At 65.7% G+C, this 113,641-nt stretch carries 100 protein-coding genes, 1 other RNA gene and 5 pseudogenes (2 of these 106 only partly in view); 63 read left to right on the forward strand and 43 right to left on the reverse strand.

Translation table 11 applies throughout. The annotated features are described in order from the left end of the window. A protein-coding gene (locus ACZY0R_RS17790; protein ID WP_488860017.1) for a carbohydrate porin crosses the window boundary here: on the forward strand, positions 1–1,367 show its 3' portion. Its footprint begins 49 nt before the window's first position; the window shows 1,367 of its 1,416 coding nt (coding positions 50–1,416); the start codon falls outside the window, past its left edge; the stop codon is at positions 1,365–1,367. Positions 1,368–1,445: 78 nt separating this feature from the next. Here ACZY0R_RS17790 and queF read toward each other — a convergent pair whose 3' ends face one another. After that, on the reverse strand, positions 1,446–2,279 hold the full coding sequence (gene queF, locus ACZY0R_RS17795; RefSeq protein ID WP_045240848.1) for an NADPH-dependent 7-cyano-7-deazaguanine reductase QueF: 834 nt from the start codon (positions 2,277–2,279) through the stop codon (positions 1,446–1,448). A 64-nt stretch (positions 2,280–2,343) separates the two neighbouring features. Beyond that, positions 2,344–3,870: a threonine ammonia-lyase, biosynthetic gene (gene ilvA / locus ACZY0R_RS17800; RefSeq protein ID WP_488860020.1), complete on the reverse strand. Its 1,527-nt coding sequence runs from the start codon at positions 3,868–3,870 to the stop codon at positions 2,344–2,346. Between the two features lie 241 nt (positions 3,871–4,111). Here ilvA and otsB point away from each other — a divergent pair, with 241 nt between their 5' ends. The 3 genes from otsB to otsA are packed head-to-tail and all read left to right on the forward strand — an operon-like array spanning position 4,112 to position 8,187. Next, positions 4,112–4,897, forward strand: a complete 786-nt coding sequence (otsB, locus tag ACZY0R_RS17805) for a trehalose-phosphatase (protein WP_488860022.1) — start codon at positions 4,112–4,114, stop codon at positions 4,895–4,897. A 13-nt stretch (positions 4,898–4,910) separates the two neighbouring features. After that, on the forward strand, positions 4,911–6,749 hold the full coding sequence (locus ACZY0R_RS17810; RefSeq protein WP_488860024.1) for a glycoside hydrolase family 15 protein: 1,839 nt from the start codon (positions 4,911–4,913) through the stop codon (positions 6,747–6,749). 46 nt (positions 6,750–6,795) lie between these two features. After that, positions 6,796–8,187 (forward strand): alpha,alpha-trehalose-phosphate synthase (UDP-forming), encoded by a 1,392-nt coding sequence (otsA, locus tag ACZY0R_RS17815; protein ID WP_488860026.1) that lies wholly within the window; start codon positions 6,796–6,798, stop codon positions 8,185–8,187. Between the two features lie 55 nt (positions 8,188–8,242). Here the strand turns inward: otsA and ACZY0R_RS17820 are convergent, their stop codons facing one another. The 8 genes from ACZY0R_RS17820 to ACZY0R_RS17855 all read right to left on the reverse strand — a co-directional run bounded on the left by ACZY0R_RS17820 (position 8,243) and on the right by ACZY0R_RS17855 (position 16,492). Next, positions 8,243–8,824, reverse strand: coding sequence for a nucleotidyltransferase family protein (locus ACZY0R_RS17820; protein WP_488866008.1), 582 nt, complete (start codon positions 8,822–8,824; stop codon positions 8,243–8,245). Positions 8,825–8,868: 44 nt separating this feature from the next. Continuing rightward, positions 8,869–9,897: an XdhC family protein gene (locus ACZY0R_RS17825; RefSeq protein WP_488860028.1), complete on the reverse strand. Its 1,029-nt coding sequence runs from the start codon at positions 9,895–9,897 to the stop codon at positions 8,869–8,871. Continuing rightward, a complete protein-coding gene (locus ACZY0R_RS17830; protein ID WP_045240839.1) occupies positions 9,870–10,451 on the reverse strand; it encodes an SRPBCC family protein in 582 nt (193 codons plus the stop codon). The genes ACZY0R_RS17825 and ACZY0R_RS17830 overlap by 28 nt, the downstream gene beginning before the upstream one ends. Further along, entirely contained in the window at positions 10,442–11,746 is a 1,305-nt protein-coding gene (locus ACZY0R_RS17835; RefSeq protein WP_488860030.1) for a vWA domain-containing protein, read from the reverse strand. Before ACZY0R_RS17835 ends, ACZY0R_RS17830 begins: the two co-directional genes overlap by 10 nt. 3 nt (positions 11,747–11,749) lie before the next feature. Next, positions 11,750–12,646: an AAA family ATPase gene (locus ACZY0R_RS17840; protein WP_441636274.1), complete on the reverse strand. Its 897-nt coding sequence runs from the start codon at positions 12,644–12,646 to the stop codon at positions 11,750–11,752. Positions 12,647–12,801: 155 nt separating this feature from the next. Next, positions 12,802–13,602, reverse strand: coding sequence for an FAD binding domain-containing protein (locus ACZY0R_RS17845; protein WP_488860032.1), 801 nt, complete (start codon positions 13,600–13,602; stop codon positions 12,802–12,804). A 15-nt stretch (positions 13,603–13,617) separates the two neighbouring features. Further along, a complete protein-coding gene (locus ACZY0R_RS17850) occupies positions 13,618–15,999 on the reverse strand; it encodes a xanthine dehydrogenase family protein molybdopterin-binding subunit (protein ID WP_488860034.1) in 2,382 nt (793 codons plus the stop codon). Between the two features lie 10 nt (positions 16,000–16,009). Then, complete coding sequence (locus ACZY0R_RS17855; protein ID WP_045240834.1) at positions 16,010–16,492, reverse strand: (2Fe-2S)-binding protein; 483 nt, start codon at positions 16,490–16,492, stop codon at positions 16,010–16,012. Between the two features lie 373 nt (positions 16,493–16,865). Between ACZY0R_RS17855 and ACZY0R_RS17860 the strand changes: the two genes are divergently transcribed. From ACZY0R_RS17860 to ACZY0R_RS17905, 10 genes are all read left to right on the forward strand, one after another. Further along, positions 16,866–17,444, forward strand: a complete 579-nt coding sequence (locus ACZY0R_RS17860) for a YqaA family protein (protein ID WP_488860036.1) — start codon at positions 16,866–16,868, stop codon at positions 17,442–17,444. 157 nt (positions 17,445–17,601) lie between these two features. Continuing rightward, positions 17,602–21,576 carry a DUF3683 domain-containing protein gene (locus tag ACZY0R_RS17865; RefSeq protein ID WP_488860038.1) on the forward strand — a complete coding sequence of 1,325 codons (3,975 nt, stop codon included), beginning with the start codon at positions 17,602–17,604 and terminating at the stop codon, positions 21,574–21,576. A 129-nt stretch (positions 21,577–21,705) separates the two neighbouring features. Further along, complete coding sequence (locus ACZY0R_RS17870; RefSeq protein WP_488860040.1) at positions 21,706–22,140, forward strand: HIT family protein; 435 nt, start codon at positions 21,706–21,708, stop codon at positions 22,138–22,140. 138 nt (positions 22,141–22,278) lie between these two features. After that, positions 22,279–24,144 carry an ABC transporter ATP-binding protein/permease gene (locus ACZY0R_RS17875; RefSeq protein WP_488860042.1) on the forward strand — a complete coding sequence of 622 codons (1,866 nt, stop codon included), beginning with the start codon at positions 22,279–22,281 and terminating at the stop codon, positions 24,142–24,144. A gap of 52 nt (positions 24,145–24,196) precedes the next feature. Next, positions 24,197–24,610, forward strand: a complete 414-nt coding sequence (locus ACZY0R_RS17880) for a gamma-butyrobetaine hydroxylase family protein (RefSeq protein ID WP_045240845.1) — start codon at positions 24,197–24,199, stop codon at positions 24,608–24,610. Between the two features lie 37 nt (positions 24,611–24,647). Beyond that, a complete protein-coding gene (gene ubiE / locus ACZY0R_RS17885; protein WP_488860044.1) occupies positions 24,648–25,379 on the forward strand; it encodes a bifunctional demethylmenaquinone methyltransferase/2-methoxy-6-polyprenyl-1,4-benzoquinol methylase UbiE in 732 nt (243 codons plus the stop codon). A 52-nt stretch (positions 25,380–25,431) separates the two neighbouring features. Next, positions 25,432–26,448 carry a Tim44 domain-containing protein gene (locus tag ACZY0R_RS17890; RefSeq protein WP_488860046.1) on the forward strand — a complete coding sequence of 339 codons (1,017 nt, stop codon included), beginning with the start codon at positions 25,432–25,434 and terminating at the stop codon, positions 26,446–26,448. 693 nt (positions 26,449–27,141) lie between these two features. Further along, a complete protein-coding gene (locus ACZY0R_RS17895; protein ID WP_488860048.1) occupies positions 27,142–27,828 on the forward strand; it encodes a ubiquinone biosynthesis accessory factor UbiJ in 687 nt (228 codons plus the stop codon). Between the two features lie 73 nt (positions 27,829–27,901). After that, positions 27,902–29,479: a ubiquinone biosynthesis regulatory protein kinase UbiB gene (ubiB, locus tag ACZY0R_RS17900; RefSeq protein ID WP_045240827.1), complete on the forward strand. Its 1,578-nt coding sequence runs from the start codon at positions 27,902–27,904 to the stop codon at positions 29,477–29,479. A gap of 63 nt (positions 29,480–29,542) precedes the next feature. After that, entirely contained in the window at positions 29,543–30,178 is a 636-nt protein-coding gene (locus tag ACZY0R_RS17905; protein WP_488860050.1) for a methyltransferase domain-containing protein, read from the forward strand. 16 nt (positions 30,179–30,194) lie between these two features. Here the strand turns inward: ACZY0R_RS17905 and ACZY0R_RS17910 are convergent, their stop codons facing one another. Next, positions 30,195–30,803: a hypothetical protein gene (locus ACZY0R_RS17910; RefSeq protein WP_488860052.1), complete on the reverse strand. Its 609-nt coding sequence runs from the start codon at positions 30,801–30,803 to the stop codon at positions 30,195–30,197. Positions 30,804–31,255: 452 nt separating this feature from the next. On the opposite strand from ACZY0R_RS17910, the gene ACZY0R_RS17915 reads away from it, so the two are divergent. The 4 genes from ACZY0R_RS17915 to aspS all read left to right on the forward strand — a co-directional run bounded on the left by ACZY0R_RS17915 (position 31,256) and on the right by aspS (position 35,808). Then, the gene (locus ACZY0R_RS17915) at positions 31,256–32,692 is read left to right on the forward strand and encodes a high affinity choline transporter 1 (protein WP_488860054.1); all 1,437 of its coding nucleotides are present in this window, start codon (positions 31,256–31,258) and stop codon (positions 32,690–32,692) included. A 197-nt stretch (positions 32,693–32,889) separates the two neighbouring features. Continuing rightward, complete coding sequence (locus tag ACZY0R_RS17920; RefSeq protein WP_488860056.1) at positions 32,890–33,249, forward strand: FmdB family zinc ribbon protein; 360 nt, start codon at positions 32,890–32,892, stop codon at positions 33,247–33,249. A 14-nt stretch (positions 33,250–33,263) separates the two neighbouring features. Beyond that, positions 33,264–33,962, forward strand: a complete 699-nt coding sequence (locus ACZY0R_RS17925) for a DUF502 domain-containing protein (protein WP_045237884.1) — start codon at positions 33,264–33,266, stop codon at positions 33,960–33,962. 43 nt (positions 33,963–34,005) lie between these two features. Next, positions 34,006–35,808: an aspartate--tRNA ligase gene (gene aspS / locus ACZY0R_RS17930; RefSeq protein ID WP_045237809.1), complete on the forward strand. Its 1,803-nt coding sequence runs from the start codon at positions 34,006–34,008 to the stop codon at positions 35,806–35,808. Positions 35,809–36,531: 723 nt separating this feature from the next. Here aspS and ACZY0R_RS17935 read toward each other — a convergent pair. Together ACZY0R_RS17935 and ACZY0R_RS17940 are read right to left on the reverse strand one after the other, a co-directional pair. Next, positions 36,532–37,836: pseudogene (locus tag ACZY0R_RS17935) on the reverse strand (MFS transporter). A gap of 34 nt (positions 37,837–37,870) precedes the next feature. Continuing rightward, positions 37,871–38,785 (reverse strand): agmatinase, encoded by a 915-nt coding sequence (locus ACZY0R_RS17940; protein ID WP_488860059.1) that lies wholly within the window; start codon positions 38,783–38,785, stop codon positions 37,871–37,873. A gap of 129 nt (positions 38,786–38,914) precedes the next feature. On the opposite strand from ACZY0R_RS17940, the gene ACZY0R_RS17945 reads away from it, so the two are divergent. The 4 genes from ACZY0R_RS17945 to ACZY0R_RS17960 all read left to right on the forward strand — a co-directional run bounded on the left by ACZY0R_RS17945 (position 38,915) and on the right by ACZY0R_RS17960 (position 42,312). Further along, positions 38,915–39,811, forward strand: coding sequence for a LysR family transcriptional regulator (locus ACZY0R_RS17945; protein WP_488860061.1), 897 nt, complete (start codon positions 38,915–38,917; stop codon positions 39,809–39,811). A 185-nt stretch (positions 39,812–39,996) separates the two neighbouring features. Next, complete coding sequence (locus tag ACZY0R_RS17950; protein ID WP_488860063.1) at positions 39,997–40,884, forward strand: hypothetical protein; 888 nt, start codon at positions 39,997–39,999, stop codon at positions 40,882–40,884. A gap of 169 nt (positions 40,885–41,053) precedes the next feature. Next, positions 41,054–41,527, forward strand: coding sequence for a dihydroneopterin triphosphate diphosphatase (gene nudB / locus ACZY0R_RS17955; RefSeq protein WP_488860065.1), 474 nt, complete (start codon positions 41,054–41,056; stop codon positions 41,525–41,527). Next, a complete protein-coding gene (locus ACZY0R_RS17960) occupies positions 41,524–42,312 on the forward strand; it encodes an endonuclease/exonuclease/phosphatase family protein (RefSeq protein ID WP_488860067.1) in 789 nt (262 codons plus the stop codon). Before nudB ends, ACZY0R_RS17960 begins: the two co-directional genes overlap by 4 nt. 27 nt (positions 42,313–42,339) lie before the next feature. Here the strand turns inward: ACZY0R_RS17960 and ACZY0R_RS17965 are convergent, their stop codons facing one another. Continuing rightward, complete coding sequence (locus ACZY0R_RS17965) at positions 42,340–43,221, reverse strand: LysR family transcriptional regulator (protein WP_488860069.1); 882 nt, start codon at positions 43,219–43,221, stop codon at positions 42,340–42,342. Between the two features lie 136 nt (positions 43,222–43,357). On the opposite strand from ACZY0R_RS17965, the gene ACZY0R_RS17970 reads away from it, so the two are divergent. Continuing rightward, positions 43,358–43,957, forward strand: coding sequence for a short chain dehydrogenase (locus ACZY0R_RS17970; protein ID WP_045237817.1), 600 nt, complete (start codon positions 43,358–43,360; stop codon positions 43,955–43,957). Here ACZY0R_RS17970 and mobB read toward each other — a convergent pair. After that, the gene (gene mobB, locus ACZY0R_RS17975) at positions 43,942–44,499 is read right to left on the reverse strand and encodes a molybdopterin-guanine dinucleotide biosynthesis protein B (RefSeq protein ID WP_488866010.1); all 558 of its coding nucleotides are present in this window, start codon (positions 44,497–44,499) and stop codon (positions 43,942–43,944) included. The two genes, ACZY0R_RS17970 and mobB, sit on opposite strands and share 16 nt — an antisense overlap. Positions 44,500–44,625: 126 nt before the next feature. Here mobB and clsB point away from each other — a divergent pair, with 126 nt between their 5' ends. From clsB to ACZY0R_RS18020, 9 genes and pseudogenes are all read left to right on the forward strand, one after another. Continuing rightward, complete coding sequence (gene clsB, locus ACZY0R_RS17980) at positions 44,626–45,954, forward strand: cardiolipin synthase ClsB (protein WP_488860071.1); 1,329 nt, start codon at positions 44,626–44,628, stop codon at positions 45,952–45,954. A gap of 373 nt (positions 45,955–46,327) precedes the next feature. Continuing rightward, complete coding sequence (locus ACZY0R_RS17985) at positions 46,328–46,918, forward strand: TetR/AcrR family transcriptional regulator (RefSeq protein WP_017226764.1); 591 nt, start codon at positions 46,328–46,330, stop codon at positions 46,916–46,918. Between the two features lie 73 nt (positions 46,919–46,991). Next, the gene (locus tag ACZY0R_RS17990; RefSeq protein ID WP_488860073.1) at positions 46,992–48,779 is read left to right on the forward strand and encodes an acyl-CoA dehydrogenase C-terminal domain-containing protein; all 1,788 of its coding nucleotides are present in this window, start codon (positions 46,992–46,994) and stop codon (positions 48,777–48,779) included. 168 nt (positions 48,780–48,947) lie between these two features. Next, the gene (locus ACZY0R_RS17995) at positions 48,948–51,374 is read left to right on the forward strand and encodes a 3-hydroxyacyl-CoA dehydrogenase/enoyl-CoA hydratase family protein (protein WP_488860075.1); all 2,427 of its coding nucleotides are present in this window, start codon (positions 48,948–48,950) and stop codon (positions 51,372–51,374) included. Between the two features lie 18 nt (positions 51,375–51,392). Continuing rightward, positions 51,393–52,592 carry an acetyl-CoA C-acyltransferase gene (locus ACZY0R_RS18000; protein ID WP_488866012.1) on the forward strand — a complete coding sequence of 400 codons (1,200 nt, stop codon included), beginning with the start codon at positions 51,393–51,395 and terminating at the stop codon, positions 52,590–52,592. Between the two features lie 146 nt (positions 52,593–52,738). Continuing rightward, positions 52,739–53,359: pseudogene (locus tag ACZY0R_RS18005) on the forward strand (DegV family protein); the annotation flags it as partial. A gap of 74 nt (positions 53,360–53,433) precedes the next feature. Further along, positions 53,434–54,519: an IS630 family transposase gene (locus ACZY0R_RS18010; RefSeq protein WP_488857140.1), complete on the forward strand. Its 1,086-nt coding sequence runs from the start codon at positions 53,434–53,436 to the stop codon at positions 54,517–54,519. A gap of 32 nt (positions 54,520–54,551) precedes the next feature. After that, positions 54,552–54,860, forward strand: coding sequence for a hypothetical protein (locus tag ACZY0R_RS18015; RefSeq protein ID WP_488866014.1), 309 nt, complete (start codon positions 54,552–54,554; stop codon positions 54,858–54,860). 85 nt (positions 54,861–54,945) lie between these two features. Continuing rightward, positions 54,946–55,722 (forward strand): enoyl-CoA hydratase, encoded by a 777-nt coding sequence (locus ACZY0R_RS18020; RefSeq protein WP_488860077.1) that lies wholly within the window; start codon positions 54,946–54,948, stop codon positions 55,720–55,722. 85 nt (positions 55,723–55,807) lie between these two features. Here ACZY0R_RS18020 and ACZY0R_RS18025 read toward each other — a convergent pair whose 3' ends face one another. Beyond that, the gene (locus ACZY0R_RS18025; RefSeq protein ID WP_488860079.1) at positions 55,808–56,491 is read right to left on the reverse strand and encodes a Fe2+-dependent dioxygenase; all 684 of its coding nucleotides are present in this window, start codon (positions 56,489–56,491) and stop codon (positions 55,808–55,810) included. 23 nt (positions 56,492–56,514) lie between these two features. Beyond that, positions 56,515–57,552, reverse strand: a pseudogene (locus ACZY0R_RS18030) (TonB-dependent receptor); the annotation flags it as partial. A gap of 76 nt (positions 57,553–57,628) precedes the next feature. Between ACZY0R_RS18030 and ACZY0R_RS18035 the strand changes: the two are divergent. After that, positions 57,629–58,622: pseudogene (locus ACZY0R_RS18035) on the forward strand (IS110 family RNA-guided transposase). A 287-nt stretch (positions 58,623–58,909) separates the two neighbouring features. On the opposite strand, the pseudogene ACZY0R_RS18040 reads toward ACZY0R_RS18035, so the two are convergent. Beyond that, positions 58,910–60,124, reverse strand: a pseudogene (locus ACZY0R_RS18040) (TonB-dependent receptor); the annotation flags it as partial. 201 nt (positions 60,125–60,325) lie between these two features. Further along, positions 60,326–60,730, reverse strand: coding sequence for an acyl-CoA thioesterase (locus ACZY0R_RS18045; protein WP_488860080.1), 405 nt, complete (start codon positions 60,728–60,730; stop codon positions 60,326–60,328). A gap of 200 nt (positions 60,731–60,930) precedes the next feature. Here ACZY0R_RS18045 and ACZY0R_RS18050 point away from each other — a divergent pair, with 200 nt between their 5' ends. The 4 genes from ACZY0R_RS18050 (at position 60,931) to ACZY0R_RS18065 (ending at position 65,806) form a co-directional block, all read left to right on the forward strand. Next, positions 60,931–62,826, forward strand: a complete 1,896-nt coding sequence (locus ACZY0R_RS18050; RefSeq protein ID WP_488860082.1) for an ABCB family ABC transporter ATP-binding protein/permease — start codon at positions 60,931–60,933, stop codon at positions 62,824–62,826. A 198-nt stretch (positions 62,827–63,024) separates the two neighbouring features. Beyond that, on the forward strand, positions 63,025–64,158 hold the full coding sequence (locus tag ACZY0R_RS18055) for an ABC transporter substrate-binding protein (RefSeq protein WP_488860084.1): 1,134 nt from the start codon (positions 63,025–63,027) through the stop codon (positions 64,156–64,158). Then, positions 64,155–65,018 carry an ABC transporter ATP-binding protein gene (locus tag ACZY0R_RS18060; RefSeq protein ID WP_488860086.1) on the forward strand — a complete coding sequence of 288 codons (864 nt, stop codon included), beginning with the start codon at positions 64,155–64,157 and terminating at the stop codon, positions 65,016–65,018. Before ACZY0R_RS18055 ends, ACZY0R_RS18060 begins: the two co-directional genes overlap by 4 nt. A gap of 2 nt (positions 65,019–65,020) precedes the next feature. Beyond that, positions 65,021–65,806 (forward strand): ABC transporter permease, encoded by a 786-nt coding sequence (locus ACZY0R_RS18065; RefSeq protein WP_488860088.1) that lies wholly within the window; start codon positions 65,021–65,023, stop codon positions 65,804–65,806. A 28-nt stretch (positions 65,807–65,834) separates the two neighbouring features. On the opposite strand, the gene ACZY0R_RS18070 is transcribed toward ACZY0R_RS18065, so the two are convergent. Beyond that, entirely contained in the window at positions 65,835–66,293 is a 459-nt protein-coding gene (locus tag ACZY0R_RS18070) for an Lrp/AsnC family transcriptional regulator (protein WP_043343633.1), read from the reverse strand. A 59-nt stretch (positions 66,294–66,352) separates the two neighbouring features. After that, positions 66,353–66,949 (reverse strand): cysteine dioxygenase, encoded by a 597-nt coding sequence (locus tag ACZY0R_RS18075; RefSeq protein WP_082094861.1) that lies wholly within the window; start codon positions 66,947–66,949, stop codon positions 66,353–66,355. 174 nt (positions 66,950–67,123) lie between these two features. Here ACZY0R_RS18075 and ACZY0R_RS18080 point away from each other — a divergent pair, with 174 nt between their 5' ends. From ACZY0R_RS18080 to ACZY0R_RS18105, 6 genes are all read left to right on the forward strand, one after another. Continuing rightward, entirely contained in the window at positions 67,124–68,095 is a 972-nt protein-coding gene (locus ACZY0R_RS18080) for a LysR family transcriptional regulator (protein ID WP_045237830.1), read from the forward strand. 145 nt (positions 68,096–68,240) lie between these two features. Continuing rightward, positions 68,241–69,548 carry a Glu/Leu/Phe/Val family dehydrogenase gene (locus tag ACZY0R_RS18085; RefSeq protein ID WP_488860091.1) on the forward strand — a complete coding sequence of 436 codons (1,308 nt, stop codon included), beginning with the start codon at positions 68,241–68,243 and terminating at the stop codon, positions 69,546–69,548. Positions 69,549–69,908: 360 nt separating this feature from the next. Further along, complete coding sequence (locus ACZY0R_RS18090; RefSeq protein WP_045237832.1) at positions 69,909–70,808, forward strand: glutamate/aspartate ABC transporter substrate-binding protein; 900 nt, start codon at positions 69,909–69,911, stop codon at positions 70,806–70,808. Positions 70,809–70,871: 63 nt separating this feature from the next. Then, on the forward strand, positions 70,872–71,600 hold the full coding sequence (locus tag ACZY0R_RS18095; protein ID WP_045237833.1) for an amino acid ABC transporter permease: 729 nt from the start codon (positions 70,872–70,874) through the stop codon (positions 71,598–71,600). Between the two features lie 11 nt (positions 71,601–71,611). Then, positions 71,612–72,295: a glutamate/aspartate ABC transporter permease GltK gene (gene gltK / locus ACZY0R_RS18100; RefSeq protein ID WP_488860093.1), complete on the forward strand. Its 684-nt coding sequence runs from the start codon at positions 71,612–71,614 to the stop codon at positions 72,293–72,295. After that, complete coding sequence (locus ACZY0R_RS18105; RefSeq protein ID WP_045237835.1) at positions 72,292–73,026, forward strand: amino acid ABC transporter ATP-binding protein; 735 nt, start codon at positions 72,292–72,294, stop codon at positions 73,024–73,026. Before gltK ends, ACZY0R_RS18105 begins: the two co-directional genes overlap by 4 nt. Positions 73,027–73,173: 147 nt before the next feature. Here ACZY0R_RS18105 and ACZY0R_RS18110 read toward each other — a convergent pair whose 3' ends face one another. Beyond that, entirely contained in the window at positions 73,174–74,073 is a 900-nt protein-coding gene (locus ACZY0R_RS18110; protein WP_488860096.1) for a LysR family transcriptional regulator, read from the reverse strand. A gap of 183 nt (positions 74,074–74,256) precedes the next feature. Between ACZY0R_RS18110 and ACZY0R_RS18115 the strand changes: the two genes are divergently transcribed. Further along, positions 74,257–75,483 carry an alpha-hydroxy acid oxidase gene (locus ACZY0R_RS18115; protein WP_488860098.1) on the forward strand — a complete coding sequence of 409 codons (1,227 nt, stop codon included), beginning with the start codon at positions 74,257–74,259 and terminating at the stop codon, positions 75,481–75,483. Between the two features lie 50 nt (positions 75,484–75,533). Further along, positions 75,534–76,508: a tripartite tricarboxylate transporter substrate binding protein BugE gene (locus ACZY0R_RS18120; protein ID WP_488860100.1), complete on the forward strand. Its 975-nt coding sequence runs from the start codon at positions 75,534–75,536 to the stop codon at positions 76,506–76,508. Positions 76,509–76,553: 45 nt separating this feature from the next. Here the strand turns inward: ACZY0R_RS18120 and ACZY0R_RS18125 are convergent, their stop codons facing one another. Further along, positions 76,554–77,384 (reverse strand): class II glutamine amidotransferase, encoded by an 831-nt coding sequence (locus ACZY0R_RS18125; RefSeq protein ID WP_488860102.1) that lies wholly within the window; start codon positions 77,382–77,384, stop codon positions 76,554–76,556. 144 nt (positions 77,385–77,528) lie between these two features. On the opposite strand from ACZY0R_RS18125, the gene ACZY0R_RS18130 reads away from it, so the two are divergent. The 5 genes from ACZY0R_RS18130 (at position 77,529) to rnpB (ending at position 82,368) form a co-directional block, all read left to right on the forward strand. Next, complete coding sequence (locus tag ACZY0R_RS18130; RefSeq protein ID WP_488860104.1) at positions 77,529–78,617, forward strand: tartrate dehydrogenase; 1,089 nt, start codon at positions 77,529–77,531, stop codon at positions 78,615–78,617. Between the two features lie 5 nt (positions 78,618–78,622). Next, the gene (locus ACZY0R_RS18135) at positions 78,623–79,954 is read left to right on the forward strand and encodes a glycerate kinase type-2 family protein (RefSeq protein ID WP_488866016.1); all 1,332 of its coding nucleotides are present in this window, start codon (positions 78,623–78,625) and stop codon (positions 79,952–79,954) included. A 49-nt stretch (positions 79,955–80,003) separates the two neighbouring features. After that, positions 80,004–81,038: a dihydroorotase gene (gene pyrC / locus ACZY0R_RS18140; protein ID WP_447429197.1), complete on the forward strand. Its 1,035-nt coding sequence runs from the start codon at positions 80,004–80,006 to the stop codon at positions 81,036–81,038. Positions 81,039–81,133: 95 nt separating this feature from the next. Continuing rightward, a complete protein-coding gene (locus ACZY0R_RS18145) occupies positions 81,134–81,958 on the forward strand; it encodes a DUF3025 domain-containing protein (RefSeq protein WP_488866018.1) in 825 nt (274 codons plus the stop codon). A gap of 66 nt (positions 81,959–82,024) precedes the next feature. Continuing rightward, an RNA gene (rnpB, locus tag ACZY0R_RS18150) (RNase P RNA component class A) lies at positions 82,025–82,368 on the forward strand. A gap of 70 nt (positions 82,369–82,438) precedes the next feature. Here the strand turns inward: rnpB and ACZY0R_RS18155 are convergent. Beyond that, complete coding sequence (locus ACZY0R_RS18155; protein WP_276290164.1) at positions 82,439–82,861, reverse strand: OsmC family protein; 423 nt, start codon at positions 82,859–82,861, stop codon at positions 82,439–82,441. Positions 82,862–83,597: 736 nt separating this feature from the next. On the opposite strand from ACZY0R_RS18155, the gene rplM reads away from it, so the two are divergent. The 5 genes from rplM to erpA all read left to right on the forward strand — a co-directional run bounded on the left by rplM (position 83,598) and on the right by erpA (position 86,358). After that, positions 83,598–84,026, forward strand: a complete 429-nt coding sequence (gene rplM, locus ACZY0R_RS18160) for a 50S ribosomal protein L13 (RefSeq protein WP_017226025.1) — start codon at positions 83,598–83,600, stop codon at positions 84,024–84,026. 11 nt (positions 84,027–84,037) lie between these two features. Next, entirely contained in the window at positions 84,038–84,430 is a 393-nt protein-coding gene (gene rpsI, locus ACZY0R_RS18165; protein ID WP_045237843.1) for a 30S ribosomal protein S9, read from the forward strand. 272 nt (positions 84,431–84,702) lie between these two features. Then, positions 84,703–85,431 (forward strand): DUF6776 family protein, encoded by a 729-nt coding sequence (locus tag ACZY0R_RS18170; RefSeq protein WP_488860107.1) that lies wholly within the window; start codon positions 84,703–84,705, stop codon positions 85,429–85,431. 35 nt (positions 85,432–85,466) lie between these two features. Next, the gene (locus ACZY0R_RS18175; protein ID WP_045237844.1) at positions 85,467–85,880 is read left to right on the forward strand and encodes a bactofilin family protein; all 414 of its coding nucleotides are present in this window, start codon (positions 85,467–85,469) and stop codon (positions 85,878–85,880) included. Between the two features lie 109 nt (positions 85,881–85,989). Continuing rightward, positions 85,990–86,358 (forward strand): iron-sulfur cluster insertion protein ErpA, encoded by a 369-nt coding sequence (erpA, locus tag ACZY0R_RS18180; protein ID WP_017225530.1) that lies wholly within the window; start codon positions 85,990–85,992, stop codon positions 86,356–86,358. 84 nt (positions 86,359–86,442) lie between these two features. On the opposite strand, the gene ACZY0R_RS18185 is transcribed toward erpA, so the two are convergent. Beyond that, entirely contained in the window at positions 86,443–87,240 is a 798-nt protein-coding gene (locus tag ACZY0R_RS18185; protein WP_488860110.1) for a phytanoyl-CoA dioxygenase family protein, read from the reverse strand. A 92-nt stretch (positions 87,241–87,332) separates the two neighbouring features. Between ACZY0R_RS18185 and ACZY0R_RS18190 the strand changes: the two genes are divergently transcribed. Then, entirely contained in the window at positions 87,333–88,244 is a 912-nt protein-coding gene (locus tag ACZY0R_RS18190) for a LysR substrate-binding domain-containing protein (RefSeq protein ID WP_488860112.1), read from the forward strand. 19 nt (positions 88,245–88,263) lie between these two features. On the opposite strand, the gene ACZY0R_RS18195 is transcribed toward ACZY0R_RS18190, so the two are convergent. Together ACZY0R_RS18195 and ACZY0R_RS18200 are read right to left on the reverse strand one after the other, a co-directional pair. Next, positions 88,264–89,406, reverse strand: coding sequence for an anhydro-N-acetylmuramic acid kinase (locus ACZY0R_RS18195; RefSeq protein ID WP_488860114.1), 1,143 nt, complete (start codon positions 89,404–89,406; stop codon positions 88,264–88,266). Positions 89,407–89,422: 16 nt separating this feature from the next. Further along, positions 89,423–90,799: a M23 family metallopeptidase gene (locus ACZY0R_RS18200; protein ID WP_488860115.1), complete on the reverse strand. Its 1,377-nt coding sequence runs from the start codon at positions 90,797–90,799 to the stop codon at positions 89,423–89,425. 229 nt (positions 90,800–91,028) lie between these two features. Between ACZY0R_RS18200 and tyrS the strand changes: the two genes are divergently transcribed. The 5 genes from tyrS (at position 91,029) to ACZY0R_RS18225 (ending at position 94,811) form a co-directional block, all read left to right on the forward strand. Further along, a complete protein-coding gene (gene tyrS, locus ACZY0R_RS18205; RefSeq protein ID WP_488860117.1) occupies positions 91,029–92,270 on the forward strand; it encodes a tyrosine--tRNA ligase in 1,242 nt (413 codons plus the stop codon). Positions 92,271–92,289: 19 nt separating this feature from the next. Beyond that, positions 92,290–92,760 (forward strand): D-aminoacyl-tRNA deacylase, encoded by a 471-nt coding sequence (dtd, locus tag ACZY0R_RS18210; RefSeq protein WP_488860119.1) that lies wholly within the window; start codon positions 92,290–92,292, stop codon positions 92,758–92,760. 31 nt (positions 92,761–92,791) lie between these two features. Beyond that, the gene (locus ACZY0R_RS18215; RefSeq protein ID WP_488860121.1) at positions 92,792–93,352 is read left to right on the forward strand and encodes a dihydrofolate reductase family protein; all 561 of its coding nucleotides are present in this window, start codon (positions 92,792–92,794) and stop codon (positions 93,350–93,352) included. Positions 93,353–93,399: 47 nt separating this feature from the next. Continuing rightward, on the forward strand, positions 93,400–94,059 hold the full coding sequence (locus tag ACZY0R_RS18220; RefSeq protein ID WP_488860123.1) for a YbhB/YbcL family Raf kinase inhibitor-like protein: 660 nt from the start codon (positions 93,400–93,402) through the stop codon (positions 94,057–94,059). Positions 94,060–94,136: 77 nt separating this feature from the next. Then, positions 94,137–94,811 carry a histidine phosphatase family protein gene (locus ACZY0R_RS18225; RefSeq protein ID WP_488860125.1) on the forward strand — a complete coding sequence of 225 codons (675 nt, stop codon included), beginning with the start codon at positions 94,137–94,139 and terminating at the stop codon, positions 94,809–94,811. A gap of 17 nt (positions 94,812–94,828) precedes the next feature. Here the strand turns inward: ACZY0R_RS18225 and ACZY0R_RS18230 are convergent, their stop codons facing one another. The 16 genes from ACZY0R_RS18230 to ACZY0R_RS18305 form a co-directional block, all read right to left on the reverse strand. Then, the gene (locus ACZY0R_RS18230) at positions 94,829–95,554 is read right to left on the reverse strand and encodes a queuosine precursor transporter (RefSeq protein ID WP_488860127.1); all 726 of its coding nucleotides are present in this window, start codon (positions 95,552–95,554) and stop codon (positions 94,829–94,831) included. A gap of 117 nt (positions 95,555–95,671) precedes the next feature. Further along, entirely contained in the window at positions 95,672–96,256 is a 585-nt protein-coding gene (locus ACZY0R_RS18235; RefSeq protein WP_488860129.1) for a BPSL1445 family SYLF domain-containing lipoprotein, read from the reverse strand. Between the two features lie 319 nt (positions 96,257–96,575). After that, the gene (gene ruvB, locus ACZY0R_RS18240) at positions 96,576–97,643 is read right to left on the reverse strand and encodes a Holliday junction branch migration DNA helicase RuvB (RefSeq protein ID WP_488860131.1); all 1,068 of its coding nucleotides are present in this window, start codon (positions 97,641–97,643) and stop codon (positions 96,576–96,578) included. 127 nt (positions 97,644–97,770) lie between these two features. After that, entirely contained in the window at positions 97,771–98,352 is a 582-nt protein-coding gene (ruvA, locus tag ACZY0R_RS18245; RefSeq protein ID WP_045237857.1) for a Holliday junction branch migration protein RuvA, read from the reverse strand. A gap of 158 nt (positions 98,353–98,510) precedes the next feature. Then, complete coding sequence (locus ACZY0R_RS18250) at positions 98,511–99,686, reverse strand: glycerophosphodiester phosphodiesterase (protein WP_488860133.1); 1,176 nt, start codon at positions 99,684–99,686, stop codon at positions 98,511–98,513. Positions 99,687–99,745: 59 nt separating this feature from the next. Then, positions 99,746–100,291 carry a crossover junction endodeoxyribonuclease RuvC gene (ruvC, locus tag ACZY0R_RS18255; RefSeq protein WP_045237859.1) on the reverse strand — a complete coding sequence of 182 codons (546 nt, stop codon included), beginning with the start codon at positions 100,289–100,291 and terminating at the stop codon, positions 99,746–99,748. Between the two features lie 573 nt (positions 100,292–100,864). Further along, positions 100,865–102,439: a bifunctional phosphoribosylaminoimidazolecarboxamide formyltransferase/IMP cyclohydrolase gene (purH, locus tag ACZY0R_RS18260; RefSeq protein WP_488860135.1), complete on the reverse strand. Its 1,575-nt coding sequence runs from the start codon at positions 102,437–102,439 to the stop codon at positions 100,865–100,867. Positions 102,440–102,455: 16 nt separating this feature from the next. Further along, a complete protein-coding gene (locus ACZY0R_RS18265) occupies positions 102,456–102,689 on the reverse strand; it encodes a Fis family transcriptional regulator (protein WP_006156396.1) in 234 nt (77 codons plus the stop codon). Continuing rightward, positions 102,686–103,762, reverse strand: coding sequence for a tRNA dihydrouridine synthase DusB (dusB, locus tag ACZY0R_RS18270; RefSeq protein ID WP_488860138.1), 1,077 nt, complete (start codon positions 103,760–103,762; stop codon positions 102,686–102,688). The genes ACZY0R_RS18265 and dusB overlap by 4 nt, the downstream gene beginning before the upstream one ends. A 199-nt stretch (positions 103,763–103,961) precedes the next feature. After that, on the reverse strand, positions 103,962–105,230 hold the full coding sequence (locus ACZY0R_RS18275) for a UbiH/UbiF/VisC/COQ6 family ubiquinone biosynthesis hydroxylase (RefSeq protein WP_488860140.1): 1,269 nt from the start codon (positions 105,228–105,230) through the stop codon (positions 103,962–103,964). Then, positions 105,211–105,735: a hypothetical protein gene (locus ACZY0R_RS18280; protein ID WP_488860142.1), complete on the reverse strand. Its 525-nt coding sequence runs from the start codon at positions 105,733–105,735 to the stop codon at positions 105,211–105,213. Before ACZY0R_RS18280 ends, ACZY0R_RS18275 begins: the two co-directional genes overlap by 20 nt. Beyond that, complete coding sequence (locus ACZY0R_RS18285) at positions 105,732–107,114, reverse strand: aminopeptidase P N-terminal domain-containing protein (RefSeq protein WP_488860144.1); 1,383 nt, start codon at positions 107,112–107,114, stop codon at positions 105,732–105,734. The genes ACZY0R_RS18280 and ACZY0R_RS18285 overlap by 4 nt, the downstream gene beginning before the upstream one ends. 82 nt (positions 107,115–107,196) lie before the next feature. Beyond that, positions 107,197–107,937 carry an N-acetylmuramate alpha-1-phosphate uridylyltransferase MurU gene (gene murU, locus ACZY0R_RS18290; RefSeq protein ID WP_488860146.1) on the reverse strand — a complete coding sequence of 247 codons (741 nt, stop codon included), beginning with the start codon at positions 107,935–107,937 and terminating at the stop codon, positions 107,197–107,199. A 17-nt stretch (positions 107,938–107,954) separates the two neighbouring features. Beyond that, positions 107,955–108,293 carry an AzlD domain-containing protein gene (locus ACZY0R_RS18295; protein ID WP_488860148.1) on the reverse strand — a complete coding sequence of 113 codons (339 nt, stop codon included), beginning with the start codon at positions 108,291–108,293 and terminating at the stop codon, positions 107,955–107,957. Next, positions 108,290–108,964: an AzlC family ABC transporter permease gene (locus ACZY0R_RS18300; RefSeq protein WP_488866020.1), complete on the reverse strand. Its 675-nt coding sequence runs from the start codon at positions 108,962–108,964 to the stop codon at positions 108,290–108,292. Before ACZY0R_RS18300 ends, ACZY0R_RS18295 begins: the two co-directional genes overlap by 4 nt. Positions 108,965–109,069: 105 nt before the next feature. After that, positions 109,070–110,104 (reverse strand): aminoglycoside phosphotransferase family protein, encoded by a 1,035-nt coding sequence (locus ACZY0R_RS18305; RefSeq protein ID WP_488860150.1) that lies wholly within the window; start codon positions 110,102–110,104, stop codon positions 109,070–109,072. Positions 110,105–110,260: 156 nt separating this feature from the next. Here ACZY0R_RS18305 and ACZY0R_RS18310 point away from each other — a divergent pair, with 156 nt between their 5' ends. After that, entirely contained in the window at positions 110,261–112,669 is a 2,409-nt protein-coding gene (locus ACZY0R_RS18310) for an LPS-assembly protein LptD (RefSeq protein ID WP_488860152.1), read from the forward strand. A 9-nt stretch (positions 112,670–112,678) separates the two neighbouring features. Continuing rightward, positions 112,679–113,641 carry the 5' portion of a peptidylprolyl isomerase gene (locus ACZY0R_RS18315; RefSeq protein WP_488866022.1) on the forward strand. It continues 528 nt past the right edge of the window, so the window shows 963 of its 1,491 coding nt (coding positions 1–963); its start codon is at positions 112,679–112,681; the stop codon falls past the right edge of the window.

Consider the following 113,641-nt stretch of genomic DNA (forward strand, 5'->3'; position numbering starts at 1 on the left):
TTGCCTCTCGCCTGGCTGCGGCTGCCCTGTCGCTGGCCGGTCTTGGCGGCATGGCATCGATACCGGCGCAGGCGCAGGAGCAGGAGCAGGGCGCGGCAAGCGGCGACGTGCCTGTGCAGGCGGATGCCCCGGAGAACTTCGCCTTCCACGGCCAGGCCACTTATATCTGGCAGCGCAAGCCGTCCTTCGGCGCGGCCTACTCGGGCGCCAACAGCCTCACCACGGAGCGTGCCAAGAGCTATTCCTTCAGCAGCACGCTCGACCTCGGTGTGCGCCTGTGGCGCGGCGCGGAGTTCCATTTCAACCCGGAAGTGACGCAAGGGGTGCCGTTCTCGGAGTTGCATGGCCTGGGCGGTTTGTCCAATGCCGAACTGGCCAAGGTGTCGAGCACCAACCCGGTGTTCTACCGGGCGCGCGCCTTCATCCGGCAGACCTGGGGCCTGGGCGGCGGCAGCGAGCAACTGGATGCCGACTTCAACCAACTGGCCGGCAGCGCCGATAAGCGCCGTGTGGTGCTGACCGCCGGCAATTTCGGCGTGCTCGACGTCTTCGACCAGAACGAATACGGTTCCGACCCGCGCACCCAGTTCATGAACTGGTCGTTCCTGACGCACGGCTCCTTCGACTATCCGGCGGATGCGCGCGGCTACAACTGGGGCGTGGCGCTGGAGTACATCGGCGATGCCTGGTCGGTGCGGCTTGGCCGTTTCCTGCAGCCGCTGGAGTCCAACGGCCTGGAGCTGGATACGCGGATGTTCGAGCACTATGGCGACATCCTCGAATTCGAGAAACGCTACAGCCTGGCGGGCAAGCCTGGCGTGGCACGCCTGCTGTTCTGGCGCAACAAGGCGCGCATGGGCAGGTTCAGCGATGCGGTGCAGTTTGGCGCCGCCACCGGCACCACGCCGGATGTGGCCGATGTGCGCGAGGAGCATACCAAACTTGGCGTGGGCTTGTCGGTGATGCAGCGGGTGAACGATTCGCTCGGCGTGTTCGCGCGCGCCAACATGTCCGACGACAAGACCGAGACCTACGCGTTTACCGAAATCGGCCGCCAGGTGGCCGCCGGCGGCGTGCTTAACGGCAATGCTTGGGGACGGCCGCGCGATGTGGTGGGCCTGGCCATGTCGGTGAACATGCTGGGCTCGCATCACCAGGCCTATCTGGCCGCGGGCGGGCAGGGTGCATTCCTGGGCGACGGTGCGCTCAGGTACGGGCCAGAGCAGATCGTGGAACTGTTCTACAGCTTCCAGCCGGTCAAATACCTGAGCATCAGCCCGGACTTCCAGTACATCCGCAATCCCGGCTATAACCGCGACCGGGGCCCGGCGAAGTTCTACGGCGTGCGCCTGCACGCGGAGTTCTGAACCGCCAGGGCTTGAGCATGATGCGTAAAAAAGCCCGGCGCACGCGCCGGGCTTTTTTACTTGCAGCTGCTTACGGCATCACTGCCGTGCATTGCGCCGGTTGTCCGGCCACGGCGTGTTGAAGTTGGTACGGAACGGATTGATATCCAGCCCGCCGCGCCGCGTGTAGCGGGCATAGACCGCCAGCTTCACGGGCTTGCACTGGCGCAGCACGTCGGTGAAGATCCGCTCCACGCATTGCTCGTGGAACTCGTTGTGGTTGCGGAACGAGATCAGGTACTTGAGCAGCGCTTCCTGGTTGATCGGCGCGCCCACGTAGCGGATCTGCACGCTGCCCCAGTCCGGCTGGCCGGTCACCAGGCAGTTCGACTTGAGCAGGTGCGAGACCAGCGTTTCTTCCACCGGCGATTCGTCCTGGCTCGCGTGCAGCAGGTGCGGCGCCGGTTCGTAGATATCGGTCTCGATGTCGAGCCGGTCCAGCAGCAGGCCATCCAGCTCACCCATCTTCTGGGTGCCCAGCTCGGCTTCGGTCACCAGGCGAACCTGCACCGTGCCGCCGGTGGCTTCGGACAGGTCGTGGTGCAGCAGTTGCTGCAGCGCTTCGGGCGAGGCGATCTTGCTCTGGTTGAACGAATTCAGGTAGAGCTTGAACGACTTGGATTCGACGATATTGGGCGTGTCGGCGGGAATGATGAAGCTGGCCAGCGCCACTTGCGGCTTGCCCTTCATGTTCAGCCACGAGAGCTCGTACGCGTTCCAGATGTCCACGCCGAAGAACGGCAGCGCGCGGCCCTCGGCCAGCCCGATCTCGGTGCGCTTGGGCTGGCGCGGGATGGGGAACAGCAGGGTGGGGTCGTACTCGGTCTTGTAGGCCGAGGGTTTGCCTAGCGGCGATTGTTCGGGAAGGCTCATGGTTGCCTCGCGTGTGGCTCCGCGCATGCCTTTCGGCAGGGATGCGCAGGGACCACGGGATTGATCAGGACAGGAACAGCTTGTACACCGGGTTCTCGGTCTCTTCCCAGTGTACATAGCCCAGCGTGGCGAGGAAGTCGCGGAAGGCGCGTTTCTCGTTCCTGGGCACCTGGATGCCAACCAGGATATTGGAGGTGTCGCCGCCCTGGTTGCGGTAGTGGAACAGGCTGATATTCCAGTTCGGGCTCATGCTCGACAGGAAGCGCATCAGCGCGCCCGGACGCTCCGGGAACTCGAAGCGGTACAGCAGTTCGTCATGCGCCAGCGGCGAGCGTCCGCCCACCATGTAGCGGATATGCTGCTTGGCCAGCTCGTTGTTGGACAGGTCCAGCGTATCGAAGCCGTGGCGGCGGAAACCGGCGGCGATCTTCTCGTTCTCCGCGCGGCTCGTGATCTGCACGCCGACGAAGATATGGGCCATGCTGTTGTCGGCGATGCGGTAGTTGAACTCGGTCACATTGCGCGTGCCGACCTGCGCGCAGAAGCGCTTGAAGCTGCCGCGTTCCTCGGGGATGCTGACCGCGAACACCGCCTCGCGCGCCTCGCCCACCTCGGCGCGCTCCGCGACGAAGCGCAGGCGGTCGAAGTTCATGTTGGCGCCGCAGGCAATCGCCACCAGGTGCTGGCCCTTGAGCTTCTCGCGCTCGGCATACAGCTTCAGGCCGGCGATGGCCATCGCGCCCGCGGGCTCCAGGATGCTGCGGGTATCCTGGAACACATCCTTGAGCCCGGCGCAGATGGCGTCGGTGTCCACCAGGATGATCTCGTCGACCAGTTCGCGCGTGATGCGGAAGGTTTCCTTGCCGACCAGCTTGACGGCGGTACCGTCGGAGAACAGGCCCACTTCCTTGAGTTCCACGCGCTTGCCCGCATCCACCGAGCGCTTCATCGCGTCCGAATCCACGGTCTGCACGCCGATCACCTTGATCTCGGGGCGCACGGCCTTGATGTAGGACGCGATGCCGGAGATCAGACCGCCGCCGCCGATCGCCACGAACACCGCATGCAGCGGGCCCGGGTGCTGGCGCAGGATTTCCATGGCGATGGTGCCCTGGCCGGCGATGACTTCGGGATCGTCGAAGGGGTGGATGAAGGTCAGCTTGTGCTTCTTCTCCAGCTCTGCCGCGTGGTTGTAGGCATCGCTGTACGAGTCGCCGTGCAGCACGATTTCCACCCACTCGCCGCCGCGCTCGCGCACCGCGTCGATCTTTACCTGCGGAGTCGTGACCGGCATCGCGATCAGCGCCTTGCATTTAAGCCGCGCCGCCGACAGCGCCACGCCCTGCGCATGATTGCCGGCCGAGGCGGCGATCACGCCGCGCTTGAGTTCCTCCGGCGACAGCGAGGCCATCTTGTTGTACGCGCCGCGCAGCTTGAACGAGAACACCGGCTGGGTGTCCTCGCGCTTGAACCACACCTTGTTGCCGGTGCGCGCGGAGAGCAGGTTTGCATAGGTGAGATCGGTCTCCTGGGCCACGTCATACACCTTGGCGGTCAGGATCTTTCTCAGGTAATCGGGTTTGCGGGTCATCGTGGACAGCCGGGGCGGGGATTGGCAGAAACCGCTAATGATAAAGGATGGCGCGGTGCGGCGATGCCGGCACCCCGGATCCGGTGGCCGCGAAGGGCAGGCCGGCGCACCTGCAAGGCCGCTGCGAAATGGCGCACCGCGGCGGTGCCGGCGCCATTGCGGCGCGGTGCGTGCAGCGGCGCACCGTGTAGGACGTTGCCCGGTGGACGGTGCGGGAATACTCGTGCTACGGTGTCACGCGATGCCCAACCTACCTCTTATCGAACCAAACACGGCACTGTTCCTGGATTTCGACGGTACGCTGGCCGATCTCGCGCCACGTCCGGACCTCGTGCGGGTCGAACCGGAACTGGTGGGGACGTTGCGCGCCCTGCATCGGCACCTGGGCGGTGCCGTGGCGCTGGTTTCGGGCCGGCCGATCGCCGAGCTGGATCATTTCCTGCAGCCCCTGCAACTGCCTGCGGCAGGCGTGCACGGCGCGGAATTGCGCGATGCGGGTGGCCGCCGGCTGCGCCAGCCGGACCCCGGCGTGCCCCTGTTGCTGCCACCCCTCGAAGCCCTGGTCAACGCGCATCCCGGCTTGCAGCTGGAGCGCAAGTCGGTCGCGGTCGCGGTGCACTACCGCGCCGTCCCCCATCTCGAAGGCCTGGTACGCAACTTCGCGGCGCAGGTCGCCAGTGGCGTGCCCGGCATCGAAGTCTTGCACGGCAAGATGGTGGTGGAACTCAAGCCGGCCGGCATCGACAAGGGCGGCGCCATCGATACCTTTATGCGCGGGCCGCCATTCGCGCGGCGCATGCCGCTGTTTGCCGGCGACGATATTACCGATGAGGCCGGCTTTTCCGTGGTGCGGCGCCTGGGCGGCGTCGCCTTGCTGGTAGGCCAGCGGCCCAGCGCCGCCACCGTCAGCGTGACCGGTCCGGCCGCGCTGCGCTGCTGGCTGCATCGCTCCGCCAGGGCGCTGGAAGCCATGGCCGCCGCGGATGGCACGCTGGCGGCGGGAGCCACAACCACAACGACGTCTTGAGGGGGGATTCGCTGTGAGCAACCTATCTACCGAGGGTACCCAGGTGAGCGTCGAGGGGGCAGGCCGCCACGCCGATCCCTCGCTGTCGCTGGGCATGATCGGCAACTGCGCGATCTCCGCGCTGGTCGACAGCCGCGGGCGCATCGTCTGGTGCTGCCTGCCGCGCTTCGATGGCGACCCGGTTTTCAACGCCTTGCTTGATCCTGGCCAGAACGCGGGCCACTTCTCCATCGAAATCGAGGACTTCCTTGAGTCGGAGCAATGGTACGAGCCCAATACGGCCGTGCTGCGCACGCGGCTGACCGACCAGCATGGCAACTGCCTGGAGATCACCGATTTCGCGCCGCGACTCTTCCGGCTGGGCCGCTACTTTCGCCCCACCACGCTGATCCGGCGCATTCGTCCCGTAAGCGGCGCGCCGCGCGTGCGGGTGACGCTGGCGCCGCGCTTCGACTGGGGACGCGTCAAGCCCGAAATCACGCGTGGCAGCAGCCATGTGCGCTATATCGGCGATGGCACGACGCTGCGCATGACCACCGATGCGCCGCTGACTTATGTGCTGTCGCAGACACCTTTCCTGCTGACCCGCGATCTCAACTTCATCCTCGGTCCCGATGAAACCCTGCAAGGCGGCGTGGAGGAAGTCGCGCGCGACTTCGAGCAGGAAACCACGGCCTACTGGAAGATGTGGAGCCGCCGCCTCGCGGTGCCACGCGAATGGCAGGACGCGGTGATCCGCGCCGCCATCACGCTCAAGCTGTCGCTCTATGAAGAGACCGGCGCCATCGTCGCGGCCATGACCACCAGCATTCCCGAGGCGCCGGGCAGCGGGCGCAACTGGGACTACCGGTTCTGCTGGCTGCGCGACGCCTTCTTCGTGATCCGCGCGCTCAACAGCCTGTCCGAGGTCGGCACCATGGAGGACTACCTGCGCTGGTTGTCCAACGTGGTGATGCAATCCAGGAACGGCCATATCCAGCCGCTGTACGGCATTGGGCTGGAACTCGAATTGCCGGAGAGCGTGCTCGATCACTTGTCGGGCTACCGCGGCATGGGCCCGGTGCGCGTGGGCAACCAGGCGCAGGAGCACTTCCAGCACGACGTCTACGGCAACGTGGTGCTGGGCGCGGCCCAGGCTTTCCACGACCATCGCCTGCTGCACCGGGGCGGGGTGGCCGAGTATCACGTGCTGGAAACCGTGGGCGAACAGGCGGTACGCGTGTTCGGCACGCCCGATGCGGGCATGTGGGAGCTGCGCACGCGGGCGCGGGTGCATACCTCCTCGGCGCTGATGAGCTGGGCCGCCTGCGACCGTCTCGCCAAGATCGGCGATGCGCTGCAACTGCCCGATCGCGCGGCTTACTGGCGCCAGCATGCCGACGGCATGAAAGAGCGCATCGTGCGCGAGTCCTGGAGCGAGGAACGCCAGGCATTCGCCGAGAGCTTCGGCGGGCGCGAGCTCGACGCCAGCGTGCTGCTGATGGCCGAGGTGGGCTTTATCGCCCCGCGGGACGAGCGCTTCATGTCGACGCTCAAGGCCCTGGAGGAGTCGCTGTGCGATGGGCCATATATGCGCCGCTACGAGGCGCCGGACGATTTCGGCAAGCCGGAGACCGCCTTCAATATCTGCACCTTCTGGCGCATCGACGCGCTGGCGCGCGTGGGGCGCCGCGAGGAAGCGCGCGAGATTTTCGAAGCCATGCTGGCGGCGCGCAACCCGCTTGGCTTGCTGTCCGAGGATACCCATCCGGTGACCGGCGAGATGTGGGGCAATTTTCCGCAGACCTACTCGATGGTGGGCCTGATCAACGGCGCCATGCGCCTGTCCGCGCCATGGGATTCGGTGATTTGAGCACCCGATTTCCAGCGCGTGGGGCAGGGTTCTAGCAAAGGAACATATGGGCAGACTAGTCGTGGTATCCAACCGCATCGCCGATCCGCGCAATGTTGCCGCAGGCGGTCTCGCGGTGGCGTTGGGCGAGGCGCTCAAGGCCACCGGCGGGGTCTGGTTCGGCTGGAGTGGCAGGATCGTGGATGCCGCCCAGGGCGGCACGCCCGGCGAGGGCGAGTTGCATATCCAGCAGGCCGGCAATGTCACGCTGGCAACCGTTGACCTGTGCCGCGAGGACCACGATGCGTACTACCAGGGCTACAGCAACGGCGTGCTGTGGCCGGTTTTCCACTACCGCATCGACCTGGCGGATTTCGATTCCGGCTATCTCAACATCTATCGCCGCGTGAACCAGCTGTTTGCGCGCAAGCTGGCGCCGCTGCTGCGTCCGGACGATGTGATCTGGATCCACGACTACCACCTGATCCCGCTCGCCTCCGAACTGCGCGCCATGGGCTGCGGGCAGCGCATGGGGTTCTTCCTGCATATCCCCTTGCCCCCGCCGCTGATCCTGGCTGCGATCCCGCAACACGAGTGGCTGATGCGGGCGCTGTTTGCCTATGACCTGGTCGGCTTCCAGAGCCAGCTCGATCTGGAACATTTCTCGCGCTATGTGCAAAGGGAGGCGCAGGCCGAGCCGATGGGCGAGTACCGCTTCCGGGCCTTCCACCGCACCGTGCGCGCGCAGGCGTTCCCGATCGGCATCGATGTCGACGAATTCGCCGAGCTTGGGAAATGCGAAGAATCGCGCGAGACCTACGAGATGATGCGGGGCCAGTACGCGAGCCGCCGGCTGTTGCTGGGCGTCGATCGTCTCGATTACTCCAAGGGGCTGCCGCAGCGGCTCAAGGCGGTGCGGGCGCTGATGGCGCAGTATCCGGAGAACCGGCGCAGCGCCACGCTGATCCAGATTGCCGCGCCGTCGCGGGAGACGGTGGATGCCTATGCGGATCTGCGGCGCGAACTGGAAGGGTTGTCGGGGGCGATCAATGGGGAGTACGGGGAGCTGGACTGGATGCCGGTGCGGTATATCCATCGCACGACCGCGCGGCGCCGGCTGCCGGGGTTGTACCGCGCGTGCCGCGTGGCACTGGTTACGCCGTTGCGGGACGGAATGAACCTGGTGGCCAAGGAGTTCGTGGCGGCGCAGGATCCGGATGATCCGGGGGTGCTGGTCTTATCGCGGTTCGCCGGGGCTGCCGAGCAGCTTCGGGAGGCCTTGCTCGTCAATCCCTACGATATCAATGCCACGGCGCAGGCGATCCAGCAGGCGTTGCATATGCCGCTGGCCGAGCGCCAGTCGCGGCACCAGAAGCTGTTGGAGCGCATCCGCGGGCAGGATGTGCATTGGTGGAGGGAGGAGTATCTGAGGACGTTGGCGGAGACGGATGGCGGGTAGGGGGCAACTGCCACGGCCTGACTTCAACGACGCAATACGTTCTGCCAGCAAACCGCTACGCCAGATCGCCCGGCGTATCCACATCCCTGAACGCCCCTTCGTCATCGGTGAGAATTCGCATCACCGGCTGCGTTTTCAACAATTCCCGCGCGCCTTCATCCCCGTCAAGCTTGAGGAGCGCTTCCCGCCAGGCGGCGCCAAATCCGACCGGATGCCCACGCTGCCCGTCCCGCCAGGGCGCGGCAATGGCGTCGCGCGTGGTGATCGTCAATGCCACCGCGCGAACCAGTTCGGCCGGCAGCCACGGCATGTCGGCCAGCGCCACCACCCAGCCGCGGGCGTCCGGCGTGGCGGCCACCGCCGCGGCCAGCGCGGCGCCCATGCCGGCCTCCGCGGCAGCAGTCTCCAGCACGCTGCAGCCTTCCCGCCGCAATTCGGCCGCCAGTGCGGCGTTGCCCGGGCGGATCACGGCGAGCGCCCCGGGCAGGACGGCGGCGAGCGTCCGCGCGCTGCGGCCGGCCACCGTGTGCCCGTCGGGCAGCGTGGCGAGCAGCTTGTTGCGCCGGCCGGCGGCATCGAAGCGGCGCCCGTAGCCGGCGGCCAGCAGGATGCCGGTGGGCAGCTCGGCGGCGTTGATGGCGCCGTTGAGGGGGCCATTGGCGGGGCCGTTCAGCGCGCCGGTCACGGGGCGGGGCTGCAGGTGCTGCCTTCGCTGGCCGCCATTTCGCGGGCGGCCTTGGCGCCTTCCACCTGCAGGATGTCGGGCAGCGAGACGTGGTTCTTGGCGGCCACGACTTCGGCCAGGATCGAGATCGCAATCTCGGGCGGCGTGCGGCTGCCGATGTAGATGCCCACCGGCCCGTGCAGCCGCGCCAGCTGCAGATCGTTGAGGTCGAATTCCTTGAGCCGTTCGCGGCGCGCCTGGTTGTTGCGGCGCGAACCGAGCGCGCCGACGTAGAAGGCGCGCGTGCGCAGCGCTTCCATCAGGGCCAGGTCGTCGAGCTTGGGATCGTGCGTGACGGCGATCACCGCGCTGCGCTCGTCGAGCTGCATCTCGGTCACGGTGTCGTCCGGCATGGTGCGCACCATGGTGACGCCGGGGATGTCCCAGGTCTCGGTGTATTCCTCGCGCGGATCGCACACGGTGACCTGGAAGCCCAGGCCGACGGCGATCTGGCACAGGTATTTCGACAACTGCCCGGCGCCGATGACCAGCATGCGGTAGCGCGGCCCGTGGATGGTGAGCAGGGTGTTGCCGTCGAAGGCCAGGCCGTCCGTGGCTTGCGCCGGGCCGAGCGTGGCGCGGCCGCTTGCCATGTCAAGCGTGCGCGCCACCAGCTTGCCGCTTTCCACGGCTTCAAGCAGTTCGTCCAGGTGGCTGTCGGCGCTGAGCGGCTCGGTCACCAGTTCGATGGTGCCGCCGCAAGGCAGGCCGAAGCGGTGCGCTTCCTCGGCGCTGATGCCGTACTTGACGGCTTCGGGGCGCCCGCTGGCAATGCCTTCGCGCCGTACCCGGTCGATGATGTCATCCTCGATGCAGCCGCCCGAGACCGAGCCCACCACCAGGCCGTCGTCGCGCACGGCCAGCATGGCGCCTTCCGGCCGGGGCGAGGAGCCCCAGGTTCTGACTACCGTTACCAATAGCGTGCGGTGGCCTTCGGCCAGCCAGCGTACGCTGCTTTTCAGGACTTCGAGATCCACGCTGTCCATGATCTTTTCCGCTTCGTTTCACTAGTTTGTTCATCGGGCGTGCTGCCATCGCCGGCCGCCGCTCCATCCTTGGCGACATCCTCGCCCGTGCCCGCTTCGTCACCTTGCTCGCCGGGCCCGCCCAGCGCCGCCGTGAAGCGGTCGAAGAAGGTATCGGCCATCTTGCGCGCGGCGGCATCGACCAGCCGCGAGCCGATCTGCGCGAGTTTGCCGCCAACCTGGGCGTTGACTGTATAGGTCAGCACCGTCTGCTCGCCTTCCGGGGCCAGCGTGACGCGCGCGGTGCCCTTGCCGAAGCCCGCAACGCCGCCCTGGCCGTCGAACTGGATGGTGTAGCTGTCGGGCGCCTGGATGTCCTGCAAGGCCATGCGCCCCTTGAAGCGCGCCTTGACCGGGCCCACCGCGGCGGTCAGCGCCACCAGGTAGGCGTTGTCGCCGTCAGGCTCGATGCTCTCACATCCGGGGATGCATTGCTTGAGCAGTCCTGTGTCGTTCAGGGCTTCCCAGGCGTCTTGCCGCGCTACCGGCAGTTGCCGCGTCTGTGTCATTTCCATGGTGGGGGCGTCTCCTTGGTGTCCTTCATGTTCTTCATGTGTTTAATGTCTCTGGACATCGGCGCCGCGGGGAAAACCGGTATGGCCAGTGGTTCGCGCGCGGCAAGCAGCGATTCCAGCGCGAACAGGCTGTCCAGGTTGTGCGCCGAGCGCAGCGCATCCACGTGCGGCAGGATGGCTTGTACGCCACGCGCCTGCGGCGCGAAGCCGGCATAGCGCAGCAGCGGGTTGAGCCAGACGATGCGATGCGCGAAGCGGCGCAGGCGAGCCATTTCCGTGTCCAGCAAATCGATGTCTTCGTGGTCCAGCCCGTCGGTGACCAGCAGCACGGTGGCGCGGCCGGACAGCGTGCGGCGGGCCCACTGGCGGTTGAAGGTGGCCAGCGCGGCGCCGATGCGGGTGCCGCCGGCCCAGTCGCGCACCTGTCCGGTGATGGCGCCGACCGCCTCGTCGGGGTCGCGCTCGCGTAGCGAGCGGGTGATGTTGGTCAGCCGGGTGCCGAACAGGAATACGGACAGCCGCTCGCGCGATTGCATCAGCGCATGGCAGAAATACAGCACCGCACGGGAGTACTGGCTCATCGAGCCGGAGATGTCGAGCAGCAGCACCAGCGGCGGGCGCCGCTCGGCATGGCGGCGGTATTTCCAGCGTAGCCATTCGCCTTGCTGGCGCACCGCCAGCCGGGCGCTCGCGCGCAGGTCGGCGCGCGGCCCGCTGGCGGCGGCGCGCAGGCGGCGCGTGCGCTCGGTGGCCAGGCGCGCGTGGCGGGCGCGGATCATGTGCTGCAACGCACGCCATTCTTCCGCGCTCAGGGTTTCAAAATCGCGCTGGGCCAGGCGTTCCTGGGCCGAGAAGGTGAGCGGGGCGGTAAAGCGTTCGGCGCTGTCCTCGGAGCGCCGGCCGGATTCGGGCGGGCGCTGGGCGGCGAGCGCATCGGCCAGCCGGTTGTTGCGCGGGGGCGGCGGAGCGCCGGCGTCGACGCGCGGCAGCAGCAGGGCGCGCAGCTTGCCCTCCCAGTCGGGGTCGCGCCAGAACAGGTCGAAGGCGGCGTCGAACAGCGGGCGCTGGTCGGGCCCGCTTACCATCAGGGCCGCCATCGCCGCGCGCACCTCGTCGCGCCGGCCGATGTCCACGTATTGCAGCGCCAGCAGCGCGTCCACGGCCTGCGCGGGCGAGAGCCCGAAGCCGGCATCGCGCAGCAGGCGCACGAAGTGCGTGACGTTGCGCGCGAGCATGGGCAGCGTGGCGGCGGGTTGCGCGGCGGCAAGGGGGGCGTCCGGATGCAGCCTGGGCATGCCTCAGCCTCCCGGCGCCCGGCTGGCCAGCAATTCCGCCACGGTCGGGCCGTCAACGCGGGCCAGGTCGTCCTGGTACTTGAGCAGCACGCCCAGCGTGTCGCGCACCGATTGCGGATCGAGTTCGCTAACGCCGAGCGCGGCCAGGGCGCGGCACCAGTCGATGGCCTCGGCAATGCCAGGCGACTTGAACAGGTCGATGCCGCGCAGCCGGTGAATGAAATCGATGGCCTGGTGCTGCAGCGCGGCAGCCGCCTCGGAGGCGCGCGCGGCCACGATCTGCAGTTCGCGCTCGCGTTGCGGATAGCCCATCCACTGGTACAGGCAGCGGCGCTTGAGCGCGTCATGCACCTCGCGCGTACGGTTGGAAGTGACGATGATCAGCGGTGGCTGTTCGGCCCGCACCACGCCGATTTCGGGAATCGACACCTGGTATTCCGACAGCACCTCCAGCAGGAAGGCCTCGAAGGGCTCGTCGGCGCGGTCGATCTCGTCGATCAGCAGCACGCGCGGGATGCCCGGCGCGGCGGGGTCGGGCAGCAGCGATTCCAGCAAGGGCCGCTTGAGGAGGAAATCGTCGTGGTAAAGCGATTGCGCGTCGGGCCGCTCGCCGCGGGCTTCGGCCAGGCGCAGCGCCATGATCTGGCGCGGGTAGTCCCATTCGTACAGCGCGCTGGAAGCATCGAGCCCCTCGTAGCATTGCAGCCGCAGCAGGCGCGTGCCGAGCGCGTCGGCGATGGCCCGCGCCAGCGCGGTCTTGCCGACGCCGGGCTCGCCCTCCAGGAAAAGCGGCCGCTGCATGCGCAGCGCCAGGTAGAGCACGGTGGCGGTCTCGCGGTCGGCGAAATACTGCTGCGCCTCCAGCAGGGCAGCGGTTTGATCGATGGACTGGGGAAGCATGAAAATAGCCGGATGATGCTATGTGCACAGAGGGTCGGCGCAGGATGGACGCCTTCCTGATTGCGCCCTCCCTCTCCCCCGGCCCCTCTCTCGCAAGCGGGAGAGGGTGGCAAGCCGGTGGCCGGGGGAGCGGGTTCGGGCCGGATGGCTCGGCCCTAACCCTTGAGCGCTTGCTCCACCGCCCGTGCCGCCAGCACCGGGATCAGGTGCGCGCGGTACTCGGCCGAGGCATGCAGGTCGGCATTCAGCTGGCCTGCATCGACCACCACCGCGCGCGCTGCCGCCGGTGTGAAGCTGGCCATCAGCGCCTGTTCCAGCGGCGCGCTGCGGAAGACGCTATCCGCCGCGCCCGTTATCGCTACCCGCACGACCTTGCCGAACTGCGCCACCATCACACCCACCAGCGCGAAACGCGACGCCGGGTTGCGAAACTTGATGTAGGCGGCCTTATCCGGCGTGGGGAAGCGTACGGCGGTAATCAGCTCATCGGCTTCCAGCGCGGTTTCGTAGAGGCTCTTGAAAAAATTGTCGGCGGCGATATTGCGGCGGTCCGTCACCACGGTGGCGTTGAGGCCGAGTACGGCCGCCGGGTAGCAGGCGGCCGGATCGTTGTTGGCGAGCGAGCCGCCCAGCGTGCCCATCGCGCGTACCTGCCGGTCGCCGATGCCGTTGGCGAGCGCGGCCAGCGCCGGGATGCGCTTGAGCACGTCGGCATTAGCCGCCACGTCGGCGTGGCGTGCCGCCGCGCCGATCACCAGCTCGTCGTTCTCGACACGGATATCCGCCATGCCGGGGATGCGCGCCACATCGATCAGCGCGGACGGCGCTGCCAGCCGCAGCTTCATCGCGGCCAGCAGGCTCTGGCCGCCGCCGAGGAACTTGGCGTCGCTGTCCGCCTTGAGCCTGGCCACCGCCGACGTGGCATCGGCGGCGCGTTCGTAATTGAATGCGTACATGGTGTGCCTCCGGTGTCAGTTGGCGGTCTGCGCGTGGCGAATCGCCTGCCATACGCGGTGCGGTGTGGCGGGCATCTGGATGTCGCTCACGCCCAGCGGCGAGAGCGCGTCCACCAGCGCATTGATGAATGCCGGCGGCGAGCCGATCGCTCCTGCCTCGCCGCAGCCCTTCACGCCCAGCGGGTTGTGCGTGCAGGGCGTGCCCTTGGCGGTCTCCACCGTGAAGTCGGGCAGGTCGCCGGCGCGCGGCATGGCGTAGTCCATGTAGGAGCCGGTCAGCAACTGGCCGCTGTCGTCGTCGTAGATGCACTGCTCCAGCATGGCCTGGCCGAGGCCCTGGCCGATGCCGCCATGCACCTGGCCTTCGACGATCATCGGGTTGATGATGTTGCCGAAATCGTCCACCGCGGTGAACTTGATCACCTTGCTTTCGCCCGTATCGGGGTCCACCTCCACTTCGCAGATGTAGGCGCCGGACGGGTAAGTGAAGTTGGTCGGGTCGTAGAAGGCGTTTTCGTTCAGGCCGGGTTCGAGCTTGTCGAGCGGATAGTTGTGCGGCACGTAGGCGGTCAGCGCAACCTCGCCGAAGGTCTTGCTGCGGTCGGTGCCGGCCACGCTGAACACGCCGTTCCTGAACTCGATGTCGGCGTCCGAGGCTTCCAGCAGGTGGGCCGCGATCTTCTTGGCCTTGGCCTCGATCTTGTCGAGCGCCTTCATGATGGCCGAGCCGCCTACCGACAGCGAGCGCGAACCATAGGTGCCCATGCCGAAGGGCACGCGGCCGGTATCGCCATGCACGATTTCCACCGCTTCGAGCGCAATGCCGAGTCGCTCGGCGACGATCTGCGCGAAGGTGGTCTCATGCCCCTGGCCATGGCTGTGCGAGCCGGTGAAGACGGTCACGGTGCCGGTGGGGTGCACGCGGACCTCGCCAACCTCGAACAGGCCCGCGCGCGCGCCCAGCGCGCCGGCGATATTCGATGGCGCCAGACCGCACGCTTCGATGTAGCACGAGTAGCCCAGGCCGCGCAGCTTGTCGCGCTGCTTCGCTTCGTCGCGCCGCGCCGGGAAGCCCTTGACGTCGGCCAGTTCCTGCGCGCGCGCGAGGCACGGCTCATAGTCGCCGGTGTCGTAGGTCAGGCCGACAGGGGTGGCGTAGGGGAAGTCGTGGATGAAATTCTTGCGGCGCAGCTCGGCCGGGTCCATCTTCAGTTCGTGCGCCGCGGTTTCCACCAGCCTTTCCACCACATAGGTGGCCTCCGGGCGGCCCGCGCCGCGGTAGGCATCCACCGGCGAGGTGTTGGTGAACACCGCGCGCACCTCGGCGTAGATCGCCGGGGTGGTGTACTGCCCGGCCAGCAGCGTGGCGTACAGGATGGTCGGTATGCTGGAGGCGAAGGTCGACAGGTAGGCACCCATGTTGGCGGTGGTGTGCACCCGCATCGCCAGGAACCTGCCATCGGCATCGAGCGCCAGCTCGGCCTTGGTGACGTGGTCGCGTCCGTGGGCATCGGTCAGGAAGGATTCGGAGCGCTCGGCGGTCCACTTGATCGGACGCTTGACCTTCTTCGAGGCCCAGGTCAGCGCCACGTCTTCCGCGTACAGGAAGATCTTGGAGCCGAAGCCGCCACCCACGTCCGGCGCGATGATGCGCAGCCGCGATTCCGGCAGGCCCAGCACGAAGGCCCCCATCAGCAGGCGCTCCACGTGCGGGTTCTGGTTCGAGACGTAGACGGTGTAGCTGTCGTCCTGCCGGGCGTAGCTGGCATTGACGGCGCGCGGCTCGATCGCGTTGGGGATCAGGCGGTTGTTGACGATCTCGAGCGTGGTCACGTGGGCGGCCTTGGCAAAGGCGGCGTCGGTGGCGGCGCGGTCGCCGTGGCCCCAGACATAGCTGGTGTTCTCCGGCACGTCGTCGTGCACCAGCGTGCTGGCCGACGCTGCCTGCGCGGTGTTCACCACGGCGGGCAGTTCCTCGTATGCCACGTCGATCTTCTCGGCCGCGTCCTTGGCCTGCTGCAGCGTCTCGGCTACCACCAGCGCGACCTGGTCGCCCACGTGGCGGGCCTTGCCCTGCGCCAGCACCGGGTGCGGCGGCTCCTTCATCGGGCTGCCGTCGATGCTGTGGATCAGCCAGCCGCAAGGCAGGCCGCCGACCTTGTCAGCGGCGACGTCGTCGCCGGTGAAGATGGCGATCACGCCGGGCGAGGCCAGTGCCTCGGCCTTGTCGATGGAAGCGATGCGCGCGTGGGCGTGCGGCGAGCGCAGGAAGTAGCCGTAGCTTTGCTGCGGCAGCACGATATCGTCGGTGTACTGGCCGTTGCCGGTGAGGAAGCGGTAGTCTTCCTTGCGCTTGACCGAAGCGCCGATCAGGTGCTGGTCGTCAGGTGCGTTCATGGCGGTCCCCTTATTCGGCGCTGACGCCATGCATCGCGGCCTGGCCTTCCTGCACCGCGCGCACGATGTTGTGGTAGCCGGTACAGCGGCACAGATTGCCCTCGAGCTGCTCGCGGATGGCGGCGGCGTCGGCATTCGGCTCGGCCTGGACCAGCGCGGTGGCGCTCATGACCATGCCTGGCGTGCAGAAGCCGCATTGCAGCCCGTGGCAATTGCGAAAGGCCTCCTGCATGGGATGGAGCTGGCCTTCGGGGGCCAGACCTTCAATGGTGGTGATCCTCGCACCATCCGCCTGCAGCGCCAGCATATTGCACGACTTGACCGCGCGGCCGTCCATATGGACGGTGCAAGCCCCGCACTGGGCGGTGTCGCAGCCGACATGGGTGCCGGTGAGGCGGAGTTGTTCGCGCAGGAACTGGACGAGAAGGGTGTTGGGTTCTACCTGGGCATCCACGGCGCGGCCGTTGACGGTCAGGCGGATAGGAATCGCCATGCTTGTCTCCATGTGGGTGGACACGCGCATGACCAATCCGTGAATCCCGAAAATGCGCGGGACTGGCCACGACGCGTTACTGCCGTTTGTTGGTGACGGCTATTTCGTGATGTTGGTACTGCGGTGCTGCGGGCACTACGCATTGCTGCAGGTACTGCAGATGCTGCATGTGCTGCGGGTGAAACCGGTAAGGCCAGGATGGCCGGGCCGCGAACGATTGGGCGCAGCAGGCTCTAACAGTTAATCACAAATCGCCGGCGCGTGCCATGCGGGTTGCCCCGCCGGCACCTTGCGCCGCCAGGACGCTGGCGGCGCGCTGCTAGAATGGCCCGCCGCCCGACCGCTAACCTGCACCGGCACCAATTCTCTCTATATGGAAGGCTTCATCGACTGGTTGTTCGAAACCGCCGCCCTGCCCAAAGTCGGGCTGCCGGCCATCTTCCTGGTCAGCCTGGTGTCCGCCACCTTGCTGCCCCTGGGTTCCGAGCCTGCGGTGTTCGGCTATATTAAGCTCAATCCGCATATGTTCTGGCCCGCCATCATCGTGGCCACGCTGGGCAATACCGCGGGCGGAGCCATTGACTGGTGGCTTGGCTACGCGGCCAAGCTGGCGCTGGTGCGCTACCGCAAGCGGCGCCAGCAGCGCCAGCATGAGGAAGAGCACGCCGAGCACCGGAAGCACCCGCGCAAGCCGCGCAAGCCGGCCCTGGACGCGCGCTATTTCCGCTGGATGCGCAGGCTCGGTCCGCCAACCCTGCTCGCATCGTGGTTACCCGGGCTTGGTGATCCTTTGTGCACTTTGGCGGGCTGGCTCCGGCTGCCGTTCTGGCCAAGCCTGGTTTACATGGCGATTGGCAAATTTCTGCGCTACCTTGCCATGACCATGGCCCTGCTATGGATCCCCAACAGCTTCTGGCATGGCATCGCCGCCAGCCTCAAAAGCCTGTTCTAGCGCGGCTTGCAGGCGCGTCTGACGATGTGATGCGACCCTTGCCCAAGCAAGGTTCTGCCATGTTGCGGTGCGGCGAAAGCAGGCCTTGAAGTACAATTGCCCTTTAAAGACGATCCGGCGCACCGTCCCCGTGCGCTACAGGAAGCGGTCCCTCCCCATGAACGCCCCACTCGTGCTCGATGCCAAACTCGCCTCGCAGGATGCGCCCCCGCGCCTGCGTGAGATCCCATATAACTACACGTCATTCTCGGATCGCGAGATTGTCATCCGGCTGCTGGGCGAAGAAGCCTGGCGCATCCTGCACGAGTTGCGCGCAGAACGCCGCACCGGCCGGTCCGCCCGCATGCTGTACGAAGTGCTGGGCGATATCTGGGTGGTGCGCCGCAATCCCTACCTGCAGGACGACCTGCTGGAGAATCCCAAGCGCCGCCAGATGCTGGTGACCGCACTCCACCATCGGTTGTCCGAGGTGGAAAAGCGCCGCGCCGCCGACCGTGCCGAGCATGCCGAACCGGCGGCCGAGGACCGCTCCCACCGCGTCGAGCAGCTGGTCAGCTTTGCCAAGCAGGCGATCGAGGACTTCAAGCAGGAGTTCGCCGACGCCTACGACCTGCGCAAGCGCACCCTGCGCGTGCTGGGCCGCATCACGCAGAAGGACAACATCAAGTTCGACGGCTTGTCGCGCGTCTCCCATGTGACCGACGCGACCGACTGGCGCGTGGAATATCCCTTCGTGGTCCTCACGCCGGACACCGAAGAAGAGATCGCCGGCATGGTCAAGGGCTGCTTCGAGCTTGGCCTGACCATCATCCCGCGCGGCGGCGGCACCGGCTACACCGGCGGCGCCGTGCCGCTGACGCCGATGAGCGCGGTCATCAATACGGAAAAGCTCGAGCAGCTCGGGCCGGTCGAGCAGACCGACCTGCCTGGCGTATCGCACAAGGTCGCGACCATCTTCTCCGGCGCCGGCGTGGTGACGCGCCGCGTGGCGGATGCCGCCGACAAGGCGGGGCTGGTGTTCGCGGTCGACCCGACCTCGATCGACGCCTCCTGCATCGGCGGCAACGTGGCCATGAACGCCGGCGGCAAGAAGGCCGTGCTGTGGGGTACCGCGCTGGACAACCTGGCCTGGTGGCGCATGGTGGACCCGGAAGGCAACTGGCTGGAAGTCACGCGCCAGGACCACAACCTGGGCAAGATCCATGACGTGCCGGTCGCCACATTCGAGCTGAAATGGTCGGATGGCAACCGTGCGCCCGGCGAGAAGCCGCTGCGCACGGAAACGCTGGTCATCGAAGGGCGCAAGTTCCGCAAGGAAGGCCTGGGCAAGGACGTGACCGACAAGTTCCTGGCCGGCCTGCCTGGTATCCAGAAGGAAGGCTGCGACGGCATCATCACCAGCGCCCGCTGGATCCTGCACCGCATGCCGGCGCATGTGCGCACGGTCTGCCTGGAGTTCTTCGGCCAGGCGCGCGACGCCATTCCGAGCATCGTCGAGATCAAGGACTACCTCGACGCCGAGACGCGCACCCCCGGCGGCGCCATCCTGGCCGGCCTGGAGCATCTGGACGAGCGCTACCTGCGCGCGGTGGGCTATGCCACCAAGAGCAAGCGCAACGCTTTCCCCAAAATGGTGCTGATCGGCGATATCGTCGGCGACGACCAGGACGCGGTGGCCCGCGCCACCTCGGAAGTCATCCGCATGGCCAACGGCAAGAGCGGCGAAGGCTTCGTCGCGGTCAGCCCGGAGGCACGCAAGAAATTCTGGCTGGACCGCTCCCGTACCGCCGCCATCGCCAAGCACACCAACGCCTTCAAGATCAATGAAGACGTGGTGATCCCGCTGCCGCGCATGGGCGAGTACACCGATGGCATCGAGCGCATCAATATCGAGCTGTCGATCAAGAACAAGCTCCAGCTGACCGACGCGCTGGAAGCCTTCTTCGCGCGCGGCAACCTGCCGCTGGGCCGCAGCGACGACGCCAACGAGATTCCCAGCGCCGAACTGCTGGAAGACCGCGTGCAGCACGCCTTGCAGCTGCTGCGCGAGATCCGCTCGCGCTGGACCTATCTGCAGAACCATCTCGACACGCCGCTGGCCACCGCGCGCGCCGCGCTGATCGGCCACGGGCTGGGCCTGCTCGGCCAGGCCTTCGAGGCACGCCTGGCGCAGCAGCCGGACGCCACCGTGTTCCACTTGCTGCAGGACCGCACCATCCGCGTGTCCTGGAAGAGCGAAGTGCGCGCCGAGCTGCGCAATATCTTCAACGGCGGCGAGTTCAAGCCCATCCTCGACGAAGCGCAGAAGATCCACAAGCAGGTGCTGCGCGGCCGCGTTTTCGTGGCGCTGCACATGCACGCCGGCGACGGCAACGTGCACACCAATATCCCGGTCAACTCCGACGACTACGACATGCTGCAGGACGCCCACCGCGCGGTGGCCCGCATCATGGCGCTGGCGCGCTCGCTCGACGGCGTGATCTCCGGCGAGCACGGCATCGGCATCACCAAGCTGGAGTTCCTGACCGAAGACGAGATCGGCGAGTTCCGCGAGTACAAGCAGCGCGTGGACCCGCAGGGCCGCTTCAACAAGGGCAAGCTGTTGCCGGGCGCCGACCTGCGCAACGCCTATACGCCGTCGTTCGGGCTGATGGGGCATGAGTCCATCATCATGCAGCAGAGCGATATCGGCGCCATTGCCGACAGCGTCAAGGACTGCCTGCGCTGCGGCAAGTGCAAGCCGGTGTGCGCCACCCACGTGCCGCGCGCCAACCTGCTGTACAGCCCGCGCAACAAGATCCTGGCGACCTCGCTGCTGGTGGAGGCCTTCCTGTACGAGGAGCAGACCCGCCGCGGCATCTCGATCAAGCACTGGGACGAGTTCTCCGACGTGGCCGACCACTGCACGGTCTGCCACAAGTGCGTGACGCCCTGCCCGGTCAAGATCGACTTCGGCGACGTGTCGATGAACATGCGCAACCTGCTGCGCAAGATGGGGCAGAAGAAGTTCAATCCCGGCACCGCCGCGTCGATGTTCTTCCTCAACGCCACCAACCCGCAGACCATCAACATGACCCGCAAGGTCATGATCGACTGGGGCTACAAGGTGCAGCGCCTGGGCAACGACGTGCTCAAGAAGTTCGCCAGGAAGCAGACCGAGCACCCGCCCGCCACGGTGGGCCGGGCGCCGGTGCAAGAGCAGGTGATCCACTTCATCAACAAGAAGATGCCGGGCAACCTGCCCAAGAAGACCGCGCGTGCGCTGCTCGATATCGAAGACAACGAGATCGTGCCGATCATCCGCGACCCGAAGCGGACCTCGCCCGAGACCGAGGCGGTGTTCTATTTCCCGGGCTGCGGCTCGGAGCGGCTGTTCTCGCAGGTCGGCCTCGCCACGCAGGCGATGCTGTGGCATGTCGGTGTACAGACCGTGTTGCCGCCTGGCTACCTGTGCTGCGGCTATCCGCAGCGCGGCAACGGCCAGTACGACAAGGCCGAGAAGATGGTCACCGACAACCGGGTGCTGTTCCACCGGGTTGCCAACACGCTGAACTACCTCGATATCAAGACCGTGGTGGTGAGCTGTGGCACCTGCTACGACCAGCTTGCCGGGTATGAATTCGACAAGATCTTCCCCGGCTGCCGCATCATCGATATCCACGAATACCTGCTGGAGAAGGGCGTCAAGCTGGAGGGCGTGACCGGTACGCGCTACATGTACCATGATCCCTGCCACACCCCGATCAAGACCATGGACCCGACCAAGCTCGTCAACGAGCTGATGGGCGGCAACGAGGGCGGCGGCAAGATCGAGAAGAACGAACGTTGCTGTGGCGAGTCTGGCACCCTGGCGGTGTCGCGTCCGGACATTTCCACGCAGATCCGCTTCCGCAAGGAAGAGGAAATGACCAAGGGCGCGGACAAGTTGCGCACCGACGGCTTCGTCGGCGACGTCAAGATCCTGACCAGCTGCCCGTCCTGCCTGCAGGGTTTGTCGCGCTACAAGGAAGACGCCACGGTAACGGCGGACTACATCGTGGTGGAAATGGCCAGGCACCTGCTGGGCGAGAACTGGATGCCGGACTACGTGGCCAAGGCCAATTCGGGCGGCATCGAGCGGGTGCTGGTGTGATGGAAGGGGCGAGGGCGGTGAGCACGATGCGCTTCGGCAAGCCTCTGGTTTGCGCGCCTCTCCCGCTTGCGGGAGAACAGCCAACCCCGGGCAGCGGACTGATGCCCTCGGCGTCCCGGGAGTGATCGCATGAACCTCGTCCCCGACTGCCCCCTGTGCGAGACCGACGGCGGCGAACTGGCCTGGCGCGGCGAGCGCGCCCGCGTCATCCTGGTCGAGCACGAGCGCTTTCCAGGCTTTTGCCGGGTGGTCTGGAACGGCCACGTGGCCGAGCAGACCGACCTGCCCGAGGACGACCAGGCCTGGCTGATGCGCCTGGTGGCGCGCGTGGAGCGCGCGGTGCGCGAGACCATGTCGCCCGACAAGGTCAACCTTGCCGCCTTCGGCAATATGGTGCCGCACCTGCACTGGCATATCATTCCACGCTATCGCTGGGACACGCATTTTCCCGAAGCCGTCTGGGCGGCCCCGCAGCGCGAGCCCGATGCCGCGCGCCTGGCTGGCCTTGCGCAGCGCCTGCCGGCATTGCGTGCGGCCCTGGCGAAACTGGACGAAGTACGCTGAACCAAGGCGCGGATTGCTGCCGGTTTTTTGGAGTTTCCGGAACCAGCCGGGCAGCGCCGTCTTCTAACACCCGTTGTCTTCATTCCCACAAGGGCGGGGCCGGTGGATCAGCCATGGCCCGCCCGCGCGAAAGGTGCCATGTCCACACCGACTTCCGTTACCGTTCCAGGCCCGGCCGTGCCGGCCCGTGCCCTCAAGGTCCAGAGCCGCCTGCGGATGGGCGAGACCTGGGACCTGATCAAGCCTTACTGGATATCCGAGGACCGCAAGGCCGGGCTGGGGCTACTGACCTTCGTGGTCGCGCTCAATCTCGGCATCGTCTATATCAATGTGCTGCTCAATGACTGGACCCGCGTGTTCTACAACGCGCTGGAGCAGCACGACTACGGCTCCTTCAAGGCGCTGCTGATCCGCTTTTCGTGGATTGCCGGCTTCTTCATCGTGGCGGCCATCTCGCGCCAGTACTACACCATGATGCTGCAAATGCGCTGGCGTACGTGGATGACGGGGCGCTTCATGGACCACTGGCTCAGTCATCAGGCGTACTACCGCATCGAGCAGACCCATACCACCGACAACCCTGACCAGCGGCTGGCCGACGACCTGCGCTCGTTTACCGATGGTGCCCTGACGCTCTCGCTCGGGCTGCTCAATTCGGTGGTAACACTGCTGTCCTTCGTCGGCATCCTGTGGGCGGTGTCAGGGCCGATCAGCTTCATGCTCGGCGGCAACGAGATCATCATTCCCGGCTACATGGTGTGGTTCGCCATCGGCTACGCGGTGATCGGGTCGCTGATCGCCCATCTGGTGGGGCGGCCGCTGATCGGGCTGAGCTACCAGCAGGAGCGGTACGAGGCGGATTTCCGCTTCACGCTGGTGCGCCTGCGCGAGAACAGCGAGCCCGTGGCGCTGTACCGGGGGGAACCGACCGAACAGGCCGGCCTGCGCTCGCGCTTCGACCGCATTCGCGCCAACTGGAACCAGTTGATGCGTTATACGCGGCGCCTGACCTTCGTCAATTCCGGCTATGCCCAGTTCGCCATCATCTTCCCGCTGATCGTGGCCGCTCCGCGCTACTTCGCCGGCAAGATGACGCTCGGCGGGTTGATGCAGGTGAGTTCGGCATTCGGCCAGGTGCAGGGCGCCCTGTCCTGGTTCGTCGATAACTACGCGACGCTGGTCGGCTGGAAGGCCGCGGCCAACCGGCTGATCGATTTCCGCGACGCCATCCGGGTGGCCGAGCGGCAGGACCAGGAGCACACCGGCGTGCGCGATATCGAGGTGGACCAGGCTGATGCCGACGGCATCCGCATCGACACCCTCGCGCTGGCGCTGCCGGTGCGCACGGGCAATGGCGGCGAAATCCACCAGCGGCCGCTGGTGGCGCCGTTCTCGCTGGAGATCGGCGCCGGCGAACGCTGGCTGGTCAGCGGTCCCTCCGGCTGCGGCAAGAGCGTGTTGTTCCGCGCGCTGGCCGGCATCTGGCCATATGGCAGCGGCACGGTAGCCATGCCGCGCGCGGCCAGCTTGCTGTTCCTGCCGCAACGCAGCTATCTGCCGATCGGCTCGCTCGCCGATGCGCTGGCTTATCCCGACGCCGGCACCGCCCACAGCCGCGAGGCTTTGCAGGAGGTGCTGCGCCAGGCCCAGCTCGGCGCCCTGACCGAGCAGCTTGATGTGTTCGACAACTGGTCGCTGCGTTTGTCGCCGGGCGAACAGCAGCGGCTCGCCTTCGCGCGCGCGCTGCTGCAAAAGCCTGACTACCTCTTCCTGGACGAAGCCACCAGCGCGCTCGACGAGGAGACCGAGAGCGCGATGTACCGCCTGATGGTGGAATCGCTGCCCGGCGCGGCGATCATCAGCATCGCCCACCGCAGCACGGTAGCCGCCTTTCATGATCGCCGCCTGCGCTACGTTGCCGCGGACGGAGCGCACTGGAAGACAGAGCAAGATGGGCAAGGCGAGGCGGCTGCGGTAAGCTATCGGGTCGTACACGAAGCGTGAAGGCGGGTGTGGCCGCGATTTGCGGCGCGCCGAAAGCCGCGCGCCACCCATCATGGCAGGCCTCGAAAAAGATACTCCCCACCCCACCGCCCTCACCGTGCACACCCAGTCGCGCGTGCTGGAGGTGGGCTTCGACAACGGTTCCAGCTTCCGGCTGCCCTTCGAGTACCTGAGGGTGAACTCGCCCTCGGCCGAAGTGCAGGGCCACGGCCCGGGCCAGGAAGTGCTGCAGACCGGCAAGCGCGATGTCACCATCGCTGCGGTCGAGCCGGTTGGCAACTACGCCATCCTGATCCGTTTTTCCGACGGTCACGATACCGGCATCTATTCCTGGGAACTGCTTTACCGCCTGGGCGCAGAGCAGGATGCCATCTGGCAGGCCTACCTGCAGCGCCTGGAAGCGGCCGGGGTCGACCGCGACACCCCGATGGTGGCCGGCGGCGGCCATGCCTGCGGCCATCATTGAGCGCCCCGCGGGCCATTACTGAATTCTGGAGCGAGTTATGAGCGAAACCCACTTCGGGTTCGAGAAGGTCAAGGAAGAAGAGAAGGCCGGCAAGGTGGCCGAAGTCTTCCATTCGGTGGCCAAGAAGTACGATGTCATGAACGACCTGATGTCCGGCGGCATGCACCGGCTGTGGAAGATGTTCACCATCGCCCAGGCCGGCGTGCGGCCCGGTTTCAAGGTGCTCGACATCGCCGGCGGCACCGGCGACCTGGCCAAGGCCTTCGCGCGCCAGGCCGGACCTGCCGGCGAGGTCTGGCTGACCGATATCAACGAATCCATGTTGCGGGTGGGTCGCGATCGCCTGTTGAACAAGGGCATTGTCATCCCCACCTGCCTGTGTGACGCGGAGCGGATTCCCTTCCCCGACAATTACTTCGATGTGGTCACCGTATCCTTCGGGTTGCGCAACATGACCCACAAGGACGTGGCGCTGGCCGAGATGCGCCGCGTGATCAAGCCGGGCGGCAAGGTCATGGTGCTGGAGTTCTCCAAGGTGTGGAAACCGCTGGAAAAGGCCTACGATCTCTATTCACTGAAGTTCCTGCCGTGGCTGGGGCAGCGCGTGGTACAGGATTCCGATAGCTATCGCTATCTGGCGGAATCCATCAGAATGCATCCAGACCAGGTTTCACTTGTACGTCTTATGGAACATGCGGGCCTGGACAATGTCGAATACTTCAACCTGACGGCAGGCGTGGTGGCACTCCACGTCGGGCGAAAGTACTAGACTGATATAGGCTCACGGAAAAATGAGCGAACTTAACAGGGGAAGCACTGATATGTCGCTATTTCGCGCAAGATTCATGGCGGGTGTGCTGATTGGCACGCTTGCCCTCGGCATGGCGCTGGACGCCAACGCCAAACGCCTCGGCGGGTCTCGCAGCGTTGGCAAGCAATCGTCCAGCGTGACGCAGCGCCAGCAGGCGCCGGCACAGCAATCGCCGAACCAGACGCCCGCGCAGCAGCAACCGGCCCAGCAAGCCGCGCCGGCCGGTGCCGCTGCTGGCGCTGGCGCGGCAGCCGCTGCCGCACCCAAGCGCAACTGGGGAGGCATGCTCGGCGGCATCGCCGCCGGCCTGGGCATTGGCTGGCTGTTGTCGCACTTCGGCCTGGGCGGCGCCGCCATGGGCTTCTTGTCCAACCTGATCCTGATCGCCCTGGTGGCGTTCGTCGCGATCTGGCTGATCCGCAAGTTCCGCGGCGGCGCGAGCCGTCCGCAGCAACCGGCCTATGCCGGAGCGGGTGCTGGTAACGGCCCGGGTGGCATGGGCGGAAGCAACGAGCCGGTGCTGCGCCAGCAAGTGCCTGCCGGTGCACAGGATCCCGTGATGCCCGCATCTGGCGCTGCCTCCCCGTTGCAGTCCGCCGCGCCGGTGATGGCCGGCGCCGCGGCTGCCGCGGCCGTGGCCCAGCCCTGGGGCGTGCCAGCCGACTTCGACACCGAAGCCTTCCTGCGAAACGCCAAGGTTTACTACGTGCGCCTGCAGGCTGCCTGGGACGCCGGCAATCTCGATGACATCCGCGAGTTCACCACGCCGGAAATGTTCGCCGAGATCAAGATGGACTTGTCCGAGCGCGGCGCCGAGGTCAACAAGACCGACGTGGTCACGCTGGAAGCCGAGCTGCTCGGCATCGAGGACAGCCCGGCCCAGCATCTGGCTAGCGTGCGCTTCTCTGGCATGATTCGTGAAAAGGCCGGCGATCCGGCACAGCCTTTCGCTGAAGTCTGGAACCTGGCGAAGCCGGTGACGGGTAGCGGTGGCTGGCTGCTGGCTGGTATTCAGCAGGTTTCCTGAGAGCGGGGAGTGCCTTGCCGGCCGCTGCACGGCCGGCAGGTGGCATAGAATGGAGGCCCACGTGAAAACGTGGGCTTTTTTTGTCTGTGGGGTGGGGGGATTCTGTTGCTTGACTTCAAGGTCAACGTCAAGGGCTTAAAGTCAAAGGCAGTTTCACCACCCCTGCGGGGCGGCGACCTACTTTCTTGTCTTGCCAAGAAAGTAGGCAAAGAAGGCGCCCCATACGGCAAGGTAAACCTACACGGCTCGCTTCGCATCGCGGGACGGTGTTTGCCGCCCCTCGGGCGGTAAACACGGCTACAACCTGAAGGTTTGAGTTGACCATTGGTTTGCTCCCCTCTCCCGCTTGCGGGAGAGGGGCCGGGGGAGAGGGCGGCGTTTGCAAGAGCGGGTCCGCCAAGGTAACGATTGCTAGCCGTGTGGAGCGCCCGTGAGGGCGGGCCACACCGTTCCGCGATGCGAAGCGAGCCGTGCAGGTGTACCAGGCCGAGGGGGTGTCGCCCCATCCGGCGCGCCTTCTTTGCCTACTTTCTTGGCAAGACAAGAAAGTAGGTCGCCCCCCGCAGGGGGGCGAAACCGCCTTTGACTTTGCAGTTAAGCAGTTAAGCAGTTGACGTTGCCTTTGACTTTGACACTAGAACCGTCCAACCACCAACACCTCCTGAAAGGCCCGCCCCCAACCCCCACCCAACCATGACCACCCTCCCGACCCCTCTGGCCACGCCGCCCGTCACCGCCCTGAACCACCTCCTGGAACAGGAACCCTGGGCCACCTCCATGCTCCAGCCCTTCGCGGGCCGCGTCATCCGCTTCGACGCCGCCGCGTTCACGCTCGCATTGAAGGTGACGGCGCAGGGACTGACGGAACTGGCGCAAGCCGATGAGATCCCGGCCGTCACGCTAACCGTGCCCTTGCAGCAATGGCCGCTGGTGGCGTCGGACGTGGCGGGCGGCGGCCAGGCAGCCGCGATGAAGCACGTGCGCATCGAGGGCGACGCCGAGTTGGCCAACACGGTATCCACGCTGGCGCGCAGCCTGCGCTGGGATGCGGCCGAGGACCTGTCGCGCGCGTTGCGCGGCCTGTTGGGCGGCCCGGTCAGCGACAGCGTCGCGCAACGGGTGGTGGACGGCGCGCAGCAAGTCCATGCGCAAGTCACGCGGCTGGGCCGCACGCTGGTGGACAATGTGACCGAATACCTGCTCGACGAGCAGCCAACCCTGGTGCGGCACGTCGCGCTGGACGAGTTCAGCGCCGGCGTGAGCGCGCTGCGCGACGATCTGGCCCGGCTGGAAAAGCGGCTGGAGAAGCTCGAGCAGCGCAGCCGGTCCGGGCGGGGCGCTGCAGGCGGTTCCGGCACGCTGCCTTCCGCCCACCGCTGATCGCCGATTGCAACTGATCATCCGCCAGCCGACACTGGCCAATCCGCACCGCCCCCAATACTGAAGAACCTGCATGACCCGCTTCCTGCGCCTTTGCAAGATCGTTTTCGTCATCCTCTACTACGGCCTCGACGAGCTCGTACTGTCGGGTTTCAAGAGCCGCCGCATCCGCTTCCTGGTGCGCGTCATCACCATCGGCCGCAAGCTCGACATGCCGCGCGGCGAGCGGCTGCGGCTGGCGCTCACCCGCCTGGGCCCGATCTTCGTCAAGTTCGGCCAGGTGCTATCCACCCGGCGCGACCTGATGCCGGCGGACATTGCCGACGAGCTTGCCAAGCTGCAGGACCAGGTGCCGCCGTTCGATTCGGTGGTGGCGGTCAAGATCATCGAGCGCTCGCTGGGCCGGCCGCTGTCCACGCTGTTCGAGAGCTTCGACCACAAGCCGGTGGCCAGCGCCTCGATCGCCCAGGTGCATTTCGCCACCTTGAAGGGCGGCCCCAGCGAGGGGCGCGAAGTGGCGGTGAAAGTCCTGCGCCCCGGCATGCTTCCGGTCATCGACAGCGACCTGGCGCTGATGCGCGACCTCGCGGCCTGGCTGGAGCGTTTCTGGGCCGACGGCAAGCGCCTGAAGCCGCGCGAGGTGGTTGCCGAGTTCGATAAATACCTGCACGACGAACTCGACCTGATGATCGAGGCGGCCAATGCCAGCCAGCTGCGCCGCAATTTCGCCGACACCAAGCTGCTGCTCGTGCCCGAGGTGTTCTGGGACTTCTGCAGCAGCGAGGTGTTCGTGATGGAGCGCATGCACGGCATCCCCATCTCGCGCACCGAATCGCTCAAGGCGGCCGGCGTCGACATGCACCTGCTGGCCGAGGAGGGGGTGGAAATCTTCTTCACCCAGGTGTTCCGCGACGGCTTCTTCCATGCCGACATGCACCCTGGCAACATCCTGGTGTCGGTGGCGCCGCAGAGTTTCGGCCGCTATATCGCGCTGGACTTCGGCATCGTCGGCGCGCTTTCCGAGTTCGACAAGAATTACCTGGCGCAGAATTTCATCGCCTTCTTCCGGCGCGACTACCATCGCGTGGCCCTGCTGCACGTGGAATCGGGCTGGGTGCCGCCGAACACGCGGGTGGAGGAGCTGGAAAGCGCCGTGCGCGCCTGCTGCGAGCCCTATTTCGACAAGCCGCTCAAGGAGATCTCGCTGGGCATGGTGCTGATGCGCCTGTTCCAGACCTCGCGCCGCTTCAATGTCGAGATCCAGCCGCAACTGGTGCTGTTGCAGAAAACCTTGCTGAACATCGAAGGGCTGGGCCGCCAGCTCGATCCCGACCTGGACCTGTGGAAGACCGCCAAGCCCTTTCTCGAGAAGTGGATGCACGAGCAGGTGGGCTGGAAGGGCGCCTGGGAGAGGATCCAGGTGGAGGCGCCGCAATGGGCCAAGATGCTGCCCGACTTCCCGCGCCTGGCGCACCAGTTCCTGGAGCGCCGTGCGCTGGTCGACAACAGCCAGCAAGAGAGGCTGCTGACCGCCCTGATCACAGAGCAGCGCCGCACCAACCGCCTGGTGGGCACGGCGTTGCTGTTGGTGGGAGGCTTTGTCGCCGGCGTGGTGCTGACCGAATTGCTGGCCTGGGTTGGCTATTGGTAGCGCCTGCAGCGGCACAGCCAGCATGAACAAAGGCAATTGAATATAGAGACAGTTGAGGCGCGCTTGACCAATTCCGATAACACAGCCGGCAAGCCCGGCGCTACGCCAGCCTTCGCCACCCGCAACGCGGCCGATCCGGCCTTCTGGGACGAGCGCTTCGAGAAAGGATTCATGCCGTGGGACCTGGGCGGCGTGCCTGCCGATTTCGAGGCCTTCGCCAGCGCGATGGCGCCGTGCCCGACGCTGGTCCCCGGATGTGGCAATGGCTGGGAAGCCGGCTGGCTCCATGCGCGTGGGTGGCCGGTGGCCGCCATCGATTTCTCGCCGGAGGCGGTGGCGAGCGCGCGGCGCGCGCTGGGGCCTGCCGGGGCTATCGTGCACGAGGCGGATTTCTTTGCGTTCACGCCCGAGCCGGCCTGCCAGCTCATCTACGAACGTGCCTTCCTGTGCGCCTTGCCGCCAGCCATGCGGGCTGCCTATGGCCGGCGCGTGGCGGAGTTGCTGCCGCCGGGCGGCCTGCTGGCCGGCTACTTCTTCCTGGATGAAACGCGTGGCGGGCCGCCCTTCGCGATGCCCGAGGCGGAACTGCGCGCGCTGCTTGCGCCGGCGTTCGAGCTGGTGGAGGCGCGTGCCGCCACCGGCTCGCTGCCGGTGTTCGCCGGCCGCGAGCATTGGCAGGTCTGGCGCCGCCTGGCCTAGGCGCCGGTTTTTCCCCTTAGCCGCGCACGCGGCCGTTGTGCTTGTCGTGGTAGATCGACCGGCTGTCGCGGTTTTCGGCGCGCTGGATGCCGCGTTGTTCGGCCGCGCCCACGTGGCCATTGGCGCCGGCAAGCGCTTCGCGCCGGTCGACGTGGGCCTGGCCGCGTTCGAGCTTGCCGGCTTCGCGGTTGGTCAGCGAGCCGTTGGCCACGCCGTTCTGGATGCGTTGCTCCTGATTGATATTGCGTTGCACATCGGCCTGCATGCGCTGCGATGACAGGCTGGCGGGGTTGCCGCTGATGCCGTTATGCGTGTCGCGCGAGATATCGCGGCTCACATTGTTCTCGGCACGCTGGATCGACGCCTGCTCGCGCGGCGAGACCGAACCGTTGGCAAGGGCATGCGCTTCCATGCGATCGACCCGCGCGGTCTGCTTTTGCAGGCTGGCCGCCTCGCGCGTGCTCAGGCTGCCGGATTGCAGGCCATTCTCGATACGCTGCTCCTGGTTGACGTTGCGCTGCACATCCTGCGCGACCGCCGCGGTCTGGGCGCTGGCCAGACCGGCGCCGAGCAGGCCGGCGGCAATCATCAGGGTCTTGAGCATCAGGGTTTGGCGGTTCGGCATGGTGTTCTCCTTTTCCTTTCGGGGACGTGGGCGGCAGCGCGGCTCGTGGGCTGTGTGCCCGATATCTGCTGCCTTGCCGCTCTAATGCGCGGCGGTGGCGACGCGCTGACGCGAGCTTTGTAATCCGTGTAACCGCGCGTTATCCGGCCCCTTCCGCACCATGGCGGCGCGCCGCGGCCAATGGTCCCGACCGGAGGCAGGAGGCGGTCTTGTCACCTGTGGCGCGTGCGCTGCATCGACGCCGGCAATTTCCGCATGGCGGGGATTTTTCTTCGCCCGGCGCGGTCTGCATCGCTATAATCCGCGTTTTGATTCGGCTACGACCGCAGGCTAGATCAGCCACCCATGCGGCCCCGACCGATGAATTGGACTCCGGGCAGGGCAGGGGAACGTATCCCGCTCACCGGCAACCGGTTTTTCGCCGCAAGGGCATTTTTGGGGTAGGCAGCAGCATGCTGATCTGGTTCGTCATCATCTACTGGGTAATCTCTGTCGGCATCGGCCTGTGGGCCGCGCTGCGCGTACGCAACGCCACCGACTTCGCGGTGGCCGGCCGCAGCCTGCCGTTCTACATCGTCACCGCCACCGTGTTCGCCACGTGGTTCGGCTCGGAGACGGTGCTGGGCATCCCCGCGGTCTTTCTCAAGGAAGGCCTGTCCGGGGTGGTGTCCGATCCCTTCGGTTCCTCGCTCTGCCTGATCCTGGTCGGCTTGTTTTTCGCGCGTCCGCTATACCGGATGAACCTGCTCACCATTGGCGATTACTACCATAACCGCTACGGGCGGCTGGCCGAGGTGCTGACCACGCTGTGCATCGTGATGTCCTACCTGGGCTGGGTCGCCGCGCAGATCAAGGCGCTTGGCCTGGTGTTCTTCACCGTTTCGGACGGCACCCTGTCGCAGGAAACTGGCATGATGATCGGCGCCGCCAGCGTGCTGGTCTACACGCTGTTTGGTGGCATGTGGGCGGTGGCGGTAACCGACTTCCTCCAGATGATCATCATCGTGATCGGTATGCTGTATATCGGCTACGAGGTCAGTGGCCAGGCCGGCGGCGTGGCCGCGGTGGTGTCGCACGCGGCGGCGGCCGGCAAGTTCGAGTTCCTGCCCTCGCTGGACCTGATACAGATCATCGGTTTCGCGGCGGCGCTGTTTACCATGATGCTGGGGTCGATCCCGCAGCAGGACGTGTTCCAGCGCGTGACCTCGTCGCGCACCGAGAAGATTGCCGGGCGCGCCTCGGTGCTGGGCGGCGTGCTGTATTTCTGCTTTGCCTTTATCCCGATGTTCCTGGCCTATTCGGCCACCATGATCGATCCGGAGATGGTGCAGAAGTACATCAACACCGATTCGCAGCTGATCCTGCCCAAGCTGATCCTGACGCACGCGCCCATGTTCGCCCAGGTGATGTTCTTCGGCGCGCTGCTGTCTGCCATCAAGAGTTGCGCCTCGGCAACGCTGCTGGCGCCGTCCGTTACCTTCGCCGAGAACATCCTGCGGCCTTATTTCCGCCATCTCGACGACCGCCGTTTCCTGCGCGTGATGCAGGCGGTGGTGCTGGTGTTCGCGGTGCTGGTGACGCTGTTCGCGCTGAACTCGCATCTTTCCATCTTCCATATGGTGGAAAATGCCTATAAGGTAACTTTGGTCTCATCGTTCGTGCCATTGGCCTTCGGCATGTTCTGGAAACCGGCCACCCGCCAGGGCGGACTGGCCGCCATCCTCCTGGGCCTGACTGCCTGGCTGTGCTGCGAGATCGCCTTCGCCGACGCGGCGGTGCCGCCGCAGATGGTTGGTTTGCTGTTCTCCATCGGCGGCATGGTCTTCGGTTCGCTGCTGCCGCAGTGGATCGGCGACCATCCGCGCGTCGAGGAAGTGCATCTGGCCTGACCGACGCGGTGCCGGGCGTGGTGCGCGTGCCTCTGGCGGCATTTCTGGCCCTTTTTCAGCCGGCCCGCTGTTCTTAGAACGGTTTATAATTCAAGGCTTTGCACCGCAAGGTGGCGCACGGGAGCGGCAACTTCCCCGTCGGCGCGACTGCGCGGTCCCCCCATTTTCCGTTCCAGAATCCTCGCGGAGAGCCACTTATGCCGATCTATGCCTATCGTTGCGACGCCTGCGGCCACGGGCGCGATGTGCTGCAGAAAATGAGCGATGCACCGCTTACTGACTGCACATCCTGCGGCGCAACGGGCACGTTCAAGAAACAACTGACCGCTGCGGGCTTCCAGCTCAAGGGTTCGGGCTGGTATGTCACCGACTTCCGTGGCGGCAGCGGCGGCACCGCCGCGGCGGCCGCTGGCGCTGCCCCGGCAGCCGCCGCCGGCGCGGCCGATAGCGGCAGCACTGCCGCGGCTGCGCCTTCCTCCGGCGACACGTCCGGCTCCACCAGCACGGCCTCCGCAAGCGCCACCGGCGGTTGCGGCAGCGCCTGCGCTTGCCATTGAAGGCAGAACGCACCGTGGCAGCGAAGAAAACGTCCGCCCTCAAGACCTGGTTCCTGACCGGGCTGCTGGTGCTGGTGCCGCTGGGCATCACGCTTTGGGTGCTGAATCTCGTCATCGGCACCATGGACCAGAGCCTGGCGCTGCTGCCCGAAGCCTGGCAGCCCGACAAGCTGTTCGGCCGGCGCATCCTGGGCCTGGGCGCGATCCTGACGGTCGTGTTCATCCTGCTGGTGGGGCTGCTGGCCCACAACTTCATCGGCCAGCGGCTGGTGCGCTGGTGGGAAGCGCTGTTGCGCCATATCCCGGTGGTGGGGCCGATCTACACCAGCGTCAAGCAGGTATCCGACACGCTGCTGTCCTCGTCCGGCAATGCCTTTCGCAAGGCCTTGCTGGTGCAGTATCCGCGTGAAGGCTCGTGGACCATCGCCTTCCTGACCGGCCGGCCCGGCGGCGATGTGCAGAATCACCTGCAGGGCGAATATGTCAGCGTCTACGTGCCGACCACGCCCAATCCGACCTCGGGCTTCTTCCTGATGATGCCCAAGGCCGATACCATCGAACTCGACATGACCGTCGACGCCGCGCTGAAGTACATCGTCTCGATGGGCGTGGTGGCGCCGACCGAGCTGCCGCGCAAGAGCGGCCCGGTGCGCGCTGGCGAGGCGGATGCCGAAGCCCTCGCCGAGTCCGCCGACTCTTCGCATTCAAATTGATCGCCGGCCGCATCGGCGGCCGCGTTATTCCTGGAATTCTCCTATGTCCATGCGTACTCACTACTGCGGTCTCGTGACCGAACAACTGACGGGCCAGGAAGTGGCCCTGACCGGCTGGGTGCAGCGCCGCCGCGATCACGGCGGCGTGATCTTCATCGACCTGCGTGACCGCGAAGGCCTGGTGCAGGTGGTGTGCGATCCCGATCGCCCAGAGATGTTCAAGGCCGCCGAAGAGATTCGCAACGAGTTCTGCATCCGCGTCACCGGCAAGGTCCGTGCACGTCCGGAAGGCACCGAGAATGCCAACCTGACCTCCGGCAAGATCGAGGTGCTGTGCCATGAGCTGACCGTGCTCAACCCGTCGGTCACGCCCCCGTTCCAGCTCGACGACGACAACCTGTCCGAGACCACCCGCCTGACCCACCGCGTGCTCGACCTGCGCCGCCCGCAGATGCAGTACAACCTGCGCCTGCGCTACAAGGTGGCCATGGAAGTGCGCAAGTACCTGGACGCGCAAGGCTTTATCGACATCGAGACGCCGATGCTGGGCAAGAGCACGCCCGAAGGCGCGCGCGACTACCTGGTGCCCTCGCGGACCAACCCGGGCCACTTCTTCGCGCTGCCACAGTCGCCGCAGATCTTCAAGCAGATGCTGATGGTGTCGGGCTTCGACCGCTACTACCAGATCACCAAGTGCTTCCGAGACGAGGACCTGCGTGCCGACCGCCAGCCCGAGTTCACGCAGATCGACTGCGAGACCTCGTTCCTGAACGAGCAGGAGATCCGCGACCTGTTCGAGGACATGATGCGCACGGTGTTCAAGAACGCCATCGACGTCGACCTGGACGCCAGCTTCCCGGTGATGGAGTTCCGCGAGGCCATGGCCCGTTTCGGTTCGGACAAGCCTGACCTGCGCGTCAAGCTCGAATTCACCGAACTGACCGACGCCATGAAGGACGTCGATTTCAAGGTGTTCTCCGGCCCCGCCAACAGCGAGAACGGCCGCGTGGTCGGCCTGTGCGTGCCGGGCGGCGCCGCCATCTCGCGGAGCGAGATCGATGCCTACACCCAGTTCGTCGCCATCTACGGCGCCAAGGGCCTGGCCTGGATCAAGGTCAACGAAGTGGCCAAGGGCCGCGACGGCCTGCAATCGCCGATCGTCAAGAACCTGCATGACGCGGCCATCGCCGAGATCCTGAAGCGCACCGGCGCCAAGGACGGCGACATCATCTTCTTCGGCGCGGACAAGGCCAAGGTCGTCAACGACGCCATCGGCGGCCTGCGCCTGAAGATCGGCCACTCCGAGTTCGGCAAGACCCACGGCCTGTTCGAGGACGTGTGGAAGCCGCTGTGGGTGATCGACTTCCCGATGTTCGAGTACGACGAGGAAGATGCCCGCTGGGTCGCCATGCACCACCCGTTCACCAGCCCCAAGGACGAGCACCTGCAGTACCTGGAAACCGATCCGGGCAAGTGCATCGCCAAGGCCTACGACATGGTCCTGAACGGCTGGGAAATGGGCGGTGGCTCGGTGCGGATCTTCCGCGAGGACGTGCAGAGCAAGGTGTTCCGCGCCCTGAAGATCGGCGAGGAAGAAGCACGTGCCAAGTTCGGCTACCTGCTGGACGCGCTGCAATACGGCGCGCCCCCGCACGGCGGCCTGGCCTTCGGCCTGGACCGCATCGTCACCATGATGGCCGGCGCTGATTCGATCCGTGACGTGATCGCCTTCCCCAAGACCCAGCGCGCGCAAGACTTGCTGACGCAAGCGCCGAGCTCGGTCGACGAGAAGCAGCTGCGCGAGCTGCATATCCGCTTGCGTGCCGCGGAGCCGAAGACGGCCTGAGCCGGGGTTTCGACTGCCTGAGGAAGGGCCGCGCGCAAGCGCGGCCCTTTTTATTTTTTGTGCGCCCAGCATGGGCGCACTCCTGCGGGTGTAAGTCCCGCCATAAGCTGGTCACGGCGAATGAAGTGAAGCGCAACCGCATGAGGGCGACCGAGTGTGGGGAGGAAGCGTGGAGCGTAAATCGCGAGCCGATGGACAAGAACTGCATAGAAGGCGCTGCCGAGCAGGGCGAGCGGGCAAGAAACCGCGAAGCTCTTGTGACCAAGGCGAAGTGGCGTAAATGCAGCGGCTGTGCGGTGAAGGAGTGCGTTCTTACCTGGGGAGGCCTCGCCTCATGCCTGAAAGGGCAACGACGTCGAGTCGGAGCGAGGAGTCAGCAGAGGCCAAAGTAGTTGGGCGGCGTGGCTGGGAAAGCTAAAGCTGCCGGCGAAGGGCCGAAGGAATGGGAGGGGGAGCCCTCTGGTTATCGGAAGTGAAGCGCCTCAGATGTTCGCGAGAGCGAAGCTCGTCGGTAGGGTGGATAGGGTGAAGCCCGACAGGCCCCGGCAGCGAGGAATCAGTTCCGCCGAACCGGACAAAGGCAAGCCTGGGCGTCGGGTCGGGAGCAACACAAGCCTGACGACCTCAACCATTCCAACCGCCTGGTGCGGACCCGCATGCCAGGTGGTGTGGGAGGGGACCGGTCAGATTACCTGACCGCCCCTATCCCGATTTTCGGGCATATCAGATGCTCGTCGCGGTCGCGGTCGCGGGCAAGCTGGCCTCTCGCGCTCGCCCCGCCAGCACCACGCACATCAGCGATAGTGCCGCAAATCCCGCATAGAACACCGCCATCGGCCACCACTGCGGAAAGAACCTGTCCGCCAGCAGTGTTGCAAGCAGCGGAGTCAGGCCGCCGGCGAAGGCGCCGCACACCTGGTACGACAGCGAGATGGCGGTGTAGCGGATGCGCGCGGCGAACATGCCGGTGACAAAGCCGGCAATGACGGCGTAGTAGCCCGTTTCACATAGCGTGGCGATGGCGATGCCCAGGAACACCGTGTGCGGCTGGCCAGTGCGCACCAGGGGCAGCATGACGAACGGCACGGCGATGGCGCATGCCGCAACGATGGCCAGCACGCGCCGGGTGCCGAAACGGTCGGCCAGATGCGCCGCGCCCAGTTGCACGAAGAACTGCAGCACCGCCACCCAGAACATGCAGTCGAGAATCATCTCCCTGTCCAGCGCCAGGTACTGCGTGGCATAGGAGATCATGAAAATGTTGCTGAAGTACACCCCGGCGATGCCGTACACGTTGGCGCCGATCGCCAGCACGATTAGCGGCCACGCGCGTAGCGCTTCGGCCAGCGGCTGGCGGGCCACTTCGCCGGTGGCCTGCATCGCCTCGAATTCCGGCGATTCGTTGACCGACAGCCGGATCACGAAGCCAACCGCCAGCAGCACTGCGCTGGCCAGGAAGGGCAGGCGCCAGCCCCATTGCATGAGGGCGTCGTGATCGAGCCGGCTGATGGCGCTGAAGGCGAGCATCGACAGGATCAGCCCGCCCGCGCTGCCAAGTTGCGCGAACGAGGCGAAGAAGGTGCGCCGGCCGGCCGGCGCGTGCTCGCCTGCCAGCAACACCGCGCCGCCCCACTCGCCGCCGACCGCGATGCCCTACAGTACGCGCAACGCCACCAGCGCCACGGGCGCGATCCATCCGGCCTGCGCATAGGTCGGCAGGCAGCCGATCAGCACCGTGGCGATGGCCATCAAGGACAGCATGCCCATGAGCGCGCGCTTGCGCCCAAGGCGATCGCCGATGCGCCCGAACAGAACGCCGCCAACGGGCCGCGCCAGAAAGCCGATGGCGAACGAGCCGAACGAGGCCAGCAGGCTCAGCAGGCGGCTCTCGCCGGGAAAGAACAGTGGTCCGAAAACCAGCGCCGCGGCTGTGGCGTAACTGTAGAAGTCGTACCACTCGATGGTGGTGCCGACGAACGATGCCAGGGCCGCGCGGCGGGGTTGGGGGGCAGGCTGCTTGGTCTGCATGGTGGGTCTCCTGTTTATGGCTTTGGCGAAGGCATCAGGCGTCGCGGTATTCGACGCCGGGCAGCACGCACAGCAGTTCGAACGCCAGATTGGCCCCGAGCAGCGCCGTGGTGCCAAACGGGTCATAGGGCGGCGATACCTCGACCAGGTCGGCGCCGACGATATCCAGCCCGCGCGCGCCACGCACGATCTCCAGCGCCTGTGGCACCGTCAGCCCGCCGATCTCCGGCGTGCCGGTGCCGGGAGCGTAGGCAGGGTCGATGCCGTCGATATCGAAACTGATGTAGACCGGGCCGCCCCGCAGGCGCGCGCCGACTTCCTCCATCAGGGGTGCCAGCGACCGGTGGCAGCATGCTTCGGCAGTGACCACCTGAAATCCCTGCTGGCGGCACCAGTCGAAATCCTCGGCGGCATAGTCGGTGCCGCGCGCGATCTTCTCGCCAAACATGGTGTCGTTCACATCGGCATGCGCATCGACATGGATCAGTCCGACGCGGCCATACCTCGCGTGCATGGCGCGCAGGATCGGCAGCGTGACGGTGTGGTCGCCGCCCAGCCCGACCGGGCGGCACCCCGTGGCGATGATGTCGCGGTACGCTGCCTCGATGCGCGCGATGGAATCGTGCAAGTTGTATGGATTGGTCGCCACGTCGCCGATATCGGCGACGCGCAGCGAATCGAATGGGGCGGCGCGCGTGGCCATGTTGCAGGGGCGCAGCAGCACGGATTCGGCCCGGATCTGGCGGGGCCCCAGGCGCGCGCCGTTGCGGTTGGACGTGCCCAGGTCGAACGGCACGCCGACAAAGCAGGCATCCAGCCCGGCGGTGCTCCCGGCGGCGGGCAGCCGCATCATGGTGGCGATGCCGCCAAAGCGCGGCATGGCGTTGCCGGACATCGGCTGGAAGGGTTCGGCAGCGCCGGCCGGGTCGAGTAGCAGCTTTGCATTCATGGGGATAGATTCATCATGCCGCGCCCGGTGGCATGTCATGGTGGAGAGATCTGAATTCTTGCTGATTGTTTTGACGCGTAGAATGCGAAACTTCTGAACCAAACATTGATCCGGATCGATGTACCAACCATGCTGGGACAACCCTCCGATCTTGACCTGCGCCTGATCCGCGTTTTCCTGGCGGTAGTGGATGCCAACGGCATCACACCCGCGCAGGCGACGCTCAACGTCGGCCAGTCCACCATCAGCACGCAACTTTCAACGCTGGAAACGCGGTTGGGCTACCGGCTGTGTGAACGAGGGCGCAGCGGTTTCCGGCTGACCCCGCGCGGCCGGCAATTTGTCGAATCCGGGCGCAAGCTGCTGACGGCGCTGGATGTCTTTGGCGCAGAAGCGCGCAAGGTGGGGCGCACGCTGGTGGGCACGCTCAACCTGGGCTTGATCGGGCATACGCCGGTGAGCGCCAATGCGCGCATCAGCCAGGCAATCGAGCGCTTCCGCCAGCGGGACGAATCCGTGCACTTCTCGGTGTCGGTGCGTTCACCGGGAGAGCTGGAAGGACTGCTGCTGGACGGCAAGATCCACATGGGTATCGGCTACTTCTGGCATCGCGTGCCCGCGCTGGACTACACCACCATCTTTCACGAGACGCAGCTTGCCTATGCCGGACGCGGCCATCCGCTTTTTGCCGAGGCCGGGCGCATCGACCCGGCGGTCACGCTCGGCCATGCGTGGGCCTGGCGCAGCTATCCGCTGCCGGAGGCCGCGGGCTCGCCGGCAGACCGGCTGGTGACGGCGATGGCGGACAACATGGAGGCAGTGGCGATGCTGGTGCTGTCCGGCCGGCACCTGGGCTATTTGCCGGCACATTTCGCGGCGCCCTACGTGCTGCAGGGCCAGTTGGCCCCGCTCGCGCCGGACGCGATGCGCTATGAGGTACCGTTCGACATGGTGGTGCGCCGCAAGCCGCACGCCAACGATCTGCTTGACGCCTTCATCGCCGACATGAAGGCGGCGCACGCCTGACGCGCGGCTTTTCTGGTCAGGTCAGGCGATCGTCTTCCGCGCGCGCCGGCCATTCGGCACCCCGTGCCTGGTTTCCAATTGTTACATCGCGGAACGAAGCCCCCTCCCGTCCAGTCTTCTCCCTTTATAGCGCCAAGCCGCAAGCCCATTTCGAAGGCACGCCGGCCGCGCGGGAGGAATTTGCCGTGCACCTGGATGTAGAACTGATTCGCCAGTTTTTTCTGGCCCATGCCGAGACCATCGTCACCTGGCTTGTCGCCGGGCTGGCGATGATGCTGCTGGCGCGTTTCGAGTTGCGGCGCGCGGTGCGCCGCTCGGCGGTGGCCATGTCGGAGTCCGTGGCGACCACGGTGGCGGCCTGCGTGCCGGATATCGCGCATGCGGCGCAGACCGGCGGCGGTGCCGTGCCAATGCCGGAACCGGTGGAGATGCAGCGCGCCGAAGCCCTGCGCCGGGTGGCGCTGGATACGGTGGGAACGGTCATGGCGCGCGGACGCTGGCTGGAAGACCTGGGCAACCTGCGCCTGGCCGACGACGCCCTGGTTCAGGGCAGCCGCGCCGGCGGCGCGGATCCGCTGCTTGTCGTAGCGCCCCAGCCGGTGGTACAGGCTTACCTGCTGGCGCAGCGTATCTTCGACGAGCACGCGGCGCACCTGCGCGACGAGCGCCGCGAGGCGCTACGCCTGCAGGACGGATTACAGGCGCTGGCGGCGGAGGCCACCCATATCGAGCAGGAAACCGGCAGCATCGTGATGCGCTTCGAGCAGGTCAACGCGCAAGCGGCCCAGGGCGTGGAAGCCGGCGACTACCAACGCTTCCTGATCCAGAAGTACAACGCGCTCGGCGTGCGCGAAAAGGAGATTGCGCAGGAACGCTTGCAATTGCAGGCGCAGTTGCGGGAATGCGCCGAACGCCTCGCCGCGCATGCGCACGCGGCTTCGCGCGAGTACACCCAGGCGCTCACGCCGCTGATGCAGCAACTACGCGCCGCATGGGGCCACGGCGACTCTCCCGGCGTCTTCGAGACCTGGCTGCGCGAGGCGCCGGTCCAGTCCAGCGTTCACGCGGCTTGAGTGTCGTCCGGGCGCCGGAAGCCACGGGAAGCGTTGCCAGGTTCCAGCCGCGCCTGATTCGTCCCCTCCCATCATGCATCCAGCCCGCGAGACCGTCCCGGCGACCATGTTTCCCATGGCGGCCGGGTGCATCTGCGGTAAGCTTGGGGACGCCGTTTGTCCTATCCCCATGTCCTACAAAATCCCTGAATCCGTCCTGGTCGTGATCCACACGCCGGACCTGCAAGTGCTGTTGATCGAGCGCGCCGACCGGCCGGGTTACTGGCAGTCCGTCACCGGCAGCCTGGACGCATCCGACGAGCCGCTGGCCATGACGGCCGCCCGCGAAGTGGCGGAGGAAACCGGCATCATCGCCGCCGAGCATCAACTGGACGACTGGCAGCGAACCATCGACTACGAGATCTATCCGCAGTGGCGCCACCGTTACGCTCCCGGCGTGACGCGCAACACCGAGCACTGGTTCGGCCTGAGGGTGGCGCAGCCGGTGCCGGTGACGCTGGCACCACGCGAGCACCTGCAATATCAGTGGCTGCCGTGGCGCGAGGCCGCCGCGCTCTGCTTCTCGAGCAGCAATGCGGAGGCGGTGCTGCAACTGGGCTGGCGCGTGCAGGGACAGCGCGCTGCCTGTGGAGCGGGCTCATGAGACTGCGCGTCGTTACCTACAACATTCACAAGGGCGTGACCGGCATCAAGGGCAAGTCGCGCATCCATAACGTGCGCGACGGGCTGCATGTGGTCAATGCCGACATCGTCTTCCTGCAGGAAGTGCAGGACCGCAATGACCGCCTGGTGGCAGCCGCCTTGTTCGACCCGGACTATACGCAGCTAAACTACCTGGCCACCGATGCCTACCCGCACTCGGTGTATGGGCGCAATGCGGTGTATGACCACGGGCACCACGGTAATGCCATCCTGTCGCGCCATCCGATCCTGATGTCGGAAAATCTCGACATCTCCGACCATCGCTTCGAGCAGCGCGGCCTGCTGCATGCGGTGGCGGATATGAACGGCGTCGAGGCCCATCTGATCTGCGTGCATTTCGGGCTGTTCGCCCGCAGCCGCGCCCGCCAGGCGGAGGCGCTGGTCAAGCGCGTGTGCGACGTGGTGCCGGGCGATGCGCCGCTGGTGATCGCCGGCGATTTCAACGACTGGAACCACCGCCTGGACAACCTGATCTGCACCACGCTGGGGGCGACGGAAGTTTCCCATGCGGGCGGTGCACGGCTGCACACCTTTCCCAGCCACATGCCTTGGTGGCAACTCGACCGCATCTATGTGCGCGGATTCGAGATCGAGCACGCCAGCGCGCTGACCGGCCGCGAATGGGCCCAGCGTTCTGACCACGTGCCGTTGATGGCCGAGCTCGCCCGCATTTCCGTCCCGGAGCGGCCGGTTGCCCACAAGGCCAAGGCCGGCATCTCTTCCTGAGGCCCCGCGCCGGCGCGCGCGCTGTCTTCAGGCCCCCATTTTTTCCAGCATGATTTCGACGAAGCGCGCCTGCTTGGGCAGAGGCCGCGGGTCGCGCGGATAAAGCAGGTGCACGGGCCTCGGCGCTGGCGTAGCGTCTTCCAGAAGCGGTACCAGCAGGCCCGCGGTGATGTCGGCCGCCAGCAGCACTTCAGGCTGCATGACGATGCCGCAGCCGGCCAGCGCGGCGCGCCGCAACGCCTGGCCGTTATTCGCGGCGAGCGGTGCCGCGGGCACCTGCCGGGGACCGCCCTCGAATGCCGGCCAGCCCATGCCTTGCGGCCACAACAGGTGGTTCAGGCAGCGATGTCCGGCCAGGTCTGCCAGTGAACGGGGATGGCCCGCCTGCGCCAGGTAGGCCGGCGCCGCGCAGATCGCCATGCGGTAGGGCCGCAAGAGGCGCGCGACCAGGTGGTCCGAACTGGCCAGCGCGCCGATGCGGACGGCAGCATCGAAACCGTCGGCAATCAGGTCGGTAAAGGCGTCGTCAAGCACCAGTTCCACCGTGACTTCCGGATAGTTCAGAAGGAACGCCGATACTGCCTCGGCGACCGCTGTCTCTCCCAGCGTCACCGGGGCGGTGACACGCAGGCGCCCGCGCGGCTGGCTGTGCAGGCGTTCCGCAACGGTTTCCGCGTTGCGCACGCGCTCCAGTATCAGCCGGCATTCCTCCAGGAACAGGCGTCCGGCTTCGGTCAGGCTCTGGCGCCGCGTGCTGCGTTGCAGCAGGCGCACGCCCAGATGGCGTTCGAGCTGGCCCACATGCTTGCCCACCATCACCGCCGACAGGCCCAGCGCATCGGCGCAGGCACTGAAGCTGCCGGCTTCGGCGGCGGCGGCGAAGACTTCCATGCTGCGTAGCTTGTCCACGGATTGCTAATCAAAAGTTAGGTATCCGCGAAATCGTAGCCCATTTATCCGTGTATGGCCCACTTTCATAATCGGTTCTTGAAGCGGAGGGAAGGAATCCCCCGCACCTTGGGTTAGTGGACGAACGGAGAATGGGATGAAAATTATCGTGATCGGGGCCAGCGGCACGCTTGGCCAGGCGGTGGTCCAGAACCTGTCGGCGCGCCATGAAGTGGTGCGCGTCGGCAAGTCGGGTGGCGATCATCGGGTCGACCTGACGCAGCCCGGGTCGGTGCAGGCCTTGTTCGAATCGACCGGCCGGGTGGATGCCATCGTCGCCACCACCGGGAGCCTGTTTTTCGGCCCGCTCGCGCAGATGCGCGCCGAGGATTTCGCGATCGGGCTGCAAGACAAGTTGCTCGGGCAGGTGCGCCTGGCGCTGGTTGGCCAGCACTTCCTGAACGATGGCGGCTCGATCACGCTCACCAGCGGGATCGTCGGCAGCGAGCCGATCCGCATGGGCGCCAATGCCGGCAGCGTCAATGCCGCGCTGGAAGGGTTCGTGCGCAGCGCGGCGCCTGAACTGGAGCGTGGCCTGCGCATCAACGTGGTCAGCCCGACCGTGGTGCAGGAGTCATGGCCCGCTTATGGCGATTTCTTCCCCGGCTTCGAGGCGGTGCCGGCGGCGCGTGTCGCACTGGCCTATCAGCGCAGCATCGAGGGACCGCGCAGCGGCCACGTCTATCGCGTCTGGTGAGACTGCGCCAGTGTGGCGGCCAGTGCTGGCGTGAGTTCGAGCGCGCCATCCTGGATCAGTTGGCAGATGGCATCGAGGTCGGACAGGTCCAGCACGGGCAGGGCAGTGAGCATGGCCACCGCCTCCGGTTTGTCGCTGGCGACGGCCACAATGCTCTGCACCTCCGGCCATAGCGGCGGCCTGCCAAGGTCCGGCCGGAACACTTCCAGCTTGGGGAAATCACTGCGCTTGTAGCCTTCCACCAGCACCAGGTCGGTGCCGGCGGGCAGCACGGCAAGCGCATCGGCCAGTTCGGGCGAGGCTTCGGACTCGGGATAGTGGCGCATCAGCGTCAGGTGGCGCGCGCCCACCAGCACAACATTGGCGCAACCGGCCTGGCGCATGCGCCAGGAGTCCTTGCCAGGGGTGTCGGGGTCGAAGCCGTGGTGGGTGTGCTTGACGCCGGCCACGCGCAGCCCGGCTGCGACGAAACGCGGGATCAACTGATCCAGCAGCGTGGTCTTGCCGCTGCCGGACGAACCGGAGATGCCGAAAACCTTCACGATGTCGGGGCTGTGGGGGGATAAAGCGCCGACGATAGCAGAGAAAGGCGGTAAAGGCCGCAACAGTGCGCCATGCGCGTCGCCTGGAGCACGCATGGGACATCGGCGTGGCTGATAATGTGCCCCATGTCCCCGATTCAGATCCCACACGAGCCATACGTGCTGCCCTGGGGCAACGCGGCCTCGCGCGACGATGCCGATGCGCCGGCGCCCCCGCGCGCGCCGCGGCACGCCGGTCCGCTGCGTTCCGAGTGGCGCCGCGGCAAGCCCATGGGCGGCAACGCCGTGCGCCTGTTGCGTGGCGGCCAGGAATTTTTCCCCGCCCTGATTGCCGCTATCGACCAGGCCGTGTTCTCGGTTTCGCTGGAAACCTATATCTATGCCGATGACGAGGTTGGCACGGCAGTGAGCGATGCCCTGATCCGCGCTGCGGGGCGTGGCGTGATCGCGCACCTTGTCGTGGATGGCTTCGGCGCCGGCGACATGCCGGCCGGGCTCGCCGCGCGCTTGCGCGATGGCGGTGTGTGCCTGAAGATCTTCCGCCCCTTGCGCCGCTTCAGCCTGGCGCGGCGCAACTTGCGCCGGCTGCACCGGAAGCTGGCGGTGATCGACCAGCAGATCGGCTTCGTTGGCGGCATCAATATCATCGACGACCACAACCACGGGCCTTTCGAGAGCGCGGGGCTGGGCCCGCGCTATGACTTTGCCGTGGCGGTGCGAGGCCCGCTGGTCAACCAGATTGCGCTGACCGCCGAACGCCTGTGGTGGCAGCTTTCCCTGCGCGGCGAAATGCGCACCGTCGGCCTGGCCGGCGTGGCCGCCGAGTTCCCGCTGATCACCGACCTGCCGCTGCCACGCCAGGACCTCGCCGGCGGCATGCGCGCCGCGCTGCTCTTGCGCGACAACCTGCGCAACCGCCGCGCCATCGAGCGCCAGTACCTGCAGGCGCTGGGCGGCGCGCGGCGGGAGGTCATCATCGCCAATGCTTACTTCCTGCCCGGGCACAAGATGCGCCGCGCCTTGCTGGCCTGCCGCAAGCGCGGCGTGCGCGTGCGGCTGCTGCTGCAGGGCATGGTCGAGTACCGCCTGCAGCACTATGCGACGCACGCGCTGTATGCGACCTTGCTCGGCGCCGGCGTGGAGATCCACGAATACGGCGAGAGTTTCCTGCACGCCAAGGTGGCTGTGGTCGACGATGCCTGGGCCACGGTGGGATCCAGCAACATGGACCCATTCAGCCTGCTGCTGGCGCGCGAGGCCAACGTGGTGGTCTACGACGGCGCGTTTTGCGCCGAACTGCGCCAGGAACTGGAGCTTGCCATTGCCTCGCGCAGCGTCGAGGTCAAGGCCGCCACCCATGCGCGGCGCTCGGCGTTGCGCCGCATGGGAAGCTGGGCCGCGTATATGGTGCTGCGCGTCGGCGTGATCATCGCGGGCGTGACAGGGCGCTACTGATCGCGGGACAATGCGCCCGGCCGCGCGGGCATGTTGCTTTGCGGCACGGGGGGCGGGAAATATCGCTGCCTCGCTGCGCCGCGGCATGTTGCAGCGCAAGAGGCACGGCCGCTGCGTTTAGAAACCCCGATCTAATTAAAAGCTTGCTGCCGGCGAGCGTCATCACAATAATCTGAACGATCGTTCTTTTTTGCCTTAGACTGCGTGCATTCGCGTCTGCCGGGCGGTGATAACAGGTAGCCAGGCAGCGAAAAAAGCACTACGTCAGGGTCAAACGCTGCGCGATCAGGATCGCGCAGCGAAGAACGGAGAAATAATCATGCGACACCAGTCAGCTCGTCTCGAATCCGGCACTTCCGCGTCCCCCGCGCCCATGCGCAAGGGGGAAATGACGCGCGTGGCGATTCTGGATGCCGCGCTGGAGCTGTCGTCCCGCGACGGGCTCGAAGGCTTGACCATCGGCTTGTTGGCGGAACGCATGCAGATGAGCAAAAGCGGCGTGTTCGCGCATTTCGGTTCGCGCGAGGACCTGCAGGTGGAAGTGGTGCGCGAGTATCACCGCCGTTTCGAGCAAGAGGTCTTCTACCCCTCGCTGCACGAACCGCGTGGCTTGCCGCGCTTGCAGTCCATGGTGCGCCGCTGGATGGAAAAGCGCATCCAGGAAGTGACCACGGGATGCATCTACATCAGCGGGGCGGTGGAGTACGACGACCGCGCGGAAAGCCCGGTGCGTGACGAGCTAGTCAAGAGCGTCACCATCTGGCGCGCCGCGCTCACGCGTGCCATCGACCAGGCCAAGGAACAGGGGCACCTGCGCGCGGACTGCGATCCACGCCTGATGCTGTTTGAAATGTACAGCCTTGAACTAGGCTTGCATCATGACGCCCGTTTCCTGCGGCTGCCCGCCAGTGCGGAGCTTGCCATGGTCGCACTCAACAAGTTGATTCAGTCTTACCGTACCTGACGCCGCCGCGGCGTCCCGTGCCGGATCGTGCACGGGCGGCGTAGCGGCTTTGCAAACCTCCAAGGAGTCTTTGATGGGCCAGTACACCGCACCGTTGCGCGACATGCAGTTCGTGCTCCATGAATTGCTCGGCGTGGAAGCCGAACTCAAGGCGCTGCCGAAGCACGCAGACATCGACGCGGACACCATCAACCAGGTGCTCGAGGAAGCCGGCAAGTTCTGCTCCGAAGTGGTGTTCCCGCTCAACCAGAGCGGCGACCGCGAAGGCTGCACCTACGTCGGCGACGGCGTGGTGACCGCGCCCAAGGGCTTCAAGGAAGCCTACCAGCAGTACGTGGAAGCCGGCTGGCCGGCGCTGGGCTGCGACCCGGAATACGGCGGCCAGGGCCTGCCCATCCTGGTCAACAACGCCTTGTACGAGATGCTGAACTCGGCCAACCAGGCGTGGACCATGTACCCCGGCCTGTCGCACGGCGCCTATGAAGCGCTGCACGCGCACGGCACGCCGGAACTGCAGAAGCTGTACCTGCCCAAGCTGGTGTCCGGCGAATGGACCGGCACCATGTGCCTGACCGAGCCGCATTGCGGCACCGACCTGGGCATCCTGCGCAGCAAGGCCGAACCGCTGGGCGACGGCTCGTACAGCATCACCGGCACCAAGATCTTCATCTCGGCCGGCGAGCACGATCTCTCCGCCAATATCATCCACCTGGTGCTGGCGCGCCTGCCGGACGCGCCGCAGGGCACCAAGGGCATCTCGCTGTTCGTGGTGCCGAAGTTCATCCCCGACGCCAATGGCAACCCGGGCGAGCGCAACGGCATCCAGTGCGGTTCGATCGAGCACAAGATGGGCATCCACGGCAACGCCACCTGCGTGATGAACCTGGATGGCGCGCGCGGCTGGATGGTGGGCGAGCCCAACAAGGGCCTGAACGCCATGTTCGTGATGATGAACGCCGCCCGCCTGGGCGTTGGCATGCAGGGCCTGGGCCTGACCGAAGTGGCCTACCAGAACTCCCTGGCCTACGCCAAGGACCGCCTGCAGATGCGCGCGCTGACCGGTCCCAAGGCACCGGACAAGCCGGCCGACCCGATCATCGTGCACCCCGACGTGCGCCGCATGCTGCTGACGCAGAAGGCCTTCGCCGAAGGCGGCCGCGCGTTCAGCTACTGGACCGCGTTGCAGATCGACCGCGAGCTGTCGCATCCGGACGAATCCGTGCGCAAGGAAGCCGGTGATCTCGTCGCATTGCTGACGCCGGTGATCAAGGCCTTCCTGACCGACAATGCGTTCACCGCCACCAATGAGGGCATGCAGGTGTTCGGCGGCCACGGCTACATCGCCGAGTGGGGCATGGAGCAGCATGTGCGCGACGCGCGCATCAACATGATTTACGAAGGCACCAACACCATCCAGGCGCTGGACCTGCTGGGCCGCAAGATCCTGGGCGACATGGGCGCCAAGATGAAGGCCTTCGGCAAGATCGTGCAGGCGTTCGTGGAAGAAGAGGGCACCAACGAAGCCATGCAGGAGTTCGTCAACCCGCTGGCGGACCTGGGCGACAAGGTGCAGAAGCTGACCATGGAAATCGGCATGAAGGCCATGGCCAACCCCGACGAAGTCGGCGCTGCCGCGGTGCCTTACCTGCGCGTGGTGGGTCACCTGGTGTTCTCGTACTTCTGGGCCCGCATGGCCAAGATCGCGCTGGAGAAGGAAGCCAGCGGCGACAAGTTCTACACCAGCAAGCTGGCTACCGCGCGCTTCTACTTTGCCAGGCTGCTGCCGGAGACCGCGTCGCAGATCCGCATGGCGCGCGCCGGTTCGGCGACGCTGATGGCGCTGGACGCGGATTTGTTCTGACTGGCCGTCTTGAATTAACACGGTTGTCTTAGCGCGGCTGCAGGCTATCGCTGCCAATGGTTGGCTCCCCTCTCCCGCAAGCGGGAGAGGGGAGCAGGCCGCCAGCAAAGCCAGCGCCACGCGCCGCCAACCCACCTCATTTCAACGCTCACTTTCCTAGGAGCGCGCATGTCCAATTTCATCGTCAAGAAGGTCGCCGTGCTGGGTGCCGGCGTCATGGGGGCGCAGATCGCCGCCCATCTCGTCAATGCCCGCGTACCCGTGGTGCTGTTCGACCTTCCCGCCAAGGAAGGCCCCAAGAACGGCATCTCGCTGCGCGCCATCGAGAACCTGAAGAAACTCTCGCCGGCGCCGCTCGGCATCAAGGACGAAGCCGCCCTGATCCAGACCGCCAACTACGAAGACGACCTCGCGCTGCTCAAGGAATGCGACGTGGTGATCGAGGCGATCGCCGAGCGCATGGACTGGAAGCACGACTTGTACAAGAAGGTCGCGCCGCACCTGGCCTCCCACACTATCTTCGCCACCAATACCTCGGGCCTGTCGATCACGGCGCTGTCCGACGGTTTCGACGCGGACCTGAAATCGCGCTTCTGCGGCGTGCACTTCTTCAACCCGCCGCGCTACATGCACCTGGTGGAGCTGATCCCGACTGCCACCACGCAGCCGGCGATCCTGGACCGCCTGGAAACCTTCCTGACCTCCACGCTCGGCAAGGGCGTGGTGCGCGCCAAGGACACGCCCAACTTCATCGCCAATCGCGTTGGCATCTTCTCGATCCTGGCGGTGTTCGCCGAGGCCGAGAAATACGGCATCCCGTTCGACGTGGTCGACGACCTGACCGGCTCCAAGCTGGGCCGCGCCAAGTCCGCCACCTTCCGCACCGCCGACGTGGTGGGCCTGGACACCATGGCCCACGTGATCAAGACCATGCAGGACACCCTGCTGGACGATCCGTTCGCGCCGGTGTACAAGACGCCCGCCGTGCTCAAGGGTTTGGTGGATGCGGGCGCATTGGGCCAGAAGACCGGCGCCGGCTTCTACAAGAAGGAAGGCAAGGCCATCAAGGTGCTGGATCCCAAGACCGGCCAGTACGTCGACTCGGGCAAGAAGGCCGACGAGATCGTCGTGCGCATGCTGAAGAAGGAGCCGGCCGAGCGCATCAAGCTGCTGCGCGAATCCACTAACCCGCAGGCGCAGTTCCTGTGGGCCGTGTTCCGCGACGTGTTCCACTATATCGGCGTCTACCTCGAGCAGATCGCCGGCTCCGCTGCCGATATCGACCTGGCGATCCGCTGGGGCTTCGGCTGGAATTCCGGCCCCTTCGAGGACTGGCAGTCGGCTGGCTGGAAGCAAGTTGCCGAGTGGGTGAAGGAAGACATCGACGCGGGCAAGGGCTTGTCCAACGCAGCGCTGCCGTCGTGGGTGTTCGAAGGCCCCGTCGCTGACAACCAGGGCGTGCACGGCGCGCGGGGTTCGTGGTCTCCCGCCGCGCAGGCCTTCGTGCAGCGCAACGCGCTGCCGGTCTACGAGCGCCAGGCGTTCCGCGCCGCGGTCAAGGGCACGGCTGCCGCCGATCCGCGCAAGGCAGGCCGTACCGTGGAAGAAAATGATGCCGTGCGCATCTGGGTGAGCGAAGGCCAGGACGATGTGCTGGTGGTCTCGTTCAAGAGCAAGATGAACACCATCGGGCCGGACGTGATCGACGGCCTGACGCGCGCCATCGACCTGGCGGAAGCCGGGTACAAGGGTCTGGTGGTGTGGCAGCCCACGTCGCTGCAACTGGGGGCGCCGGGCGGCCCGTTCTCCGCGGGCGCCAACCTGGAAGCCGCGATGCCGGCCTTCATGATGGGCGGCGCCAAGGGCATCGAGCCCTTCGTCAAGAAGTTCCAGGACGGCATGATGCGCGTGAAGTACTCCGCAGTGCCGGTGGTGTCGGCAGCGTCCGGCATTGCGCTGGGCGGCGGCTGCGAACTGATGCTGCATTCGGCCAGGCGCGTGGCCGCGCTGGAAACCTATATCGGCCTGGTGGAAGTGGGCGTGGGCCTGGTGCCGGCGGGCGGCGGGCTGAAGGAAGCGGCTTTGGCGGCTGCGCGCGCGGCACAAGCCGCGGGCAGCACCAACTACCTGCAGTTCCTCACCAACCGCTTCCAGGCAGCCGCCATGGCGAAGGTTTCGGCTTCGGCGCTGGACGCGCAGAAGATGGGCTACCTGCAGCCGTCGGACACCATCGTGTTCAACGTGCATGAACTGCTCTACGTGGCACAGAACGAAGTCCGCGCGCTGGCCAACGCAGGCTACCGCGCGCCGGTACCGGGCACGCTGGTGCCGGTTGCCGGCCGCTCGGGCATCGCCACCATCAAGGCGTCGCTGGCCAATATGCGCGACGGCGGCTTTATCTCCGCGCACGACTTCCTGATCGCCAGCCGCATTGCCGAGGCAGTGTGCGGCGGCGACGTGGAGGCCGGCTCGCTGGTCAGCGAGGAGTGGCTGCTGGCGCTGGAGCGCAAGGCCTTTGTCGACCTGCTCGGCACGGGCAAGACCCAGGAACGCATCATGGGCATGCTGCAGACCGGCAAGCCGGTGCGCAACTAAGGCAAGCGAGGAACCGACATCATGAAACAACTGCAAGACGCATACATCGTTGCCGCGACCCGCACGCCGATCGGCAAGGCACCCAAGGGCGCTTACAAGAACACCCGCCCGGACGACCTGCTGGCCACCATCCTGCGCGCGGCCGTGGCGCAGGTGCCCAATCTCGATCCGAAGCTGATCGAAGATGCCATCGTCGGCTGCGCGATTCCCGAGGCGCAGCAGGGCCTGAACGTGGCGCGTATCGGCGCGCTGTTGTCCGGCCTGCCGAACACCGTGGGCGGCATCACCGTCAACCGCTTCTGCGCCTCGGGCGTGTCGGCGGTGGCGATGGCGGCCGACCGCATCCGCGTGGGTGAATCCGATGTGATGATCGCCGCCGGCGTGGAGTCGATGAGCATGGTGCCGATGATGGGCAACTCGCCGTCGATGTCGCCGTCGATCTTCGAGCGCGACGAGAACATCGGCATTGCCTACGGCATGGGCTTGACCGCCGAGAAGGTCGCTCAAAAATGGCAGGTCAGCCGCGAGGACCAGGATGCCTTCTCGCTCGCTTCGCACCAGAAGGCGATCCGCGCGCAGCAGGCCGGCGAGTTCAAGGACGAGATCACCCCCGTGGATATCGTCGAGAAATTCCCCAACCTGGCCAGCGGCCAGGTCGACGTGAAGACGCGCACCATCTCGCTAGATGAAGGCCCGCGTCCGGAGACCTCCATCGAAGGCCTGGGCAAGCTGCGCCCGGTGTTTGCCAACAAGGGCAGCGTCACCGCCGGCAACAGCTCGCAGACCTCGGACGGCGCAGGCGCGCTGATCCTGGTTTCGGAAAAGATCCTCAAGCAGTTCAACCTGGTACCGCTGGCGCGCTTCGTGTCGTTCGCGGTGCGCGGCGTGCCGCCCGAGATCATGGGTATCGGCCCGAAGGAAGCGATTCCCGCGGCGCTGAAGGCAGCCGGCCTGACGCAGGACCAGATCGACTGGATCGAGCTGAACGAAGCCTTCGCCGCGCAATCGCTGGCGGTGATGCGCGACCTGCAGCTGGACCCGGCCAAGGTCAACCCGATGGGCGGCGCCATTGCACTGGGCCACCCGCTGGGCGCCACCGGCGCGATCCGTTCGGCCACCGTAGTGCACGCGCTGCGCCGTAACAACCTGAAGTACGGCATGGTGACCATGTGCGTCGGCACCGGCATGGGGGCCGCAGGTATCTTCGAGCGCGTTTGAACGCGCCACTGGGGAGTTGGATCGTGGACGGCAGCGTGTGCCCGTGATCCACTCCCCGACTCTCTATCAGGTGAAGAAAGCAGTGCCATAACAAGGAGACAGCTGCCGCCTCGACGCGGCTCACCTGACAGGGAGGAGACAACCAGATGCAGGAGACGGTGATTCTGGCCGACGCCGCGTGCGATATGCCGCGCGCGCTGATGGCCGAACTCGGGGTACAGACGGTGCCGTTCCGCATCCGCGCGGGCGACCGCTTCGTGGCCGACGTGCGCGACGAGCCCGCCTTGCCGTCGCTCTACAAGCAGTACCTGGTGGGCAAGCAGGACCATTACGCCGAATCCGTTCCCTTGCTCGAGCGCGAAATCGAAGACCACATGCTCAGGCATGTGGTCACTTCGTGCGATCGCGCGCTACTGCTTACCATCGCCGGCACGCGCAGCAAGCTGTACGCGCACGCCACCGGCGCCGTCGTTGGCACTGTGGCCAAGAGCTTCAAGCTGCGCAAGGACGCGGGGCGCACGGGGCTGTTCGAGTTGACGGTGATCGATACGGGTGCGATCGGCCCGGGCCAGGCGCTGATCGTGCGCGAAGCGGCCCGCATGCTGAACGGCGGCGCCAGCGCACAGGCCGTGGTGGACGCCGTCGAGTCGCGCCTGCGCGATGGCGCGCACATGTTCCTGGTGCCCGACGAGTTGCTCTACATGTATACGCGGGCCAGGCACAAGGGCGAGAACAGCATCACGTGGGGACGCTATATGCTAGTGTCCTGCGTCAGAAATTCATTGCATTATTGACACTACGTAGTAGTCTGCGTTGAAGGCACGCAAACGGCGAGGCGGTGATGAGAGGAAGACCAAAGGCGGAACTTGTGTTGAGTGCGGTCGAACGTGAGCAACTCAAGGCGCTGACGATGCGGCGCAAGACGGCACAGGCGTTGGCCTTACGCGCGCGCATTGTGCTGGCTAGCGCTGAAGGCTTGGACAACAAGACCGTCGCGGCAAGGCAGCGTGTCACTCAGCAAACCGTATCGAAATGGCGTGCGCGCTACGTGGCACATCGGCTCGATGGACTGCTCGATGCACCGCGACCAGGGGCACCGAGGACCATCGGTGATGCACAGGTGGATGCGATTATTGCCCAGACGCTCGAATCCGTGCCAGCCGGCGCCACCCACTGGAGCACGCGGAGTATGGCTCGCGCGGCGAATCTATCGCCGTCGACCGTGACGCGTATCTGGCGTGCCTTTGGACTGCAGCCTCATCGACAGGAGACCTTCAAGCTCTCCACCGACCCATTGTTCGTGGAGAAGGTGCGCGATATCGTGGGGTTGTACCTCGACCCACCGCTCAAGGCCATGGTGTTGTGCGTTGACGAGAAGAGCCAGATCCAAGCACTGGACCGTACGCAGCCCATCTTGCCGCTGGCGCCAGGCCTCCCCGAGCGACGCACGCACGACTACATGCGCCATGGCACGACAACGTTGTTCGCTGCGCTGGACATTGCCACAGGAGAAGTTATCGGTGAATTGCATCGCAGGCATCGCAGCAGTGAATTCCTGCAGTTTCTACGCACGATCGAAGCCAACGTGCCACCCACGCTCGATGTGCATCTCGTCATGGACAACTACGGCACGCACAAGACGCCGTCGATCAAGGCTTGGTTCGCTCGCCATCCGCGCTTCCATGTTCATTTCACACCGACCTCTGCCTCATGGATCAATCAGGTGGAGCGCTGGTTTGCGACCATCACTGAACAATACATTCGCCGCGGCACGCATCGCTCAACCCGACAACTTGAGCAAGCCATCCGCCAATACCTTGACCTGAACAACGCCAACCCCAAGCCTTTCGTGTGGACGAAGTCTGCCGATGACATCTTCGCCAGCATCAAGCGATTTTGTCTACGAATTTCTGGCGCAGGACACTAGGCAGCGCTTTCAATATCCGCCCCGTCGTGCATATGCATCGCGGCCAGACTGAGCCGGTGGCCAAGGCGCGCGGCGCGGACGAAGGCATGCGCCGCGTGATGGCGCATGCGGAGCATTGCATTCGTAGCGGGCGATTGCTGAGTCCGGCGGTGGCGCTCAGCTATGCGGGGCATCCGGAGACGATACGCGCCCTGCCAGCGTTTCAGTCGCTTGCACGCACCGCGCAGCAGCACGATGTGGAACTGATGCTGGCGCCGATGAGCCTGACGTTGGCGCTCAACGTCGGAGCAAAAGCGTTCGGGATGAGCTATCTTTGCGAAGATCCGCCGCCGCTCGAATAAGTGGAATAAGTGGAATGAGTGGGTTTGTTTCCCTGCGAAGGGGAAGGCAGACAAGTCAACCTGGCAGTAAGGAGAAGACGATTTCATGAGCATCCTGACCACTATCGAACAAGGCATCCTGACCATCGAGTTCGATCGTCTCGATAAGAAGAACGCCATCACCGCAGCGATGTACCAGGCCATGGCCGACGCACTGCGCGCCGGCGATGCCGATCCCGCCGTGCGCGTGATCGTGATCCGCGGCAAGGCGGAAGTCTTTACCGCGGGCAACGACCTTGAGGATTTCATGCAGCGCCCGCCCACCTCGGGCGAAGGCGATCAGCCGGCACCGGTGTTCCAGTTCCTGCAGCAGATCAGCCAGGCGAGCAAGCCGCTGGTGGCGGCGGTAAGCGGCCCGGCAGTTGGCGTGGGCACCACGATGCTGCTGCATTGCGATCTGGTTTACGCCTCCGAGACGGCGAAGCTGTCGCTGCCGTTCGTGCAACTGGGCCTGTGCCCGGAAGCGGCATCGAGCATGTTGTTGCCGCGCTTGCTGGGTCACCAGCGCGCCGCGGAGAAATTGCTGCTGGGCGAGGCCTTCGGCGCGCAGGAAGCGTTGCAGATCGGCCTGGTGACGCGTGTGCTGCCGGTGGCGGAGTTGCACGATTTCGTGCAGCAGCAGGCGCGCAAACTGGCCGCGCTGCCGGCTTCGTCGCTGCGGGAAACCAAGCGGCTGATGAAGGGCGGCGACAAGGCGGCCGTGCAAGCGAAGATGGCGGAGGAGGGCGAGGTGTTCCGGCGCATGCTGCAGGCGCCGGAAGCCAAGGAAGCCTTCAAGGCGTTCTTCGAGAAGCGCCGCCCGGACTTCTCGCGCTTCAGTTGAGCCTGCGGGCGTCCCTGGCCGATACGGCGGATGGACCGCCCCTGCCGCTGCCGCCATTTGCACGGCATCAAGGCCGAGGCCAGGGTCAGGGCGTCGCCCATTCGCGCAGCAGATTGTGGTTGACGCCGGTGAGGCGCACCACGGTGGCGTGTCCATGGCCAAGCGCATGCCCGATTTCCTGGATGGCGGTGTCCAGGTCGAACAGGAGGGCGCGCTGGCGCGCGTCCCGCAGCAGGCTCTGGATCCAGAAGAACGCGCATAGCCGCGTGCCCCGGGTCACCAGGCTGACACGGTGCAGGCTGGAAGCCGGATACAGGATCATGTCGCCGGCGGGTAGCTTGACCGCGTGCGTCCCATAGGTGTCCTCGACGATCAGTTCGCCGCCGTCGTAATCGTCGGGCCCGCACAGGAAGAGTGTGGCCGAGATGTCCGTGCGGATGCTGTCCGAGCCGTCCGGAAGGTAGCGGATGGCATTGTCGACATGCGTGCCGAAGGATTGTCCGCCCGCATAAGCGTTGAACAGCTTGGGGTAGATCCTGGCCGGCAGCGCCGCCGAGAAGAACAGGGGATGGCGCCGCAAGGCCTGCCCGATCATCGCGGCGATTTGCCTGCCCTGCGGGGAGTCGTGCGGCAATTGCAGATTGTCCTTGGCGAGGGAGGACTGGAATCCTGCGGTCGCCTTGCCGTCGGCCCAGTCGGCCTCCGTCAGCAGGCTTACGCTTTCCCGCACCTGTTCCGGCGTCAGGACGCCGGGTATGTGAATCATCATTTGGCTGACCCCGGCGCGTAGCGTTAGAAGGAGTAGACGGCCGACAGCACCGCGAACCGGCCATCGCCATACTCGATCGCGGACGAGCGCGATGCACTGCCAAGCGTCTGGCGCACCCGCTCCACGTAGGCCTTGTTGAACAGGTTGTCGATGTTGAGCTGGAACTTGAGGCTCTTGTTCGGCGCATAGCCGAGCATGGCGTTGTGCACCAGGTAGGCACCAAGCGTGCCGTCCCCCACCGACGTCACGTTGCGCCTGCCGATGAAGCGCGCGCCGTAGCCCAGCGTCCAGCCCGCCGGCAACTGGTAGGTGGTCCACAGGCTGAAGGAGTGCGCCGGTGTGTTGGCCAGCGCCTTGCCTTCGCGCTCGGGCAGCGACAGTGACTTGAGTGTCTTGCTGTTCAGGTAAGTGTAGTTGGCGAAAACGTCCCAGTTCGGCGTCACCTTGCCAGCCGCGCCCAGCTCGACGCCGCGCACGCGCTGCTCGCCGGCCAGGGCATAGCTGCCATCGGAGAGGCGTTCGCGCGTGTTGTCCTTGTCGACCTGGATCAGCGCCGCGTTCAGCCCCAGGCGCCGCTCCATGAACTCCCATTTGCTGCCGAGCTCATAGGTCTTGTTTTTCTCGGGCGCCAGTCCCCCCGTGGCTTTGTTCACGCCCGAGCCGGTGCTGACCAGGAACTCGGCGGACGGGTTGAAGGACGTGCCGTAGGCGAAATAGATCCTGCCGTTGTCCGTGGGCTTGAACACCAGTCCCGCCCGGCTGCTGAGCTGGTTGGTGGTGCTGTCCGCGCGGTCGGTCGCCTTGCCCAGCGGCGTGCTCTCGGCGCTGCCATCTATCCAGTCGTAGCGCAGGCCGAGGTTCAGGTCCCAGTGCTTGCCCAGGGCGATGGTGTCAAGTGCGTACAGCGCCTTGACGTCAAGCCACGTCTTGTTGCGCGCGCTGTCGCGCCGGTCGGTGGGCGCGCTCCAGTAGCCTGGCGGGCTGGAGAGATCGAAACCGTTGGCGGGATAGGCAGTATGACTTCCCGTGAGGCGGAGGCTGGCCTGCCGTGAGGAATCAAACGCGGGTTAGCATGACTGCCAGAGCCGCATGGTGTGGACAGCGCCACACCCGGCGATTTCCAGCGCGGAGGCCAGCATGGAACACGATAGCACTTTGTATGTCGGTTTAGACGTCCATAAGGATTCGATCACCGTCGCTTATGCACTCGGCATGGCCGAGGTCGAACTGCTTGGCAAGATCGGCACGTCGAAGGCCGATATCGAGCGCCTGTGCAAGCGCCTGCAGTCTAAAGCGCGCCGGATCCGCATCGTCTACGAGGCAGGCGCCGTCGCTGATCCCGAAGAAACCCGGCGAGCGCGTCAAGACCGATCGACGTGACGCCGTGAAGCTCGTGCGTTCGCTCCGCGCGGGCGACCTGTCGGCGGTGTATGTGCCCACCGTGGAGGACGAAGCATTCCGCGATCTCTCACGTGCGTGGGTGAGTGCCAAAGACGATCTGAAGCGTGCCCGGCAATGGCTCAAGGCCTTTCTGCTCTCGCATGGGATACGCTATGCGGGTCGGGCCGACTGGGGGCCAGCGCACCGGCGCTGGCTGAGCACCTATGCGTTCGACAGCACATGGCAGCAACTGGCGGTCGTCAACTGGCGCTTTTATCCGGCTGTACTGGGCCTGCAGACGATGCGCGGCGTGCAGTTCACCACGGCGGTGGGCATGCTCGCGGAATTGGGCGATCTCTCCCGCTTTGAGCATCCGCGCCAATTGATGGCCTGGCTGGGGGTGACGCTAGCCGAACACTCCTCCGGGGATAGGCGCCGTCAGGGCAGCATCACCAAGACTGGCAACAGCTATGCAAGGAAGCTGCTCATCGAGGCCGCCTGGAGCTACCGGCACCCGGCACGCGTAAGCCCCGAGATTCAACGACGGCACGAAGGCATCCCGAAGGTTATCATCGATCGCGCCTGGGACGCGCAGATCCGGCTATGCCGGCGCTATCGCAAGCTGGCAGCACGCGGCAAAAACGCGAACATCGCGGTAGTCGCGACGGCTCGCGAGCTGGCCGGGTTCATTTGGGATATCAGCCAACTGGCCATGTCGTTGGCCGTATCGGGAGAGGCGCACGCGGTGTAACACAGCGCTTCGTCAAACACCCACAACACACTGGAGGAGTTTCCTGAAGGCGGCGTAGCCCGGCACCGAGTAACCCGCGAAGATACTACGCAAGGAATGTCATCCGATTTGCGAACATAGGTAGCGGCAGGCTCTTTGGACGGACCTCTGTAATGCGGTAGCCAACCCGCGAATATCAGTGTGATCCACCGTCGAGACTTACTGCTACGTCGCCCTCAGGAAATTCAGATCAAACGCACAGACCAAAAACTGAAAACCGATCCCGATTGACACGGGAAGTCATATCAGTATCTGGCGAGATTGTAGGAATAGGTGGTCCGGTCGTAGGTCTCGCGTGAGATCTCGAAGCCACTGACCAGGGTGTGTCCCAGCCCCAAGGTGTCGAAGCGGCTGGTCAGGTTGGTCTGGTTGATCCACAGCTCGGTGGCCGAGTCGCGGCCATAGCCCTGCGGTCCGGCCGGCAGGTAGCGGCCCGGCGGCAGCCCCTTCTGGTTCACGTGCGAGGCCGAGATCACGGTGTCGCGGTGCAGGCGCGAATAGCGGGTCAGGTTCTGCAGCTTGAGGTTGTCGTTGAACTCGTGTTCGAACTTGACGGTGGCCGCGTCGGTGGTGATGTTCTCCCGGTCCACGTTGCGCCAGCCGAAGTAGGCGTGCCGGCTGACGCCCGCGAGCGGCTGGCCGTTCAGCGCCGGCACGCCGTAGTCGGGCAGGTTGTCGTCGCGCTGGTGGAAATAGCTCAGCGTCAGGCGTGTCGGCGATTGCATGCCGAAGGTGATCGACGGCGCGATGCCCCAGCGGCGGCGTTCGAGGACGTCGCGCCCCGGCACGTCGTTTTCGTGCGCCATCAGGTTCAGGCGGACGACAGTTGCGGGCCCGTCCCACGGCAGCGGCTGCTTGGTATCCAGGGTCAGGCGGTGGAAGCCGGCCGTGCCGAGCCCGCCGCCGACGTGCGTGAACCTGTCCGCCTTGGGTTGCTTGCTGATCATGTTGATGCTGCCGCCGGTGGTGCCGGCGCCGCCGAAGACCGAATTCGGCCCCTTGATCACCTCAACCGCTTCGAGGTTGAAGAGGTCGGAACGGTTGTTCTGCCCGCTGTCGCGCAAACCGTCGATCTGCATGTTCGCGTTGGCGCTGAAGCCGCGGATATTGATGCTGTCGCCGGAGCCGCCGCCGCCCTCGCCAGCGTTGAAGGTGATGCCGGAAACGTTGGAAAGCGCCTGCCGCAAGCTCAGGGCGTTCTGCTCCTCCAGCACGTGCTGCGGCACCACCGTGATGGTCTGGGGCGTATCGAGCAGCGGCGCCGCGTATTTGGCCGAGCCGGAGGCTTCGACCTTGGAACTGGGTGCCTGCGTTCCCGTGACGGTGACCGGCGCCAGTTCGATGTGTTTGCCCTGCCGCTGCAAATCGTCTGCCAGGACTGGTGTGGCGCAGGCCGCGGCCAGGACGACGGAAGCGAGGGGGCGCCGCGGCGGCAGCGCGGCAGACCTGATGTACGAACGCATGCAATTCTCCTTAAATGAAAATGATAATCATTAGCATTTAATGACCCGAGGCGAGGCGGGGCAATCAGAAGCGGCTGCATGTGCTTGCGGAAATTTCCGCTTTTCCTCGCGGGCGTTCAGAGCATTCAGAGCCGACGCTGAATCCTCGCGCCGGCGCCCCGCCAGGAATGCCTGACAGGGGAGCCGGCTTCAGGCGGCCGCTTATACCGCTGGCAACACCCGCGGTTGCCTTGTGTCGTCCGTCGCCACATAGGTCAGGATGGCTTCGGTCACCTTGACGATCTCGTGGCTGTGGCGCATGCGCTGCGCATAGACTTCCACCGACACGGTGATCGAGGTGCGGCCCGTCTTCTCGATATCGGCGTAGAAGCTCACCAGGTCGCCGACAAAGACCGGATGCTTGAACAGGAAGGAGTTCACCGCCACGGTGGCTACGCGGCCCTGGGCGCGTTCCACCGCCGGGATCGAGCCGGCGATGTCCACCTGGGCCATGATCCAGCCGCCGAAGACGTCGCCGTGCACATTGGCGTCCGCCGGCATGGGGACCACGCGCAGGGCGGGATTCTTGCCAGGAGGCAGGCAGGGGAGGGCGTTGGCTTGGTTCATGATGGCTTGAGGCTGGATAGGGTTGGGGCGGGGTAGCAAGGGCGGCGGCGGGGTGCCGGCGTGCCGGTGCGCATGCCGGAGTGACCTTGCCGCCGTGCGGTCCGGGCGTCGAGGCGGTTCCGTGACGGGGATAAGCGGCGTGGCGCCGGCTAACAAAGACGATCTCTGCCACAATCGCATATTCGCCCGAATTCTAACGTATGCGACGCTACTCTACGTCGGCCGAGCCGTCCCCCGCCCAGCCTTCCTCCCTCTTCGGCAGTTCCAACGTTCCGCGCAGCGACTGGCAGACCGTGCGCAACCTGTTGCCCTATGTCTGGCACTACAAATGGCGCGTGATGCTGGCGCTGGTGTGCCTGGTGGCGGCCAAGGTGGCCAACCTGGGCGTGCCGGTCCTGATGAAGAAGCTGGTGGACAACATGAACGTGCCCGCCGGCAGCGCTACCGCACTGCTGGTGGTGCCGGTCGGGCTGATCGTCGCCTATGGGGTCTTGCGGCTGTCGGGGACCTTGTTCACCGAATTGCGCGAGATCCTGTTCTCCAAGGTCACGCAGAGCGCGGTGCGCGAGATCGCCTTGCAGGTGTTCCGCCACCTGCATGCGCTGTCGCTGCGTTTTCACCTGGACCGGCAGACCGGCGGCATGAGCCGCGACATCGAGCGCGGCACGCGCGGCATCCAGTCGCTGATCTCGTATTCGCTCTACAGCATCCTGCCGACCCTGGTCGAGATGGGGCTGGTGATGGGATTCTTTATCCTGCACTACGACATCTGGTTTGCCGCCATCACGGGCTGCGCGCTGGCGAGCTATATCGTGTTCACCATCGTCGTGACCGAGTGGCGCACGCATTTCCGCCGCAGGATGAATGAGCTGGATTCCCGCGCGAACCAGAAGGCGATCGATTCGCTGCTCAACTTCGAAACCGTCAAGTACTTCGGCAATGAGGAGTACGAGGCCCGCCGCTATGACGAGAACCTGCTTACCTACCGCGCGGCGGCGATCCGCTCGCAGAACTCGCTGTCCTTCCTGAATTTCGGCCAGCAGGCCATTATCGCCACCGGGCTGATCCTGATCCTGTGGCGCGCCACCGTGGGCGTGGCGGCAGGCAAGCTCACGCTGGGCGACCTGGTGCTGGTGAACACGCTGATGATCCAGTTGTACATCCCGCTGAACTTCCTCGGCGTGATCTACCGCGAGATCAAGCAGGCCACCACCGATATGGACCGCATGTTCGTGCTGCTGGGCACCAACCGCGAGGTGGCGGACGCGCCGGGCGCGCAGACCCTGCGCGTGAGCGGCGCCGCCGTGCGCTTTGCCCATGTGGGTTTTGGCTACGAGAGCAACCGCGTGATCCTGGACGATGTGGACTTCACCATCGCGGCGGGCACCACCACCGCGGTGGTGGGACATAGCGGCTCCGGCAAGTCCACGCTGGCGCGGCTGCTGTTCCGCTTCTATGACGTGGGCAGCGGCGGCATCGAGATCGACGGCCAGGATATCCGCGCGATCACGCAGGACAGCCTGCGCCGCGCCATCGGCATCGTGCCGCAGGACACCGTGCTGTTCAACGACAGCATCTACTACAACATCGCCTACGGCCGTCCCGACGCCAGCCGCGACGAGGTCATCGAGGCAGCGCGCGCGGCCCAGATCGACGCCTTCATCCGCGAGTTGCCGCAGGGCTACGACACGCCCGTGGGCGAACGTGGCCTCAAGCTGTCGGGCGGGGAAAAGCAACGGGTGGCGATCGCGCGCACGCTGCTGAAGAATCCGCCCGTCCTGGTCTTCGACGAAGCCACCTCGGCGCTGGATTCGCGCACTGAACAGGCCATCCAGGCCGAGCTGATGCGCCTGGCGCAGAACCGCACCACGCTGCTGATCGCGCACCGGCTTTCCACCGTGGTGCACGCCGACCAGATCCTGGTGATGGATCACGGCCGCATCATCGAGCGCGGCACGCATGCCGAACTGATGCGGCTGGATGGCCGCTACGCCGAGATGTGGCGCATCCAGGCCCGCAGCGCGGCAGATGGCGAGGCGCCGGTGGAGGATGTCTCCCTGGCCATTGAAGCAGGCGACGCCACGCAGGATGCCTGATCCGCGCCGCCGAACCCGCTGGCGCGGACGCCAGGATGAGTTGTCGACAATTCATGCCGGCAAACCGTATCGACATATCCGGTTGCACGAATTTGGTTCGACAATAAGTGGCGTAATCGCCCTGTGTTGGTGCGCGATTACATGGCACGCGCCTTGCAGACGAACTCTCCAGGAAGACGACCAACAGGAGAGAGTTCAATGCCGCTATTCCGCGCCGCCACCCAGTTCGATGCCATTGCCGCCCGCGTTGGCGCCCGGCGTACCGATGCCGCAACCGGCGCGGCCGCGTCCCCGGCGCGCCGCCGCCTGTTGCAGCTTGGCATGGCGCTCGGCACCGCCCTGGTGCTGTCGACACAATTCGCCGGCGAGGCGCACGCCCAGACCAAGGTGCGCTTCCAGCTCGACTGGCGCTTCGAAGGCCCGTCGGCGCTGTTCCTGCTGGGCGAGCAGAAGGGCTACTACAAGGCCGAGAAGCTGGATGTATCGATCGACGCCGGCAACGGCTCGGGCAACGTGGTCAACCGCGTGGCCTCTGGCACCTACGACATGGGCTTTGCCGACCTGGCCTCGGTAATGGAGTTCTACGGCAACAACCCGGATGCGAAGAACAAGCCGGTGGCCGTGATGATGGTCTACAACAACACGCCGGCGGCCGTGGTGGCGCTGAAGAAGTCCGGCATCAAGGCCCCGCACGACCTGGCCGGCAAGAAGCTCGGCGCACCGGTGTTCGACGCTGGCCGCCGTGCCTTCCCGATCTTCGCCAAGGCCAACGGCCTGCAGGCAGCCAGCTTCAACTGGCAGGCCATGGACCCGACGCTGCGCGAAACCATGCTCACGCGCGGCGACCTGGACGCCATTACCGGCTTTTCCTTCACCTCCATCCTCAATCTCAATGCGCGCGGGGTGAAGGACGAGGACATTGTGGTGCTGCCCTATCCGCAGTTCGGCGTGAAGCTCTATGGCAATGCCGTGATCGCTTCGGAAGACTTCCTCAAGAAGAACCCGGACGCTGTGAAGGCCTTCCTGCGTGCCTTCGCGAAATCGGCCAGGGACGTGATCGCCAGGCCCGAAGACGGCATCAAGGCCGTCAAGGCGCGTGACGGCATCATCGACGAGAAGCTCGAGACCAGGCGCCTGAAGATGGCGCTGGACAGCGTGGTCAGGTCGCCCGACGCACGCGCCGAGGGCTTCGGCCGGGTCAACAAGCCGCGCCTGTCTCTGATGGCCTCGCAGGTAGCCGACGCCTTCGGTACCAAGGGCCGCATCAACCCCGATAACCTGTGGACCGACGCCTACCTGCCGTCGGCCGCCGAACTGGATGTGCTGCGATGACGGTAGCCAACGCATTCCTGCGCGCAGGGGCCGCGGCACCGTCGGAACTGTCGGCCGAACCGGCTGCGAGACCCTTCGTCGATTTCAATCGGGTCTGGCTCGCCTATAACGACGAGCTTGCCCGCAAGGGTGAGTTCGCGATCGAGGACATCTCGCTGCAGGTGGAGCCGGGCGAGTTCATCGCCATCGTGGGGCCCTCCGGCTGCGGCAAGTCCACCTTCATGAAGCTGGCCACGGGGCTCAAGCCCGCCACGCGTGGCGTGGTCAAGATCGCCGGCGAGAAAGTCACCGGGCCGCTCAAGATGGTGGGCATGGCCTTCCAGGCGCCGACGCTGCTGCCGTGGCGCACCACGCTGCAAAATGTCATGCTGCCTCTGGAGATCGTGGAGCCATACCGCTCCAAGCTGCGCCAGAAGCGCGGGGAATACACGGCGCGGGCGCGCGAGTTGCTGCGCACCGTGGGGCTGGCCGGCTACGAGGACAAGTACCCGTGGCAACTCTCCGGTGGCATGCAGCAGCGCGCTTCGATCTGCCGCGCGCTGATCCACGAGCCGCGAATGCTGCTGCTCGACGAGCCCTTCGGCGCGCTCGATGCGTTCACCAGGGAGGAGTTGTGGTGCGTGCTGCGCGACCTGTGGCAGGCGCAGCGCTTCAACGTGATCCTGGTGACTCACGATTTGCGTGAAGCCGTGTTCCTGGCCGATACCGTCTACGTGATGAGCCAGCGCCCCGGCCGCATCCTGACGCGCAAGGAGATCGACCTGCCGCGTCCGCGCGACCTCGATCTGACCTATACCGAACCCTTCGCCGAACTCGTGCACTCGCTGCGCGAGAAGATCGGCCGCGTACGGCAGCACTGACCATGAGCACGTTTTCTTCCCCGATGAGCGCTGCCCGGCAGCGCCGCGTGCAGCGCGTGGCGCCGTGGCTGCTGCTGGCTACGTTTCTGTTGCTGTGGCAGGGCGCCTGCCTGGTGTTCAACGTGTCGGACTTCATCCTGCCCAGCCCGAGCGCGATCGTCTCATCGCTGTTCGCGTATTGGGACGTGATCGCGGGCCATGCATGGCGGACCTTCTGGACCACCATGGTCGGCTTTGGGCTCGCCATTGCCGTGGGCGTGGTGCTGGGTTTGCTGATGGGTTCGTCCAAGCTGGCCTATGCGGCGGGCTATCCGTTGATGACGGCGTTCAATGCCTTGCCCAAGGCGGCGTTTGTGCCGATTCTGGTGGTGTGGTTCGGGCTTGGCGCCGGCCCGGCGATCCTGACGGCGTTCCTGATCTCGTTCTTCCCGATCATGGTCAATATCGCTACCGGGCTGGCTACGCTGGAGCCGGAACTGGAGGATGTACTGCGCGTACTTGGTGCAAGGCGCACCGATGTGTTGCTCAAGGTTGGCCTGCCGCGTTCGATGCCTTACTTCTTTGCTTCGCTGAAGGTGGCCATTACTTTGGCGTTCGTGGGGACTACCGTGTCGGAGATGAGCGCCGCCAATGAAGGCATTGGCTATCTGCTGGTCTCGGCCGGTTCGGCGATGAAGATGCCGCTGGCATTTGCCGGCCTGGTGGTGATCGCCGTGATGGCGATGGTGATGTATGAGTTTTTCGCCGTGGTGGAGAAGCGGATGACGGGGTGGGCGCATCGGGGATGATGCAGGCCGACCCGCGGCCCGCCGCCGTCTACGCGTAATCCAGCGGCAGCGCCGTCGTGTACTTGATCTGCTCCATCGCAAAGCTGGAACTCACGTCCGCCAGTTCGGCGCCCTGGATCAGTTTCTTGTACACGCGGTCATAGGCGGCGATATCCGGCACCACCACGCGCAGCAGGTAGTCGGTATCGCCCGCCATCCGGTAGAACTCCGTGACTTCGGGGATCGATGCGACCAGGTCGTGGAAAGTCTTCAGCCACTTGACGCTATGCTGACTGGTCCGCACGGACACAAACACCGTCACCCCCACATTCAGCAACGCCGGATCCAGCAACGCCACGCGCTTGCGGATCACGCCGCTTTCCTCGAGTTTCTGCACGCGCCGCCAGCATGGCGTGGAGGTCAGCCCAACCCGCTCCCCCAACTCGGCCACCGGCACGGTGGCGTCTTCCTGAAGGGCGGCGAGTATCTGGCGGTCGTAACGGTCCATGGCAATTCCTGTCGGCGCGCAGCGTTGTTCCGGTGTCTGGCCGCACGCTGGCCGAAAACTCAAGCCACGTCCACCAGCAGGTTCACACCGCTGCCGATGTGTTCCTGGTCCACTCCATAGATATGCAAGGACACCGCTACCTCGTCGCTGTCGTTGCCGAGCGCATGGATATGGCGCAGCCCCGCCGGTACGCTGAAGGTGTCGCCCGCCGTGCGCGTGATCTCGCCACACGGCCGTGCCTGGCGCTCCTGCGCGTCCCAGCGGTAGTGGCGCTCATGTAGCGTGCCGCGCAGCACCCGGTAGGCACACCAGGTCTGGTGCCCGTGCACCGGGCTGCGCTGGCCCGGCCGCCAGACGATCAGCATGGCGGAGTAGCGTGCCAGCGGATCGGCGTGCACCAGGTGGCGCACATAGCCCCGGGCCGAGCCCTCGCGCAGCGCCTCGGGCAGCAGCGCCAGCAGCGTGGCCGCATCCGGCAGGCTGGCTTCGATGCCTTGCGCCACCATGCGCGCGCTCGCGGCAAAGGCCGACGACATGCCCTCGGAAAGCGGAGCGAAAAGGCCCGGCCGGCCGTCGATCGCGTCGAGGGTGCCGAGAACGGTAGCGCTACGCGCATGGTTGGCAATATCGGCGGCGCTGGCTTGCTGGGTGGCCATGATGGGCTCCTTGTTGGTCTGCGACCATCATAGCGTCCGGCCTGTAGCAAACACGTGCGTCTTGTCGTGTAAATCTGGCTGTAAGTGTAATCACATTCCAAAAATTATCAAGTTTATGGAATTTAATTCCTGACGGTGGCGAAAACGCAGGCAGCCGGTGGATAATGCCGCCTCATGGAAATCAAGTGGCTTGAAGACTTCGTCAGCCTGGCCGAGACGCACAGTTTCTCGCGCTCGGCCGAGCAGCGTCATGTGACGCAGCCTGCGTTCTCGCGCCGGATCCAGTCGCTCGAGTCCTGGGTGGGCACGGAACTGATCGACCGCTCCAGCTATCCCACCAGCCTGACGCCGGCGGGCAAGGTGTTCTACGAGCAGGCGCTGGCCATGCTGGCCCAGGTCAGCGAGACCCGGGCGCTGATGCGCGGGCAGCGCTCGGCCAATGCCCAGGTGCTGGAATTCGCCGTACCGCACACGCTCTCGCTGACCTTCTTTCCCGAATGGCTCAAGGCTGTTGAGCGCGAGATCGGTACGCTGCCGTGCCGCTTGCGCGCGCTCAACGTGCACGACGCGGTCCTGGCACTGGTTGACGGGGGCTGCGACCTGGTGATGGTCTACCACCATGCCCGCCAGGCCATCCAGCTCGACCCGGCACACTACGACATGCTGGTGCTCGGCATCGAGCGGTTGTCGCCGTACAGCGTGCCGGACGCCGCCGGCAAGCCGCTGTACCGCCTGCCAGGTACGGACAAGAAGCCGGTGCCTTTCCTCAGCTATACGCCCAATGCCTTCCTTGGCCGCATGGTCGACATGCTGCTGGCGGAAACCACGGACGCGCTCAAGCTGGACAAATGCTACGAGACGGACATGGCCGAGGCGCTCAAGGTGATGGCGCTGGCGGGGCACGGCATGGCCTTCCTGCCGGAGAGCGCGGTGCGCGAGGAACTGGCCCAGCACCGGCTGGTGCGGGCCGAAGCGGCGCGCGGGGCGCCGATGTCGATCGACATGGAAATCCGCCTTTACCGGGAGAAGCCGGGTGAACACGTCAGCGAGCGGCGCAGCGCGCAGGTCCGCAGCAAGCGCCAGCTGGTGGACCGGGTCTGGTCCTCGCTCGCGGCGCAGAGCTTGCCCGCGCAGCCGGGCACCTGATCCGGCGCGGTTGCCATGGTGGGGGGCTGCACAGGCCCCTCCGGCAAGGTTATGCAATCCGTGCATAACGGGATGATCAAACGGCATTGGCTTCGGCAGTACCGCCTCCCCTAAGCTGGCGGCACCTTCACACCGGAACCAAACGATGTCTTCCGCAGCACCGTCCAATCCTGCCGTCAAGAACCATTCCCTGCCTTCTTACCTGAACGCCGAGGACCTCGGCCCCTGGGGCATTTACTTACAGCAGGTCGATCGTGTCACGCCGTATCTGGGTTCGCTGGCCCGCTGGGTCGAGACCCTCAAGCGTCCCAAGCGCGCCCTGGTGGTCGATGTGCCCATCGAGATGGACAACGGCACCATTGCCCACTTCGAAGGCTATCGCGTGCAGCACAATATGTCGCGCGGCCCGGGCAAGGGCGGCGTGCGCTTCCACCAGGACGTGACCCTGTCGGAAGTGATGGCGCTGTCGGCATGGATGTCGGTCAAGAATGCTGCGGTCAATGTGCCTTACGGCGGTGCCAAGGGCGGTATCCGCGTCGATCCGCGCACGCTGTCGCGTTCGGAGCTGGAGCGCGTGACGCGCCGCTACACCAGCGAAATCAACTTCATCATCGGACCCAACAAAGACATTCCGGCACCCGATGTCAACACCAATGAACAGGTGATGGCATGGATGATGGATACCTATTCGATGAACTCCGGCAGCACCTCCACCGGCGTGGTCACGGGCAAGCCGATTTCGCTGGGTGGCTCGCTGGGCCGCCGCGAGGCCACGGGCCGCGGCGTGTTCGTGGTGGGTTCCGAGGCTGCTCGCAACCTGGGCTTGGACATCAAGGGTGCACGCGTGGTGGTGCAGGGTTTCGGCAATGTGGGCGCCGTGGCCGCCAAGCTGTTCCACGAAGCCGGCGCCAAGGTGGTGGCGGTGCAGGACCATCGTATCGCGCTGTACAACCCGGCCGGCCTGGACGTGCCTGCCATGATGGAATACGCCTCGCATAGCGGCACCATCGAAGGCTTCCAGGGCGAGACCATTTCCGCCGAGCAATTCTGGCAGGTGGATTGCGAAATCCTGATCCCGGCCGCGCTGGAAGGCCAGATCACCGCCCGGAACGCGCCCCACATCAAGGCACGCATGATCATCGAAGGTGCGAACGGCCCGACCACGCCCGAGGCCGACGACATCCTGCGCGAGCGCAATATCCTGGTGGCGCCGGACGTTATCGCCAATGCCGGCGGCGTTACGGTTTCCTATTTCGAATGGGTGCAGGATTTCTCCAGCTTCTTCTGGACCGAGGAAGAGATCAACCAGCGCCTGGTACGAATCATGCAAGAGGCATTCCGTGCGATCTGGCAGGTCGCTCAGGACAACAAGGTTACCTTGCGCACGGCCGCCTTCATCGTGGCCTGCACGCGGATTCTGCAGGCGCGCGAAATGCGCGGCCTCTATCCCTGATGCAAGGCGCGGCTTGCCGCCGCGGCATCGCTGAGTAGCGATGCTGCGTTGCAGCAACCGATTTGGCATTGGTAACGCGGCTGCCGGGCTTCCCGGCAGCCGCGTTGTCGTATGTGCCCGCTTCCCCCTCGCGCGTGGGGCAAGCGGAGCCCGCGCTGCCGGACCGGCCGTCTGGCGCGCAGGAGCAAGGGCTTTGCGGGAGTGGAGGGAGGCCTCGGTTTTGCCCCGCAAACCATGCCCCGATTGGCTCTGTTAGGGGAAAAACCCGTTGTCTTGAGTGCGTGCGTGCGCAATACTATTTCGTCGGCGGGTGGTTTTTTGTTAGAGTCCCGCCTTTCTCTTCATGGTCAAGGAGATGTTATGAATGTTGCCAAGTTGGCTTCCCTGATGATTGCTGCTGGCGTGCTGTGCGGAACCGCGCAAGCTGCTGAGCAACTGACGGGCACGCTGCAGAAGATCAAAGACACCGGTGTGATTACGCTTGGCGTTCGTGAGTCGTCGATTCCGTTCAATTACAACCTCGGCGGCGTGCGCCAGGTGGGCTATTCCTACGACATCAATGTCAAGATCGTGGAAGCCATCAAGGACCAGCTGAAGCTGCCGAACCTGCAGGTCAAGGAAATCCCGATCACCTCGCAGAACCGCATCACCCTGCTGCAGAACGGCACCATCGACATCGAGTGCGGTTCCACGACCAATAACCTCGAGCGCCAGAAGCAGGCTTCGTTCACCACCAGCATCTTCATCATCGGCACCCGCATCATGGTGAAGAAGGATGGCGGCATCAAGGACTGGGCCGACCTCAAGGGCAAGAACGTGGTGACCACCGCCGGTACCACCTCGGAACGCCTGCTGCGCAAGATGAACGATGACCAGAAGCTGGGCATGAACATCATCAGCACCAAGGATCACGGCCAGTCGTTCCTGACGCTGGAGTCGGGCCGCGCCGTCGCCTTCATGATGGACGACGCGCTGTTGTACGGCGAACGCGCCAAGGCCAAGAACCCGGCCGACTGGATCGTGGTGGGCAAGCCGCAATCGCGCGAGTCCTATGGCTGCATGATCCGCAAGGATGACGCACCGTTCAAGAAGCTATCGGACACCGTGATCAGCGGCATGATGAAGGATGGCTCGATCAACACGCTGTACACCAAGTGGTTCCAGCAGCCGGTACCGCCCAAGGGGCTGAACCTGGACTTCCCGCTGTCGGAAGACATGAAGGCGCTGTTCAAGACGCCGAACGACAAGGCGCTTGACTGATACTGGGATTCCGGTTGTGTGAAACGGAAGGCATGTCCTTCCGTTTCTTTTTGAGGACACATCATGAACTACAGCTGGCATTGGGGTGTATTCCTCGAACAAGCGGCCCAGAACGAGACCTACCTGGACTGGATGATTTCCGGCCTGAAGGTCACCCTTGCGCTCGGCCTCTCGTCGTGGATCATCGCCCTCGTCATCGGATCCGTGCTCGGCGTGCTGCGCACGGTGCCCAACAAGTGGCTGTCCGGGCTGGCCGCCACCTACGTCGAAATCTTCCGCAATATCCCGCTGCTGGTGCAGTTGTTCATCTGGTATTTCGTCATGCCCGAGCTGTTGCCAGGTGGCGAGGCCATCAAGCAGATGAACCCGTTCGCGCAGCAGTTCATTGCAGCCATGCTCTGCCTGGGCACCTTTACCGCGGCGCGGGTCTGCGAGCAGGTACGCTCGGGGATCAACTCGTTGCCGCCCGGCCAGAGGAACGCCGGCCTGGCGATGGGTTTCACGCTGGCCCAGACTTACCGCTACGTGCTGTTGCCGATGTCGTTCCGCGTCATCGTGCCGCCGCTGACCTCCGAGTTCCTGAACATCTTCAAGAACTCCGCGGTGGCGTCGACCATCGGCCTGCTGGAACTGGCCGCCCAGGGGCGCCAGCTGGTGGACTACACGGCGCGCCCGTATGAGTCATTCATTGCGGTGACGTTGATGTACGCGCTGATCAATATCGTCGTCATGCTGCTCATGCGCTGGGTCGAAGGCCGCACCCGCGTGCCTGGCTTCATCGGCAGCAAGTAAGGGGAGACGTCATGGCATATTCATTTGATTTCAGCTCGATCAACCCGACCACGCTGGAAGTGCTGGGCGAGGGCATGCTCATCTCGCTCAAGATCACCGTCACGGCGGTGGTGGTAGGCATCGTCTGGGGCACCATCCTGGCGATGATGCGGCTGTCTTCCGTCAAGCCGCTGAACTGGTTCGCGCAGGGCTACGTCACCATCTTCCGGTCGATCCCGCTGGTGATGGTGCTGTTGTGGTTCTTCCTGATCATCCCGCAGCTCCTGCAGAAGACGTTCAACCTGTCGCAGGCGTCGGACCTGCGCATGACCTCGGCGCTGATCGCCTTTGCCTTGTTCGAAGCGGCGTACTATTCCGAGATCATCCGGGCGGGTATCCAGAGCGTGTCGCGCGGGCAGATGTTCGCCGCGCAGGCCATGGGCATGACCTACGGGCAGTCGATGCGGCTGGTGATCCTGCCGCAGGCCTTCCGCAACATGGTGCCGCTGCTGCTGACCCAGGGCATCATCCTGTTCCAGGATACGTCGCTGGTGTACGTGAGCGCGCTGGCGGACTTCTTCGGCCAGGCCTACGGCATCGGCGAGCGTGACGGCCGCATCGTGGAGATGCTGCTGTTCGCCGGCCTGGTGTATTTCATTATCTGTTTCTCCGCATCGCTGCTGGTTAAGCGTTACCAGAAAAAGGTGGCCGTATGATCGAAATCAATAACGTCTCCAAGTGGTATGGCGCCTTCCAGGTGCTGACCGATTGCACCACCAAGGTCGCCAAGGGCGAGGTGGTGGTGGTGTGCGGCCCGTCGGGTTCCGGCAAGTCGACGCTGATCAAGACCGTCAACGCGCTGGAGCCGTTCCAGAAGGGCGACATCATCGTGGATGGCACTTCGGTGGGCTCGCCCAAGACCAACCTGCCCAAGCTGCGTTCGCGGGTTGGCATGGTGTTCCAGAACTTCGAGCTGTTTCCCCACCTGTCGATCACCGAGAACCTGACCATCGCGCAGATGAAGGTGCTCGGCCGCTCGAAAGAGGAAGCCACCGCCAAGGGCCTGAAGTACCTGGACCGGGTGGGCCTGAAGGCCCAGGCGGCGAAGTATCCTGGCCAGTTGTCCGGCGGCCAGCAGCAGCGCGTGGCGATTGCCCGCGCGCTGTCGATGGATCCGATCTGCATGCTGTTCGACGAACCCACCTCGGCGCTGGACCCGGAAATGGTCAACGAAGTGCTGGACGTGATGGTGCAACTTGCGCAGGAAGGCATGACCATGATGTGCGTGACCCACGAAATGGGTTTCGCCCGCAAGGTGGCCAACCGCGTGATCTTCATGGACCAGGGCAAGATCGTCGAGGACTGCGCCAAGGAAGAGTTTTTCGGCAATATCGAAGCGCGCTCCGAGCGGGCCAGGCAGTTCCTGTCGAAGATCCTGCATCACTGATGATGCGCCAAAACCATCAGCCATGACGACGGCTGTCACTCCCTCTCCCCTCAGGGGGAGAGGGGTAGCCAACGGTTTTATCCAGCGCGCGGCGGGTCTTGATGCGCCCGCCACATTCGCAGATTCAACTCCCGCGGCAATCGCGGCTCACAGTATCCGGCTCGCCGACTGGAAATCGGCCGCCTGCAGCGTCAGTTCCCGCATGGCGCCGACCAGCGGCCGCGAATCGTCGCGCCGCGATTGAAAAGAGTAGGCAAGGGGAGGCAGCGGGGGATCGCTGCGCAGGACGCGCAGCGCCCCGCGTTTCGCCAGCGATTGCGCCCAGCTCTGGGGCAGGATGCCGACACCTATTCCTTCGACCAGCATCCCGGCCACGGCGCCCCAGTGATTGCAGACGATGCGCCGTTCCGGCAGGCTGCCCCGGCCATCCAGCCATTCATCGAGCAGGCGCGTCACGCCCGAGCCGGTTGGCAAGGTCACCAGGGGCCTGTCGCCGAGGGTTTCCGGGCTGATCGGGGCGGAGCGGCCAGTTGCCTGTGCCGACATGCACCAGACAAATTTCGCCTGTGCTATCGCATGGGAAGCAATGGTGCCGCGCGTTGACTTGCCGGCCACCACGGCGAAATCGAGCTCGCCGTCTTCGACGCGCTTTTCCAGTGCCTCGCCAATGCTGACATGGGTTTCCAGTTCCAGGCCGGGATGTGCCTCGGTGATCATCCGCACCAGCCGTGGCAGCCAGGTCAGGGCGGTGAGTTCTCCCACGCCGAAGCGGCATTTGCCGTGCAGGCCCGCCACGGTGCCGATCTCGATGCGCAGTTCGTCGGCCGCGCGCAGCAGCGCATGGGCGCGCGGAACCAGCCGGTTGCCGGCGTCGGTGAGGGCCGCCTTGTGCCCGCTTCGATCGAACAGGGCCTGACCCAGCGAATCCTCAAGCTCGGCGATGCGCTTTGAGAGCGATGACAGGGAAAGATGCAGTCGCTGGGCCGCAATGGCGAAGCTCGAGCAGGTGGCCGCCCAATAGAATGCTTCGAGTTGTTTGAGGGTCATGATCTGGTGAGGTCAGGCCGGCCGGCGCGTAGTGTGCCGGCTTCTCCGCAGCGGTTTCCCCTGGAGGGCGATGCCTGATGCTACTTGAATAAAAGAGAACATATTATCGGAAATAAATTCGCTTTATGGAATAAATAGGCCGGCATAGAGTGCGTGTCATCGATCCGCACCCATACCCCGACCATGACTTCAGCTACGGATGCAGCCGCCTCCACCCGGCCGACCAACCGCGGCTTCGCCGCCCCGCTGAAACAGGCCTCGCGCGAGTTGCAGCGCATTCTGTCCCTGGATGATTTCGAGCAAGCTGCCAGGCGCCGCCTGCCACGGCCGATCTACGGCTATATCGCGGGCGCGGCGGAAGACAACCGCTCGCGCCAGGAGAACCGCGCATCCTTCGACGACTACGCGCTGAGCACGCGCGTTCTTGTGGACGTATCACGGCGCACCCAGAGCGTGGAGCTCTTCGGCAAGACCTATGCCTCGCCCTTTGGCATTGCGCCGATGGGACTGAGTGCGCTGTCGGCTTACCGCGGCGATATCGTGCAGGCGCGCGCGGCGCAGGCGGCCTGCATCCCGATGGTGCTGAGCGGCTCGTCGCTGATCCGCATTGAAGACGTGTTCGCGCAGGCCCCGGATGCCTGGTTCCAGGCCTATGTGCCGGGCGACGCGGCACGTATCGATGCCCTGCTGGACCGCGTGCAAGCCACCGGCTGCCGCACCCTTGTCGTGACCGTGGACATTCCGGTCGCGGGCAATCGCGAGAACAATGTGCGCAGCGGGTTTTCAACGCCGCTGCGGCCCAGCCTGCGCCTGGCGTACGACGGCATCACACGCCCGAAGTGGCTGGCCGGCACGTTCGCGCGCACGCTGCTGCGCCACGGTATGCCGCATTTCGAGAACTCCTTTGCCGAACGTGGGGCGCCGATCTTGTCGGCCAATGTGCTGCGCGACTTTTCCGCGCGCGACCATCTGGACTGGAGCCACCTCGAGCATATTCGCCGCCGTTGGAAGGGGGTGCTGATCGTGAAGGGAATCCTCAGCGCGCAAGACGCCACGCTGGCCCGCGACAAAGGTGCCGATGGCATCGTGGTATCGAATCACGGCGGCCGGCAGCTCGACGGGGCAGTGGCCCCCTTGCGCGTGCTGCCCGAGATCGTGGCGGCGGTTGGCACACTGCCGGTGATGATGGACGGCGGCATTCGCCGCGGCACCGACGTCCTGAAGGCACTGGCGCTCGGCGCGAAGCTGGTATTCGTCGGGCGGCCCTTCAACTACGCCGCATCCGTGGCGGGCGAAGCCGGCGTGACGCACGCGATCAACCTGCTGCGCGACGAAGTCGACCGGAACATGGCCATGCTGGGAGTTCGCCAGTGCGCCGAGCTGAGTCCGGCGTTGCTACATCACCGCTGACCGCTGACCGGTCGTCGGTCCATTCCAGACTAATATCAAGGAGACCGCATATGAACAGGCTTTCTTTTCTCAAGCTGTGCACCATTTCCATCTGCGCCGCTGGTGCGCCGGCGATCCATGCCCAGTCCTACCCGACCAAGCCGGTGCGGCTGGTGGTGCCGTTCTCTCCCGGTGGCACGACCGATATCGTGGCCCGCGTGATTTCGGCGCCGCTGAGCAAGGAACTCGGGCAAACCGTAGTGGTGGAGAACAAGGCCGGGGCAGGCGGCGTGCTCGGCGCGGCTGAGATCGCGCGGGCCAACCCGGACGGCTACGCGCTGGGCGTGGCGACGGTGTCCACTACGGCCACCAATCCGGCCATCAACCCGAAGATTCCCTACGATCCGCTCAAGGACTTCACGCCCATCATCAATATCGCGGCGACGCCCAACGTCCTTGCGGTGCATCCTTCGTTTCCGGCGAAGAACTATCAGGCCTTCATCGCCGAGTTGAAGAAGAACCCGGCCAGGTACAGCTATGGCACGGCGGGCACCGGCTCCATCGGGCACCTGCAAATGGAGCTCTTCAAGAGCCTGGCTAACCTGTCGATCATGCATGTGCCCTACAAGGGTTCGGGTCCGGCGCTGAACGACGCCGTGGCCGGGCAGGTGGGTATCGTCTTCGATAACCTGCCGTCCGCGCTTCCCTTTATCAAGGATGGCCGGCTGATTCCCATTGTCGTGTCCGCGCCGGCGCGGGTGGCACAGCTGCCGAACGTTCCCACCTTCAAGGAAGTCGGCCTCGAGCCTGCCAACCGCATGGCGTTCTACGGTATCTACGGACCGAAGGCGCTACCACAGGCCGTGGTGGAACGCGTCAACGTGGCGGTGAGGAAATCGCTCCAGGATCCCGCCGTGCGCAGCCGCATCGAAGCCACGGGATCCCTGGTGGTGGCCAATACGCCAGAGCAGTTCCGCCAGCAGATCGCGCAGGAATACGAAATCTACAAGCGTACGGTAGCCGTGCAGAAACTCACGCTCGACTGAGGGCTGGCGGGGAGCGGTGCCGCAGGGGCATCCGGGGGGGATGGTTCAGGTGCAGGCGCTGTTGGCGGCGTTCTTGGCCTGGACTTCGGGCGGGATCGGCACGGTCAGCGTCATCACCGCGCGGCCCTCCTCGAACATCATCAGCTCGCCCGGCGCGAAGGCGGTCCAGGTCTCGTTGTCGGTCAGCGGCGCGGTGGCGATCACCGCCACGCGGTCGTCGGGCGTGGTGACCTGGGCAAAGTCGATCGACAGGTCGGCGTCGATCAGGTGTGCGGTGGAGAACGGCCACTGGCGCACGATGTAGTACAGGCGGGTGGAGCAGTGGGCGAACAGCGCCTGCCCGTTCGACAGCAGGAAGTTGAAGACACCATGCAGCGTGATCTCGCGCGTGATGTCGGCCAGCGCGTGGCAGAGTTCGTTGAGCGGCGGCTGCGAGCCGGGGAAGCGCTTGCGCAGCCCCTGCATCAGCGTGCAGAAGGCGAGTTCGCTGTCGGTATCGCCTACCGGCTGGTAGACCCCGGACAGGAAGGGCGAGAAGTCCTTCAGGTCGCCGTTGTGGGCGAAGATCCAGTGCCGGCCCCAGAGCTCGCGCATGAAGGGGTGGCAGTTCTCCAGCAGCACCGTGCCCTGGGTCGCCTTGCGGATATGCGAGATGACATTCTTGGACTTGATCGGGTAGCGCTTGATCAGTTCGGCCACCGGCGAGGTGCCGGCGGACTGGTTGTCGATGAACAGGCGGCAGGCCTTGTCCTCGAAGAACGCCACGCCGAAGCCGTCGGCATGGTGATCCGTGACGCCGCCGCGGGCGGCGAAGCCGGTAAAGGAGAACGTCACGTCGGTCGGCGTGGCGCAGTTCATGCCGAGCAGCTGGCACATGGCGGGGCACCGGACCGGCAGCGGGCTGCCGGATTGCAATAGAATGCTCCATTATCCGGCCTGCCCGGGTTATCTGCCAAGCGCATCGCGTTTTGCAGTGCGTTCCCTCCCGATTTCAAAACCCGTTCAGCGGGTCTCCGAGACATGAGCAAATACAAGATCGCAGTCATCCCAGGCGATGGCATCGGCACCGAAGTGATGCCCGAGGGGCTGCGCATGATGGACGCCGCCGCGCGCCGCTTCGGCATCGACATGCAGTTCGACCACTTCGACTTCTCCAGCTGCGACTATTACGCCCGCCACGGCAAGATGCTGCCGGACGACTGGTTCGACACCCTGGTCAAGTACGATGCCATCTACTTTGGCGCGGTGGGCTGGCCGGACGCCGTGCCCGATCATGTCTCGCTCTGGGGCTCGCTGCTGCAGTTCCGGCGCTCTTTTGACCAATATGTCAACCTGCGCCCGGTGCGGCTGATGCCCGGCATCCGCAGCCCGCTGGTGGACCGCGACGGCAATGCGCGCAAGCCCGGCGACATCGATTTCTACGTGGTGCGCGAGAACACCGAGGGCGAATATTCCAGCATCGGCGGGCGCATGTTCCCCGGCACCGACCGCGAGGTGGTGATCCAGGAGACAGTGATGACGCGCACCGGCGTGGACCGCATCCTCAGGTTTGCCTTCGAACTGGCGCAAAAGCGGCCGGGCAAGCATCTGACTTCGGCCACCAAGTCCAACGGCATCTCCATCACCATGCCGTACTGGGATGAGCGGGTGGAAGCCATGGCGGCGAACTACCCCGGCGTGAAGGTCGACAAATACCACATCGACATCCTGACCGCGCACTTCGTCCAGCACCCTGACTGGTTCGATGTGGTGGTCGCCAGCAACCTGTTCGGCGACATCCTGTCCGACCTGGGCCCGGCCTGTACCGGCACCATCGGCATCGCGCCCTCGGGCAATATCAATCCGGACCGCACCTTTCCCAGCCTGTTCGAGCCGGTGCACGGCTCCGCGCCGGACATCGCCGGGCGCGGCGTAGCCAACCCGATCGGCCAGATCTGGTGCGGCGCCATGATGCTGGAACACCTGGGCCAGCCGGAAGCCGGCGCGGCCGTGCTAGGTGCCATTGAAAAGGTGCTGTCGGCAGGGCCGGACCATGCCCCGCTGACACGCGATATCGGCGGCAAGGCCGGTACGGCCGACCTGGGCCAAGCCATCGCGGAGGCCCTGTGAACGCGATCGCCCAATCCCTCCCGGCCAGCGCGGCCGAAGCGCGCGCGTTGCTGCTTGATACCTTCCACGCCGCGGTGGCGGCGGCCGACCCGTTGCGCATCGTGGCGGACCACCTGCCGCCGCCCCAGCCAGGCGGGCGCACCCTGGTGGTCGGCGCGGGCAAGGCGGCGGCCTCGATGGCACTGGCGGTGGAGCAAGCTTATGCCGCGCTGGACCGCACCCACGTGATCGAGGGCCTGGTGGTCACGCGCTACGCCCACGGCCTGCCGACCGAACACGTCCGCGTGATCGAGGCCGGCCATCCGGTGCCGGACGAAGCCGGCGAGCGCGCCGCCGCCGAGATCCTCGCGCGGGTGAGCGCACTCGGCCCCGGGGACAGCCTGATCGTGCTGGTTTCGGGCGGTGGCTCGAGCCTGCTGTCGCTGCCCGCCGAGGGCATCGCCATGGCAGACCTCAAGGCCGCCACGCAGGAACTGTTGCGCTGCGGCGCCCCCATCACGGACATGAACATCGTGCGCAAGCACCTGTCGCGCATCCAGGGCGGGCGGCTCGCCCAGGCCAGCCGCGCTCCCGTGACCACGCTGATCGTGTCCGATGTGGCCGGGGACGACCCGAGCGCGATTGCGTCCGGCCCCACCGTGCCGGATCCGAGCACCTATGCGGATGCGCTGGCTATCCTGCGCCGCTACGGCGCGGTGGTGCCGCCGGTGGTGCAGGACTACCTCGAACGCGGCGCCCGCGGCGAAGTGGCGGAAACGCCCAAGCCCGGCGATCCGCTGTTCGCGCGGGTCGAAAACCGCGTCATCGCCACTGCCCACGGCAGCCTGGTGGCCGCTGCGGATCACTTCCGCGCTCAGGGTATCCAGCCGGTGGTGCTGGGCGACACGGTGACGGGCGAGGCACAGGAAGTGGCGCGCGTCTATGCTGCGCTGGTCCGCGAGATTCGCGCGTACAATGCGCCGTTCGCGGTCCCGGTGGCACTGATTTCCGGCGGTGAATGCACCGTCACGCTGCCGCAGGGCGGTGGCGGGGCGGCCGCAAAGCCCCGTGGCGGGCGTTGCTCGGAGTTCCTGCTGTCGCTGGCGCTGGAACTGGACGGCGCCGATAATGTGTACGCCATCGCGGCCGACACCGACGGCATTGACGGCTCCGAGGACAATGCCGGCGCGTTGCTGGACCCGTCCACGCTAGACCGCGCGCAGGCCGCCGGCGCCCCGGCACGTGCCCGGCTCGACGCGCATGATGCCTGGGGCTTCTTCGAGTCCGCGGGCGATCTCGTGGTGACCGGCCCCACGCGCACCAATGTGAATGACTACCGCGCCATCCTGATTCTGTAATCCCAAGAAAAGAGCCAGCCGTAACCGGCGGCTGGTTCCCCCCGAAGCCATGACCCAGACTCTCACCATCACCCGCCCGGACGACTGGCACCTCCACCTGCGCGACGGCACGGCCCTGGCGGCCGTCCTGCCCGACACCGCGCGCCAGTTTGCCCGTGCCATCATCATGCCCAACCTGAAGCCGCCCGTGACCACGGTGGCGCAGGCCGCGGCCTACCGCGACCGCATCCTGGCCGCGCTGCCGGCGGGGCTGGCATTCGAGCCGCTGATGACGCTGTACCTGACGGACAAGACCAGCGCCGAGGAGATCGTCGCGGCCAAGGCCAGCGGCTTCGTGCACGGGGTCAAGCTGTATCCCGCCGGCGCCACCACCAATAGCGATGCCGGCGTGACCGATCTGCGCCACTGCGCCGCCGCGCTCGAAGCCATGCAACGCGTTGGCCTGCCGCTGCTGGTGCACGGCGAAGTGACCGACCCGGCAATCGATATCTTCGACCGCGAAGCCGTCTTTATCGACCAGGTGATGACGCCGCTGCGCCGCGACTTCCCCGCCCTGAAAGTGGTGTTCGAGCACATCACCACCAAGGACGCCGCCGAGTACGTGCGCGACGCCGAAGGCCCGGTCGCCGCCACCATCACCGCGCATCACCTGCTGTACAACCGCAACGCCATCTTCACCGGCGGCATCCGCCCGCACTATTACTGCCTGCCGGTGCTCAAGCGCGAGACCCATCGCGAGGCTCTGGTTGCCGCGGCGGTATCGGGCAGCCCGCGCTTCTTCCTCGGTACCGACAGCGCACCCCACGCACGCGGCCTGAAGGAACACGCCTGCGGCTGCGCCGGTTGCTATACCGGGCTGCACGCCATGGAGTTGTACGCGGAAGCCTTTGAGGCGGCCGGCGCGCTGGACAAGCTGGAAGCCTTTGCGAGCTTCAATGGCCCGGCCTTCTACAGCCTGCCGCGCAACAGCGGCACGCTCACCCTGAGCCGCGAGGACTGGCAACTGCCGGCCGAACTGCCCTACGGCGATACCACTCTGGTCCCGCTGCGTGGTGGTGAAACACTGCGCTGGAAGGCCCGCTAAGCCGCGCTGGCGAAGCGGAAGCGGATGCTGTAGTGGAAGTGAAGAACCAAGGCCGGGCCACGTTAGCTTCACATGATGCGGCCGCCGGGACCCGGCTGGCCGCAGCGGTGGCGGAGGTCGACTGGGCCCGGCCATGGTTCCGCCCCTTCGCCGCGCACGGCACGGCGCTTGCCGCGGCGCTGCAGGGCGCCGCCGACTTGCGCGCTGCCCTCAGCGAAATAGCCGCGCGGCTCGCGTTGCGCAATGCCCGCGGCGTGCCCTTGCGCTTCGTGCCGCAAGCGGAACTGCCGGCAGGCACCGCCTACGAGGCGCATATCTTCGCTACCGGTGCCGTGCCGACGCGCGACAACCTGCACGACTTCTTCAATGCCCTGATCTGGCTGCATTTTCCCCGGTCCAAGCGCGTGCTGAACCGGTTGCAGGCCCACGCCATCGCCGCGACTGGCGAGCAAAGCCGCCGCGGCAGCCTGCGCGATGCCGCCACCTTGTTCGACGAAAATGCTGTCCTCTTCCTGAGTGCCGATAGCGGCCTGGAATCCGTGCTGCGCGGCTTTGGCTGGGAACATCTGTTCGTGGCGCGGCGAGCGGTCTGGGTGGGCGGCGGCGACGCGGACGGCGAGGGCGCCAGCTGCAGCGTGGTGCCCTTCGGTCACGCCCTGCTGGAAAAACTGGTGCGGCCCTACAAGGCCCTGACCGCGCACGCCTGGCCGCTGGCCGTTCCGCCGGAAGCCGGTGCGGCGCTGCCCGGCTCGCTGGATGATTCCGTGTGCGCCTCGCTCGAGGCCGCCGAACTGCACAGTGGCCGCTTTGCGCCATTACCGGTGCTGGGCATCCCCGGCTGGTGCGAAGCCAATTGCGATCCGGCCTTTTACGCGGATACCAGTGTGTTCCGCAGGGGGCGCCGCGCCCAGGCCGCCTAGCGGGCAAGGCGCGCGGGTGGCGGTTTTGCGGGCCAGGCGGCCAATCGGTGTTAGACTGCGGGCCGCAAAGCAGGCCAGACAATCGCTGCTTGCACCCGCAAGGTGTGCAAGGGGAGGAAAGTCCGGACTCCACAGGGCAGGGTGTTGGCTAATAACCATCCACGGCAACGTGCGGAATAGGGCCACAGAGACGAGTCTTGCCACCGGGTTCGCCCGGTGGGAAGGGTGAAACGCGGTAACCTCCACCTGGAGCAATCCCAAATAGGCAGGCATTGAGGCGGCCCGCTGAGCCTGCGGGTAGGGAGCTTGAGCCGGTCGGTAACGGCCGGCCTAGAGGAATGATTGTCACGTGCCGGCAACCGCAAGGAAGCCGGTGCGCACAGAATCCGGCTTATCGGCCTGCTTTGCTTCTCGAATTTCCTGGCGTGGCCAGCCGCCCATCCGCATGGGCGCGCGCTGGCCGGGCCTGCCGTGCGGGGCTTATGCCTCGACGATCTCCACCGTATGCGTGATTTCCGCCGTCTTGGCCAGCATGATCGAGGCCGAGCAATACTTGTCGTGCGACAACTGGATGGCACGTTCGACGGTGGCGGGGTTCAGGTTCTTGCCGCTGACCGTGAAGTGGAAGTTGATCCGGGTGAACACCTTGGGATCCTCGCCGGCGCGCTCGGCTTCGAGCTTCACGCTGCAGCCGCGCACGTCTTGCCTGCCGCGCTTCAGGATCAGCACCACGTCATAGGCGGTGCAACCCCCGGTACCCAGCAATACCATTTCCATCGGACGCGGCGCCAGGTTGTGGCCACCGCCTTCGGGCGCGCCGTCCATTGCCACGATATGGCCACTGCCCGTCTCGGCCACGAAGCTCATGCCGTCGGTGCCCATCCAAGTCACTTTGCATTCCATTTTGTTCGTTCCTGCGCTCTGGTGAGTGCGTATCCGATCACGAACACGCGATTTCGAAACTTGCTTTTTTGAGTATAGGGCACTTGTCCGGAAGTGCCGTTATTCGGCTATTTTGCCGAAAACTGAAGCTTTCCTCTAAGATGACAGTGAGGTGGCAGCGCACATTCAATCTAAGTATTTGATTTTTATGAATAAAAATTAAAATCCTGTGCCGTGACAATTTTTTACAATGCGAAATGACATTTCGCACTGCAAATTTCCTTGCGCTGCGAAGGCGCTCGTGTATAATTTGAATCATTGAACGACGGCGCAAACGGCACCGCAGAGTGCGAAAGCGAGCCGCACCACGAGCCAGCCCCGTCGATCACCCAGTGTCTCCTCCACCCTCCTCCTTTGGTGGATTCAAGCCCAAGCTCGATAGCTTGGGTTTTTTTTATTCTGCGCCTGCCTGCGCAAGCGCGCCGGCCAGTCAGGTGCGCATTGCGCTGTTTCTGGTCGCCGTTATAGGGGATGGCGGCGAACCACCAGCGGCAGCGCTGGCACCAGCTTGACGTAATCCCTCAACTTTGCTTGTACTTGTGCCTGATTCCGCAGTATACTCGTTGGCTTTTCCGTCATGCCCGCGGGAAAGAATTCAGGGAGAGCCTGCACACACAAGCAGGAAGGTCAGATCCTAAGGGTCGACCGACGACGCAAGTCATGTTTCGGGCAGGTTCTACAAGTCTCAGGAAAAATCATGAAGACCTTTTCCGCAAAGCCTGCAGAGGTTAAGCGCGACTGGTACGTGATTGACGCGACGGACAAAGTCCTCGGCCGTGTTGCCAGCGAAGTGGCACGCCGACTGCGCGGCAAGCACAAGCCGGAATTTACTCCGCACGTCGACACGGGTGATTACATCATCATCGTCAACGCAGCCAAGCTGCGTGTCACGGGTACCAAAGAAACCGACAAGAAGTATTATCGTCACTCGGGCTACCCGGGCGGCATTTATGAAACGACGTTTGGCAAGATGCAGCAGCGTTTCCCGGGCCGCGCCCTGGAAAAAGCTGTCAAGGGCATGTTGCCGAAGGGCCCGCTGGGCTATGCAATGATCAAGAAGCTGAAGGTTTACGCCGAAGCTGATCATCCGCATGAAGCACAGCAGCCTAAGGCGCTGGAAATCTAAGGGGGCCATCCATGATCGGAAATTGGAATTACGGTACTGGCCGCCGCAAGAGCGCCGTGGCTCGCGTCTTCATCAAGTCGGGCAAGGGCGATATCATCGTCAACGGCAAGCCCATCAGTGAATATTTCGCTCGCGAAACCTCGCTGATGATCGTGCGCCAGCCGCTCGAACTGACTGCCAACGTAGAGACCTTCGACATCAAGGTCAACGTGACCGGCGGCGGTGAAACGGGTCAAGCCGGCGCAGTGCGCCACGGCATCACCCGTGCACTGATCGACTACGATGCCACTTTGAAGCCGACGCTGTCCAAGGCCGGTTTCGTCACGCGCGATGCGCGTGAAGTGGAACGTAAGAAGGTTGGTTTCCACAAGGCGCGTCGTCGGAAGCAATTCTCGAAGCGTTAATGTGTGTTCGGCGGATCCGGTGCAACCGGATCTGGCTGCGCAAAAAAAAACCGCACGGTTCGCCGTGCGGTTTTTTTTTGCCGTGCCTGGCTGCAAGACGCGGGAGTTGCGCTCAATGACGGGTTTTAACCACCTTTTACAAATACTTTGCATCTCCCCGGATACAATCCCTGCTCCTATCGCCCGGAGAACCCGCCCATGAGCCGTTGGCCAGACAGCCCGCACCGCGCCGGCCTGCTTGCGCTGTGTACCCGTGGCGCATGAAGTACCGTTTGCTGCGCCCGCGCCGGAGCTCGCTGTCCAGGCGCCTGGCGGTGCGTTCGCATCTGCCGTGGCCGTTGCGCGCGCTGGCTGCGGTGCTGGTTGTCGTTGTCGGGGTGCTCGTCGCAGGGTGGGCGTATGACGCCGGCCGGCGGTTGACGGGCACGGCGCCGGACATGACGGCGGAGAACGCGGCGCTGCGGCAGCAGGTGGCGTCGATGGCGGCGCAGCGTGAACGCTTGCAGGCGGTGGCCAATACGGCCGAAGCACAGCTGCAGATGGCGCGTGCCGCCCAGGAAGGCCTGGCCCAGCAGTTGAAGGCGGCGGAAGGCGAGGTCGCCCAGGTCAAGGAGGATCTGGCCTTCTTCGAAAGCCTGCTGCCGGCCAGCGGCAATACCTCCGGCATCCATGTCCGGAGTTTTCGCGTCAGTCTCGATGAAGCCGACACACAGAAAGTGCATTATCGCTTGCTGATAATGCAGGGCGGATCCAAGGCTTTTTCATCCTTGCCGGCGTTCCGGGGTGAGTTACAGTTGGTCGTTTCGCTGGTGAGGGATGGCAAGCCGGTCACTTTGAGCCTACCCGAAGCCGGGACCAGCGCGCTGCCGGGCTTGCGCCTGACGCATTACCAGCGGATCGAAGGCGCTTTCGCGCTGCCCGCCGGTACCGTGGCGCGGGCAGTGACGGTACGAATTTTGCAAAACGGTCAGTTGCGCGCGACCCAGACGGCACTGCCGTGAGGCTTGCGCTGGGCCAGCAACGAGAAGAGGGACCTATGTTGTTTTCCAAGAAGAAAGGCCTGGCGATCGATACCCTGATCGGCCAGCACAGCGTGATCGAGGGCGACCTGACATTCTCGGGTGGCCTGCGCCTGGATGGACGGGTGCGTGGCAATGTGACGGCTGCCGCCGATCAGACCAGCATGCTGGTCATCAGCGAAAAAGGCGTGGTCGAGGGCGAAGTCCGCGTCGGCCACCTGATCCTGAACGGTACCGTCACCGGTCCGGTGCACGCTACCGAGCTGCTGGAGTTGCAACCGCATGCGCGCGTGCAAGGTGAAGTGCACTACGCTGCGCTGGAAATGCACCAGGGCGCGTTGGTGGAGGGGCGTCTGGTGCCGCTGGGCGGCGGCGAACCCAAGGCACTCCCCAACCTGCTCCTTGCCTCGGGTGCGCAGGAATCCGCCTGATACCGTATTCCCGGTCAGTCCAGGCAGCAGAACCCCTTGAATTCACAGGGTTTCGGCACGATCTTGCCAGAGCGCTTAAAATACAGGCGTATCTAAATAGGAGAACCCCATGAACGCAGTCGCAGAGGCACCCGTTACCGAGGACATGCCGGCCCCGTTCGTCTTTACCGACAGCGCTGCCGACAAGGTCAAGCAGTTGATCGAGGAAGAGGGCAATGCCGATCTGAAACTGCGCGTGTTCGTGCAGGGCGGCGGTTGTTCCGGCTTCCAGTACGGCTTCACCTTCGATGAAGAGGTGAACGAGGACGACACCACGCTGGACAAGAACGGCGTCACGCTGTTGATCGACTCGATGAGCTACCAGTACCTGGTGGGCGCGGAGATCGATTACAAGGAAGACATCAACGGCGCCCAGTTCGTGATCAAGAACCCCAACGCAAGCACCACCTGCGGCTGCGGTTCTTCGTTCTCGGTGTAAGGCTCGCCAGAGCGCCGCGGATTCCGCGGCAATAAAAAAGCGCACCTCGGTGCGCTTTTTTTGTTGCTCACGACCGCCGACGGCTTATTGGTCCCGGCGCCACACAACCGGAAACCAGTCCTCGCGCATCCGCTCGCCGCTGCGCAGCCCGATTCCAGGGAAGGGCGGCGAGGTGCGCCCCGGCCGCTCCAGGTAGCGCACGTCGTCGCCCAGGAAACGGGCCGAGAAGGCGCGGCGGCGCCCCGTGCCGGTATTGCCCGCGGCGCCATGCACCGTGCGGAAGTCGAATACCACGGCATCTCCCGGCTCCAGTTCCGGCGTCAGGATGGCGTGGCTGCCGTCGTCCACGTCCGGCATCTCCATGAACTGGTCGTCGCCGGCATAGAAATTCTCATTGCTGGCCCAGCGTTTTGGCCGCACCAGCTTGGGCCAGCGGTGCGAGCCCAGCACCACGCGCAAGGTGTTGGCCGTGGTGACCGGGTCCAGCGGGATCCAGTAGCTCGCGGTCTGCAGTCCGTCCACGCAGTAATAGGGCAGGTCCTGGTGCCACGGCGTGGGCTTGGCCGTGCCGGGTTCCTTGACCAGGATGTGCTCGTGGAACACCTGGACCGCCTCGGCCTGCATGATCTGCCCGGCGATCGCAGCGGCCGGGGAGTGCTGGATGAATCCGGCGAAGGGCGCGATGCGCTGCCAGTTACAGTAATCCTCGAAGAAGCGGCCGCGTTCGCCGGTACCTACGTTCTCGATGGCGAAGGGGCCGGGCTCGGCGAGATTCTGCTCGAACCCTTCACGCAGCGAAGTCACCCAATCGGCGAAGGCGCCGCGCAGTACCAAGGCGCCGTCGCGCTGGTAGGTCTCGATGTCGGCTGCAGTGATTTGCATGATGGTCCCTTGGGTGGCTGGTCTGGGACGAGTATCGGGCCAGGGCATCAATAGGAAAAGAATATATTTCCTATGTTGTAGTATAGGAAATCATGATCGCGTTCTCCTTCCGCCAGCTTGAGTACTTCGTCGCCGCCGCAGAGCACGGCAGCATCAGCGCCGCGGCTCGCGCCCGTCACGTATCGCAGCCCTCGGTGTCACAGGCGGTGGCCCAGCTCGAAGAGGTGCTGGGCGAAACCTTGTTCCGGCGTCAGGTGAGCCGCGGGCTGGAATTGACGCCGGCGGGACAGAGGCTGCTCGGGCGCGCGCGCGATATCCTGGCGCTGGCGGCCGGCCTGGCCACGGAGGGTGCCGGAGAGGCGGCGCGTGGCCTGAGCGGGCAGCTTTCGCTGACGTGTTTCCAGGACCTCGGCGCCTATTACGCGCCCCGGCTGTTGGCCGGATTCCGCCGCCTGCATCCGCACGTTGCCGTCACCCTGTTCGAAGCCGACCTGGCCACGGTGCACCGCGCGCTCGCCGCCGGAAAGGCGGAACTGGCGCTGACCTACGATCTTGGTTTCGACCAGCGCATCCCGCGCTGGATACTGGCCCGGCTGGAGCCCTACGCGTTGCTGCCCGCCGGCCATGCACTGGCCGGGCAGCCGAGCGTGAGCCTGAAGAACCTGGCAGGCGAGCGGCTGATCCTGGAGGACATCGCGCAGACACGCGAGTACTTCCTCTCGCTGTTCTGGGCACATGGCCTGCGGCCGCAACTGCACCAATACACACAGACCTTCGAGATGCAGCGCGGGCTGGTGGCGCATGGCTATGGCGTAGCCCTGTCGTGCACGCGGCCGGCGGGCGATCACAGCTATGACGGCCGACCCATCGTCTGCCTGCCGCTGCGCGAAGCCGTAACGCCCCAGCGCGTAGTGCTGGCGCGTTCGCCGGCAATGCGGCCTTCGCCGGTCGCCGAGGCGTTCATCCAGTGGGTTTGCGAGGCAGGGCACGCCGAGCCGGCATAGCGGCGGAGATGGCCGTGTGCTATCGCGGGTAGAGCGCGCCCAATACGCGCGGACCGGCCGCGCCGGTGACGGTCGGCACATTGCCGGGTGCGCGTCGCAGCATCTGGCGCGCCAGCCAGGCAAAGGCGATGCCTTCCACCTGCGATACCGGTACGCCCAGGTCGTCCGAGCTTTGCACCGTCACGCCGGGGAGCGCCCGCGCGAGCAGCGCCATCACGAAGCTATTGCGGGCGCCGCCGCCGCAGACGATCAGCCGCACGGCGTCGGGCGCGTGCGCGCGGACATCGCGGGCAATGGCCTCGGCCGTCAGCGCGGCCAGCGTGGCTTGCACGTCGGCGGGATCAAGCGGCTGGCCGAGCTGGGCGAGATGGCCCTCCAGCCAGGCGGGATGGAAGAGGTCGCGGCCGGTGCTCTTGGGCGGGGCCACGCTGAAGTAGGGCTCGGCAAGCAGGCGCGCCAGCAAGGCCTGGTCGACCTTGCCGCTGGTTCCCCAAGCGCCGTCGGCGTCGTAGGGCAGGCCGTGGTGCCGGTCGATCCAGTAGTCGAGCAGCACATTGCCCGGGCCGCAGTCGAAGCCGGTGACGGGACGTGCCGCATCGCCTTCGCCAGTGGCGGGCAGCACGCTGATATTGGAAATGCCGCCGATATTGCAGGCCACCCGCGTCTCGGCTGCATCGCCGAAGAGGGCCTGGTGCAGCGCTGGTACCAGGGGCGCGCCCTGGCCGCCGGCGGCCACGTCGCGGCTGCGGAAATCGGCCACCACATCGATGCCGGCAAGCTCGGCCAGCAAGGCCGGCTGCTGGCTCTGGCGCGTATAGCCGATGCCGTCATAGAGGCCGGGCCGGTGGCGCACGGTCTGGCCATGCGCGCCGATCGCCGCGATGGCGGACGGTGCCATGCCGGCATGGCGCAGCAGCGTCGCCACACAAGCGGCATAGACGCGCGCCAGCCCGTTGGCGGCCAGCGCCTCGCGGTGGATTTCATCGTCGCCGGGCTGCTGCAGCGCCGCGAAGGCCTCGCGCAGTTCTGCCGGGAAGGGCTGGTGGGCGGCCGCGAGGACCGCGGGACGCGGTCCCGAGAAATCCACCAGCACGCCGTCCGCGCCGTCCATGCTGGTGCCGGACATGATGCCGATAAAACAATCCGGGGGTGCGGTCTGCATGCTGGCTGCGGCTCGTTTAGTTGTTGGCGGAAGCCACGTTGTAGGTGCGCAGCGCGTTGATGCGGCTCAGCATCTCGCTCGTATAGCTCAGGAACTGCTGGCGCGCCGGGCCTGACAGCGCGGGCGTGTCGAGCGCGGCGATGGCCAGCGGGTTCAGCGGCACGTCGTTGACGCGGAACTCATAGTGCAGGTGCGGGCCGGTGGCCCAGCCGGTCTGGCCAACGTAGCCGATGACCTGCCCCTGCGACACGCGCTGCCCGCGCTGCATGTTGGCAAAGCCGGACAGGTGGGCGTAGAAGGTGGAGTAGCCGCTATGGTGCTTGAGGATGACGATGTTGCCGTAACCGTTCTGCTGGCCGACAAACTCGACCTGGCCGTCGCCCGCGGCCATGACCTTGGTGCCTGAAGGCGCGGCAAAGTCCACGCCCTTGTGCTGTGCCCATTGATGGTGCAGCGGGTGGTCGCGTCCGCCGAAGCCCGACGATACGCGCGAGAACTCCACCGGCGAGCGCAGGAACGGCCGCTTCATGCTGCGACCGTCAAAGGTGTAGTAAGCGCCCTGCGTGCTGCCTTCCGGGGCATACCAGAGCGCCTGGTGCAACTGGTTGTTGTTGATCAGCTCGACCGCGACCACCCGGCCATTGCGCACAAAAGTGCCGTCGCGGAAGCCGGCTTCGTACACGATGCGGAAGCGGTCGCCGCTGGTGATGTCGTGATGGAAGTCGATCACGCCGGAGAAGATCGAGAGCATCTGCTGCACGATGTCGTCGGGCACGCTGGCTGCATCCATGGCCTTGAAGAAGCCGCCTGTGGCGATCGCGCCGGACAGCATCTCGTAGTGCAGTTCGTTTTTCACCGATTGCACGCGCGCCTTGTAGACCGGTTCGTCGTCGCCGACGCGCTCGATGACCAGTTCGCGCGAGGCCTTTGCGTCACCCCCGAGGTTGGCCTGCAGCGACATCAGCAGGTTGTTCTCGTCGACCTCGGCCTGCACGGTCTGGCCGGGGTTGAGCTCGAACAGGCCGCGCGCCGTGGTGTTGCGGCGGATAAAGGCCTGCGCATCGGGGTCGTCCACGCCGAGCCGCTTGAGCAGGCTGGCAATGGTGTCGCCGCGCTGCATGCGCTCCTCGCGCACAAAGGTGGCGTCGGTTTCGGTAAGCTGTTCAAGCTGGGCGCGCAAATCCGGCAGCCGGATGGCCTCCCGTACACGTGGAGCCTGGGGGTCGTCGTAAGCGTTACGGGGGGCCACGCCCATGGCGGCGGCCATGCCCAGCGTGAACACCGTGCCAACCGCTGCCGTCAACTGCTTGCGCCTTCGGGCGTGCAGGGCATTGGTCGGATCGACTAGAACCACCAGCTCACGCGCGAAAACTTCGCGGAGTCTGGACCACATCACGTAAAATTCACTCTTTGGTTCGGGCTGCGCTGCCGCGACGATTTTTTGCCTCGTCTGCCTTCCTCCCCCGAGGTGCGGCGCCTGCCATATTGGTTTGCCGCCTAGAATGGCGGTTGGCCAACGGGATTGTTCCCGTCAGCACAAGAAGCGCGGATTATACCAAAACCGGCCGCAAGCCGTTTTTGATCCCCCGTCTGAATTCTCATGTTTTTCAAAGACTTACGTCATGACTGAAGTTTCCTCCGGCGCTGCCACCTCCTACCCCCTCACGCCTACCGTGATGCACGCCCTGGAGGTGTCCAAGCGTGGTTGCGACGAACTGCTGGTCGAATCCGAATGGCTGGCGAAGCTCGCGCGCAGCGAGGCCACCGGTGTGCCGCTGCGCATCAAGCTGGGCCTGGACCCGACCGCGCCCGATATCCATATCGGCCACACGGTGGTGCTCAACAAGCTGCGACAGTTGCAAGACCTGGGCCACCAGGTGATTTTCCTGATCGGCGACTTCACTTCCACCATCGGCGATCCTTCCGGGCGCAACGCCACCCGTCCGCCGCTGACCCGCGAGCAGATCGAGGCGAATGCCCAGACCTACTACAGCCAGGCCAGCCTGGTGCTCGATCCGGCCAGGACGGAGATCCGCTACAACAGCGAGTGGTGCGATCCGCTGGGCGCGCGCGGCATGATCCAACTGGCCGCCAAGTACACCGTGGCGCGGATGATGGAGCGCGACGACTTCACCAAACGGTTCCGCACTGGGATTCCCATTTCGGTGCATGAGTTCCTTTATCCGCTCATGCAGGGCTACGATTCCGTCGCGCTCAAGGCCGACCTGGAGCTTGGCGGCACCGACCAGAAGTTCAACCTGCTGGTCGGACGCGAACTGCAGAAGGAATACGGCCAGGAGCAGCAGTGCATCCTGACCATGCCGCTGCTGGTGGGCCTGGACGGCGTGGAGAAGATGTCCAAGTCCAAGGGCAACTACATCGGCGTGGCCGAAGCGCCGGGCGAGATGTTCGGCAAGCTGATGAGCATCTCGGATGACCTGATGTGGAAGTACTTCGAGTTGCTGTCGTTCCGGCCCATGAGCGAGATCGACCTGATGAAGCAGGAGATTTCCCTGGGCCGCAACCCGCGCGACTGCAAGGTGATGCTCGCGCAGGAGATCGTCACGCGCTTCCACAGCGCCGCCGATGCCGACCGCGCGCTGGAAGATTTCAACCACCGCGCGCGCGGCGGTGTGCCCGACGATATCCCCGCGGTCAGCCTGACCGGCGCGCCGCTGGGCATCGCCCAGTTGCTCAAGCAGGCCAACCTGGTGCCGTCCACCTCGGAAGCCAACCGCAATATCGAGCAGGGCGGCGTCAAGATCGACGGCACCATCGTCAGCGACAAAGGTTTGAAGGTGGCGGCCGGCACTTATGTAGTACAGGTGGGCAAGCGCCGTTTCGCGCGCGTGACGCTGGCTTGAGCCCGGCCGGGAACCGCGCATGATCGCGCTGATCCAGCGGGTCGCACAGGCCCGCGTTACCGTCGGCGGACGGACCACCGGCGAGATCGGCGCCGGGCTGCTGGCGCTGGTTTGCGCCGAGCGCGGCGATACCGAGGCGCAGGCCGAGCGCCTGCTCGCCAAGTTGCTGGCCTACCGCGTGTTCTCCGACACCGACGGCAAGATGAACCTGCCGGTGCAGGACATCGATGGCCGCGGTACGCGCGGCGGCCTGCTGGTGGTGTCGCAGTTCACGCTGGCCGCCGATACCAACAGCGGCACGCGGCCAAGCTTCACACCGGCCGCGGCGCCGGCGGACGGCGAACGCCTGTACAACCATTTCGTGGCCAGGGCGCGCGCCGCGCACGGCGAGGTGCAGACCGGCGAGTTCGGCGCCATGATGCAGGTCAGCCTGGTCAATGACGGGCCCGTCACGTTCTGGCTGCGGGCACCGGCCGCCGCCGCGCGCTGATGCCGTAGCCGCCGCGCCCACCGGATCGCCCATGACCCAGACCGTTACCCTTTTCATTGCCACCAGCCTCGACGGCATGATCGCGTCGCCCGACGGCGGGGTGGACTGGCTGTTTACCGCCGGCGACTACGGCTTCGAGCCCTTCCTCGCCAGCGTCGACCGTATCGTGTCGGGCCGTGTCACCTACGAGCAGAGCCTCGGCTTCGGGCCGTGGTCCTATGGCGACCGCGCCTTCCATGTATTCAGCAGCAGCGCCGAGCCGTTGGCGCGGCCCGAAGGCGGCCCCTGGCGGATCGAACAGGAGGCCGAGCCGGTCCAGCAATGGCTGGCCCGCTTCAAGCATGAGCACAAGGACCGCGACGGGCACATCTGGCTGCTCGGCGGCGCGCAGGTGGCGCAGGCTTGCCTGGCCGCCGGCCTGGTCGATGCGATGGAACTGTTCGTCCATCCGATCGTGCTGGGGCGGGGCATTGCCCTGTTCGCCGGCAGCGGGCGTTCGGACTGGCGCCTGGAGGCGCATCGCGCTTTCGACGACGGCCTGCTACAACTCAGCTACCGCCTTACCTCACCGCCGGGACCGGCCACGGCCTGATCCCGCACGCCGCGCCGCGCGCGGCGCCTACCAGCAAGGAGAGACACATGAAACTTTGGAGCAAGGCCTTTGCCGACAACGGGCCCATTCCCGTCGAATTCGCCTTCTGCGCGATCGATCCCGCCACGCACGTGACGCTGTCGAGCAACCGCAATCCCGACCTGCACTGGGATGAAGCCCCGGCCGAGACGCGTTCCTTTGTGGTGATCTGCCATGACCGCGACGTGCCCAGCCGTGGCGACGACGTCAACCAGGAAGGGCGCGAAGTGCCCGCCTCGCTGCCGCGCGTGGACTTCTTCCACTGGGTGCTGGTGGATATTCCGCCCGGCCTGCGCACGATCTCGGCCGGCAGCCACAGCGATGGCGTGATCGCTCGCGGCAAGCCGGGCCCCGAGGCAACCGGCGGCACCGCCGCCGCGGGCGGCCTGCGCCACGGCGTGAACGACTACACCGGCTGGTTCGCCGGCGACCCGGACATGAAGGGCGATTACTACGGCTACGACGGTCCCTGCCCCCCGTGGAACGACACCCTGGTGCACCGCTACGTGTTCACGGTCTACGCGCTTGACCTCGACCGCCTGCCGCTGGAGGGCACCTTCACGGGGGCACAGGTGCGCGAAGCGATCCAGGGCCACGTGCTGGCGCAGGCAGCGATCACGGGCACCTATACCCTCAATCCGAAGCTCGCCGGCCACCCGGCACAGTAAGCTACCGGCAGGCGGTGCGAAGGCACTGTCTGCCAGGGCCGCCACGAGACCGCGTAGCGTCGCGTAAAGGAAACGGCATGTCGCAATTGCCCGGGCCGCATTCGCTGGCCTTCACCCACCTGATCCTGATCCGTCACGGTGAGACCGCCTGGAACCGCGAGCGGCGCCTGCAAGGGCAGCTCGACATCCCGCTCAACGCCACTGGCGTGGCACAGGCGGGTGCGCTGGCCCAGGCGCTGGCGGCAGAGCCGATCGACGCGGTCTACGCCAGCGACCTGTCGCGCGCAATGCAGACGGCGGCGCCGCTGGCCGAGGCGCTCGGCCTCGCAGTGCAGCCGGATCCCCGCCTGCGCGAACGCTGCTACGGTGCGCTCGAAGGCATGACCTACGCGGAAGTGGCCGAACAATTGCCCGAGGATTTCGCCAGGTGGCAGGCGCGCATCCCCGACTATGCGCCCGATGGCGGGGAGTCCTTGGTGGCCTTCCATGAGCGCGCGGTGGAAGCCGCGCTGGCGCTGGGGCGCCGCCATCCCGGCGAGCGCATCGCCCTGGTGGCGCACGGCGGCGTGCTGGACTGCCTGTATCGCGAGGCCAACGACATGACGCTGGAGGCGCCGCGCCGGCACGAACTGCTTAACGCCAGCATCAACCGCCTGCGCTGCGACAGCGTGCGGCTGACGGTCATGCAATGGGCCGACGTGGGCCACCTCGAAGCGCTGACCCTGGACGAGGTCGACCGCCGGGTCCCTTAGCCGCTGGCCGCTGCCCGTCAGACGCGCAGGCGGAAGGGCGTGAAATTGGTGTTGCGGTCGTAGTAGTCTTCGCGCTCGGCGTGCTTGAGGAATCGCACCACCTTGTAGGTGACCGGCGTCATCACCACTTCCCAGCTGGTCTTGAGGATGTACTGGGCGATGGCAACCTGGATCACCTTTTCCAGCGGCCAGATGCCGTAGAAGGCGATCACGTAGAACAGCGAGGAATCGACCAGTTCGCCGGCCAGCGTGGAGCCGATGGTGCGCGTCCACAGCCAGCGGCCTTCGGTCCACAGCTTCATCCTGGCCAGCACGTAGCTGTTGGCGAAACTGCCGCAGCAGAACGCGATCAGCGAGCCCAGCGCGATGCGCCAGGTATTGCCGAATACATCTTCCAGGCTTTTCTGGTAGTCGCCCATGAAGGGCGCCACCGGCATCTTCAGCACCACCAGGCTCATGAAGGTGGCGAACGCCAGGGCGGCGAAACCGGCCCAGACCACGCGGCGGTCGCGCCCGTAGCCGTACACCTCGGTCAGCACGTCGCCAAAAATATAGGAAATCGGGAAGAACAGCACGCCTGCGCCGAAGGTCACCGGGCCGATCCACGGCAGCGTGACCTGGGCCGCCTTGGCCGCGCCGATCAGATTGGAGCAAAGCAGGACCGTGACGAACGCCACCATCACGAGGTCGTAGTAACGGTAGACGCGCCCGGTGTGACCGGGCGTGGCGGTGGACGTGGTCATCGGGGTGTTCCGGGGGCGGCTTTGCCGCGATTATGCCAGCCACGCAAACACCGTGCCTGTCACGCAGGCGAACGTAGCCCTGGCCCGGAGGCCAGGGCTGACCGACATGGCCCGGAGCTAGATGCTCAGCTTGCCGATCTTGGCGCCATCCAGCGATATGTCGAACATCAGGCCCGCATTGGTCTGCACGAAGCCGATCACCGGCTGCTGGCCGGAAATGGTATCGATCTTGCCATTGGCCCCGACTTTGGCGAGCGCCACGCTGGCATCGGCGCCGACCGTCCAGCCGCTGCTGATGACGAACTTGTTGTAGGCCTCGGGCGTCATGAACATCAGCACCATGGACTTGGACTGGCCGCCTGCCGTCAGGCCGATCATGCCCGAGGTGGTGCGGTAGTAGCCCACCGACGCTCCCTTGGAGCGCAGCACCCCTTCGCCGTATTCGCCGCCGATCCCCAGGCCCGCCGACAGCACGCGCGGGAAGATCAGGATCCCTTGCGCGCGCGCGGCCAGTTCGCGCGAGCCATCGACCGTCGAAAACAGCCGGTTGATTGCGCCATCGGCGCCCGCGTCGATCTCTTGCCTCTTTGCCGCGGCATCGGTTGGCGAATTGGTGCCGGTGGTGGTGCAGCCCGCGGTGAAGGCGGTGGCCACGACCAGGCCCGATCCCGCCATCCGGGTAACAAACTGGCGTCGATTCATGTGCTCTCTCCTGTCTGGGAAAAGTCAGCCGGCCGTCTGGCGTCTCGCGTCGCCTTGCCTCGGCGGTCGGGGCTAAGTCATTGTGGACAAGGAGGCAGCCGCCAGCAATGCACGACAAAAGAATTGTCTGCGGGGCTCGAAAGTATTTAATGCGGGGAGAGGCAGGAGGAGTCCTATACGCCGCTCGCGGTGGCCCGGCTGCAGGAAGCGGTCGCAAAGGCTGCGGGGAGACCGGGCTGCAACCGGCTGACTTCAAGGTCAAAGTCAGTTTCGCCCGCTTGCGGGGGGCGAGTGGTTGCAAGCGATTGCTATTTCCGGCTTACGCCGGCGGCAGCTCGCCGCTTTCGACGCTCCCGCCGGGCGCGGCCAGGCCGAAGTGGCGGTAGGCGGCGGCAGTGGCCATGCGGCCCCGTGGCGTGCGCTGCAGGTAGCCCTGCTGGATCAGGAAGGGTTCAAGCACATCCTCGATGGTGTCCCGCTCCTCGCCGATGGCGGCGGCAAGGTTGTCGACGCCTACGGGGCCGCCGCTGAATTTGAGCAGGATCGCTTCCAGCAGCTTGCGATCCATCAGGTCGAAGCCGACTGCGTCCACGTCTAGCATGGCGAGGGCGGCGTCGGCGATGGTGCGTGTGATGTTTCCGTCTCCTTTGACCTCCGCATAGTCGCGCACGCGGCGCAGCAGGCGGTTGGCGATCCGTGGCGTGCCGCGTGCGCGGCGCGCGATTTCCAGCGCGCCCATCGGGTCGATGCGGGCGCCCAGCAATTGCGCCGAGCGCGTGACGATGCGGCCCAGTTCCTCTGCGGTGTAGAACTCCAGCCGCGCGACGATGCCGAAGCGGTCGCGCAGCGGGTTGGTCAGCATGCCGGCGCGGGTGGTGGCGCCGACCAGCGTGAAGGGCTGCAGATCGAGTTTGACCGAGCGCGCGGCCGGGCCTTCGCCGATCATGATGTCGATCTGGTAGTCCTCCAGGGCCGGGTACAGGATTTCCTCGACCACCGGCGAGAGGCGGTGGATCTCGTCGATGAACAGGACGTCGTTGGCTTCCAGGTTGGTCAGCAATGCGGCCAGGTCGCCGGGGCGCTCCAGCACCGGGCCGGAGGTCTGGCGCAGGTTGACGCCCATCTCACGGGCAATGATGTGCGCCAGTGTCGTCTTGCCCAGTCCAGGCGGCCCGAACAACAGGACATGGTCGAGCGCTTCGCGGCGGTTGCGCGCGGCATGCATGAAAATGTCCAGCTGGCCGCGCACTTTCTCCTGGCCGACGTATTCGTCGAGCAGCTTGGGGCGCAGCGCCCGCTCGAAGGCCTCCTCGTTGGGGGAGACGGCGGTGGGGGCGATCACGCGATCGGCGCTCCGGTCGGTGGCTAGCTTGTCGGTTTCGATCATGTTTCTGGTGCGGGCAAAGTGGTTGGATTGTAGCCCTTCCGGGCACGGCGCCGGCCGCACGGGCCCGGTGCAGCCAGCGCAGGCTCAATCCTGGAAGCGCCCCCGGCTTGCCCTCGATCCGGCCCGGTCAGCCCTTGGACAGGGATTTCAGCGCAAGCTTGATGCCGTCCGACACGCCGGTGCCCGCCGGCACCTGCTTGATGGCCAGCGCCGCCTCTTTCTCCGAATAGCCGAGCGCCAGCAGCGCGTTGAGGATGTCGACGGCGTTGTCGTGCACCGGTGTGCTGCCGGGCGCGTGGCCAAGCTCGGCGCCGAGCTTGCCCTTGAGTTCGAGCAGCAGGCGCTCGGCGGTCTTCTTGCCGATGCCAGGCACCCGCGTCAGGCGTCCGGCTTCCTGCAGCGTGATCGCCTGTGCCAGTTCGCTGACCGACATCCCCGAGAGCACCGCCAGCGCCATGCGCGCGCCGATGCCGGTGATCTTGATCAGCTCGCGGAAGGTGTTGCGCTCGGTGGCGCTGCCGAATCCGTACAGCAGGTGCGCGTCCTCGCGCACGATCTGCTGCGTCAGCAGGGTGACGGGCTGGCCGACGGCGGGCAGGTTGTAAAATGTACTCATCGGCACGTCGATCTCATAGCCGACGCCGTGGCAATCGACCAGCAGGTGCGGGGGATTCTTCTCGATGAGTGTGCCGGCGATGCGTCCGATCATGGTGTGGTGTCTGCTGCGAATTGCGGCGCGCGCGCCTGGAATCAGTGAAGTGCGACAGGAGCGGCGCCCGAAGCGTCTCGCCGTCGCGAAGCCCGCCAGTGTAGCCCAGCGTGCGGCGCGCCGGCGATCCGCGCGCCGCTTTCCCGGTTTGCTCCGGGCTAGCGTCCCGGCGTGTCCACCGCTTGCCGGCCCAGCGCCGGATCATCAGTGAAGAAACCGTCGATACCGGCGGCGAGGAAGGCCTGTACCTCGCGCACCATGCCGGCGGGACTGCGCGTGGCATCGTCGCCGCCGGTGCGCAGGTTGCGCGGCAGGAAGCCGTTCTCCGGGCGGAAGGTATAGGGATGGACCAGCAGCCCGGCGGCGTGCGCGCTGCGCACCAGCGCGGTCGGCGTGCCGAGGTTGCCGTTGGCGTCGCGCGGCACCACGTTGGCTTTCTCCGGGCCGATGCCGTTGGCGTAGCTGGCCACCTCGCGCAGCCCGACCGGCGTCATCATGTCGGCGAACGTGCGCGTATCGCCGGCCAGGCGCCAGTCGGCCGGGCGGTTCCTGGCGCCGCCCACCAATTGCACGAGCTTTACGTTGGGCATGCTGTTGCCCAGGCGCTGGTGCAGATCGCGCAGGTTGCCGGTCTCGAACGACTGCACGAAAACCGGCGCGCTGCGCGTGTATGCGTGTGCCCGCAGTGTGGCCACCAGCTTTTCTTCCAGCGGCAGGCCGATGCCGCGGAAATAGCTCGGGTGCTTGGTTTCCGGATAGAGCCCGATCACCCGTCCGTTGCGCTGCGAAGCCTTGGCCACCATCTCGATGATTTCATCGAAGGTGGGGATGTCGTACTTGTCGTTGTACTGGGTATTGGCCTTGCGCAACTGCGGAATGCGCTCGCGCGCGCGCAGCGTCTTCAGTTCGGCCAGCGTGAAGTCTTCGGTGAACCAGCCATCCAGGCGCTCGCCGTCGATCACCTTGATGCGCTTGCGGCTGGCGAACTGAGGCAGCTCGGCTACGTTGGTCGTGGTGCCGATCTCGTTCTCGTGGCGGGCCACCAGCACGCCGTCGCGGGTCATCACCAGGTCAGGCTCGACCACGTCGGCGCCGTCGTCGATGGCGCGCTCGTAGGAGGCCAGCGTGTGCTCAGGGCGCAGCGCGCTGGCGCCGCGATGCCCGATCACCAGGGCCTTGGGTGCGGCAGGCGCCGGGCCCGGAGCCGGGGTTGCGGGCGTGGTGGCAACAGGCGGCGCCGCACAGCCGGCGAGGATCGCGGCGGCAAGCGTGGACAACAGCGCAGGCAGGCGGAGGGATCGGGACGAACTCAAGGCGCGGAACGAGCGGGGCATGCGGCATCCATTGGCAGGGAACCGCTCGATTGTAAGAGACTTGCCGGTGCAGGCCGGGCTTAGCCGATCAGGCGGCCGCGCCGTACGCGCATGCCCTTGCGTATCAGGTCCGGAGCCAGCCCGGTCAGCGCGTCGAGCGTATTGCTGCCATTGGCATGGCAGATGGCCATGCCAAGCGCATCCGCGGCGTCGGAGCTGGGCCGGCCCGTCAAGCTCAGCAGGCGCATCACCATCTCCTGCACCTGCTCCTTGTTGGCGCGGCCGTAGCCGACGACTGCCACTTTCAACTGGAGGGCGGTGTACTCGAACACCGGCAGGCCGTAACTCACCAGGCCGCAGATTGCCGCGCCGCGGGCCTGGCCCAGCAGGAGCGTGGATTGCGGGTTGACGTTGACGAACACCTTCTCGATCGCTGCGCAATCGGGGGCGTAGGTGCGGGTGACTTCGCTGATGCCGTCGAAGAGGGTCTTCAGCCTTGCAGGCAAGCCGCTGTCGCCGTCGCTCTTGATGGTGCCGGAAGCGATGTAGGTTAGCTTGTTGCCGTGCTTTTCCAGCACGCCGAAGCCGGTGGTGCGGAGGCCGGGGTCGATGCCGAGGATACGCATGGGGTTTGTTGCTCGGCTAATGAGGGTGATTGCGTGATTGGGGGATTGTAGCGCTGAGTTTGCTTTTGGGGATTCTGGGGGGGGCGTCGTTAAAGGCAACTGCTTGACTTCAAAGTCAAAAGCTTAAAGTCAAAGGCAGTTTCACCACCCCTGCGGGGCGGCGACTTACTTTCTTGTCTTGCCAAGAAAGTAGGCAAAGAAGGCGCGCCGGATGGGGCGACTTCCCCTCGTGATTCGACGAAAAGAGCGGCCGGGACCCAAACTCGCATCGCCTTAAGGCGATACTCAGACGTGGGTCCCTCTTTTCCGCTCTTTTCGCCGAATCACGAGGCGCCCCATACGGCCTGGTACACCTTGACGGCTCGCTTCGCATCGCGGGCTGGTGTGGCCTGCCCCTGGGGCGCTCCACACGGCTACACCGAATTTTGATCGGGCGGTATCGCTGTTTCTTTGCGCTGGTTGGCTTCCCTCTCCCGCTTGCGGGAGAGGGGCCGGGGGAGAGGGCGGGCGCTTGCTATGCCGCGATGGGTTGTTTGCCCAGCCCGTGACAACCGCCCGGACCGGGCCCGGACCTCAATGCCGGAAGTGACGGACGCCGGTCAGCACCATCGCCACGCCGCGTTCGTCCGCGGCGGCGATCACTTCGTCATCGCGCATGGAGCCGCCCGGCTGGATCACGCAGGTGGCACCTGCATCCACCACCACGTCCAGGCCGTCGCGGAACGGGAAGAAGGCGTCCGAAGCCACCGCCGAGCCCGCCAGCGTGAGACCGGCGTTTTGTGCCTTGATGCTGGCGATCCGGGCCGAATCGACCCGGCTCATCTGGCCCGCGCCAACGCCCAGCGTCATCCCGCCGCCACAGAACACGATGGCGTTCGACTTGACGAACTTGGCCACGCGCCATGCAAACATCAGGTCGGCCATTTCCTTCGGGGTCGGCTGGCGCTTGGTCACCACGCGCAGTTCGTCCTGTTGCACATTCCTGGCGTCCGGGCTTTGCACCAGCAGGCCGCCGCCGACACGCTTGAAGTCAAACGGGTTGAGGCCCGCGCCCAGCGGGATTTCCAGCAGGCGCACGTTCTGCTTGGCGGCGAACACCGCGCGCGCGCCGGCGGTGAAGGACGGGGCGATCAGCACTTCGACGAATTGCTTGGCCACGATCTGCGCGGCGGCTTCGTCGAGTTCGGCGTTGAAGGCGATGATGCCGCCGAAGGCCGAGGTCGAGTCGGTCTTGAAAGCCTTTTCATAGGCTTCCAGCGCGTTCGCGCCTACCGCCACGCCGCACGGGTTGGCGTGCTTGATGATCACGCAGGCGGCGCCGCTGGCGGGGTCGAAGGACTTGACGCATTCCCAGGCGGCGTCGGCGTCGGCGATGTTGTTGTAGGACAGTTCCTTGCCCTGCAGCTGCTTGTAGTTGGCCAGCGCGCCTTCGGGTGCCTTCAGGTCGCGGTAGAACGCGGCCGACTGGTGCGGGTTCTCGCCGTAGCGCATTTCCTGCACCTTCTCGAAGGCCAGGTTGAGCGTCTGCGGGTAGGCGCTGCGGGTCTGGTGCGACTTGTCCGCGCCGAGGCTGGTCAGGTAGTTGGTGATTGCGCCGTCATACTGCGCGGTGTGGGCGAACACCTTGGTGGCCAGGCGGAAATTGGTCTCGTAGCCGACGCTGTTGGCGTTGGCGCGCATTTCGGCCAGCACCGGCGCGTAGTCGGCCGGGTCCACCACGACGGTGACGTCGCGGTGGTTCTTGGCAGCCGAGCGCAGCATGGTGGGGCCGCCGATGTCGATGTTCTCGATGGCGTCCGGCAGCGTGCAGTCATCCTTGGCCACGGTCTGCTGGAACGGGTACAGGTTGACCACCAGCAGGTCGATGGTGGGGATGTTGTGCTCGGCTAGCGCGGCCATGTGCTCGGGCAGGTCGCGGCGGGCCAGGATGCCGCCATGCACCTTCGGGTGCAGGGTCTTGACGCGGCCGTCGAGCATTTCGGGGAAACCGGTGTAGTCGGCCACTTCCGTGACCGGGAGGCCGGCTTCGGCGAGCAGCTTGGCGGTGCCGCCGGTGGAGAGCAGCGTGACGCCGAGCGTGTTGAGCTCGCGGGCAAAATCGACGATGCCTGTCTTGTCGGATACGGAGAGGAGGGCTTGCTTGATCATGGCTGTGGGGAACACTTCAAAGTAAACCGTGCTGCTGCAACTTCTTGCGCAGCGTATTGCGATTGATGCCCAGGTAGGCGGCGGCAAGCGACTGGTTGCGCTCGGCGCGCGCCATCACTGCTTCAAGCAGCGGCCGTTCCACGGCTTCGAGCACCATGTTGTACATATTCGACGGCTCTTCGCCGTCCAGGTCGCGAAAGTAGGCACCCAGGCTGTCCCGGATGCACTGGTCGATAGCGTTGCGGCTCATGCGGCAAGCAACTCCCCGTTATTGTTGTTGTTCGACTCGTTGCGTTTATCTTCGTCGGCGTCGTCCGCGCCTTCCTCCACATAGACCAGGCGCTCGGACAGTTGCGCCTGCTCGTCGAAGAAGGCGTTGACTGCGGCCAGCTGGGCCGTGGTGCTGTCCAGCGTGTTCATGCGGTGGCGGAACAGGTTGGCGCCGGCCAGGCCGCGCGTGTACCAGGCAATGTGCTTGCGCGCGGTGCGCACGCCGGTGAACTCGCCGTAGAAGTCGTAGTGATCTTCCAGGTGCGCGTTCATGATGGCGCGGATCTCTGCGACTTCCGGCGGCGGCAGCAGCTCGCCGGTGGCCAGGTGGTGCTCGATCTCGCGGAACAGCCAGGGCCGGCCCTGCGCCGCGCGGCCGATCATGATGGCATCGGCGCCCGTCACGGCGAGCACATGCCTGGCTTTTTGCGGCGAGGTGACATCGCCATTGGCGACCACGGGAATCGAGACCGCTGCCTTGACCGCGGCAATGGTCTCGTACTCGGCTTCCCCCTTGTACAAATCGGCGCGCGTGCGGCCGTGCACGGTGAGCATGCTGATGCCGGCATCCTCGACCATGCGGGCCACGCGCAGCGCATTGCGGTTCTGGCGGTCCCAGCCGGTGCGGATCTTGAGCGTGACGGGCACGCGGTCGCCAACCGCGGCGACCACCGCCTCGACGATGCGTACCACCAGCGGCTCGTTCTGCAGCAGCGCCGAGCCGGCGGCGACATTGCACACCTTCTTCGCCGGGCAGCCCATGTTGATGTCGATGATCTGCGCGCCGCGATCCACGTTATAGCGCGCCGCCTCGGCCATCATGGCGGGCTCCGCACCCGCGATCTGGACCGAGATCGGCTCGACTTCGCCGGTGTGGTTGGCGCGGCGCATGGTCTTCTCGCTCTTCCACAGCTGTGCGTTGGAGGCGACCATCTCGGACACCGCATAGCCCGCGCCGAGCTGCTTGCACAGCTGGCGGAAGGGCCGATCCGTCACACCGGCCATGGGTGCGACGAACAGGTTGTTGCGGAGTTGGTGCGGTCCGATTTGCACGATATAAGACTGGCGAGGGCCGCTGGGCGGCCCGCAACGAGACAAAAATGAAAATGGCATACCCTGCCGAAACGTTGCTCGGCGTCATTCAGTGGGCATGTGCGAGGGCAGGATTTTACCGCCAAACAGCCCGGGTTGCTCAAGATTTGAGCAAATATTGCTCCAGGCCGGGTGGCAGGCGAGGGTGCCGGCGCCGCCACTAGCGGCGCGTGCCGTACATCATCTGGCGCGCCAGCGCGTCTTTCAGCGGGCCCAGGCAGGCAAGCGCCGCCAGCGACGCGCCGCGCGCGTGGGCGGCAAGCGGGTAGGAGACGCCGAACAGGCGGGGCAGCAGGTCGGTTACGCCGATGGTGATGGCGCGATCCCGCTTTTGTTGCGCCGCAAACGCCAGCAAGGCCTGGGGTCCGCAGTCGGCGCGCAGGGCGCCAGCCAGGGCAAAGGCGTCGCGCAGGCCCAGGTTGAGGCCCTGGCCGGCGACGGGATGGAGTGTCTGCGCCGCATTGCCGACCGCGACGATGCGGCCCTGCACGGTGACTGGCGCGGCATTCAGCCCGAGCGGGAAGGCGTGCCGCTTGCCGATGCCGGTGAAGCGGCCCATGCGCGGGCCGAAGGCTTGCTCCAGCTCGGCGAGGAACTCGGCCTCGGGCAATGCCAGGCGGTGCGCCGCCTGCTCCGGCGGACAGCACCAGACCAGGGCGTAGCCGGGCGTGCCGTGCTCCTCGTGTGGCAGCAGGGCCAGCGGCCCTTCCTCGGTGAAGCGTTCCCAGGCCCAGCCCGGCTGCGGGCGCGAGCACGCCACATGGGCAACGATCGCGGTCTGGCCATAGTCGCGCCGGTATTTTTGACCCTGGATGCCGCGGGTGGACTGCTGGTGGAACAGCCCGCCTTCGGCTTGCACAGTCAGGCGCGCGTTAAAGACGACGGGCTGGCGGTCATGCGTATGGCCGCTCAGGTGTACCAGCCCGCCGCTTTCGTTTGCAATGCGGTCTGCGCCGGCATGCGGGGAGCGCTGCTCCAGGTGATCGATGCGCGTGTCGTAGGCTCGCGCCAGGCGCTCGCCGTCGGTGCCGGGGGCGGCATGGATCGCCTGGCCCAGCGCGCGTTCAAGTGATTCGCACAGATCGCCGTAGCGCACCACGTAACCGAGAGCGGGAACATCGTAGTCGTCCCGGTGCAGCTTGACGTGGCCAAAGCGCCCGCGTTGCGATACGTGGATATGCTCGATCGGCGTGACCGCCCGGGGCCAGGCGCCGATCTGCTCCAGCAACTGGCGGCTGCCATAGGACAGCGCAATGGCGCGCGGGTCGCGCGCCGCGCGCGCCGGGGTGGCGGCGTCGATCAGCGTCAGGCGCCACGGGCTCCTGCGCAGCAGCAGGCATGCCAGCGCGAGGCCTACCGGCCCCGCGCCGACGATGGCGATATCCGCGAGGTCCGCGCCGGGGGTGCGTTCAGTGCTTGCCGGACTCATGCGCGCTGTCAGGTTGGGCGGCCGGGTGACTGTCGTTGCCCGCGTTGCCCGCGTTGTCCACGTTGTCCGAACGGGCCTCCACGGCCTGCGCGCCGCGCTTCCAGCAGTTGGCATCCGTGCGGTGCTTGCCCGCTGCGGCATCGCGCAAGGCGTTGTCCAGCTTCTGCTGGCTGAAACCGGGGAAGGCCTGCAGGCGTTCCACCAGCGCCGCGTGATTGACCGCATTGAGCGGCACCACGCAGCCCCGGGGCGTGCCGTCGGCGGCCGGGTCGCCGACCAGGATCAGCCAGGCTGGGCCAGCCCACGGTTCACGGTTCGAGACCCGCACCACTACGCGTTCGATCGCGTCCCACTCAAGCTCTTCGCGCTGGCCGTCGGGGCGATGCACCACCACGCGGTCATCGTAGAGATTGACCACGAACGGTTGCGCGGGATCATAGGAGGACGCGCGGCTGGTTTCCGCGCGATTGCCTACCGGAAGTACCTTGCGTAGCCAGCCAATCATCGTGCACCTCCCGCGTCGCGCATCAGAGCTTCAATCTCGTCAGCCTTGACCGGGGCGCCGCGCGTCATCAGCTCGCAGGCGCCATGGGTCACCACGGCATCGTCCTCGATGCGGATGCCGATATGCCAGAAGCGCTCCGGCACATCAGGTGCCGGGCGCACGTAAATGCCGGGCTCCACCGTCAGCACCATGCCGGGCTCCAGCGGGCGCCAGGGGCGCTCGCCCTCGGCCGGCGCGGCGCCGGGCACGCGGTACTCGCCCACGTCATGCACGTCCATGCCGAGCCAGTGGCCGGTGCGGTGCATGTAGAACTGGCGGTAGCTGCCGTTGGCCAGCACATCGTCGATGCTGCCGCAGCGGTTGCGGTCGAGCAGGCCGGTATCGAGCATGCCCTGGGCCAGCACGCGCGTGGCGGCGTCGTGCGGCACGTTGTAGGGCACGCCGGCGCGGGTCTCGGCAATGGCCGCTTCCTGCGCGGCCACAACCAGGTCATACAGCTCGCGCTGGGCCGGCGAGAAGCGGCCGGAGACGGGGAAGGTGCGGGTGATGTCGGAGGCGTAGCCATCGAACTCGCAGCCCGCGTCGATCAGGCACAGTTCGCCGTCGCGCAGTTCCGCGGGGCCGGCGCGGTAGTGCAGCACGCAGGCATTGGGTCCGGCGGCGACGATCGAGTTGTAGGCGACGCTCTGCGCGCCGTGGCGGCGGAACTCATACAGCAGCTCGGCTTCCAGGTGGTACTCGCGCAGCCCCTGGCGCGACGTGCGCATGGCGCGCACATGGGCCTGCGCCGAGATCTCGGCGGCGCGGCGCATGGTGGCTATCTCGCCAGCGTCCTTGAACAGGCGCATCTCGTCGAGGATGGTGCGGATGTCGATCGCCGTCGACGGCGCCGTTACGCCGGCGCGTCCTTGCATGCGTACCGTTTCCAGCCAGCGGCGTACCTGCATGTCGGTGCGGGTATTGGAGGCCAGCGGGTAAGCCACCACAGCGTGGTTGGCCAGCAGCGGTGGCAGCAGCGCATCGATTTCCTCGACCGAATGGGCTTCGTCGAAGCCGAAGGCGGCCTGCGCGCCTTCCGGGCCATAGCGGAAGCCATCCCAGATCTCGCGTTCCTCGTGCTTGGGGCGGCAGAACAAAATGCTGCACTCGGCGCCGGATGCCTGTGCCACCAGCACCAGCACCGCCTCGGGCTCGGTGAAGCCGGTCAGGTAATAGAAATAGCTGTCGTGGCGATAGGGGTAGTCGCTGTCGCGGTTGCGCATGGCTTCCGGCGCGGTGGGCAGGATCGCCACGCCGCCGCCGGCGGCGCGCAGTTGCTGCAGCACGCGGGCGCGCCGGTCGCGACAGGCGAGAAGGAGGGCGGAGTCGGGTGCGGACATGTATGGGGCCACGTGGATGGGGAATAGGGCAGATTCTACCGCCGCCGGATTGCCGGCGGCGGTACTTGGCCTGGCAGGCTGGTCAGTGCAGGGGCGCGGCGGCCGCGCCGCGCCGGGCTTGTACCTGGGCATCCAGGGCCGCCAGCTGGGCCGGCGTACCAACGTTTTCCCAGATGCCGTCGAAGCGCTCCCCGCTGGCCAGGCCGGCGGCCACCGCCGCGCGGTAATAGGGCGTCATGGCAACTTTCTGCCCCGGCTCGATGGCGATGAACAGCCTGGTGTCGTACAGGCCGATATTGCCGAAGGTCAGGGCCGGAGTTGCCGGCGTTGGCGCGGGCAACAGCACGCCATCCGCGCCCAGCGCGAAATCGCCGCCCGGATGGAACGGCGGATTGGGCACCATCACCAGGTGCATGCGTGGCTCGGGCGCGCCGGCCATGGCAAGCGCGCGGGGCAGCAGGGCGCGGAAGTCGAAGTCGGTGAAGATGTCGCCGGATACGGCCAGGAAGATCTCCCCGCGCGCGGGCGCGGCCGACAGCAGCGGCAGCGCCTGGGCAATGCCGCCGGCGGTTTCCAGCGCGCTGGACTCGGCCGAGTAGGCCAGGCGCACGCCGAACCGGCTGCCGTCGCCGAGCGCTTGTTCGATCTGCCCGCCAAGCCAGGCGTGATTGATCACGATGTCCTTGAAGCCGGCACGCGCCAGCGCCTCGATCTTCCAGACGATCAACGGCTTGCCGCCGACCGCCAGCAGCGGCTTGGGGCAGGTATCGGTGAGCGGGCGCATGCGCTCGCCGCGCCCGGCTGCAAAAATCATGGCTTTCAATGCACGGTCTCCGGCGCTTATTTCAGCGCGTGGTTCAGCAGGTACGTCATCGCGGTCAGGGTGGCCATGCCGCCGGCGATGGTCCAGCCGATGCTGCGTGTTCTCGCTGCAATGACGGTGGCCACCAGGCCGGCCACCAGGCGCGCATTGCCGGGGCCGATATCGACCTGGCCGCCGCGCATCAGCAGGTCGGGCGCAATCAGCGCGGACAGCATGGCGGCCGGCACGAACTGCAGCGCGGTGCGGAACCACGGCGGCAGCCGCACGCGGCCTTCCACGGCGATGAACGACAGACGGATCAGGAAAGTGGCGAGGCCGGCACCGAGGAACACCAGCAACAAGGTCATCTGGCTCACGCTGCGGGCTCCGTGGAGGCCGGCTTGGGCTGCCCGCGGTCCTTGCCCAGCAGCAGCATGCCGGCGGCAATGCCGCCGAGTGCCGCCACCATCAGGCCAAGTTTGTGCGGCATGCCGAAACAGGCCACGGCCAGCGCCGTCGCCACCAGCGCCGCGGCGGCGTGGGAGCGGTGCTTGATGCCCGGCACGATGATGGCGATGAAGGTGAGCGGCAGGAAGAAATCGAGCGGCCAGTCGCGCGGGACCTGGGCGCCGACCAGCACGCCCGCCAGCGTCGAGACCTGCCAGCTGGCCCACAGCGCGAAGCCCGCGCCAAAGAAGAACCAGTGGCGGTAGCGCTTGTGCGCGTCGTCGTCGGACAGGCGCCGCGTCATGGCGGCGAAAGCCTCGTCGGTCAGCAGGTAGGCGATCAGCGCCTTCCAGCGGCCCGGCAGGTGCGCCAGCGCGGGAGCCAGTGTGGCCGAGTACAGCGCATGGCGCAGGTTGACCATGGCCACGGTCACGGCGATCAGCACGGCCGGCGTGCCCGCCGCCCACAACTGCGTCAGAATCATCTGCGAGGCGCCGCCGAATACGATCGCGCTCATGGCGCAGGCCAGCCATGCGGGCATGCCGGCGTTGACTGCCAGCACGCCATAAATCAGGCCGAACGGCGCCACGCCGAGCAGCATGGGCGCCAGCGCGCGCACGCCCGCCCACCATTCGCCCCGGCGGGTGAGGGTAGGCGGAGGTTCGCTACCGGGCGTGATGGGCGTCACATGCGTCACTGCGGGATATCAGAACGTATAGCCGACCGGGCGCTCGACGTCGTCGAGCGCGTCGAACAGGCGTACCAGCTTGCGCAGTTCGATGTAGCGGCCGGCCACTTGGCGGGCGTACTTCAGCACCAGCGGCAGGTTGGCCAGGTAGCCGTCCTTGCCGTCGCGGTGGTACAGGCGGGCAAAAATGCCGAGTACCTTGAGGTGGCGCTGCAGGCCCATCCACTCGAAATCCCGGTAGAACTCGCCAAAATCGGCGGCTACCGGCAGCCCGGCCTTGCGCGCGCGCTCCCAGTAGCGGATCAGCCAGTCAAGCTGCTCCTGCTCGTCCCATTCGATGTAGGCATCGCGCCACAGCGAGACCGCGTCGTAGGTGATGGGGCCGATCACCGCGTCCTGGAAATCCAGGATGCCGGGGTTGGCCCCGCCGTCCAGCACCATCAGGTTGCGCGAGTGATAGTCGCGGTGGACATAAACCTGCGGCTGCGCCAGGTTGTTGGCCAGGAGCGTCTGCATCACTTCGGCCAGGCCGGCTTCCTGGTCGGGCGTCAGCGTGACGCCGAGTTGCCGGGCTACATACCACTGCGGGAACAGGTCGAGTTCGCGCTGCAGCAGGGCGCGGTCGTAGGCGGGCAGGGCGCCGGGCCGGGTCGCGAGCTGGATTTTCACCAGCGAAGCGGATGCATCGTCATACAGCTGGCGCGCGCTGCCAGCGTCCAGGCGGGACAGGTAAGTGGTGTTTCCGAGGTCGCTCAGCAGCAGGAATCCTTGCTCGAGATCCTGCGCCAGTACCCTGGGCACGGTCACGCCGGCTGCGCCGAACAATTCCGCCACATGGATGAAGGGCCGGCAGTCCTCCTGCGCGGGAGGCGCATCCATCACGATGACGGTGGGATATTCTGGGTGGCTGGTGGTGGCACGGAAGTAACGCCGGAAGCTGGCATCGGCGGATGCCGGGATGCAGGAATCGGGGTTGACTGGCCAGGATGGACCGAGTCCGGACACCCAGACTTTGAGCTGGTCGAGACGCGGGTCGAGTGGATGAGCTGCCATGCCGGAAAGGGAGAATAGGATGCCCCGTATAATACCCGACCAGACCCGGGCCCCGGGGCGGCTCCCAGGCGGGCCGTCCATGGCCCGACAGCCTGCTCCGGCGGCGGCTGGCGGCTGCTGTGCCGCCGCCGCCGCTCTGACTCATGACCCGCTCGCATGACCGAACAACGACGATCACCGAACCAGAAGGCAAGCAAGACATTGGCGCGACGCCCCGGAAGCGCATTGCGCCCGCTCGTGTTGGCCATGGCCGGCTGGTCGGTAGGCGTTCACGCGCAGGCCGTGAGTTCCGCCATCCCCGACCTGCCGGTGGCCGAGCCCGTCGCCGAACAGGTGCCCGAAACCCCGCCGGTATCCGGCGAGCTGGTGCCGCGCCTGGCCGAACCGGGCAACGCCAAGACCAGGCCCGCCGAGCCGGACGACAATCCGCCCACCTTTGCCTCGGGCGACCGCATGACCGGCTATAACCAGCGCGGCGTGGAGCTCGAAGGCAACGCAGAGCTGCGCCGCGCGGGCGGCGTGGTCAAGGGCGACAAGCTCACTTACGACCAGGACAGCGACGAGGCTTTCGTCCACGGCAACGCCCGTATTTCGCGCGACGGCTCGCTCGCGGTCGGGCCGGAAGCCCGGTTGAAGGTGGAGGCCAACGAAGGCTACATGCTGTCGCCGGACTACTATTTCCAGCAGACCGGCGGCTCGGGCAAGGCTGAGCGCATCGATTTCATCGACAAGAATCTCAGCACGATCAAGCGCGCCACCTATACGACTTGTTCGCCCGACAATGCGGACTGGTATTTCAGTGCCCGCGAGCTCGATATCGACAGCGACCGCCAGGTCGGCACCGCCTACGGCGGCGTGCTGCGCTTCTTCGACGTGCCGATCCTGGGGGCGCCGGTGTTCAGTTTCCCCTTGAACAGCGAGCGCCGCAGCGGCGTGCTTCCGCCGCTGTTCGGATATGGCTCCAAATCCGGCGCGGACCTCACGGTTCCGTACTACTTCAATATCGCGCCCAACCGCGACCTGACAATATTCCCGCGTGTGTTGACTTCCCGCGGGGTGCAGCTGGGCTCCGATTACCGCTATATCGGCGAGGGCTATTCGGGACGCATCCGCGGCGAATTCCTGCCGGACGACCAGAAGACCAAGACCAACCGCTGGGCATACTCGGTCCAGCACTACCAGAACATCGCCAAGGGCCTGAACGCGTACGTCAACCTGAACAAGGTATCGGACGACCAGTACCCCGACGACCTGACCCGCTCGGTAACGCAGGCAACCCTGCGCCAGTACACGCAGGAAGGCGGCGTCAGTTACAACTGGCAGGATCTGACCGTATTGGCGCGGGTGCAGAAGTTCCAGACGCTGGCACCGAGCCAGCCCTCGTACGAACGCGTGCCGCAGCTCAATGCGAAGTACATTCGCTACGACCTGGGCGGTTTCGATGTGCAGGTGGATACCGATTACACGCGCTTTCGCATTCCGCTGAGTACGACCGGCACGCAGCAGCCCCAGGGCGAGCGGGTCTATTTCCAGCCCTCGATCAGCTACCCGATCGTCCGGCCGGGCTGGTTCGTCACGCCCAAGGTGACATTCAGTGCCTCCCAGTACCAGATGGAGCCGTCCAGCAACACGCCCGGTGCGCCGAATACGCTGACCCGGACATTGCCGACCGTGAGCCTGGACTCGGGCATGACCTTCGAGCGCGACGCGCCGAGCGTGAGCCGGCTGTTTGGCGTCAATTACGTGCAGACGCTCGAGCCACGCCTGTTCTATGTTTACACGCCATTCCGCGACCAGAGCCAGTTCCCGCTGTTCGATACGGTACAGTCCGACTTTGGCTACGGCCAGATTTTCAGCGAGAACCCGTTCACCGGCTATGACCGCATCGCCGATAACAACAAAGTGACGGCGGGCGTGACCACGCGCCTGATCGAAGCCAGCAGCGGGATCGAGCGCTTCCGCGGCACGATTGCCCAGCGCTATGACATTACCGGCCAGCGCGTGCAGCTCAACGGCACCGACCCTGCCGGCCAGACGGCTTATTCCGATCTGCTGGCCTCCACCACGATCCAGATGTTCAAGGGTTACTACCTCGATGCCGGGCTGCAGTACAACCCCTCGAGCGATCGGGTGATCTATTCGAATCTCGCTTTCTCGTGGCGGCCCGAGGCGCGCAAGACGCTGAATGTCGGCTATCGCTACCGCCGCCCGACCTCGGTGACGGACAATACCGCCATTGACCAGTTCGAGATTTCGAGCCAGTGGCCGGTGACCCAGCGCACCTATGGCATAGGCCGGGTAGCGTTCGACCTGGACGCGAACCAGCTGGTCGATGCGCTGGCCGGCTTCGAATACGCCGCGGATTGCTGGGTGGGACGTGTCGTCTACCAGCGCTTCCGCAACACCACGCAGGGCTACACCGGACGCATCTTCTTCCAGGTGGAGTTCCGCGGGTTGTCCAAGATCGGCTCCAATCCGCTGGATGTGCTGCGGCTGAACGTGCCGGGTTATGAGCCCGTCGTCGCCAGGCCTGTGATCCCATCCCAGCTCGACCACTATGAATGACGGACCATGATGAAACGTCAAGAATTCACCGCGATCTCCTCCTTGTCGTCCCGCCTGACCGGCTGGCAAAGCCTTTTGCTGACCGCGCTGCTGGCCGCTTTCGCGCTGCCCGCTGCGGCGCAGCTGAAGGCGCCCGGGCAGAAGGCCACCGGCATTTTCATGCCCCAGGCCGGCGGCAGCGCCGCCGCTTCGCCCAGCCAGCCGCGCCTGGGCGTATCGCAGCCTGGCACGAGCGCCCAGCGCTCGCAACTGGTGGACGAAGTGGTGGCGATCGTCAACAGCAGCGTGATTACCCGGCGTGAACTGCTGGACCGCGCCGACGATATCGAATCGCAGTTGCGCCAGGCCAACCGGCCGGTGCCGGCGCGTGCCGACCTGCTGGGCGAGGTGCTGGAGCGCCTGGTGATGGAGCGCGTGCAGACGCAGGCCGCGCAGGAAGCCGGCATCAAGGTGACAGACCAGGAAGTCGACCGCGCCATCGAGTCCGTGGCGCAGCAGAATAAAATGAACGTGACCGACCTGCGCAGCCAGGTCGAGCGCAGCGGGATGACCTGGACCAAGTACCGGGACGAGTTGCGCAAGCAGGTGCAGGTGATCCGCCTGCGCGAGCGCGAGGTGGATTCCAAGATCCAGGTCTACGACGGCGAAATCGACAACTATCTCGCGGCGAATGGCGGACAGGGAACGGCCGCCGCCGGCCCCACCGAATACAACGTGGCCCAGATCCTGGTGCGCGTGCCGGAAGATGCCTCGGAGGCGCAGAAGGCAGCCTTGCGCGCCAAGGCCGAAGGGCTGCTCAAGCAGGCCCAGGGTGGCGCGGATTTCGCCGGGCTGGCGCAGGCATCCGATGCGCCCGAGGCCGCCAAGGGCGGCTCGCTCGGCTTCCGCGAGATCGGCCGGCTGCCGGCGCTGTTCGCCAATGCCGTGCTTGACCTGCAGGTCGGTGGCGTGGCGCCGCAAGTGATCGAGAGC

The organism is Cupriavidus sp. F041 (genome assembly GCF_057814235.1).

Excerpts from the sequence above, each read along its gene's own strand:
- queF (WP_045240848.1), bottom strand. The coding sequence starts at position 2,279 with ATGAGCCTTCCCGAACAATCGCCGCTAGGCAAACCCTCGGCCTACAAG.
- ilvA (WP_488860020.1), bottom strand. The coding sequence starts at position 3,870 with ATGACCCGCAAACCCGATTACCTGAGAAAGATCCTGACCGCCAAGGTG.
- otsB (WP_488860022.1), top strand. The coding sequence starts at position 4,112 with ATGCCCAACCTACCTCTTATCGAACCAAACACGGCACTGTTCCTGGAT.
- otsA (WP_488860026.1), top strand. The coding sequence starts at position 6,796 with ATGGGCAGACTAGTCGTGGTATCCAACCGCATCGCCGATCCGCGCAAT.
- ACZY0R_RS17825 (WP_488860028.1), bottom strand. The coding sequence starts at position 9,897 with ATGGACAGCGTGGATCTCGAAGTCCTGAAAAGCAGCGTACGCTGGCTG.
- ACZY0R_RS17830 (WP_045240839.1), bottom strand. The coding sequence starts at position 10,451 with ATGGAAATGACACAGACGCGGCAACTGCCGGTAGCGCGGCAAGACGCC.
- ACZY0R_RS17835 (WP_488860030.1), bottom strand. The coding sequence starts at position 11,746 with ATGCCCAGGCTGCATCCGGACGCCCCCCTTGCCGCCGCGCAACCCGCC.
- ACZY0R_RS17840 (WP_441636274.1), bottom strand. The coding sequence starts at position 12,646 with ATGCTTCCCCAGTCCATCGATCAAACCGCTGCCCTGCTGGAGGCGCAG.
- ACZY0R_RS17845 (WP_488860032.1), bottom strand. The coding sequence starts at position 13,602 with ATGTACGCATTCAATTACGAACGCGCCGCCGATGCCACGTCGGCGGTG.
- ACZY0R_RS17850 (WP_488860034.1), bottom strand. The coding sequence starts at position 15,999 with ATGAACGCACCTGACGACCAGCACCTGATCGGCGCTTCGGTCAAGCGC.
- ACZY0R_RS17855 (WP_045240834.1), bottom strand. The coding sequence starts at position 16,492 with ATGGCGATTCCTATCCGCCTGACCGTCAACGGCCGCGCCGTGGATGCC.
- ACZY0R_RS17860 (WP_488860036.1), top strand. The coding sequence starts at position 16,866 with ATGGAAGGCTTCATCGACTGGTTGTTCGAAACCGCCGCCCTGCCCAAA.
- ACZY0R_RS17865 (WP_488860038.1), top strand. The coding sequence starts at position 17,602 with ATGAACGCCCCACTCGTGCTCGATGCCAAACTCGCCTCGCAGGATGCG.
- ACZY0R_RS17870 (WP_488860040.1), top strand. The coding sequence starts at position 21,706 with ATGAACCTCGTCCCCGACTGCCCCCTGTGCGAGACCGACGGCGGCGAA.
- ACZY0R_RS17875 (WP_488860042.1), top strand. The coding sequence starts at position 22,279 with ATGTCCACACCGACTTCCGTTACCGTTCCAGGCCCGGCCGTGCCGGCC.
- ACZY0R_RS17880 (WP_045240845.1), top strand. The coding sequence starts at position 24,197 with ATGGCAGGCCTCGAAAAAGATACTCCCCACCCCACCGCCCTCACCGTG.
- ubiE (WP_488860044.1), top strand. The coding sequence starts at position 24,648 with ATGAGCGAAACCCACTTCGGGTTCGAGAAGGTCAAGGAAGAAGAGAAG.
- ACZY0R_RS17890 (WP_488860046.1), top strand. The coding sequence starts at position 25,432 with ATGTCGCTATTTCGCGCAAGATTCATGGCGGGTGTGCTGATTGGCACG.
- ACZY0R_RS17895 (WP_488860048.1), top strand. The coding sequence starts at position 27,142 with ATGACCACCCTCCCGACCCCTCTGGCCACGCCGCCCGTCACCGCCCTG.
- ubiB (WP_045240827.1), top strand. The coding sequence starts at position 27,902 with ATGACCCGCTTCCTGCGCCTTTGCAAGATCGTTTTCGTCATCCTCTAC.
- ACZY0R_RS17910 (WP_488860052.1), bottom strand. The coding sequence starts at position 30,803 with ATGCCGAACCGCCAAACCCTGATGCTCAAGACCCTGATGATTGCCGCC.
- ACZY0R_RS17915 (WP_488860054.1), top strand. The coding sequence starts at position 31,256 with ATGCTGATCTGGTTCGTCATCATCTACTGGGTAATCTCTGTCGGCATC.
- ACZY0R_RS17920 (WP_488860056.1), top strand. The coding sequence starts at position 32,890 with ATGCCGATCTATGCCTATCGTTGCGACGCCTGCGGCCACGGGCGCGAT.
- aspS (WP_045237809.1), top strand. The coding sequence starts at position 34,006 with ATGTCCATGCGTACTCACTACTGCGGTCTCGTGACCGAACAACTGACG.
- ACZY0R_RS17940 (WP_488860059.1), bottom strand. The coding sequence starts at position 38,785 with ATGAATGCAAAGCTGCTACTCGACCCGGCCGGCGCTGCCGAACCCTTC.
- ACZY0R_RS17945 (WP_488860061.1), top strand. The coding sequence starts at position 38,915 with ATGCTGGGACAACCCTCCGATCTTGACCTGCGCCTGATCCGCGTTTTC.
- nudB (WP_488860065.1), top strand. The coding sequence starts at position 41,054 with ATGTCCTACAAAATCCCTGAATCCGTCCTGGTCGTGATCCACACGCCG.
- ACZY0R_RS17960 (WP_488860067.1), top strand. The coding sequence starts at position 41,524 with ATGAGACTGCGCGTCGTTACCTACAACATTCACAAGGGCGTGACCGGC.
- ACZY0R_RS17970 (WP_045237817.1), top strand. The coding sequence starts at position 43,358 with ATGAAAATTATCGTGATCGGGGCCAGCGGCACGCTTGGCCAGGCGGTG.
- clsB (WP_488860071.1), top strand. The coding sequence starts at position 44,626 with ATGTCCCCGATTCAGATCCCACACGAGCCATACGTGCTGCCCTGGGGC.
- ACZY0R_RS17985 (WP_017226764.1), top strand. The coding sequence starts at position 46,328 with ATGCGCAAGGGGGAAATGACGCGCGTGGCGATTCTGGATGCCGCGCTG.
- ACZY0R_RS17990 (WP_488860073.1), top strand. The coding sequence starts at position 46,992 with ATGGGCCAGTACACCGCACCGTTGCGCGACATGCAGTTCGTGCTCCAT.
- ACZY0R_RS17995 (WP_488860075.1), top strand. The coding sequence starts at position 48,948 with ATGTCCAATTTCATCGTCAAGAAGGTCGCCGTGCTGGGTGCCGGCGTC.
- ACZY0R_RS18010 (WP_488857140.1), top strand. The coding sequence starts at position 53,434 with ATGAGAGGAAGACCAAAGGCGGAACTTGTGTTGAGTGCGGTCGAACGT.
- ACZY0R_RS18015 (WP_488866014.1), top strand. The coding sequence starts at position 54,552 with ATGCATCGCGGCCAGACTGAGCCGGTGGCCAAGGCGCGCGGCGCGGAC.
- ACZY0R_RS18020 (WP_488860077.1), top strand. The coding sequence starts at position 54,946 with ATGAGCATCCTGACCACTATCGAACAAGGCATCCTGACCATCGAGTTC.
- ACZY0R_RS18025 (WP_488860079.1), bottom strand. The coding sequence starts at position 56,491 with ATGATGATTCACATACCCGGCGTCCTGACGCCGGAACAGGTGCGGGAA.
- ACZY0R_RS18045 (WP_488860080.1), bottom strand. The coding sequence starts at position 60,730 with ATGAACCAAGCCAACGCCCTCCCCTGCCTGCCTCCTGGCAAGAATCCC.
- ACZY0R_RS18050 (WP_488860082.1), top strand. The coding sequence starts at position 60,931 with ATGCGACGCTACTCTACGTCGGCCGAGCCGTCCCCCGCCCAGCCTTCC.
- ACZY0R_RS18055 (WP_488860084.1), top strand. The coding sequence starts at position 63,025 with ATGCCGCTATTCCGCGCCGCCACCCAGTTCGATGCCATTGCCGCCCGC.
- ACZY0R_RS18060 (WP_488860086.1), top strand. The coding sequence starts at position 64,155 with ATGACGGTAGCCAACGCATTCCTGCGCGCAGGGGCCGCGGCACCGTCG.
- ACZY0R_RS18065 (WP_488860088.1), top strand. The coding sequence starts at position 65,021 with ATGAGCACGTTTTCTTCCCCGATGAGCGCTGCCCGGCAGCGCCGCGTG.
- ACZY0R_RS18070 (WP_043343633.1), bottom strand. The coding sequence starts at position 66,293 with ATGGACCGTTACGACCGCCAGATACTCGCCGCCCTTCAGGAAGACGCC.
- ACZY0R_RS18075 (WP_082094861.1), bottom strand. The coding sequence starts at position 66,949 with ATGGCCACCCAGCAAGCCAGCGCCGCCGATATTGCCAACCATGCGCGT.
- ACZY0R_RS18080 (WP_045237830.1), top strand. The coding sequence starts at position 67,124 with ATGGAAATCAAGTGGCTTGAAGACTTCGTCAGCCTGGCCGAGACGCAC.
- ACZY0R_RS18085 (WP_488860091.1), top strand. The coding sequence starts at position 68,241 with ATGTCTTCCGCAGCACCGTCCAATCCTGCCGTCAAGAACCATTCCCTG.
- ACZY0R_RS18090 (WP_045237832.1), top strand. The coding sequence starts at position 69,909 with ATGAATGTTGCCAAGTTGGCTTCCCTGATGATTGCTGCTGGCGTGCTG.
- ACZY0R_RS18095 (WP_045237833.1), top strand. The coding sequence starts at position 70,872 with ATGAACTACAGCTGGCATTGGGGTGTATTCCTCGAACAAGCGGCCCAG.
- gltK (WP_488860093.1), top strand. The coding sequence starts at position 71,612 with ATGGCATATTCATTTGATTTCAGCTCGATCAACCCGACCACGCTGGAA.
- ACZY0R_RS18105 (WP_045237835.1), top strand. The coding sequence starts at position 72,292 with ATGATCGAAATCAATAACGTCTCCAAGTGGTATGGCGCCTTCCAGGTG.
- ACZY0R_RS18110 (WP_488860096.1), bottom strand. The coding sequence starts at position 74,073 with ATGACCCTCAAACAACTCGAAGCATTCTATTGGGCGGCCACCTGCTCG.
- ACZY0R_RS18115 (WP_488860098.1), top strand. The coding sequence starts at position 74,257 with ATGACTTCAGCTACGGATGCAGCCGCCTCCACCCGGCCGACCAACCGC.
- ACZY0R_RS18120 (WP_488860100.1), top strand. The coding sequence starts at position 75,534 with ATGAACAGGCTTTCTTTTCTCAAGCTGTGCACCATTTCCATCTGCGCC.
- ACZY0R_RS18125 (WP_488860102.1), bottom strand. The coding sequence starts at position 77,384 with ATGTGCCAGCTGCTCGGCATGAACTGCGCCACGCCGACCGACGTGACG.
- ACZY0R_RS18130 (WP_488860104.1), top strand. The coding sequence starts at position 77,529 with ATGAGCAAATACAAGATCGCAGTCATCCCAGGCGATGGCATCGGCACC.
- pyrC (WP_447429197.1), top strand. The coding sequence starts at position 80,004 with ATGACCCAGACTCTCACCATCACCCGCCCGGACGACTGGCACCTCCAC.
- ACZY0R_RS18155 (WP_276290164.1), bottom strand. The coding sequence starts at position 82,861 with ATGGAATGCAAAGTGACTTGGATGGGCACCGACGGCATGAGCTTCGTG.
- rplM (WP_017226025.1), top strand. The coding sequence starts at position 83,598 with ATGAAGACCTTTTCCGCAAAGCCTGCAGAGGTTAAGCGCGACTGGTAC.
- rpsI (WP_045237843.1), top strand. The coding sequence starts at position 84,038 with ATGATCGGAAATTGGAATTACGGTACTGGCCGCCGCAAGAGCGCCGTG.
- ACZY0R_RS18175 (WP_045237844.1), top strand. The coding sequence starts at position 85,467 with ATGTTGTTTTCCAAGAAGAAAGGCCTGGCGATCGATACCCTGATCGGC.
- erpA (WP_017225530.1), top strand. The coding sequence starts at position 85,990 with ATGAACGCAGTCGCAGAGGCACCCGTTACCGAGGACATGCCGGCCCCG.
- ACZY0R_RS18185 (WP_488860110.1), bottom strand. The coding sequence starts at position 87,240 with ATGCAAATCACTGCAGCCGACATCGAGACCTACCAGCGCGACGGCGCC.
- ACZY0R_RS18190 (WP_488860112.1), top strand. The coding sequence starts at position 87,333 with ATGATCGCGTTCTCCTTCCGCCAGCTTGAGTACTTCGTCGCCGCCGCA.
- ACZY0R_RS18195 (WP_488860114.1), bottom strand. The coding sequence starts at position 89,406 with ATGCAGACCGCACCCCCGGATTGTTTTATCGGCATCATGTCCGGCACC.
- ACZY0R_RS18200 (WP_488860115.1), bottom strand. The coding sequence starts at position 90,799 with ATGTGGTCCAGACTCCGCGAAGTTTTCGCGCGTGAGCTGGTGGTTCTA.
- tyrS (WP_488860117.1), top strand. The coding sequence starts at position 91,029 with ATGACTGAAGTTTCCTCCGGCGCTGCCACCTCCTACCCCCTCACGCCT.
- dtd (WP_488860119.1), top strand. The coding sequence starts at position 92,290 with ATGATCGCGCTGATCCAGCGGGTCGCACAGGCCCGCGTTACCGTCGGC.
- ACZY0R_RS18215 (WP_488860121.1), top strand. The coding sequence starts at position 92,792 with ATGACCCAGACCGTTACCCTTTTCATTGCCACCAGCCTCGACGGCATG.
- ACZY0R_RS18220 (WP_488860123.1), top strand. The coding sequence starts at position 93,400 with ATGAAACTTTGGAGCAAGGCCTTTGCCGACAACGGGCCCATTCCCGTC.
- ACZY0R_RS18225 (WP_488860125.1), top strand. The coding sequence starts at position 94,137 with ATGTCGCAATTGCCCGGGCCGCATTCGCTGGCCTTCACCCACCTGATC.
- ACZY0R_RS18230 (WP_488860127.1), bottom strand. The coding sequence starts at position 95,554 with ATGACCACGTCCACCGCCACGCCCGGTCACACCGGGCGCGTCTACCGT.
- ACZY0R_RS18235 (WP_488860129.1), bottom strand. The coding sequence starts at position 96,256 with ATGAATCGACGCCAGTTTGTTACCCGGATGGCGGGATCGGGCCTGGTC.
- ruvB (WP_488860131.1), bottom strand. The coding sequence starts at position 97,643 with ATGATCGAAACCGACAAGCTAGCCACCGACCGGAGCGCCGATCGCGTG.
- ruvA (WP_045237857.1), bottom strand. The coding sequence starts at position 98,352 with ATGATCGGACGCATCGCCGGCACACTCATCGAGAAGAATCCCCCGCAC.
- ACZY0R_RS18250 (WP_488860133.1), bottom strand. The coding sequence starts at position 99,686 with ATGCCCCGCTCGTTCCGCGCCTTGAGTTCGTCCCGATCCCTCCGCCTG.
- ruvC (WP_045237859.1), bottom strand. The coding sequence starts at position 100,291 with ATGCGTATCCTCGGCATCGACCCCGGCCTCCGCACCACCGGCTTCGGC.
- purH (WP_488860135.1), bottom strand. The coding sequence starts at position 102,439 with ATGATCAAGCAAGCCCTCCTCTCCGTATCCGACAAGACAGGCATCGTC.
- ACZY0R_RS18265 (WP_006156396.1), bottom strand. The coding sequence starts at position 102,689 with ATGAGCCGCAACGCTATCGACCAGTGCATCCGGGACAGCCTGGGTGCC.
- ACZY0R_RS18275 (WP_488860140.1), bottom strand. The coding sequence starts at position 105,230 with ATGAGTCCGGCAAGCACTGAACGCACCCCCGGCGCGGACCTCGCGGAT.
- ACZY0R_RS18280 (WP_488860142.1), bottom strand. The coding sequence starts at position 105,735 with ATGATTGGCTGGCTACGCAAGGTACTTCCGGTAGGCAATCGCGCGGAA.
- ACZY0R_RS18285 (WP_488860144.1), bottom strand. The coding sequence starts at position 107,114 with ATGTCCGCACCCGACTCCGCCCTCCTTCTCGCCTGTCGCGACCGGCGC.
- ACZY0R_RS18300 (WP_488866020.1), bottom strand. The coding sequence starts at position 108,964 with ATGCTGCTCGGCGTGGCGCCGTTCGGCCTGATTTATGGCGTGCTGGCA.
- ACZY0R_RS18305 (WP_488860150.1), bottom strand. The coding sequence starts at position 110,104 with ATGGCAGCTCATCCACTCGACCCGCGTCTCGACCAGCTCAAAGTCTGG.
- ACZY0R_RS18310 (WP_488860152.1), top strand. The coding sequence starts at position 110,261 with ATGACCGAACAACGACGATCACCGAACCAGAAGGCAAGCAAGACATTG.